General features: G+C 69.6%; 100 protein-coding genes and 1 pseudogene (2 of these 101 running past the window's edge). 59 read left to right on the top strand and 42 right to left on the bottom strand.

The window, feature by feature from the left end:
* The 4 genes from ACEN9J_RS36105 to ACEN9J_RS36090 all read left to right on the top strand — a co-directional run.
* On the top strand, positions 1-1,865 hold the 3' portion of the coding sequence (locus ACEN9J_RS36105; RefSeq protein WP_413764753.1) for a TonB-dependent siderophore receptor. It extends 511 nt beyond the left edge of the window; the window shows 1,865 of its 2,376 coding nt (coding positions 512-2,376); the start codon falls outside the window, past its left edge; the stop codon is at positions 1,863-1,865.
* A 75-nt stretch (positions 1,866-1,940) separates the two neighbouring features.
* The gene (locus ACEN9J_RS36100) at positions 1,941-2,486 is read left to right on the top strand and encodes a nucleotidyltransferase family protein (RefSeq protein ID WP_413764752.1); all 546 of its coding nucleotides are present in this window, start codon (positions 1,941-1,943) and stop codon (positions 2,484-2,486) included.
* Between the two features lie 148 nt (positions 2,487-2,634).
* Positions 2,635-4,284: an ankyrin repeat domain-containing protein gene (locus ACEN9J_RS36095; RefSeq protein WP_413764751.1), complete on the top strand. Its 1,650-nt coding sequence runs from the start codon at positions 2,635-2,637 to the stop codon at positions 4,282-4,284.
* 273 nt (positions 4,285-4,557) lie between these two features.
* On the top strand, positions 4,558-6,171 hold the full coding sequence (locus ACEN9J_RS36090; RefSeq protein WP_064262136.1) for a patatin-like phospholipase family protein: 1,614 nt from the start codon (positions 4,558-4,560) through the stop codon (positions 6,169-6,171).
* Between the two features lie 22 nt (positions 6,172-6,193).
* Here ACEN9J_RS36090 and ACEN9J_RS36085 read toward each other — a convergent pair whose 3' ends face one another.
* Both ACEN9J_RS36085 and ACEN9J_RS36080 read right to left on the bottom strand, forming a co-directional pair.
* Entirely contained in the window at positions 6,194-9,346 is a 3,153-nt protein-coding gene (locus ACEN9J_RS36085; RefSeq protein ID WP_413764750.1) for a PAS domain-containing protein, read from the bottom strand.
* A gap of 169 nt (positions 9,347-9,515) precedes the next feature.
* A complete protein-coding gene (locus ACEN9J_RS36080) occupies positions 9,516-10,403 on the bottom strand; it encodes a LysR substrate-binding domain-containing protein (RefSeq protein ID WP_057589983.1) in 888 nt (295 codons plus the stop codon).
* Between the two features lie 123 nt (positions 10,404-10,526).
* Here ACEN9J_RS36080 and ACEN9J_RS36075 point away from each other — a divergent pair, with 123 nt between their 5' ends.
* From ACEN9J_RS36075 to ACEN9J_RS36045, 7 genes are read left to right on the top strand one after another with little or no spacing between them, the layout of a single operon-like run.
* Positions 10,527-11,534, top strand: a complete 1,008-nt coding sequence (locus ACEN9J_RS36075) for a Bug family tripartite tricarboxylate transporter substrate binding protein (protein WP_413764749.1) — start codon at positions 10,527-10,529, stop codon at positions 11,532-11,534.
* 10 nt (positions 11,535-11,544) lie between these two features.
* Positions 11,545-12,372 carry an alpha/beta fold hydrolase gene (locus tag ACEN9J_RS36070; protein WP_413764748.1) on the top strand — a complete coding sequence of 276 codons (828 nt, stop codon included), beginning with the start codon at positions 11,545-11,547 and terminating at the stop codon, positions 12,370-12,372.
* Positions 12,373-12,395: 23 nt separating this feature from the next.
* Positions 12,396-13,838, top strand: a complete 1,443-nt coding sequence (locus ACEN9J_RS36065) for an FAD-dependent oxidoreductase (RefSeq protein WP_413764747.1) — start codon at positions 12,396-12,398, stop codon at positions 13,836-13,838.
* Complete coding sequence (locus ACEN9J_RS36060; RefSeq protein WP_413764746.1) at positions 13,835-14,653, top strand: sugar phosphate isomerase/epimerase family protein; 819 nt, start codon at positions 13,835-13,837, stop codon at positions 14,651-14,653. Before ACEN9J_RS36065 ends, ACEN9J_RS36060 begins: the two co-directional genes overlap by 4 nt.
* Positions 14,646-15,461, top strand: coding sequence for a shikimate dehydrogenase family protein (locus tag ACEN9J_RS36055; protein ID WP_413764745.1), 816 nt, complete (start codon positions 14,646-14,648; stop codon positions 15,459-15,461). The genes ACEN9J_RS36060 and ACEN9J_RS36055 overlap by 8 nt, the downstream gene beginning before the upstream one ends.
* Complete coding sequence (locus ACEN9J_RS36050) at positions 15,458-16,348, top strand: alpha/beta fold hydrolase (RefSeq protein WP_413764744.1); 891 nt, start codon at positions 15,458-15,460, stop codon at positions 16,346-16,348. The genes ACEN9J_RS36055 and ACEN9J_RS36050 overlap by 4 nt, the downstream gene beginning before the upstream one ends.
* A gap of 36 nt (positions 16,349-16,384) precedes the next feature.
* Positions 16,385-17,515 (top strand): SMP-30/gluconolactonase/LRE family protein, encoded by a 1,131-nt coding sequence (locus ACEN9J_RS36045; RefSeq protein ID WP_413764743.1) that lies wholly within the window; start codon positions 16,385-16,387, stop codon positions 17,513-17,515.
* A gap of 13 nt (positions 17,516-17,528) precedes the next feature.
* On the opposite strand, the gene ACEN9J_RS36040 is transcribed toward ACEN9J_RS36045, so the two are convergent.
* The gene (locus ACEN9J_RS36040) at positions 17,529-18,464 is read right to left on the bottom strand and encodes an amidohydrolase family protein (protein WP_057589976.1); all 936 of its coding nucleotides are present in this window, start codon (positions 18,462-18,464) and stop codon (positions 17,529-17,531) included.
* A gap of 151 nt (positions 18,465-18,615) precedes the next feature.
* Here ACEN9J_RS36040 and ACEN9J_RS36035 point away from each other — a divergent pair, with 151 nt between their 5' ends.
* The 3 genes from ACEN9J_RS36035 (at position 18,616) to ACEN9J_RS36025 (ending at position 21,297) form a co-directional block, all read left to right on the top strand.
* On the top strand, positions 18,616-19,590 hold the full coding sequence (locus ACEN9J_RS36035) for a GlxA family transcriptional regulator (protein ID WP_057589975.1): 975 nt from the start codon (positions 18,616-18,618) through the stop codon (positions 19,588-19,590).
* Between the two features lie 236 nt (positions 19,591-19,826).
* Positions 19,827-20,582: an SDR family oxidoreductase gene (locus ACEN9J_RS36030; RefSeq protein WP_413764742.1), complete on the top strand. Its 756-nt coding sequence runs from the start codon at positions 19,827-19,829 to the stop codon at positions 20,580-20,582.
* 34 nt (positions 20,583-20,616) lie between these two features.
* Positions 20,617-21,297, top strand: coding sequence for a class I SAM-dependent methyltransferase (locus tag ACEN9J_RS36025; protein ID WP_057589973.1), 681 nt, complete (start codon positions 20,617-20,619; stop codon positions 21,295-21,297).
* Positions 21,298-21,308: 11 nt separating this feature from the next.
* Here ACEN9J_RS36025 and ACEN9J_RS36020 read toward each other — a convergent pair whose 3' ends face one another.
* Both ACEN9J_RS36020 and ACEN9J_RS36015 read right to left on the bottom strand, forming a co-directional pair.
* Positions 21,309-22,505, bottom strand: coding sequence for a porin (locus tag ACEN9J_RS36020; protein WP_413764741.1), 1,197 nt, complete (start codon positions 22,503-22,505; stop codon positions 21,309-21,311).
* 45 nt (positions 22,506-22,550) lie between these two features.
* A complete protein-coding gene (locus ACEN9J_RS36015) occupies positions 22,551-23,339 on the bottom strand; it encodes an SDR family NAD(P)-dependent oxidoreductase (protein ID WP_413764740.1) in 789 nt (262 codons plus the stop codon).
* Positions 23,340-23,478: 139 nt separating this feature from the next.
* Between ACEN9J_RS36015 and ACEN9J_RS36010 the strand changes: the two genes are divergently transcribed.
* From ACEN9J_RS36010 to ACEN9J_RS35985, 6 genes are all read left to right on the top strand, one after another.
* Positions 23,479-24,363, top strand: a complete 885-nt coding sequence (locus ACEN9J_RS36010; RefSeq protein WP_413764739.1) for an SDR family NAD(P)-dependent oxidoreductase — start codon at positions 23,479-23,481, stop codon at positions 24,361-24,363.
* A 136-nt stretch (positions 24,364-24,499) separates the two neighbouring features.
* The gene (locus ACEN9J_RS36005; RefSeq protein WP_261206194.1) at positions 24,500-25,375 is read left to right on the top strand and encodes a fumarylacetoacetate hydrolase family protein; all 876 of its coding nucleotides are present in this window, start codon (positions 24,500-24,502) and stop codon (positions 25,373-25,375) included.
* A gap of 17 nt (positions 25,376-25,392) precedes the next feature.
* The gene (locus ACEN9J_RS36000; protein WP_413764738.1) at positions 25,393-26,421 is read left to right on the top strand and encodes a zinc-dependent alcohol dehydrogenase; all 1,029 of its coding nucleotides are present in this window, start codon (positions 25,393-25,395) and stop codon (positions 26,419-26,421) included.
* 27 nt (positions 26,422-26,448) lie between these two features.
* The gene (locus tag ACEN9J_RS35995; RefSeq protein ID WP_208508640.1) at positions 26,449-26,931 is read left to right on the top strand and encodes a VOC family protein; all 483 of its coding nucleotides are present in this window, start codon (positions 26,449-26,451) and stop codon (positions 26,929-26,931) included.
* 41 nt (positions 26,932-26,972) lie between these two features.
* Positions 26,973-28,376, top strand: coding sequence for an MFS transporter (locus ACEN9J_RS35990; RefSeq protein ID WP_413764737.1), 1,404 nt, complete (start codon positions 26,973-26,975; stop codon positions 28,374-28,376).
* A gap of 57 nt (positions 28,377-28,433) precedes the next feature.
* Positions 28,434-28,877 (top strand): lipocalin-like domain-containing protein, encoded by a 444-nt coding sequence (locus ACEN9J_RS35985; RefSeq protein WP_261206184.1) that lies wholly within the window; start codon positions 28,434-28,436, stop codon positions 28,875-28,877.
* A gap of 13 nt (positions 28,878-28,890) precedes the next feature.
* Here the strand turns inward: ACEN9J_RS35985 and ACEN9J_RS35980 are convergent, their stop codons facing one another.
* The 5 genes from ACEN9J_RS35980 to ACEN9J_RS35960 form a co-directional block, all read right to left on the bottom strand.
* On the bottom strand, positions 28,891-29,400 hold the full coding sequence (locus tag ACEN9J_RS35980) for a TetR/AcrR family transcriptional regulator (protein WP_413764736.1): 510 nt from the start codon (positions 29,398-29,400) through the stop codon (positions 28,891-28,893).
* Between the two features lie 217 nt (positions 29,401-29,617).
* A complete protein-coding gene (locus tag ACEN9J_RS35975; RefSeq protein ID WP_296740904.1) occupies positions 29,618-30,517 on the bottom strand; it encodes a dihydrodipicolinate synthase family protein in 900 nt (299 codons plus the stop codon).
* A 44-nt stretch (positions 30,518-30,561) separates the two neighbouring features.
* Complete coding sequence (locus tag ACEN9J_RS35970) at positions 30,562-31,482, bottom strand: LysR family transcriptional regulator (protein WP_208508635.1); 921 nt, start codon at positions 31,480-31,482, stop codon at positions 30,562-30,564.
* A 76-nt stretch (positions 31,483-31,558) separates the two neighbouring features.
* Positions 31,559-33,235: an MFS transporter gene (locus ACEN9J_RS35965; RefSeq protein WP_261206176.1), complete on the bottom strand. Its 1,677-nt coding sequence runs from the start codon at positions 33,233-33,235 to the stop codon at positions 31,559-31,561.
* A gap of 92 nt (positions 33,236-33,327) precedes the next feature.
* Complete coding sequence (locus ACEN9J_RS35960; RefSeq protein ID WP_093346426.1) at positions 33,328-33,945, bottom strand: amino acid synthesis family protein; 618 nt, start codon at positions 33,943-33,945, stop codon at positions 33,328-33,330.
* A 273-nt stretch (positions 33,946-34,218) separates the two neighbouring features.
* Here ACEN9J_RS35960 and ACEN9J_RS35955 point away from each other — a divergent pair, with 273 nt between their 5' ends.
* Positions 34,219-34,890, top strand: a complete 672-nt coding sequence (locus ACEN9J_RS35955) for an HD domain-containing protein (protein WP_413764735.1) — start codon at positions 34,219-34,221, stop codon at positions 34,888-34,890.
* A gap of 9 nt (positions 34,891-34,899) precedes the next feature.
* Here the strand turns inward: ACEN9J_RS35955 and ACEN9J_RS35950 are convergent, their stop codons facing one another.
* Entirely contained in the window at positions 34,900-36,378 is a 1,479-nt protein-coding gene (locus ACEN9J_RS35950) for an amidase (protein WP_413764734.1), read from the bottom strand.
* Between the two features lie 99 nt (positions 36,379-36,477).
* Positions 36,478-37,698 carry an amidohydrolase gene (locus tag ACEN9J_RS35945; protein WP_413764733.1) on the bottom strand — a complete coding sequence of 407 codons (1,221 nt, stop codon included), beginning with the start codon at positions 37,696-37,698 and terminating at the stop codon, positions 36,478-36,480.
* 255 nt (positions 37,699-37,953) lie between these two features.
* Here ACEN9J_RS35945 and ACEN9J_RS35940 point away from each other — a divergent pair, with 255 nt between their 5' ends.
* The 5 genes from ACEN9J_RS35940 to ACEN9J_RS35920 all read left to right on the top strand — a co-directional run bounded on the left by ACEN9J_RS35940 (position 37,954) and on the right by ACEN9J_RS35920 (position 43,795).
* Positions 37,954-38,709 carry an SDR family oxidoreductase gene (locus ACEN9J_RS35940; protein WP_413764732.1) on the top strand — a complete coding sequence of 252 codons (756 nt, stop codon included), beginning with the start codon at positions 37,954-37,956 and terminating at the stop codon, positions 38,707-38,709.
* A gap of 40 nt (positions 38,710-38,749) precedes the next feature.
* Positions 38,750-40,414 (top strand): MFS transporter, encoded by a 1,665-nt coding sequence (locus ACEN9J_RS35935; protein WP_261206155.1) that lies wholly within the window; start codon positions 38,750-38,752, stop codon positions 40,412-40,414.
* A gap of 32 nt (positions 40,415-40,446) precedes the next feature.
* Positions 40,447-41,415: a LysR family transcriptional regulator gene (locus ACEN9J_RS35930; protein WP_413764731.1), complete on the top strand. Its 969-nt coding sequence runs from the start codon at positions 40,447-40,449 to the stop codon at positions 41,413-41,415.
* 140 nt (positions 41,416-41,555) lie between these two features.
* Complete coding sequence (locus ACEN9J_RS35925; protein ID WP_296786701.1) at positions 41,556-42,467, top strand: alpha/beta fold hydrolase; 912 nt, start codon at positions 41,556-41,558, stop codon at positions 42,465-42,467.
* Positions 42,467-43,795: an aminotransferase class III-fold pyridoxal phosphate-dependent enzyme gene (locus tag ACEN9J_RS35920; RefSeq protein ID WP_413764730.1), complete on the top strand. Its 1,329-nt coding sequence runs from the start codon at positions 42,467-42,469 to the stop codon at positions 43,793-43,795. The genes ACEN9J_RS35925 and ACEN9J_RS35920 overlap by 1 nt, the downstream gene beginning before the upstream one ends.
* A gap of 10 nt (positions 43,796-43,805) precedes the next feature.
* Here ACEN9J_RS35920 and ACEN9J_RS35915 read toward each other — a convergent pair whose 3' ends face one another.
* Positions 43,806-45,095: a phospholipase D-like domain-containing protein gene (locus ACEN9J_RS35915; RefSeq protein ID WP_413764729.1), complete on the bottom strand. Its 1,290-nt coding sequence runs from the start codon at positions 45,093-45,095 to the stop codon at positions 43,806-43,808.
* 116 nt (positions 45,096-45,211) lie between these two features.
* Between ACEN9J_RS35915 and ACEN9J_RS35910 the strand changes: the two genes are divergently transcribed.
* The 3 genes from ACEN9J_RS35910 (at position 45,212) to ACEN9J_RS35900 (ending at position 49,143) form a co-directional block, all read left to right on the top strand.
* The gene (locus ACEN9J_RS35910; RefSeq protein ID WP_413764728.1) at positions 45,212-47,740 is read left to right on the top strand and encodes an excinuclease ABC subunit A; all 2,529 of its coding nucleotides are present in this window, start codon (positions 45,212-45,214) and stop codon (positions 47,738-47,740) included.
* A gap of 75 nt (positions 47,741-47,815) precedes the next feature.
* The gene (locus ACEN9J_RS35905; protein WP_413764727.1) at positions 47,816-48,883 is read left to right on the top strand and encodes an RNA methyltransferase; all 1,068 of its coding nucleotides are present in this window, start codon (positions 47,816-47,818) and stop codon (positions 48,881-48,883) included.
* Positions 48,862-49,143: a ribbon-helix-helix protein, CopG family gene (locus tag ACEN9J_RS35900; RefSeq protein WP_082321495.1), complete on the top strand. Its 282-nt coding sequence runs from the start codon at positions 48,862-48,864 to the stop codon at positions 49,141-49,143. Before ACEN9J_RS35905 ends, ACEN9J_RS35900 begins: the two co-directional genes overlap by 22 nt.
* 115 nt (positions 49,144-49,258) lie before the next feature.
* Here the strand turns inward: ACEN9J_RS35900 and ACEN9J_RS35895 are convergent, their stop codons facing one another.
* Together ACEN9J_RS35895 and ACEN9J_RS35890 are read right to left on the bottom strand one after the other, a co-directional pair.
* Positions 49,259-49,975: an esterase gene (locus ACEN9J_RS35895; RefSeq protein WP_216087276.1), complete on the bottom strand. Its 717-nt coding sequence runs from the start codon at positions 49,973-49,975 to the stop codon at positions 49,259-49,261.
* Positions 49,972-51,633 carry an ATP-binding protein gene (locus ACEN9J_RS35890; RefSeq protein WP_057589960.1) on the bottom strand — a complete coding sequence of 554 codons (1,662 nt, stop codon included), beginning with the start codon at positions 51,631-51,633 and terminating at the stop codon, positions 49,972-49,974. The genes ACEN9J_RS35895 and ACEN9J_RS35890 overlap by 4 nt, the downstream gene beginning before the upstream one ends.
* Before the next feature lie 134 nt (positions 51,634-51,767).
* Between ACEN9J_RS35890 and ACEN9J_RS35885 the strand changes: the two genes are divergently transcribed.
* Complete coding sequence (locus tag ACEN9J_RS35885; protein ID WP_413764726.1) at positions 51,768-52,400, top strand: ankyrin repeat domain-containing protein; 633 nt, start codon at positions 51,768-51,770, stop codon at positions 52,398-52,400.
* Positions 52,401-52,415: 15 nt separating this feature from the next.
* Here the strand turns inward: ACEN9J_RS35885 and ACEN9J_RS35880 are convergent, their stop codons facing one another.
* The 3 genes from ACEN9J_RS35880 to ACEN9J_RS35870 all read right to left on the bottom strand — a co-directional run bounded on the left by ACEN9J_RS35880 (position 52,416) and on the right by ACEN9J_RS35870 (position 55,904).
* Positions 52,416-53,543, bottom strand: coding sequence for a hypothetical protein (locus tag ACEN9J_RS35880; RefSeq protein ID WP_413764725.1), 1,128 nt, complete (start codon positions 53,541-53,543; stop codon positions 52,416-52,418).
* Between the two features lie 22 nt (positions 53,544-53,565).
* Positions 53,566-54,315: an extensin family protein gene (locus ACEN9J_RS35875; protein WP_413764724.1), complete on the bottom strand. Its 750-nt coding sequence runs from the start codon at positions 54,313-54,315 to the stop codon at positions 53,566-53,568.
* A 113-nt stretch (positions 54,316-54,428) separates the two neighbouring features.
* The gene (locus ACEN9J_RS35870) at positions 54,429-55,904 is read right to left on the bottom strand and encodes a PLP-dependent aminotransferase family protein (protein ID WP_413764723.1); all 1,476 of its coding nucleotides are present in this window, start codon (positions 55,902-55,904) and stop codon (positions 54,429-54,431) included.
* Between the two features lie 117 nt (positions 55,905-56,021).
* Here ACEN9J_RS35870 and ACEN9J_RS35865 point away from each other — a divergent pair, with 117 nt between their 5' ends.
* Positions 56,022-57,290 carry a 4-aminobutyrate--2-oxoglutarate transaminase gene (locus ACEN9J_RS35865; protein WP_413764722.1) on the top strand — a complete coding sequence of 423 codons (1,269 nt, stop codon included), beginning with the start codon at positions 56,022-56,024 and terminating at the stop codon, positions 57,288-57,290.
* Entirely contained in the window at positions 57,287-58,753 is a 1,467-nt protein-coding gene (locus ACEN9J_RS35860) for an NAD-dependent succinate-semialdehyde dehydrogenase (protein ID WP_413764721.1), read from the top strand. Before ACEN9J_RS35865 ends, ACEN9J_RS35860 begins: the two co-directional genes overlap by 4 nt.
* 21 nt (positions 58,754-58,774) lie before the next feature.
* Here ACEN9J_RS35860 and ACEN9J_RS35855 read toward each other — a convergent pair whose 3' ends face one another.
* From ACEN9J_RS35855 to ACEN9J_RS35830, 6 genes and pseudogenes are all read right to left on the bottom strand, one after another.
* The gene (locus ACEN9J_RS35855) at positions 58,775-60,340 is read right to left on the bottom strand and encodes an ABC transporter substrate-binding protein (RefSeq protein ID WP_413764720.1); all 1,566 of its coding nucleotides are present in this window, start codon (positions 60,338-60,340) and stop codon (positions 58,775-58,777) included.
* A 29-nt stretch (positions 60,341-60,369) separates the two neighbouring features.
* A pseudogene (locus ACEN9J_RS35850) lies at positions 60,370-62,034 on the bottom strand (ABC transporter ATP-binding protein).
* Positions 62,031-62,858, bottom strand: coding sequence for an ABC transporter permease (locus ACEN9J_RS35845; protein WP_093347252.1), 828 nt, complete (start codon positions 62,856-62,858; stop codon positions 62,031-62,033). The pseudogene ACEN9J_RS35850 and the gene ACEN9J_RS35845 overlap by 4 nt, the downstream one beginning before the upstream one ends.
* A gap of 8 nt (positions 62,859-62,866) precedes the next feature.
* Positions 62,867-63,811: an ABC transporter permease gene (locus tag ACEN9J_RS35840; RefSeq protein WP_093346492.1), complete on the bottom strand. Its 945-nt coding sequence runs from the start codon at positions 63,809-63,811 to the stop codon at positions 62,867-62,869.
* Between the two features lie 27 nt (positions 63,812-63,838).
* Entirely contained in the window at positions 63,839-64,717 is an 879-nt protein-coding gene (locus ACEN9J_RS35835) for a hydrolase (protein ID WP_413764719.1), read from the bottom strand.
* A 27-nt stretch (positions 64,718-64,744) separates the two neighbouring features.
* Positions 64,745-65,878 carry a C45 family autoproteolytic acyltransferase/hydolase gene (locus ACEN9J_RS35830; RefSeq protein WP_413764718.1) on the bottom strand — a complete coding sequence of 378 codons (1,134 nt, stop codon included), beginning with the start codon at positions 65,876-65,878 and terminating at the stop codon, positions 64,745-64,747.
* 148 nt (positions 65,879-66,026) lie between these two features.
* Here ACEN9J_RS35830 and ACEN9J_RS35825 point away from each other — a divergent pair, with 148 nt between their 5' ends.
* A complete protein-coding gene (locus ACEN9J_RS35825) occupies positions 66,027-66,932 on the top strand; it encodes a LysR substrate-binding domain-containing protein (RefSeq protein ID WP_413764717.1) in 906 nt (301 codons plus the stop codon).
* 71 nt (positions 66,933-67,003) lie between these two features.
* Here ACEN9J_RS35825 and ACEN9J_RS35820 read toward each other — a convergent pair whose 3' ends face one another.
* Both ACEN9J_RS35820 and ACEN9J_RS35815 read right to left on the bottom strand, forming a co-directional pair.
* Positions 67,004-67,840: a hypothetical protein gene (locus ACEN9J_RS35820; protein WP_413764716.1), complete on the bottom strand. Its 837-nt coding sequence runs from the start codon at positions 67,838-67,840 to the stop codon at positions 67,004-67,006.
* Positions 67,841-67,883: 43 nt separating this feature from the next.
* Positions 67,884-68,627 carry a hypothetical protein gene (locus ACEN9J_RS35815; protein WP_413764715.1) on the bottom strand — a complete coding sequence of 248 codons (744 nt, stop codon included), beginning with the start codon at positions 68,625-68,627 and terminating at the stop codon, positions 67,884-67,886.
* Between the two features lie 657 nt (positions 68,628-69,284).
* On the opposite strand from ACEN9J_RS35815, the gene ACEN9J_RS35810 reads away from it, so the two are divergent.
* Both ACEN9J_RS35810 and map read left to right on the top strand, forming a co-directional pair.
* Complete coding sequence (locus tag ACEN9J_RS35810; protein WP_413764714.1) at positions 69,285-69,563, top strand: ParD-like family protein; 279 nt, start codon at positions 69,285-69,287, stop codon at positions 69,561-69,563.
* A complete protein-coding gene (gene map, locus ACEN9J_RS35805) occupies positions 69,560-70,354 on the top strand; it encodes a type I methionyl aminopeptidase (RefSeq protein ID WP_261206136.1) in 795 nt (264 codons plus the stop codon). The genes ACEN9J_RS35810 and map overlap by 4 nt, the downstream gene beginning before the upstream one ends.
* Here the strand turns inward: map and ACEN9J_RS35800 are convergent.
* A complete protein-coding gene (locus ACEN9J_RS35800; protein ID WP_413764713.1) occupies positions 70,351-71,742 on the bottom strand; it encodes a tryptophanase in 1,392 nt (463 codons plus the stop codon). The two genes, map and ACEN9J_RS35800, sit on opposite strands and share 4 nt — an antisense overlap.
* Before the next feature lie 248 nt (positions 71,743-71,990).
* On the opposite strand from ACEN9J_RS35800, the gene ACEN9J_RS35795 reads away from it, so the two are divergent.
* Positions 71,991-72,473 carry an Lrp/AsnC family transcriptional regulator gene (locus ACEN9J_RS35795; protein WP_413764712.1) on the top strand — a complete coding sequence of 161 codons (483 nt, stop codon included), beginning with the start codon at positions 71,991-71,993 and terminating at the stop codon, positions 72,471-72,473.
* A gap of 9 nt (positions 72,474-72,482) precedes the next feature.
* Here ACEN9J_RS35795 and ACEN9J_RS35790 read toward each other — a convergent pair whose 3' ends face one another.
* Complete coding sequence (locus ACEN9J_RS35790; RefSeq protein WP_261206132.1) at positions 72,483-73,385, bottom strand: LysR family transcriptional regulator; 903 nt, start codon at positions 73,383-73,385, stop codon at positions 72,483-72,485.
* Between the two features lie 108 nt (positions 73,386-73,493).
* Between ACEN9J_RS35790 and ACEN9J_RS35785 the strand changes: the two genes are divergently transcribed.
* Complete coding sequence (locus ACEN9J_RS35785) at positions 73,494-74,372, top strand: aldo/keto reductase family oxidoreductase (RefSeq protein WP_413764711.1); 879 nt, start codon at positions 73,494-73,496, stop codon at positions 74,370-74,372.
* A gap of 48 nt (positions 74,373-74,420) precedes the next feature.
* Here the strand turns inward: ACEN9J_RS35785 and ACEN9J_RS35780 are convergent, their stop codons facing one another.
* The gene (locus ACEN9J_RS35780) at positions 74,421-74,681 is read right to left on the bottom strand and encodes an energy transducer TonB (protein WP_409976479.1); all 261 of its coding nucleotides are present in this window, start codon (positions 74,679-74,681) and stop codon (positions 74,421-74,423) included.
* A 229-nt stretch (positions 74,682-74,910) separates the two neighbouring features.
* Between ACEN9J_RS35780 and ACEN9J_RS35775 the strand changes: the two genes are divergently transcribed.
* On the top strand, positions 74,911-75,366 hold the full coding sequence (locus tag ACEN9J_RS35775) for a DUF5990 family protein (protein ID WP_413764710.1): 456 nt from the start codon (positions 74,911-74,913) through the stop codon (positions 75,364-75,366).
* Positions 75,367-75,556: 190 nt separating this feature from the next.
* Here ACEN9J_RS35775 and ACEN9J_RS35770 read toward each other — a convergent pair whose 3' ends face one another.
* From ACEN9J_RS35770 to ACEN9J_RS35760, 3 genes are all read right to left on the bottom strand, one after another.
* Positions 75,557-76,513: an EcsC family protein gene (locus ACEN9J_RS35770; RefSeq protein WP_413764709.1), complete on the bottom strand. Its 957-nt coding sequence runs from the start codon at positions 76,511-76,513 to the stop codon at positions 75,557-75,559.
* A 581-nt stretch (positions 76,514-77,094) separates the two neighbouring features.
* Complete coding sequence (locus ACEN9J_RS35765) at positions 77,095-77,925, bottom strand: helix-turn-helix transcriptional regulator (RefSeq protein WP_057589945.1); 831 nt, start codon at positions 77,923-77,925, stop codon at positions 77,095-77,097.
* A gap of 75 nt (positions 77,926-78,000) precedes the next feature.
* The gene (locus tag ACEN9J_RS35760) at positions 78,001-80,148 is read right to left on the bottom strand and encodes a PQQ-dependent dehydrogenase, methanol/ethanol family (protein WP_413764708.1); all 2,148 of its coding nucleotides are present in this window, start codon (positions 80,146-80,148) and stop codon (positions 78,001-78,003) included.
* Between the two features lie 228 nt (positions 80,149-80,376).
* On the opposite strand from ACEN9J_RS35760, the gene ACEN9J_RS35755 reads away from it, so the two are divergent.
* The 6 genes from ACEN9J_RS35755 to ACEN9J_RS35730 all read left to right on the top strand — a co-directional run bounded on the left by ACEN9J_RS35755 (position 80,377) and on the right by ACEN9J_RS35730 (position 84,748).
* Positions 80,377-81,822 (top strand): aldehyde dehydrogenase family protein, encoded by a 1,446-nt coding sequence (locus ACEN9J_RS35755; protein WP_057589943.1) that lies wholly within the window; start codon positions 80,377-80,379, stop codon positions 81,820-81,822.
* Positions 81,823-82,030: 208 nt separating this feature from the next.
* Positions 82,031-82,321 (top strand): hypothetical protein, encoded by a 291-nt coding sequence (locus tag ACEN9J_RS35750; protein WP_057589942.1) that lies wholly within the window; start codon positions 82,031-82,033, stop codon positions 82,319-82,321.
* A 16-nt stretch (positions 82,322-82,337) separates the two neighbouring features.
* On the top strand, positions 82,338-83,003 hold the full coding sequence (locus ACEN9J_RS35745) for a L,D-transpeptidase (protein WP_413764707.1): 666 nt from the start codon (positions 82,338-82,340) through the stop codon (positions 83,001-83,003).
* A gap of 85 nt (positions 83,004-83,088) precedes the next feature.
* Complete coding sequence (locus tag ACEN9J_RS35740; protein ID WP_413764706.1) at positions 83,089-83,835, top strand: SDR family oxidoreductase; 747 nt, start codon at positions 83,089-83,091, stop codon at positions 83,833-83,835.
* The gene (locus tag ACEN9J_RS35735) at positions 83,832-84,344 is read left to right on the top strand and encodes a helix-turn-helix transcriptional regulator (RefSeq protein ID WP_261206113.1); all 513 of its coding nucleotides are present in this window, start codon (positions 83,832-83,834) and stop codon (positions 84,342-84,344) included. Before ACEN9J_RS35740 ends, ACEN9J_RS35735 begins: the two co-directional genes overlap by 4 nt.
* The gene (locus ACEN9J_RS35730) at positions 84,341-84,748 is read left to right on the top strand and encodes a VOC family protein (protein WP_057589938.1); all 408 of its coding nucleotides are present in this window, start codon (positions 84,341-84,343) and stop codon (positions 84,746-84,748) included. Before ACEN9J_RS35735 ends, ACEN9J_RS35730 begins: the two co-directional genes overlap by 4 nt.
* Positions 84,749-84,757: 9 nt before the next feature.
* On the opposite strand, the gene ACEN9J_RS35725 is transcribed toward ACEN9J_RS35730, so the two are convergent.
* The 3 genes from ACEN9J_RS35725 to ACEN9J_RS35715 all read right to left on the bottom strand — a co-directional run bounded on the left by ACEN9J_RS35725 (position 84,758) and on the right by ACEN9J_RS35715 (position 87,060).
* Complete coding sequence (locus ACEN9J_RS35725) at positions 84,758-85,114, bottom strand: hypothetical protein (RefSeq protein ID WP_413764705.1); 357 nt, start codon at positions 85,112-85,114, stop codon at positions 84,758-84,760.
* A gap of 128 nt (positions 85,115-85,242) precedes the next feature.
* Positions 85,243-86,334, bottom strand: coding sequence for an ABC transporter substrate-binding protein (locus ACEN9J_RS35720; protein ID WP_413764704.1), 1,092 nt, complete (start codon positions 86,332-86,334; stop codon positions 85,243-85,245).
* A gap of 99 nt (positions 86,335-86,433) precedes the next feature.
* Positions 86,434-87,060, bottom strand: a complete 627-nt coding sequence (locus ACEN9J_RS35715) for a flavin reductase family protein (protein WP_261206111.1) — start codon at positions 87,058-87,060, stop codon at positions 86,434-86,436.
* A 129-nt stretch (positions 87,061-87,189) separates the two neighbouring features.
* On the opposite strand from ACEN9J_RS35715, the gene ACEN9J_RS35710 reads away from it, so the two are divergent.
* The 5 genes from ACEN9J_RS35710 (at position 87,190) to ACEN9J_RS35690 (ending at position 90,730) form a co-directional block, all read left to right on the top strand.
* A complete protein-coding gene (locus ACEN9J_RS35710) occupies positions 87,190-88,593 on the top strand; it encodes a PLP-dependent aminotransferase family protein (RefSeq protein WP_296740131.1) in 1,404 nt (467 codons plus the stop codon).
* A gap of 120 nt (positions 88,594-88,713) precedes the next feature.
* The gene (locus tag ACEN9J_RS35705; RefSeq protein WP_413764703.1) at positions 88,714-89,457 is read left to right on the top strand and encodes an NAD-dependent epimerase/dehydratase family protein; all 744 of its coding nucleotides are present in this window, start codon (positions 88,714-88,716) and stop codon (positions 89,455-89,457) included.
* Positions 89,454-89,990 (top strand): cupin domain-containing protein, encoded by a 537-nt coding sequence (locus ACEN9J_RS35700; protein ID WP_413764702.1) that lies wholly within the window; start codon positions 89,454-89,456, stop codon positions 89,988-89,990. Before ACEN9J_RS35705 ends, ACEN9J_RS35700 begins: the two co-directional genes overlap by 4 nt.
* Positions 89,991-90,077: 87 nt before the next feature.
* A complete protein-coding gene (locus ACEN9J_RS35695; protein WP_409976475.1) occupies positions 90,078-90,407 on the top strand; it encodes a type II toxin-antitoxin system RelE/ParE family toxin in 330 nt (109 codons plus the stop codon).
* A complete protein-coding gene (locus tag ACEN9J_RS35690) occupies positions 90,404-90,730 on the top strand; it encodes a helix-turn-helix domain-containing protein (RefSeq protein ID WP_057589932.1) in 327 nt (108 codons plus the stop codon). Before ACEN9J_RS35695 ends, ACEN9J_RS35690 begins: the two co-directional genes overlap by 4 nt.
* Positions 90,731-90,786: 56 nt before the next feature.
* Here ACEN9J_RS35690 and ACEN9J_RS35685 read toward each other — a convergent pair whose 3' ends face one another.
* Positions 90,787-91,344 (bottom strand): DUF308 domain-containing protein, encoded by a 558-nt coding sequence (locus ACEN9J_RS35685; RefSeq protein WP_082321485.1) that lies wholly within the window; start codon positions 91,342-91,344, stop codon positions 90,787-90,789.
* A 124-nt stretch (positions 91,345-91,468) separates the two neighbouring features.
* Here ACEN9J_RS35685 and ACEN9J_RS35680 point away from each other — a divergent pair, with 124 nt between their 5' ends.
* From ACEN9J_RS35680 to ACEN9J_RS35670, 3 genes are all read left to right on the top strand, one after another.
* The gene (locus tag ACEN9J_RS35680; RefSeq protein ID WP_413764701.1) at positions 91,469-92,944 is read left to right on the top strand and encodes an HD domain-containing phosphohydrolase; all 1,476 of its coding nucleotides are present in this window, start codon (positions 91,469-91,471) and stop codon (positions 92,942-92,944) included.
* 182 nt (positions 92,945-93,126) lie between these two features.
* Complete coding sequence (locus ACEN9J_RS35675) at positions 93,127-95,175, top strand: carboxypeptidase regulatory-like domain-containing protein (RefSeq protein WP_413764700.1); 2,049 nt, start codon at positions 93,127-93,129, stop codon at positions 95,173-95,175.
* Positions 95,176-95,378: 203 nt separating this feature from the next.
* Positions 95,379-96,473, top strand: a complete 1,095-nt coding sequence (locus tag ACEN9J_RS35670) for a helix-turn-helix transcriptional regulator (RefSeq protein ID WP_413764699.1) — start codon at positions 95,379-95,381, stop codon at positions 96,471-96,473.
* Between the two features lie 103 nt (positions 96,474-96,576).
* Here ACEN9J_RS35670 and ACEN9J_RS35665 read toward each other — a convergent pair whose 3' ends face one another.
* Positions 96,577-97,791: an ATP-binding protein gene (locus ACEN9J_RS35665; RefSeq protein WP_413764698.1), complete on the bottom strand. Its 1,215-nt coding sequence runs from the start codon at positions 97,789-97,791 to the stop codon at positions 96,577-96,579.
* A gap of 242 nt (positions 97,792-98,033) precedes the next feature.
* Here ACEN9J_RS35665 and ACEN9J_RS35660 point away from each other — a divergent pair, with 242 nt between their 5' ends.
* The 3 genes from ACEN9J_RS35660 (at position 98,034) to ACEN9J_RS35650 (ending at position 101,464) form a co-directional block, all read left to right on the top strand.
* On the top strand, positions 98,034-98,942 hold the full coding sequence (locus ACEN9J_RS35660) for a LysR family transcriptional regulator (protein WP_057589922.1): 909 nt from the start codon (positions 98,034-98,036) through the stop codon (positions 98,940-98,942).
* Positions 98,943-99,020: 78 nt separating this feature from the next.
* Complete coding sequence (locus ACEN9J_RS35655; RefSeq protein ID WP_413764697.1) at positions 99,021-100,379, top strand: MFS transporter; 1,359 nt, start codon at positions 99,021-99,023, stop codon at positions 100,377-100,379.
* A complete protein-coding gene (locus tag ACEN9J_RS35650) occupies positions 100,376-101,464 on the top strand; it encodes a M14 family metallopeptidase (protein WP_413764696.1) in 1,089 nt (362 codons plus the stop codon). Before ACEN9J_RS35655 ends, ACEN9J_RS35650 begins: the two co-directional genes overlap by 4 nt.
* A 24-nt stretch (positions 101,465-101,488) precedes the next feature.
* Here the strand turns inward: ACEN9J_RS35650 and ACEN9J_RS35645 are convergent, their stop codons facing one another.
* The gene (locus tag ACEN9J_RS35645; RefSeq protein ID WP_261206096.1) at positions 101,489-102,196 is read right to left on the bottom strand and encodes a Crp/Fnr family transcriptional regulator; all 708 of its coding nucleotides are present in this window, start codon (positions 102,194-102,196) and stop codon (positions 101,489-101,491) included.
* A gap of 69 nt (positions 102,197-102,265) precedes the next feature.
* Between ACEN9J_RS35645 and ACEN9J_RS35640 the strand changes: the two genes are divergently transcribed.
* Positions 102,266-103,081, top strand: coding sequence for a crotonase/enoyl-CoA hydratase family protein (locus tag ACEN9J_RS35640; protein WP_209540007.1), 816 nt, complete (start codon positions 102,266-102,268; stop codon positions 103,079-103,081).
* Here the strand turns inward: ACEN9J_RS35640 and ACEN9J_RS35635 are convergent, their stop codons facing one another.
* Complete coding sequence (locus ACEN9J_RS35635; RefSeq protein WP_413764695.1) at positions 103,082-105,463, bottom strand: DNA polymerase II; 2,382 nt, start codon at positions 105,461-105,463, stop codon at positions 103,082-103,084.
* A gap of 41 nt (positions 105,464-105,504) precedes the next feature.
* The gene (locus ACEN9J_RS35630) at positions 105,505-106,926 is read right to left on the bottom strand and encodes a PLP-dependent aminotransferase family protein (RefSeq protein WP_413764694.1); all 1,422 of its coding nucleotides are present in this window, start codon (positions 106,924-106,926) and stop codon (positions 105,505-105,507) included.
* Positions 106,927-107,056: 130 nt separating this feature from the next.
* Here ACEN9J_RS35630 and ACEN9J_RS35625 point away from each other — a divergent pair, with 130 nt between their 5' ends.
* Positions 107,057-107,932 (top strand): DMT family transporter, encoded by an 876-nt coding sequence (locus ACEN9J_RS35625; protein ID WP_413764693.1) that lies wholly within the window; start codon positions 107,057-107,059, stop codon positions 107,930-107,932.
* A gap of 7 nt (positions 107,933-107,939) precedes the next feature.
* Positions 107,940-109,019 (top strand): ABC transporter substrate-binding protein, encoded by a 1,080-nt coding sequence (locus tag ACEN9J_RS35620; protein ID WP_413764692.1) that lies wholly within the window; start codon positions 107,940-107,942, stop codon positions 109,017-109,019.
* Between the two features lie 31 nt (positions 109,020-109,050).
* On the opposite strand, the gene ACEN9J_RS35615 is transcribed toward ACEN9J_RS35620, so the two are convergent.
* Positions 109,051-109,419, bottom strand: coding sequence for a nuclear transport factor 2 family protein (locus tag ACEN9J_RS35615; protein WP_413764691.1), 369 nt, complete (start codon positions 109,417-109,419; stop codon positions 109,051-109,053).
* 106 nt (positions 109,420-109,525) lie between these two features.
* Entirely contained in the window at positions 109,526-109,966 is a 441-nt protein-coding gene (locus tag ACEN9J_RS35610) for an N-acetyltransferase family protein (RefSeq protein ID WP_413764690.1), read from the bottom strand.
* 191 nt (positions 109,967-110,157) lie between these two features.
* Here ACEN9J_RS35610 and ACEN9J_RS35605 point away from each other — a divergent pair, with 191 nt between their 5' ends.
* Positions 110,158-110,674, top strand: partial view of a response regulator transcription factor gene (locus ACEN9J_RS35605; protein WP_413764689.1) — the 5' portion only. The gene runs 173 nt beyond the window's last position; the window shows 517 of its 690 coding nt (coding positions 1-517); its start codon is at positions 110,158-110,160; its stop codon lies off the right edge, out of view.

Here is a 110,674-nt window from a genome sequence, read left to right as displayed (position 1 = left end):
AGCAGATGGACGACCAGAACATGACCACGGTCGAGGACGCGCTGCGCCAGACCGTCGGCGTCACCGCCATTCCCTACGGCGACGGCACCGCCTATTTCCAGTCGCGCGGCTATGCCTCCGAGGTGCAGTACGACGGCCTGCCGTTCAACAACGGCATCCAGTACCTGCGCCAGTTCGACCTCTCGATGTACGACCGCGTCGAGGTGTTCCGCGGCCCCGCCGGCGTGCTGCAGGGATCGGGCACGCCGGCCGGCACCGTGAACCTGGTGCGCAAGCGGCCGCTGGCCGAGCCCGCGATCTCGGGCCTGCTGTCGGCCGGCTCGTGGAACCAGCACCGCGGCGAGATCGACATCAGCCGTCCGCTCAACGAGGCCGGCACGGTGCGCGGCCGCGCGCTGCTGTCCTCCGAGGGCGGCGACAGCTTCCGCACCCAGGGCACGAGCCGCCATACGCTGGGCTATGCGATCGTCGAGGCAGACCTCGGTCCGCGCTCGACGCTGAGCCTGTCGGGCAGCGTGCAGCCACAGCACGACCGCGGCATCGACTACGGCCCCGGCACCTACACCAACGGCAGCTTCCTCAACGCGCCGCGCAAGACCTTCTTCGGCACCGACTGGAGCGGCAGCTCGGGCACCGCCAAGGAGGTCTATGCCGAGTTCGTGCACCGCTTCGACGACGACTGGGTCGCGAAGGCTGCCTACATCCGGCGCAGCATCGACGGCGACTCGCGCTACGGCTACATCAACGGCCTGGTGCGCCTCGACAACCGCGCGGCCTACACGCTGCAGGCGCAGAGCGGCGAGACCACCTGGCAGGGGCTGGACCTGAACCTCGCGGGCAGCTTCAAGTTGTGGGGCCGCAAGCACGACCTGCTGATCGGCGCCAACCACTCGAAGCGCGACGAGACCTCGCTCTCGGGCTCGGTCGGCATCCCGCAGGTCGACATCTACAACCTCTACGTCCCCGACCGCCCGATCCCGTTCCGCTTCGGCAGCAACACGCGCAGCGAGCAGAGCGGCCTCTACGGCCAGACGCGGCTGCGGCTCGCCGACCCGCTCACGCTGGTGCTCGGCGGCCGCGTGAGCCATTACCAGAGCGAGAGCCAGACGCTGCTGCCCACGCCCGGCACGTGGAAACGCGATGCCGGTGGCGTGAATCACAAGTTCTCGCCCTATGGCGGCCTGGTCTACGAACTGCGGCCCGACATCTCGCTCTACGGCAGCTACAGCGACATCTTCATTCCGCAGACCCAGCTCGCGGTCGGCAATGCCGCCTTGCTGCCGCGCGTGGGCCGGCAGTTCGAGATCGGCACCAAGGGCAGCTTCATGGACGGCCGCCTCAATGCCTCGCTGGCCGCCTTCCGCATCGAGGACCGCAACCGCGCCGTCACCGATCCCGACAACCCCGGCTTCTTCGTCGCCGAGGGCAAGGTCCGCAGCAAGGGCTGGGAGGCCGAGGTCTCGGGCAGCCTCGCGCGCGGCTGGGACCTCTACGCGGGCTACACCCGGCTCGACACGCGCTATGCCGACGACCCGAGCAACGCCGGCAAGCCCTTCTCGAGCGAGGAGCCCAAGCACACCGTCAAGCTCTGGACGCGCTACGAGTTCCAGCAGCCTTCGGTCGCGGGCCTGCATGTGGGCCTGGGCGTGCGCGCCGTCAGCAAGACCGACCGCGGCGCGGCCGTGCAGGGCGGCTATGCCGTGGCCGATGCGCAGGTCGGCTACCGCTTCAACAGGAACCTGTCGCTGACGCTCGACGTGCACAACCTGTTCGATCGCGTCTACTACGCGCGGCTGCCTTCGCGCTTCTACAGCGTGTATGGCGATCCGCGCAATGTGCGGCTGACCTTGCGCGCGAGCTATTGAGGTCGCGCGCGGATCCGGTGCACGGGACGGCGCAGAATGCCGGGCTTCCGATCGCAGCCGATTCCCCGCTTTTCCATGCACGACCGCTTCCTCGACGACATCCGCCGCAACCCGAACAACCGCGCCATCCTCGAGCGCTGGGATGCGCTGGCCCTGCCCGACGGCTGGCTGGTCGCGGGTTGCCTGTTCCAGACCGTCTGGAACCTGCGCTCGGGCGACGCGCCGGAAGCGCGGATCAAGGACTACGACCTGTTCTACTTCGATGCCGAGGACCTGAGCCAGGCCGGCGAGGCGCGCGTGCAGGCGCGTGCCGATGCGCTGCTCGGCGACCTGGGCATCGAGGTCGAGGTGGCGAACCAGGCGCGCGTGCATCTCTGGTACGAGTCGCACTTCGGCGAGCGCTACGACGCATTGCACAGCGCGCGCGACGGCATCGACCGCTTCCTCGTGCCCGCCACCTGCGTCGGCGTGCGGCCCGGCGAGCTCTATGCGCCGAACGGGCTGCAACTGTTGTACGAGGGCGTGCTCACGATGAATCCGCTGGTGCCGCACCGCGAACTGTTCGAGCGCAAGGCGGCCTCGTATCGCGCACGCTGGCCTTGGCTTCGCATCGAGCCCTGAGCGATGCGCTAACATGCGGCCCGCGGTTGCAAGCCGCGCCCGGGCCCGCGGGAAGGGTTGAACCCACTTGCCTTCGCACGCTGAGCAACCAGCAGTCCTTTGTGCAGCCGAATTTGCGGGTCTTCGGCGTCGATGCACGGAGGTTCCTGTGAAGCGCATCCCCCCTCGGCCCGACCTGGGCCATCTCAAGAAGCAAGCCAAGACGCTGCTGTCGTCCTACCGCCAGGGCGACGCGGCGGCCATCGCGCAGTTCCGCGCGCACCTGCCGGCCGCGGCCGCAAGGAGCGACGCGGCCATCGCCGCGATGGACCTGCGATTGCACGACGCGCAGTCGTGCATCGCGCGCGAGTACGGCTTCGTCTCCTGGACCGACCTGCAGGGCTTCGTGCTCGCGCGCCAGGCCGCCGTGGCTGATCCCGCGAGGGCGCTGCGGCACTGGCTGGCCCTGGTCTATGCGGGCGACGTGGCCGGCGGCAACAACGCAGCGCGGCCCGCGGTGGCCGAGCGATTGCTCGCCGAGACGCCGCAGTTGCTCGGCGACGATCCCTGGCTGGCCTGCGCCGTCGGCGACGAGGCCGCGTTGCGCGCCGCGATCGCGCGCGATCCCTCATGGGTGCATCGCGCGGGCGGGCCGCTGAAGCTGCCGCCGCTGGTGGCCGTCACGCACTCGGCCTTCCTGCAATTGCCGGCGTACCGCGACCGCATGCGCGCCTGCGTGCGCCTGCTGCTCGAGGCCGGCGCGGATGCCGACCAGTCCATCGGCAACCGCTGGCCGCCCGCCTCGCTGGCCACGCCGAACGAGGACGAGCGGCTCACGGCGCTGTACGGCGCGGCCGGCCAGCAACGCGATCCGCAAACCACGCGGCTGCTGCTCGATGCCGGCGCCGATCCCGACGACAACGAGTCGCTCTACCACTCGCTCGAGAACCGCGCCTGCACCGCGCTGCTGCTCGCGGCGGGCGCGCGCGTGACCGGCACCAACGCGCTCTACCGCGTGCTCGACCTCGACGATGTCGAGGCGCTGAAGCTGTTGCTCGCGCATGGCGGCGATCCCAATGAGAGCGCCGGCAGCGCGCCTACCAATGAGTGGGGCACGCCGTTGCTGTGGGCGATTCGCCGTCGCCGTTCGCCGGCCCACATCGAGGCCCTGCTGGCCGCGGGTGCCGATACCTCGGCGCGCACGCGCGAGGGCATCGATGCGCGCACGCTGGCGTTGCGCTTCGGGCTGGTGGAGGTGGCGCGCCTGCTCGAAGGCACCGGTGGCGAGGCACAGGACGCGCCGCAGGAAGCCTTCATCGCGGCCTGCGCGCGCGCCGACGAACCGGCCGCCCGCGCGCTGCAGGCCGCGCATCCCGGCCTCGTCGACACGCTGTCGGAATCGCAGCTTCGCCTCCTGTCCGAACTCGCGGCGCAGGAAGGCTGCGGCGATGCGGTGCGGACCATGGTGCGCTGCGGCTGGCCGATCGCCGCGCGCGGCGGCGACTGGGATGCCTCGGCGCTGAACCAGGCCGTGTTCCGTGGCGATGCCGCGCTCGCGCGTTTCCTGCTCGAGCACGGCGCGAGCTGGACCGAGAAGCACGGCTATGGCGACAACGCCATCGGCTCGCTGTCATGGGCCTCGTACAACCAGCCCGTCGAGGGCGGCGATTGGCTGGGTTGCGCCGAGGCCCTGGTCGCGCATGGCATGCCGACCGCGCAACCCGATCCGGCCAGTGCCGATACGGTGCTGATCGACGGGACGCGCAAGGCATTCTCGGAAGAGGTCACGGAATTCCTGCTCGCCGCGACGCCCGGATGAGTGACGGAGATCGGGAACGAGATGGCCCTTTCCGAAAGAGCGGCTATTGGAAATTTCTTACACCCGATAGCTCGCTGAAATAGATTTCGCGTGCGAATGCCAGAGGCAATTGCACGCAATTTCACCGGAATTCGTAGCTATACGTTTGTCCTCATCGAAGGCGCGAGCCAGCGGTATTCGAAGGGCCGTTGCAAGAAAAAGTAAGGTGCAAATCCAATATCGGAAATCGACACTGCGATTCCCCAATTGGGGTCAACTCAAAGGAGATTCGTGATGTCGACTAAACCTGGCTTCTACACAATCATCTCGTTTGTCGGTGGCGGTATCCGTGGTCTGCTCTCGGCCACCATCCTGCAGCGCCTGTACAACGCCGACACGGCGCTGCTGGACCAGACCAAGATGTTCGCGGGCTGCTCGACCGGCGCGATCATCAGCAGCGAATTGCTGGCGGGCAAGAAGCCCGAGCATCTGATCAAGCTGTTCACCGGCAAGGAATTGAGTTTCTACAACGCCATGAATCCCGATCCGAGAAAGCCCGCCTACTCGATCGACGAGGTGCTGGCCAGCCAGGAGGAGCTCCATGGCACGACACCGATCGCCAATGCGCGGCACGACGTGTTGCTCGTCTCGTTCAATGTCGGCGGCGTCGAGCCGGACCAGCATGACGGCAAGATGATGCCCACCCCGTGGAAGCCGATGATGTTCACCAACATGCTCGGCACGGAGCGGGACAGGCTCGACGGCCTCGAGGGCAATGCCGAGACCCTGATCGCGCATGCGGCGACCTCGAGCGGCGCCATGCCGGGGCAGCTCGGCTCGATGAACGGCAATGTCGATGGCGCCTTCTTCAACCACGACCCCACGGTCGCCGCGATCGCCCTCGCGGTGCGCAACGGCTATACGCTCGACCAGATCGCCGCGATCACGATCGGAACCGGCTACATGCCCTACTGGCTGCAGAGCGATACCCACGACTGGGGCGCCTCGCAGTGGATGAATGGCGACGGCAACCCCTTCGACAACATCACGCCCTTCCTCATGAACCAGAAGGGCGCGTCGCCGGTGCTGGACATGAGCCTCAACGGGACTTCCACGGAGCTCATGCCGAACATCGCCAAGATGCTGCTGGGCGACCGCTACGTGAACCTCAATCCGAGGCTGCCGTGCTTCATTCCCGAGAACTCGACCAACGACCAGGCGCTCTCGCTGCTGCAGCGCCATGGCAACAGCGTGGACATCACGGGCGCGCTGGCGCTGATCGATGCCTACTGGAAGCGGGACGTGGTGGCGTCAGGCCCGGCCGTGGGCCGCTCTTCGTCGGCGCCCGCGAAGACGGCGGCGCAGAAGGCCAGCCACATCGATCCGCTGAAGACGGAGTTCTTCATCCGCCACAAGGGCAACATCGTTCGCGTGCTCGACATCAAGGACGCATCGAGTGCGTCCGGGGCGCAGGTCATCGCCTACAGCCGCAAACCCATGACGGACCCGAGCGTGAAGAACCAGCTCTGGAAGTTCGTGCCCTCCACCGAAAAGGACTGGTGGTACCTGGAGACGGCGATGGGAACGGGCTTCGTCATGACGTTGTCGGGCGGCGATACCGGCGTCGCGCCGAAGCTGATCGTCCAGGCGCGCCAGGACGCCGCACGGGACCGCCAGCTCTGGAGCCTGGTGTCGACCGAGGAGCTCGGCTACTTCTTCATCCAGAACAAGGCCGCGCCCGCCGACGTGCCGAGCGTGAATCCGGACTCGTACGTGCCCATCTGCATCGGCGTCGAGATCGACCACACCGAGGACTGCTACGGGGTGCCGCTGGACTACGAGCACGACACGCCGATGGCGTTCTGCTTCCTGCCGCCGGGCGACCAGCAGCTGTCGGCCGCTCGCTAGCGCGAGCGGGGTGCTGGCGGGTTCAGCCCTCCAGCACCTGCCGCACCTTCACCGCCAGCGCCTCCAGCGTGAACGGCTTCCCGATCAGCTCCACCCCCGCGTCGAGCACCCCGTTGTGCACCACCGCGTTGCGCGTGTAGCCAGTGGTGAACAGGATCTTCACCGCGGGCCAGCGGCGGCGCACTTCCTCGGCGAGCCTGGCGCCGTTGACCTCGGGCATGACGACGTCGGTGAACAGCAGCGCGATCTCGGGATGGGCCTCGAGCTGGCGCAGGGCGGCGGCGGCGCCGTCGGCCTCGAGCACGCGGTAGCCGAGCTCGGTCAGCGCGTCGACGCTGAACTGCCGCACGGCCGGCTCGTCCTCCACCACCAGCACCACCTCCTGCATCTCGCCGAGCGGCACCTCGTCGGCGCGCTCGGCATCGGGATCGTCCCCCCCGGCGCCGGCGAAGCGCGGCAGGTAGACCTTGACGGTGGTGCCATGGCCGACCTCCGAATAGATCTTGACGTGGCCGCCGGTCTGCTTGACGAAGCCGTAGACCTGGCTCAGGCCGAGGCCGGTGCCCTTGCCGACGCCCTTGGTGGTGAAGAAGGGGTCGAAGGCCTTGGCGATGACCTCCTCGCTCATGCCCATGCCGGTGTCGGTCACGGCGATCATCACGTACTGCCCCGAGGGCACGCCCAGGTGGGTGGTCGCATAGTGGCCGTCGAGGTGGGCGTTCTGGGTCTCGATGGTGAGGCGGCCGCCCTCGGGCATGGCGTCGCGCGCGTTCACCGCGAGGTTGAGGATGACGTTCTCGAGCTGGTTCGGGTCGGCGTGCGCGCGCCACAGGCCGCCGGCCAGCACGGTCTCGAGCTGAACCTCGGCGCCGAGCGCGCGGCGCAGCAGGTCGGACATGCCGGCCACCAGCTTGTTGGCGTCGATGGCCTCGGGCCGCAGCGGCTGCTGGCGCGAGAAGGCGAGCAGCCGCTGGGTCAGCACGGCGGCGCGGCGCGCGCCGTCCATGGCCGACTCGGTGTAGCGCTGGGCGCGCGGGTCGCTGTCGCCCATGCGGCGCTTGAGCAGCTCGAGCGAGCCCATGACCACGGCCAGCATGTTGTTGAAGTCGTGCGCGATGCCGCCGGTGAGCTGGCCCACGGCCTCCATCTTCTGCGACTGGTGCAGCCGCTCGTGCGCGAGTTCGAGCTCGGCGGTGCGCGCCTTCACGCGCTCCTCGAGCTGGGTGTTGGCATGCTGCACGGCATCGAACAGCCGCGCGTTGTCGATCGCGATCGCGGCCTGCGCGGCCAGGCCGACCATCACGCGTTCCGAGCGTTCGCTGAACATGCCGGTCTGCACATGGCCGAAGAACAGCCCGCCGATGACCTCGCCCGAGCGCGAGACCACCGGCACCGCGAGGTAGCTGCGCACTGGCAGGTGGCCGCGGGGCATGCCCTTGTTGGGCGGGTTCTGCGCATAGCGCGGGTCCGCGAGGATGTCGTCGGAGCGGATCACGCCCTCGCCGCGGAAGGTGGGCGCGAAGACGGGCGTGGCGCGCGGCATGCCGAAGTTCTCGAAGGCGGCGCGGTCGGCGCCCGAGAGCGAATAGAGCATGTAGCGCTCGCCGGCCTCGTCGAGCACGTTGTAGAAGAAGGCGCCGAAGCTCGCGCCCGTGAGCTCCACGCCCGCATCGACCACGTGCTGCACCAGCTTCTGCAGGTCGAGCTCGGCCGCGATCTGCGCGCCGGTGGCGTTGATGATCTCCAGCGTCTGGGTCTCCATCGCGAGCCGGTCGCGGCTGTCGCGCAGCCGCGCCTCGACGCGCGCGCGCTCGGCCGCGTCCCAGGTGCGCTCGGCGGTCAACTCGGCCAGTTCGATCTCGTTGGGCATCCACGGCCTGGGCGCGGCTTCGTGCAGGTAGAAGACAGCCCGCAGCGCGCCCGCGCGCAGCAGCGGCACCACGACCAGCGCGCGCGTGCCGATGCTTTCCCAGGTGTCGGCATACGCGCCGCCCGCGCGCGCATCGGCGCGGAAGTCCGCGATGACGAGGGTGCGCCCGGCCTTGAGCTCGGCCACCACCTCGGGGCCGAAGCCGTCGAGCACGCGCGATTCGCCCGCGAGGCTGGGCAGGGCGCCGGCGCTCCAGTCGCGTGCCACGGTCACGTTCTTCTGCGTGGCATCGACCACGCCATAACCCGCGCGCCCCACCGCGAGATGGCGGCCCAGCAGCTCGGCGGCGGCGCTCGTCACCGCCACCGGGTCGGCGAGGTCGCGCACCGTGTCGCTGAGCTTGAGCAGGAAGCGCTCGCGCTCCTCCACCGATTTGCGCTCCGAGATGTCGCGGTAGAAGATCGCGAGCCCGTCGCCCGAGGGGTAGGCGCGCATCTCGATCCAGGCGCTGCGGCCGCTGGGCCAGGTGTAGAAGTGCTCGATCTCGACGCGCCGGCGCTCGCCCATCGCCTGGCGATAGAGCTGGCCGAAGGCGCTCTCGAAGGTGCCGGGCCAGGCCTCCCACAGGGTGCGACCGATGATCTCCTCGCGCGAGCGCGTCTCCAGCCGCATGCCCTCGGCGTTGATGGCCAGCACGCGGTAGCCGGCATCGACCAGCACGAAGCCCTCGGCCATGCCCTCGAGCACGCCGCTGGCGCGCGCTTCGCTCTCGCGCAGCGCGGCTTCGGCGCGGATGCGCTCGGTGGTCTCGATGACGATCGCCAGCACGCCGGCGGGGCGGCCGCTCTCGTCGAGCACCGGGGAGTAGTCGAGGTTCATCCACACCGGCTCGGGTTTGCCGTGTCGATGCAGCACCAGCTCCTGGTCCTTGAAGGCGAGGGTGCCGCCGGCCAGGCCGACCTTCATCACGTGGTCGTTGAAGTCCGCCACCTCGGGCCAGCCCTGGCGCACCTCGGAGCCCAGCAGCTGCGGATGGCGGCCGCCCGCGAACACCGAGTAGGCGTCGTTGTAGATCATGAAGCCGGGCTCGCCCCACAGCATCACGATCGGCACCGGCGAGCGCAGCAGCAGGCTGGTCGCGGTCCGCAGGCTCTGCGGCCAGGTGGCGATCGGCCCGAGCGAGGTGCGCTCCCAGGGGAAGTCGCGCACCAGGCGGCCCAGCTCGCCGCCGCCCTCGAGGAAGGCCAGGTGCGCGCGTTCCCCTTCGTCGTCCGTTCGCTGCGTGTTGCCGGAACCGTCCACCATTGCCTGCGCCTTTCGTGGGCGAGCCGCAGCCTCGCCGTCGCCGCCGCCTCGTCGGGCGGAATAGCCGGCAAATATAGAGGGGCGCGGTGCCGGCGGGAAGTCAGCGGGTTTCAGGCCCGGCCGAGGGCGGACGCTGACAGGACGGGAGCCTGTCCGCCACGCGCGCCGTTCAGCGCTGCGACTTGCGCAATCGGTGGATCAGGAACGCCTCGAGCAATTCGGCCGCCTTGCGCCCCGGCAGCGGCGCGGTGGCCAGCCAGGCCTCTGACTCGGGCAGCGCGGGCAGGCCTTCCTTGGCGCCGAGGATGCGCAGCCGCTTGGAGATCGTGGCCTCGCGGAACACGCCCACCGCGATGCCGGCGCGCACCGCGGCCTCGAGGCCGGTGACCGTGGTGCTGGTGTAGGCGATGCGCCAGGGGATGCCGGCGCGGTCGAGCGCATGGGTGGCCCAGTCGCGCAGCATCGCGCCCTCGGGATTGAGCGCCAGCGGCAGCGGCCGCTGCAGGTGCGTCGACGAGCCCGGCGCGGCGGCCCAGACGATGCGCGACTTCGACAGCGGCAGCCCCTCGCCCGAACCGACCGGGCCGATGCCGATGACCATGTCGTAGCGCGCGCCCAGCTCGGCGTGCATCAGCGACGACACGCCATGCTGCAGCTCGACGTGGATGCGCGGATGCAGCCGGCAGAACTCGGCGATCAGCGCCGGCAGCACGCGCGTGGCGTAGTGCTCGATCGATCCCAGGCGCACGCTGCCCGAGACCTCCTGCGCATCGACGTCGCGAAACAGCTGGTCGTTGAGCCGCAGCATCTGGCGCGCCAGCGGCAGCAGCTGCAGGCCCTCGGCCGTGGGCACCAGCTTGCGGCTGCCGCGCTCCACCAGCTGCACGCCGAGCTGCTCCTCGAGCCGGCGCATCTGCATGCTGACCGCCGACTGCGTGCGCGACAGCGCCTTGGCCGCGGTGGTGAAGCTGCCGATGCGCACCAGCGTGTCGAACACGCGCAGCAGGTCGATGTCGGCCGTGTGGCTGCGCGGGGCGGGGGTGTTCGGGGTCGGCATGGGGCCTCGATTCAATCACGGAACGTGATGGAAGCGATCATCAAACATCACGTTCCGAGCTGAATCGCGGGTCAAGAATGAGGCCTCACGGGACCTCATGAGCCCGAACAGGAGACCGCATCCATGCCTCACCCCTCGTCCTTCTCGCCGCCGCGGCGGCGCCTGCTGCAGGGCGCGCTCGCGGCCTCGGTCGTGCCCGCCTGGGTGCGGCCGGCGCGGGCCGCGGCGCCCTGGCCGCAGAAGCCCGTGCGGCTGGTCGTCGGCTTTCCGCCGGGTTCCTCGCCCGACGCCCTGGCGCGCACCGTCGCCGATCCGCTGGCGCAGGCGCTGGGCCAGGCGGTGATCGTCGAGAACAAGGTCGGCGCCGCCGGCACCATCGGCGTGACCGCGGTGGCCCGGGCCACCGATGGCCACACCATCGGCCTGACCGGCAACGGCCCGCTGACCACCGCGAAGCTGCTCAACCCCGCCGTGCCCTACGACGTGGCGCGCGACCTGCGCCCGATCTCGCTGGTGGGCAGCAGCCCCTTCGTGCTGGCCGGCAGCACCGACATGCCCGCCACCGATCTGCGCGGCCTGCTGGCCCATGCCAGGTCGCGCGGCGACCGGCTCAGCTACGGCTCGGTCGGGCCGGGCTCGGGCTCGCACCTGGCGATGGAGCTGCTCAAGACGCTGAGCGGCATCCAGGCGGTGCACGTGCCGTTTCCGGGCTTTCCGCAGGTGGCGACCGCGCTGATGGGCCAGCAGATCGACCTGTCGTTCATGATCCCGTCGATCGCCGTGCCGCAGGCGCGCAACGGGCGGCTGCGGCTCTATGGCGTCAGCACCGCGGCGCCGTTCCCGGCCTTCGCGGACCTGCCGCCGCTGCAGTCGGCGCTGGCGGCCGGCCAGTCCTTCGATGTGGCCTCGTGGAACGCGATCTTCGGCCCCGCGAGCCTGCCGGCGCCGGTGGCGCAGCGGCTGTCGGAAGAGATCGCGCGCATCCTCAAGGCGCCCGAGGTGCGGCAGCGGCTGTTCGACCAGGGCTGGCAGGCGCTGGGCACCGCGCCCGAGGCGCTGACGCGCACCATCGCCCAGGACACGGCGATGTGGGGCGGCGTGATCCAGCGCACCGGCGTGCGCGGCGAATGAGGGGCCGCGCATGAAACGCCGACACCTCCTCTCGGGCGCGGCCGGCATCGCCGGTGCCGGGCTCGCATCGGCCGCCCTCGCGCAGCCGGCGCGCGCGGCCCAGCCCTCGACCTTCGTGCTCGTGCATGGCGCCTGGCACGGCGGCTGGTGCTGGTCGCGCGTGGCGGCGCGGCTGCGCGAACGCGGCCACGCGGTGTACACGCCCACGCTCACCGGCCTCGGCGAGCGGCGCCACCTGATCTCGCCGCAGATCAATCTCGACACGCACGTGGAAGACGTCGTCAACCTGCTGCAGTTCGAGGAGCTCGAGCGCGTGGTGCTGGTGGGCCACAGCTATGCGGGCATCGTGATCTCGGGCGTGGCCGACCGCGTGCCGCAGCGGCTGCGCCAGCTCGTCTACCTCGATGCCTTGCTGCTCGAGCCCGGCAAGAGCCTGTTCTCGGACTTCCCGCCGGCCGTGGTCGAGCAGCGCTTGAAGGCCATCCGCGAGACGGGCGGCGGCGTGGGCGCCGCCGCCGCGCTGCCACCCGCGGCCTTCGGCGTGAAGGACCCGGCCGACGCGGCCTGGGTCGCGCGCCACCTCACGCCGCAGCCCGTGGGCACCTACCTGCAGCCGCTGCTGCTGAAGGCGCCGCTGGGCAACGGCCTGCCCAAGACCTACATCGAGTGCACGGGCGACCCGATCGCCACGCTCGAACCCACCAAGGCGCGCGTGCGCGCCGATGCCGGCTGGCAACTGCGCACGCTGGCCACCGGGCACGACGCCATGGTCACCGCGCCCGCCGCGCTGACCGAACTGCTGACCGATCTCGCGGCCTCGGCCGCTTCGTCCTCCTGATTGACCTGAATGAAAGCCTCGCGATGGGAACCCTGACCCCCGAAGAACGCCATTTTTTCCGCTCCGACGTGCATGCGCGCCAGGGCGAGCGCCGCACGCGCCAGCCGCACGGCCACATCACCGAGCCGGCGCGCCAGGTGCCGGTGCACGAGCGCTGCGACGTGCTGGTGCTTGGCGGCGGCCCGTCGGGCGTGGCGGCCGCCGTGGCGGCGGCACGCAGCGGCGCGCGCACCGTGCTGCTCGAGCGCTACAACCACCTGGGCGGCCTGTCGACCGGCGGCCTCGTGATCTGGATCGACCGCATGACCGACTGGTCGGGCCGGCACGTGATCCAGGGCCTGGCGGCCGAGTTCATGGACCGCCTGGGCCGCGAGGCCGTGGCGGGCCCGCCGCGCGAGGACTGGGGTTCGCGCGACGCGGCCAAGGCCGAGCACTGGTCGCTGCGCACCGCGGCCTTCCATGGCGTGGTGACCCATTCGCCGACCATCGACCCCGAGATGCTCAAGGGCGTGTATCACCAGATGGTGCGCGAGGCCGGCGTCGACCTGATCCTGCATGGCTGGATGGTCGCGCCGATCGCCGAGGCCGGGCGCGTGACCGGCGCCGTGTTCGAGAGCAAGCAGGGCCGGCGCGCCATCCTCGCGCGCGTGGTGGTCGACACCACGGGCGAGGGCGACCTCTACGCCGCCGCAGGCGCGGCCTTCTCGTCCGACATCGACGCGCACGACATCCACCACTGCATCAACACCTCGTGGCTGTTCGCGGGCGTCGACATGCGGCGCTGGCTCGACTTCCGCGCGCACCAGCCGCAGGCCTACTCGGCGCTGCTGGCGCGGGGGCGCGAGACGCTGGGCAGCTTCGAGAAGCCCATCGTCTCCTGGCGCGACGACGTCGCCACCTTCCTCGGTCCGCGCAAGTCGGGCTTCAGCGCGCTCGACGTCGACGAGATGACGCAGGTCGAATGGGAGTCGCGCCGCAGCATGGCCGAGCACCTGGCTTTCTACCGCGCGCATGCGCCGGGCTTCGAGCAGGCCTGGACTATGCTGATGGCGCCGCAGATCGGCACCCGGCATGGCCGGCGACTCGCGGGCGTCAAGAGCGTGCGGCGCGCGGACTGGGACGCGGGCGCGGTCGAGGCCGACGAGATCGGCATCAGCCCCAGTCCTTCGCCGAAATTCCCGAACATCTCGGTGCCCTACGGCGCGCTGGTGCCCGAGCGGCTCGACGGCGTGCTCGCCGCGGGCAAGCACATCTCGTGCGACACCAACTCGCACGGCTTCATGCGCGAGATCCCGCAATGCTGGCTCACGGGTCAGGCGGCCGGCACCGCGGCCGCGCTGGCGGCCGACGCGGGCGTGCTGCCGCGCGAGGTCGACGTGAACCGGCTGCAGGCGCTGCTGATCGCGCAGGGCGTGCCGCTGCGCCAGACCACGCCGGTGGCAACGGAAGCGCAGGCGACCGCATGAGCTTCCGGCTCGCACTGGCCCATCTCGGCATGCTCGATGCGACGCCGCCGCGGCTGCTCGAGGCCGCGCATGCGGCGGGCTTCGCGGGTGTCGGCATCCGCCTGCTGCCCGCGCGTCTCGGCGAGGCGCCATTCCCGATGGCCGTGGGCGGCGCGATGCTGCGCGAAACGCTGGCGCGGCTGAGCGGCCTGGGCATGGCGGTGCACGACATCGAGATCGCGCGCATCAAGCCGGACTTCGATGCCGCGGCCCTGGCCAGCGTGCTCGAATCGGCGCAGGCGCTGGGCGCGCGCTGCCTCATGGTCAATGTCGACGATGCCGACCTCGCGCGCGCCGCCGACGGCATCGCCGCGCTGGCCGAACGGGCGCGGCCGCACGGGCTGTCGCTCGGCGTGGAGTTCATGGTCTACACCGCCGCGCGCAGCCTGGCCGATGCGCAGCGGCTGGTGGCCGCGGTGCCGGCGTCCGATGCACGCATCGTGGTCGATGCCTTGCACTTCTGCCGTGCCGGCTGCCAGCCTGCGCAGATGCATGCCGAGCGCATCGACCACGGCTTCATGCAGATCAACGACGCGCCCGCGCAGCGCCACCCGGGCCTCTCGCCCGCCGAGGAGGGCCGGGCCCACCGGCTGTTTCCGGGCGAGGGCGCGCTGCCGCTGGCCGCGCTGCTCGCCTCCCTGGCCGGCGATGCGCTGCTGTCGGTCGAGGCGCCCAGCGCCATCCGCATGGCCACGATGGATCCGCAGGCGCGCGCCGCGGCCGCCTATCGCGCCACCACGTCATTCCTGCAACGAAACGGCTTCGCCCATGCCTGACAACACCCTCGACTGGAACGGCCTCAAGCTCGACGGCAGCACCGCCGTGCTCGGCATCATCGGCGACCCGATCGCGCAGGTGAAGGCGCCGCTGCCGCTGACGCAGCGCCTGCAGCGGCGCGGCCTCAACGCCGTGCTGGTGCCGCTGCATGTGCGCGCCGACGACGTGGCATCGCTGCTGCAGAGCTTGCACGCGGTGCGCAACCTCGCGGGCATCGTCGTCACCGTGCCGCACAAGCAGCAGGTGGCGGCATTGCCGATCGAGCTGCTGCGTGCGGCGCGCGAAGCCCGCGCCGTGAACGTGCTGCGCCGCCATGGCCAGGGCTGGCAGGGCGAGCTGCTCGATGGCGCCGGCTTTCTCGCGGGCCTGGTGCGCAACGGCTTCGAGGTGCGGGGCCGCAGCGTCGGCCTCGCGGGCGCCGGTGGCGCGGGCAATGCGATCGCCTTCGCGCTCGCCGCCGCGGGTGCCGCCTCCATCGACATCCGCGATGCCGACGATGCGAAGCGCGCCGATCTCGTCGCGCGACTGCGCGCGCTCGGCTGCAACGCCGGCGCATGGGATGGCGAGAGCCCGCGCGACCTGCTCGTCAACGCCACGCCCGCCGGCATGCGCGCGGACGATCCGCTGCCGATCGCGCCCTCGGCGATCCGCGCGGGCCAGGCGGTGGCCGACGTGATCATGGAGCCGCCCACCACCGCGCTGCTCGCGCTCGCCGAATCCACGGGCGCGCGCATCGTCCATGGCCGCCACATGATGAACGAGCAGCTCGAGGCCATGGCCGATTTCTTCGCCGAGGTGCTGCGATGAGCGCGCCTTTCTTCCCCGGTTTCGAGGCGCGCAGCATCGAACTCGGCGATGCGCGGATCCACGTCGAAGTCGGCGGCAGCGGACCGCCTTTGCTGCTCTTGCATGGCTACCCGCAGACGCATGTGGCCTGGCACCGCGTCGTGCCCGTGCTCGCGCGGCATTTCACCGTGGTCGCGCCCGACCTGCGCGGCTATGGCGACAGCACCGGGCCCGCCGGCGATCCGCTGCATCTGAACCACTGCAAGCGCACGCTGGCCGCCGACAAGCTCGCGCTGATGCGCGCGCTGGGCTTCGAGCGCTTCGCCGTCATGGCCCACGACCGTGGCGCGCGCGTGGGCTACCGGCTCGCGCTCGACACGCCCGAGGCCGTGCGCTGCTTCGTCTCGCTCACCGTGATCCCCACCGAGGAGATGTGGAAGCGCGCCGGCATGGCCTTCGGGCTCAAGGCCTTCCACTGGTACCTGTTCGCGCAGCCCTTCGACCTGCCCGAGCGCATGCTGCGCGCCGATCCCGCCTACTACCTCGACTGGACCCTGCGCAACATGGTGCAGAAGGTCGACGCCGTCACGCCCGAGGCGCTGGCCGAGTACCACCGCGCCTTCGCGAAGGAATCGGTGCGCCACGCGATGCTCGAGGACTACCGCGCCGCCGCCTCGATCGACCTGCGGCACGACCGCGAGGACCTCGCGGCCGGCCGCCGCCTGGCCTGCCCGGTGCAGGTGCTGTGGAGCGCGTCGAACACCGCGCGGCCCGATCCGGCCGAAGTCTGGAAGACCTGGGCCGACACGGTGGAGGGCGGCACCGTCGACTGCGGCCACCTGATGGCCGAGGAGGCGCCCGACGAGGTGTTGGCACACGTGCTGCCGTTCCTGCGGCGCCATGCCTGAATGGCCGTACCCGGATTCACGAAGGAGAAGAAGACCATGAGAGACAGAACCCTGCGTTCGCGCCTGCTGGCGCCGCTGTGCATCGCGCTGGCGCTGCTGCAGTCCACCCTTGCGCACGCGCAACCCCAGCCACCCGTGCGCCTGAGCGGCCTGCAGGACGCGACGCTCACTCGCCAGCAGGAGTTCTTTCCATCGACCGCGTTCGAGACCGTGCATGCGGGCGGCTGCGGCGTGATGGAGGGCATCGCCACCGCATCGGATGGCAGCGTCTATTTCACCGAGATCACGCGTTCGGTCGGCTGCAGCGACGCCAGGGGCGTGCAGGGTGGCCGCATCTGGGTGATTCCGCCGGGTGGCCGGCCACGCGTGTTCCGCGAGCCCAGCAACATGGCCGCGGGCCTGGCCATCGACGCGCAGGACCGCCTGGTGGCGGCCGAGGGCGCCGACTTCGGCGGCCGCCGTGTGTCGGTCACCGACCTGCGCAGCGGCGACTACCGCGTGGTCGCCTACTTCCACGACAACCGGCAGCTCAATGCGCCCAACGACGTGGCCATCGACCGCGCGGGCCGCATCTATTTCTCCGACCTGCGGCTGTTCGGCCCCGAGACCATCGAGCAGCGCATCCATGCCGTCTACCGGCTCGACCCGCCGGCCGCTGGCAGCGGCGCCAAGGGCCTGTGGCCCATCGTCCGCATCCTCGGCGACAACGCCAAGGTCAACGGCGTCGAGCTCTCGCCCGACGGGCGCACGCTCTACGCGGGCCTGTGCGACCCCGGTACCAACGCGCTCGGCGAGCAGGGCCCGGCCCCGCTCGACCGCACCGGTTCGGGTGGCCTGCTGGCCTATGCGCTCGATGCCGCGGGCAATCCCGGCGCGCCGCGCGTGCTGCTCGACCTCGAGAAGGCCGGCTGCGTCGACGGCATGGCCACCGACACCGAGGGCAACGTCTACCTCGCGCTGCCGTCCTCGCCCGGCGGGCCGGGCCTCTACGTGCTCACGCCCGCGGGCCAGCTGGTGGCGCGGCTCGTGCTGCCGAACCGCGAGAGCCCGGTGAACGTGGGCTTCGGCCGCGGCGCCGAGGCGAACATGCTGTACGTGGCGACAGTGGGCGTGGGCAAGGTCTACCGGTTGCGCGTGGGCAAGAACGGGTCGGTGCCCGGACCTTGAGGCTCCGGGGCGATCAAGGCTGCATTCCCACCAGCCGCAGCAGATTGCCGCGCGCCACCAGCGCGCGTGCATCGGGACTGAGCTGCACCAGGAAGTTCTGCACGCTCGCGAACTTCATCGTCTCGGTGTCGGCCGAGCGGTGGCTCGCGTCGGTGCCGATCAGGAAGCGGTGCGGCTGCGCCTCGATCAGCGCGAGCCATTCGGGCCAGACGTTCTGGCCGTCGCGCAGCACGGTGTAGTCGGGCGAGCGCGGATGGCGCGGCCAGGTGCGCGCACTGAGTTCGTAGTGCAGATTCGGATGTCGATCGAGCAGTCGCCGCGCGAGGAACAGCGGCGTGTAGCCGCCGTGGGCCCAGATCACGGGCACGTCGGGGAAGCGCTCGAGCATCTGCTGCAACTCGGCCATGCGCGTGATTTCCACATGCACCATCACCGGCAGCCGGTACTTGCGTGCGAGCACCATGATGCCGGTCATGGTCGCGCCGGTCGGGCTGTAGTCGGTCTCAGCGAAGCCCGAAGCCGGGAAGTGCGACGCCGAGATCTCGCCGATGCCCCTGTAGAGCCCGGTGGCCAGCAGCGCGTCGAGCTGCGCGAGCAGGGCCGGATCGTCGGCGCTCCAGCCGGGGCGGTAGATGCTGCGCTCGGGCGAGATCGAGGCGAAGGGGATCAGCCGGTCGGGATGGCGCTTCGCGGCCTCGGCCACCGATTCGTTGCTGCTGCGCCCGCCCCAGAACACCACGGCATGCGTCGCTCCCCAGCGGTCCATCAGCGCGAGCTGCATCGCGAGGTCGTTGAGATGCACGTGCGCGTCGGCGAAGGGGATCGTGGGCACGGCGGGCGATGGCGAGCTCTGCGGCCAGGCGGGCAGGGCCGCGGCCCACAGCAGGCTTGCGTGCAGGCAGAGCGCGCGTGCCAGGCGGGGCAGTCGTTGGCGATCGATCCGATCCATGGTGTTTCCTCGTGCAGCAGGGAGGAGTTTCCCGGGGGAAGACGTTCCTCGACTCGAAGTCCTCAAGACGAACGAGGTCCGGCGTTTTTCAAGCCTCGAAGCCCGCGGTGCGCCAGAATCCCGAACCGATCCCGATCGACTCCCCGCCGCCATGCACCGCACCGTTGCCCTGCTCGTTTTCTCCGGCGTCCAGTCGCTCGACGTCAGCGGCCCGATGGACGTGTTCTCGGAAGCCAACCGTTTCCTGCCGAGCGAGGACCACTACCGGCTCGAGACCATCGGCGTGGAGCACGGCACCATGCCGTGCTCGAACGGCCTCTCGCTGCAGGCGCACCGCCACTATGCCGAGGTCGACGATGCCTTCGACCTGCTGCTGGTGGCCGGCGGCCCGGCGCTGGTGCGGCAGCATTTCGATCCGGCGCTGTACCGCTGGCTCGAGGCCGCGAGCGCGCGGGCCGCGAGCTTCGGCTCGATCTGCAGCGGCGCCTTCATCCTCGCGCGTGCCGGCCTGCTGAATGGCCGCACCGTCACCACGCACTGGAACGACGCGGCGGCGCTGGCCAGCCTGTGCCCGAGCGCGCGCGTCGAATCGAACCGGCTCTTCAACCAGGACGGCAAGCTCTACACCTCGGCCGGCGTCACGGCCGGCATCGACCTGTCGCTGCATCTGCTCGCGCAGCACCACGGCAGCGAGGTGGCGCTGCACGTGGCCCGGCGGCTCGTGGTGTTCACGCAGCGCGCGGGCGGACAGTCGCAGTTCAGTCCCTTCCTCACGCCGCGGCTGGAGCCGGCCTCGCCGGTCGCGCAGGTGCAGCAGTACGTGATGGCGCACCTCGGCGACGAACTCACGGTGGCGGTGCTGGCGCGGGTCGCGCACATGAGCGAGCGCAGCTTCGCGCGCACCTTCGCGCGCGACGCGAAGCTCACGCCGGCCGAGTTCGTCGAGAGCGCGCGGCTCGACGCGGCGCGCGTGATGCTCGAGAACGGCCAGGCGCCGATGAAGACCGTGGCCTTCGCCTGCGGCTTCCACGACGCCCACCGCATGCGCGCGGTGTTCCTGCGCCGCCTGGGCGTCACGCCGCAGCAGTACCGCGCGAACTTCGGCGCCGCGCGGCCCGGGGCTTGACGGCGACGCGCGGGCACGCGGACAATCCGGCCCGCAGTCGCCTTCGCGGCGCGCTGCCGTAGGCGTTACCGTCATCCAACGCGTCCTTTGTCGAGGGGTTCCCAGCAGGGAGATCTCGATGTAAAGACGCCACGGTATGCCCTCTCTCTTCCTCTCGTTCATCCTGCTCGCCGAAGCGTGCTGCGAGGGTTGCCATGGCTTTCTCCATGACCCCAACCCATCGAAAGACAGCACCCATGAAAACCAGCGGCAACACCATCCTCGTGACGGGCGGCACCAGCGGCATCGGCCGCGCGCTCGCCGAGGCCCTGCACCGGCGCGGCAACCGCGTCATCGTCACCGGCAGGCGCGAGGCCCTGCTCGACGAGGTCACGGCCGGCCGAGCCGGCCTGTTCGGCCTGCGGCTCGACCTCGACGATCCCGCGTCGCTGCCACGCGTCGCGCGGGAGGTGCGCGAGCGCTTTCCCGAGCTCAACGTGCTGATCGCCAATGCCGGCATCTCGCGCGCGGAAGACATGCGCGCCGACGCCTGGACCGCCGCCGATGCCGAAGCGATGGTGCGGACCAACATCCTCGGCGTGCTGCGCACGGCGGCGGCGTTCCTGCCGCTGTTGAAGGGCCGGCCCGATGCGAGCTTCATCGCGACTGGCTCGGCGCTGGCCTTCGTGCCGCGCGCGGACTTCCCGGTCTACTGCGCGACCAAGGCCTTCCTGCACTCGTGGCTGCAGTCGCTGCGCCACCAGCTTCGCGCGGTGCCGGTCGAGGTGCTCGAACTCGCACCGCCCTACGTGCAGACCGAACTCACCGGCAGCGCGCAGGCCTCTGATCCGCGCGCCATGCCCGTGGGCGCCTACGTGGCGGAGGTGATGCGACAGCTGGAGCGCGGCGATCATCCGCACGGCGAACTGATGCTCGAACGCGATCACGCGCGTCGCTGGGCCGAGCGGGATGGCCGCTACGAGGCCGTCTTCGCGTCGCTGAACCCCTGCTGAAGCGCGCGCCAGGGCGCCATGCCATCATCGTTGGATGAACTCTCACAGTGCATTCAACAGTGCCGACGCGGTCGCCAAGTACGCGGAGGGCCCGAAGCGCAACGTGCCCGGCCACAGCGGCCTGCTGCCGATGACGCGCATCCTGCTGGCCGAGCGCGTGCCGGCGGAAGGCCGCGTGCTGGTGGTGGGCGCCGGTGGCGGCCTCGAGCTCGAGGACCTCGCGCTCGCCAACCCCGGTTGGCGCATCGACGGCGTCGACCCGAGCGCGCCGATGCTCGATCTCGCGGCCCAGCGACTGGGCCCGTTGACGTCGCGCGTGGCCCTGCACGAAGGCTATGTGCAGGACGCGCCCGAAGGCCCCTTCGACGGCGCGACCTGCCTGCTGACCTTCCATTTCGTGCCGCCCGACCAGCGCCTGCCGACGGCGCGCGAGATCCATCGCCGCCTGAAGCCGGGCGCGCCTTTCGTGGTCGCGCATCTCAGCGTGGAGGACGGCGAGGGCCAGCGCGAGATCTGGATGAAACGCTACGCGGCCTTCCTCGTGTCATCGGGGTCCGATCCGAAGCAGGCGGCCGCCACGAGCGAGAAGGTGCAGAAGGAGCTGGCGATCCTGTCGCCGGCGCAGGACGAGGCGATCCTGCGCGAGGCGGGGTTCAGCGGAGTGCAGCTCTTCTACGTGGGGTTCACGTTCAGGGGGTGGGTGGCTTACGCGTAGTGGTCGGCGCCCTAGAACCAGTGCCGCAGACCCAGCTCGTACCCCGTCGACGCGCCGGGCTGGCGCGGGAATGCGGAGCTGGGTGCGCTGCCGTAGGACGGCCCTCCCAGGTTCAACCGGGGGCCTTCGCGGTTCGTCAGGCGCGAGACCGTCGCGTAGAGCGCCGTTCGCAGTGACAGGTTGTGCACATAGCCGATGGCCCACTTGTCGATCCGGGGCCTGGCGGTGCCCGCCAGCGTGCCGGGAACGAGGAGTTCGTCGTAGCGCACGCGTGCGTACGAGGCGCGCAGCATGCCGGCGCCCAGGGGCATGGTGAGTCCCACCAGGTAGCCGCGGAAGCCGGTGTCGGGGAGCGGGGCCGGGCCCGATGCCGTGGCGCGTTGGCCCGAAGCCCTGGTCCTCGAATACTCCGCCATCAACTTGAGCGTGGCGAAGTCGTAGCTGCCGGCGATGTTGAAGAAGCGGACCCGCTCGCTGCGGTCGACGCGAGAACTGTCGCCGACCTTGCTGCGGCCGTACGCGCCCGAGAAGTTCCAGGGGCCGGCGGCATAGCCGAGGCGAATGCCCGAGTAGCGGTCCGTGCGCGGGCGCACGCTCCAGGGGGTGGCGGCGGGCGGCGGGTTGTCGTCCTCGCCGAGGGTGTGCATGACCTGGCCGTAGAGCCCCCACAGATCGGGCGGCAGGAAGTAGCTGATCGCGTTGCTCCCCCGCACGTAGTTGACGTTGCCGCCCAGGCCGCCGGCCTTGCCCAGGGGGTCGAAGACATTGGCCGCCGACAAGAGGCTGAGGCCGGCGCCGGTTTCGTTGAAGGGATCGACCACGGCCTCGCTGTTGAAGCTCGGCGTGTAGTCGCGTCCCAGGCGGAACTCGCCGAAGGTGCCCGACAGGCTCACGGTGGAGCGATCCCTGAAGTCGCCGATACCCCGGGAGCCATCGTCGGGAACGATGCCCGATTGAAGCCAGAAGCTGGCCGACAGTCCGCCGCCCAGGTCCTCGGTGCCGCGGAATCCCAGGCGGCTCTTGTTGAGGCCGCCTTGCGTCAGGGCGACGAGCCGGCGTGTCGTCGTGCGTTGACTGAAGCGGTCGTGCTCGCTGTTGGAAAAGCTGCTGATCGACATGTCCACGACACCGAATATCGTGACGGTCGATTGGGCCGTGGCCAGCTCGGCGGCGCCCAGGGCGCAGAGCGCAAAAAGAAATCGATGCATCGTGTCTCCTCTGGTGTTGTTTCTCGTGCGGTTCTCCGGGCGCGTCTACCAGGGCATGGTGGCTCCCCCGTTGGCGCGCAGGATCTGCCCGGTCACGAACGATGCGGCGTCGGAGGCCAGGTAGAGAAACTGATGCGCGATGTCGCCCGCATCGCCGACCCGCCGCAGCGGCGCGCGTTGGGCCCAGGCCGCGAGATAGGCCTGTCGCGTCGCATCGTCGTCATCGTTGCGCAGCATGGAAAGTCGCGTCGGCACGAAGCCCGGCGCCACGACGTTGGCACGGATGCCGAGCGGCCCGGCTTCGGTGGCCAGGGTCTTGGTGAACATCACGACCGCTGACTTGGCGACCGAATAGCTCGCGCTTCCCGGGAAGGCGAGATCGATGGCCGACGAGGCCATGTTGACGATGGCGCCGCGCTTCGCGCCCGTCATGCATTCCAGCGCCGCCTGGCTGCCGAACAGCACGCCCTTGAAATTCACCGCGAAGACGCGATCGAAGGAGGCCTCGTCGAGATCGGCCACCTGCTGGCCGTCGCCGGGGACGCCCGCGATGTTGCACATCGCGTCCAGTCTGCCGGTGCGGGCACGGGCGGCGCGCACCGCCGCCCGCACGGCCTCGCTGTCGGTGACATCGAGTCCCTGGGAGTGGGCCGTGGCGCCCGTGGCCCTGATCTCGGCGGCCGTGGCCTCGGCGGCATCGGCATCGATATCGGTGCAGACCACGCATGCACCCGCGGCGGCCATCAGCCTTGCCACGGAACGACCGAGTCCGGCGCCCGCGCCGGTCACGAAGGCGGTGCGGTCCGCCAGGGAAAGTGCGTTGGAGAAGTTCATTGATCTGGGACGGGTTGATGAAGATCCTTTGCTTTGCGAATTACAAGACAACATGAATCGAAAGTAGATGGATGAATACCATGATAGGGTTTTCGATCATCCCGTTCTGGCAAAACAAACAATACAGTTTGACTCGTAAATGATCGTCGATGAGACGCGCTGGAGCCGGTGGCCGACCCACACCTGCTTCTCGTTGTTCCCCGGGTTCCCTGCAAAGGACATCGTGTTGGAAACCGTTGGCATTTCCTTCTCTTCGTTGCCGCCGTCGTGGCGCCTGGACGGCCGCGTGGCTTTCGTCACCGGCGCTGGAGGCGCCATCGGCGGCGCCGTCTGCAGGGCCCTGTCAGAGGCCGGGGCCCGCGTGGTGTGTGCCGATCTCTCGCCGGAAGCGGCCCAGGCCACCGCCCGCGCGGTGGACGGCGAACCCGCCGTGCTGGACGTCTGCGACAGGAAGGCCTTCGATGCCGCGGTGCACGACGCGGCCGGGCGCCTCGGCAGGCTCGACGTGATGTGCAACATCGCGGGCATCCCGGGCCGCTCGCAGCGCGTCGCGGAACTGGAGGAGGAAGCCTTCGACCAGATGTTCGCGGTGCACTTCAAGGGCGTGCTCTACGGCTGCCAGGCGGCGCTGCGCTGCATGCTGCCGGCGGGGCGCGGCGCCATCGTCAACATGTCCTCGGAAGCCATCGATATCGCGCCGGCCACCATTGCCAGCTACTCGGTGTCCAAGGCCGCGGTGTCCATGTTGAGCAAGGTGCTCGCGGCCGAAGTGGGACCGCGCGGCGTGCGCGTCAACACCGTGGCGCCGAGCTTCATTCCGAGCGCGCTGTCGCTGCGCCGCTACCTGGACGACGAGCAGGGGCGCCAGCGCTACCTCGACGGGTGGGCCGCGAAGTCGCCGCTCGGCACGCTGTGCTCCGCGGACGACGTGGCCATGCAGGTGCTCTATCTCGCCAGCGATGCCGCCGGCTTCGTTTCCGGACAGACGATGCGCGCCAATGGCGGCATCTCGATGCCATGGTAGCCAGCCGACAGCTGCGATCGCCGGTGCGCCTTGCGGGCTTCGCGGCGGGCACGGGCCTCGGCAAGCTCGTGCCGTGCAGGGGCGGCAACGGGCTGGTTCTTTCCTTTTTCTTCATGACACCGATGGGAGATTTCCGATGCGCATCGCCAACCTAGACGGACGCGCGACGCTGCTGCGCGCCGGTGGCCGCGGGGTCGACGTGGAGACGGCCTCGTCGGGCCGCTTCTCCCACGATCCGCAGCAGGCGTTCGAGTATTGGCCTGCCTTGCAGGCCTGGGCCGCCACGCTCGATGCCGCGTGCTTCTTGCCGCTGGCAACCGACAAGCTGCGGAACCCGGTACCGCGGCCGCGCCAGGTGTTCGCGCTGGGTGCCAACTACCGGGCGCATGCCGCCGAGGCCGGCGTCGCACCGCCCGAGGTGCCGGTGATCTTCACCAAGTTTCCGAGCTGCCTCACGGGACCCTGCGATGCCGTGGCATTGCCGACGGCGCGGGTCGACTGGGAGGTGGAACTCGTCGTGGTCATGGGCCGGGAAGCCCGCGACGTGCCGCGCGCCGACGCCTGGTCCTTCGTCGCGGGGCTCACGGCGGGGCAGGACCTGTCGGAGCGCACGATGCAGAGACAGGGACCGCTGCCGCAACTCTCGATGGCCAAGTCGCTCGCGGGCTTCGGGCCGCTGGGCCCGGCGGTCGTGAGCGTGGACGAGTTTGCCGACCCCGACGACCTCGAGCTCGGCTGCGCGGTCAACGGCGAGCGCATGCAGTGCTCGCGCACCTCCGATCTGATCTTTCCGGTGCCGGCGTTGATCGAATACATCTCGCGCCACTGCACGCTCTATCCAGGCGACCTGATCTTCACGGGCACGCCCCAGGGCGTGGGCGCGACCCGCCGCCCGCCTCGCTTCCTCGCGCCGGGCGATGTGCTGACCACCTGGGTCGAAGGCGTGGGCGAGCTGCGCAACCCGATGACCGGACCGGGCAGTCGCGAACAAGCATCTCTTTCCAGCCCATGAACCACGGAGCCATTCGCATGAAAGCCGTCATGATTTCCGAAGACCGCAAGATGGTGGTCACCGACATTCCCGAAGCCGCCTTGCGCCCCGACAGCGTGCGTGTGCGGGTCCAGCGCTGCGGCATCTGCGGCACCGACCTGCATGCGCGCGCCAATGCCGCCAATCCGCGCTGGAAGGCCGGCTGCATCCTCGGCCACGAGATCGTGGGCGAGGTCGTCGAGGCGGGCGAGCAGGTCCGGGCCTGGCACCCCGGCGACCGCGTCGCGCTCCATCACGGCACGCCGTGCGGGGTCTGCGCGATGTGCACCAGCGGCCGCTCGCACCTGTGCATCGATCATCTGGACGCCGCGCTGGGCCATGGCGTGGCCCAGGGCGGCTATGCCGAGAACCTGGTGGTCCCGGCCGACCTGCTGCATCGCATACCCGATGCGCTGAGCTACGACCAGGCGGCCATTGCGGAACCGCTGGCGATCGCCGTCCATGGCGTCAGGAAATCGGCGCTGCGCCCCGATGATCCGGTCTGCGTGCTCGGTGCCGGACCGATCGGGGCGATGACGGCCTGCGCGCTGCGCGCGAACGGCAGCACGAACGTGGTGCTGGTCGACCCCAATCCGGGCCGGCGCGCGCGCCTGTCGGCGCTGGGCTTCAGCGCCGTGGGCCTGGAGAACGTGCTGGAAGCGGTCATGGAGGCGCTGGGCGGAAGGCGGCCGGTGGCGGTGTTCGAATGCGCGGGCCATGTGGACGCGGCGGGACTGGCCGTGAACCTCGTGGACTACAGCGGCCGCATCGTGTTGCAGGGCGTGCCGATGAAGCCGGTGTCGATCTCGCAGTACGCGGTGGTGCAGAAGGAGGTCGAGATCGTCGGCGCCGCGAGCTGCACGCGGGCGGACATGGACGAGGCGCTGGAGCACCTCGCGTCGGGGCGCGTGCCCGCGCACCTGCTCGTCACCTCGGTCGTCTCCCTGGCACAGACCGACGGCGCCTTCGACGCCCTGGTCGACCCGAAGGGCTCCGAGCTCAAGGTGCTGATCGCGCCCTCCCTCTGACTGTCGAACCCACAGGAGAAGAATGCCATGCGAATTGCCGAACTGGGCCATGCCGGCCTGCATGTCCACGACCTGGGCCGGATGCGCGATTTCTACGAGCGGGTGCTCGGGCTGCGCGTCACCGACGAGGATCCCGAACTCGGACTGGTCTTCCTGTCGTCGCGGCCGGAGGTGGAACACCACGAGTTCGTGCTGGCCCGCGGACGGACCGCGCCCGCCGACGTCCGGCTGCTCAACCAGATCTCGTGGCGCGTCAAGGACGCCGCGGCCCTGCAGCACTACCAGCGGGTCTTCGAGGCGGAAGGCGTGCGCGTTCAGTACGTGGTGACGCACGGCAACGCCATCGGCATCTATTTCCTCGACCCCGAGGGCAATCAGCTCGAGGTCTACTGGACCACGGGGCTCGAGGTCGCGCAGCCCTTTCGCAAGTCGATCAGCCTGGAGGGGCGGCCGGAGGAAATCGCCGCGCGCAACGCCACCCTCGTCGCCGCCGGCGGTCCGCGCTACTAGTTCAGCACCCGCATCGGTTCACCCCATTCCCGGAGCAGACCATGGCCCACATTCCAGCGGCTTCACCGGACGCGGTCCGGTCGACCGACACGCCTTCCACGCGACTGCCGGCCGGCGCGCTGGCCTGGGCGCTCTACGAGGGCGTGCGAACGCCCTACGTGACCCTGATCAAGGTCTACATCTTCATCCCCTACTTCGCGACCGTGGTGATCGGCGATGCGGTGAGCGGCCAGGCGCTGGTGGCCAAGCTGGCCACGATCTTCAGCCTGTTCGCGGCCCTGACCAGCCCGCTGCTCGGGGCCCACGTGGACCGCTTCGGCGCGCGCAAGCCCTGGCTCGCGGCGGTCACGGCCGCGATGGTGCTGCTGATCGCCTGCCTGTGGTGGGTCAAGCCCGACGGCTCGGGGCTGTCGGTGCCCGTCACCTGCGTGCTCCTCGCGTTCATCAGCGTGCTGTTCCACTACAGCGAGGTGCTGCACAACTCGCTGCTTTCCCATGCGGCACCCGCGGCGCAGGCCTCGGCCACCTCGGGCCTGGGGCTGGCCCTGGGCAACGGCCTCGCCGTCGTGCTGCTCGCGTTCTCGCTGTGGGCCTTCGCGCTCCCTGGCAAGATCTCCATGGCCTTCCTGCCCGATGCACCGCTGTTCGGCCTGTCGAGGGCGTTGCACGAGCAGGAGCGCATCACCGCGCCCATCGTCGCGCTGATCTTCGCGCTCGGCGCGATTCCGCTGTTCCTGCTGACCAGGGATGCGCCCAAGGGCCGGGCGGGCGGGGGCATCTCCGCCAGCTGGGACCAACTGCTCGGCACGCTGAGGAACCTCAGGCAGGACCGCCGCATGGCGCTGTTCCTGGGCTCGCGCATGGTCTATACCGACGGCGTCACGACGATCCTCGTCTTCAGCGGCGTCTACGCGGCCGGCGTGATGGGATGGAAGGTGCTGGAAATGCTGACCTTCGCGATCGTCGTCAGCGCGTTCCTCGCCCTGGGCGGCCTGCTGGCGACGCGCCTGGACAATGCCTTCGGCGCCAAGCGCGCCATCCAGATCGAACTGGTCATCGTGATCGCATGCCAGCTCGTGCTGCTGGGCTTCGGGCCCGGGAAGATCCTGTATCAGGCCTACGCGGCCGAAGTCCTGTGGAGCGGGCCGGTCTTCAGGACGCTGCCCGAGATCCTCTTCGTGCTCGTGAGCTGCATCAATGCCATGGGCCTGTGCGGCACCTATGCGTCCAGCCGCGTGTTGTTGACCCAGCTGGGAACGCCCGAGCGCATGGCGGGCTGGTTCGGGCTCTACGCCCTGTCGGGCACGGTGACCATGTGGCTGGGAGCGGCCCTGGTCGGGTTGGCGACCAGCTATTTCGGGACGCAGCAGGCCGGCTTCGTCGCGCTGATCGGGCTGGTGGTGCTCGGCCTCGCGGGCCTGTCGCGGATCAGGGTCGGGCCGTGAGAGACGGGGCGCGGGGCCGTGGCTCGAGATGATGCTCACCGGGAAAGGGGAGACGCGATGGCATGCGACGATGCACGAAAGCTCGTGGGCACCTGGGATCTGCTGAGCTACCGCGTGACCCTGGCCGACGGCCAGGTGATCGAACCGCTGGGGCCGCGGCCGCGCGGGACCGGCATCTATACCGCGCAGGGAACGGTCGCCGCGCAGCTGATGCGCACGGGCAGGCCGCGCCTGGGCACCGCGCGAGGCATCGCCGGCCTGGACCTGGAGCCGCGGCTGCTGGCGCAGGCCTTCACCGGATACATCGCCTACAGCGGCCGGTACGTGGTGGACGCGGTCAGTGCCATCGTCGACCACCATGTCGAATGCAGCCTGATGCCCGACTGGGAAGGCACGACCCTCAGGCGCGGCTATGCGTTCGAGAACGAGCTGCTGGTGCTGCGCCCCTCGCCCAGCGAAGGCCGCCACGCCGAACTGCGCTGGCGCCGGCGCATCGGTTGACGCAGTGCGGCCTCTAGGTTGCGACGAGGCGCGTGATCAACGCCTTCACGGCGCGGCGCGACAAGGGCTTGCCGGTCACGGCGGCGTTCGATGCCAGTCCGCTCAGGATCACGAGCACGAGGTCCAGGTCCAGGCCATCGCCCCAGCGAAGCGGCTCGGCCATGGTTTCCAGCGCCTTGCCGACCGCTTCCCGGCGCACGCGCACGGCTTGCTGGGTGCGTTCGAAGGCATCGGGATGGGCCTTGATCTCGGCGATCAGGAAACCCACCGCCGGCGTCACGAGCGGCTGCGCATAAGCATGTTCGAGCGCGAGCGCGAACTTGAGCAGGTAGTCGACCGGCGTCTTGGCCGAGAAATCCATCGGAAAGTGGAAGGCCTGGTTGACCGCCTCGGCCACGGCATCCGCGGGGCTGGCCCAGCGGCGATAGAAGCTCGCGCGCGAAACGCCCGAGCGGGCACAGATCTCGTTGACCGTGAGCCCCGAGAATCCCTTTTCCGCCAGCAGCTCGAGGGCGGTCCGCATGATGCCTTCGCTGACTTCGGGCGAGCGGGGACGCCCCATGACCGATTCGGGCGGTGCGGCCTCTTCCGCCGGAGGAGGAGACCCTGGTTTTTCTTTGCGCATTGACCGATCCACTGTAAGAAAGCAAGGAGGCCCGCCAGCCCGCCGAAGGCTGGCGATGCCTCGTATTCTGCTGAACTTTATAGGACCGGCCAGGCCGGGCTCCGCTTGGCCCGGGCTAGGCGATCGTTCGCGAATCCAGCTCCCTCAGCAGCCGCTGCAACTGCCCGGTCGATGCTTCGTCGAGCCCTTGCAGCGGCAGCCGCGGCACCCCCGCCTCGAACCCCCGCAGCCGCAGCCCCGCCTTCACGGTCGTCGGCAGCCCGCCCTTGAGGATGAACTGCAGCACCTCGAGCTGCCCGTAGAAGATCGTGCGCGCCGCCTCCATGTCGCCCGACAGGCAGGCGTCGTAAAGCGCGACGGGCCAGCTCGGAATGATGTTGGGGGCCGCCGTGCACCAGCCCACGGCACCGGCGGCGAAAGCCTCGAGCGCCAGCGGATTGCTGCCGTTGAAGAACGGGATCTCGCCGTTCGACAGTTGCCGAATCCGGTGCATGCGCTGGATGTCTCCCGTGCTCTCCTTGACCATGGTCACGTTCGCGATGTCCCGCACGATCCGCACGATCAGCTCGGGCTGCATGTCGACGCCGCTGGTCGCGGGGTTGTTGTAGAGCATGACCGGCAGGCCGATCGCGTCGGCGATGCTCTGGTAGTGGCGAAAGATCTCGGCCTCGCCGAGCTTCCAGTAGGACACGGGCAGCACCATGACCGCGTCGGCGCCGGCCGCTTCGGCGAACCTGGCCTTGCGCACCGCGTTGCGGGTCGTGAGGTCCGAGATGCCGACGATCACAGGCAGGCGCTTCGCGACCTGCGCGATCGACGCCTCGGCCACGGCATCCCATTCCTCGTCGGACAGGTAGGCGCTCTCGCCGGTGCTGCCGAGCGGTGCGATGGCATGGGAGCCCGACAGCACCAGCCGCTCGACCACGCGGCGGCTGGTCTCGATGTCGACGGCGCCGCTGCGCTCGTCGAAGGCGGTGATGGGATAGGAAACGATGCCGAGGATTTTCTTGTTCATGGAAATGAATGAGCAAAGGGTGGATGGAAAGAAAGCGATGTGTGTCAGGCCGTCGCCGGCTGCTGGGCCGCGAGCTTCTCGGCCATGAGCTGCGCGAGCAGGTCGAAGACGGCCCGGATGTGGGGCAGGTACTGCAGGTCGTACTGCACGCTGATGAACAGCGGCACGCGCGCGGAGCGATCGGGCAGCAGCCGGATCAGTCCGAAGGACTCGGCCTCGGCATAGGAAGGCAGCAGCACCACGCCCAGGCCCTCCTGCGCCGCGAACAGCTGCGAGAACATGCTGGTCGCGCGGAAGCCGATGCGCGGCGCATCGACGAACTCCTCGAGCCAGCGTGCCGAGGGCAGGTAGATCGGGTCGTCGATGTAGCCGATGAAGAAGTCCTGCGCCAGGTCCTCGGGCCGCGCGATCTCGCGGCCCGCGAGATAGGAGGCGCTGGCATAGAGATGGAAATGCACGTCGGCCACCTTCTGCGTGTGCAGCGACTTCGGCGGCGGCTCGAAGAAGCTCACGAAGATGTCCGACTCGCGGCGCGCGATGTCCACGTAGTTCGAGGTGGTGGCGAGCTGGATCTCGATCGCCGCGAAGCGCTCGTGCAGCTTCCTGACCGCGCGCGAGATCAGCATCGCGCCCACGCCTTCCATCGTCGCGATGGAGACGGTGCCGGCGTTCTGCCCGAAGCGGTCGGCGGTCAGTCCCTGGATTTCGTGCAAGGCCGTTTCCATCTTCTCCACCCTCGTGAACACTTCCCGCCCGAACGGGGTCAGGACGATGCCTTTGCGGTCGCGCCGGAACAGCGTGCCGCCCGAGCTGTACTCCACCTGCGCGAGGCGGCGGCTGATGGTCGACTGGTCGACGCCCAGCTTGCGCGCGGCGGGCGCGAGCGCACCGCCGCGCGCGACTTCGAGCAATGCGCGCAGGTGGTCCCATCCGAGTTGATCCAGGGGCAGGTGCTTGGTGGCCATGGCGTTGAAGGCTGAACGAGGGAGCGAAGACATTAGTCCAGCGTGGGCCCGGGCGCCATCGGTGCAAGCTTGCGGTTCAGGCCGCGGCCCGGGTCTCCCTGGTGTCGCGCAGCCAGATCGCGCCGATCACGAAGGTCATGAGCGCGCCCGCGACCGGATAGGCGAGGCCGGCATAGATGTTCCCGTGCTCGGCCACGAGCGCGAAGGAGATGGTCGGCAGCAGCCCGCCGAACCAGCCGGCACCGATGTGATAGGGCAGCGACATCGAGGTGTAGCGGATGCGCGCGGGGAACATCTCCACCAGCAGCGCCGCGAGCGGCCCGTAGGTGATGGCCACGAAGCCCATGAAGACCAGCAGGATCAGCACCACCATCGGCGAGTCGATGCCCGCGCGGTCGGCCGTCGTGGGATAGCCCGCGCCCTGGAGCGCGGCGCCGATCCGCGCGCGGAAGCCGTCGATCTCGGCCTTGCTGGCGGGCTCGAAGGCGTTGCCGTTCGCGACCAGCCGTCCCTGCACCGAGGCGATGGCCCGGTCGCCGACGGTCACGGTCGCCAGTTCGCCGGCCGCCGCGTCCTTGACCTCGTAGCTGGCGGCGCTCTGCGCCAGCACGCGCTTGGCGATGTCGCAGGAGGTCCGGAAGTCGACGTCGCGCGCGATCGGGTTGCCCTGGAACGAGCATTCGCGCGGGTCGGCCGTCAGCACGATCGAGGCGCTGCGCTGGGCCCGCTCCAGCGCCGGGTTCGCATAGTGCGTGAGCGCCTTGAACAGCGGGCCGTAGGACAGGGCCGCCACCAGGATGCCGATCATGATCAGCCACTTGCGGCCGATGCGGTCCGACAGCGCGCCGAAGAAGATGAACAGCGGCATGCTCAGCACCAGCGAGGTGGCGAACAGCGTGTTCGCGTAGATCGGATCCACCTTGAGGATCTGCGTGAGGAAGAACAGCGCGTAGAACTGCGAGGTGTACCAGACGATCGACTGCCCGGCGCACAGGCCGAACAGGCAGATCAGCACGATGCGCAGGTTCTTCCATTCGCCGAAGGCCTCGCGTACCGGCGCCTTGCTGATGCCGTTGCCGGCCTTGAGCTTGAGGAACACCGGCGACTCCTTCATCGAGACCCGGATGTAGACCGAGAGCACGAGCAGGCCCAGCGAGATGATGAAGGGGATGCGCCAGCCCCAGGCATCGAACTGCTCGGGCGACATGGTGCTGCGCACGCCGAGGATCACGACCAGCGACAGCAGGAAGCCCAGCGTCGCGGTGGTCTGGATCCATGCCGTGCTGGCGCCGCGCTTGTGCGGCGGCGAATGCTCGGCCACGTAGGTGGCGGCACCGCCGTACTCGCCGCCGAGCGCCAGGCCCTGGCACAGCCGCAGCACGATCAGGATGATCGGCGCGGCCACGCCGATGGTGTCGTAGTTGGGCAGGAAGCCGACCGAGAAGGTCGAGATGCCGATCAGCAGCAGCGTGATCATGAAGGTGTACTTGCGCCCGATCATGTCGCCCAGGCGCCCGAACAGCACGGCGCCGAGCGGCCGCACGATGAAGCCCGCGGCGAACGCGAGCAGCGCGAAGATGAAGGCGGCCGAGGGGTCGAGGGCCGAGAAGAACTGCTTCGCGATGATGGTCGCGAGCGAGCCGTAGAGGAAGAAGTCGTAGTACTCGATGACGGCGCCCACGGAAGAGGCCACGATGACCTTCCTGCCTTCCGCGCGATGTGTCGCACCCGTCAGGGTTGCGGGGATGTCCATGCTTGTCTCCTGTCTTTTGGTTCTGAAGGGAGGAGGCCGCCCGGTGGGGCTCCTCCCTGGCCGGCCACGTGGCGTGGCCGGTGGCGGGCGCTTCAGGCCTGGCGGCGCGCCCGGATGTCGGCCACCACCTTGGCGACCTGCTCGGCGCTGGCGCCCTTCACGCGCGCATTGATGCGCACGGTGCCGAAGCCGACGAACAGCACCAGTTCGTCGGGACCGGGCGCGCCCGGAATCGCGAGGGTGATGCCGTCCATGGCGTCGTAGTCCCAGGCATCGTCGGCGCCGCCGAACAGCAGGTCGACCGAGCCGCCGGCCGTCGACACCTTGGCATTGCCCGGAATCAGCGCGGGGCCCGCGCCCAGGCCGGTGCGCATGGCCAGGCCCAGGCGCGGATGGATCAGCGCGGCGCCGTGCTCCGACTCGCCGGCCGTGCCGACCAGCGCGGCCTTGCCGTAGGCGCGGGGCTTCTCCTCGCCCGCGAAGTGCGAGAGCGCGCGCTCGGTCAGCAGCGTGCCGATCTCGACCGAGCGCTGCGCCAGGTCGGCCAGCTCGGCGTCGGTCGCGGCGCCGCGTCCGGCGCAGGGGTTCTTGAAGATCGCGGCGGCGACCACGTGGCGCGAAGGCGCGGCAGCGGCGCGGCCGCCCTCGGCGAGCGTGTTCCTCTCGAACACGAAGATCTGTCGAATGGTCTCGAGCGTTGATGGGCTCATGGGGGTCTCCGTCCTGTGGATGTGGCTGAATCGCCTGGTCCCTGCGTCGCAGGGGCTGAAGTGGCGGACGGAGATTAGGGTTGCGAGGCCCTGTTGTCAGTTTGCAAGAACGCAAGCGGGCTTGCGTTTTTCGGCCTGGCGGTGGGCGCCGAAGCGCGTTGGCAGAAAGCGCACCCGATCTGGCAGTCCCTGCCCCCTCGGCCGCGCGCACGGGGCGTCAGCGCGCCGGACACTGGGTTCGCACTTTCGCCAACCCCTATTCCCGGAGAACCCATGAACGAATCCATTGCCGGCATCCGCATCCCCGACAGCCAGATGGCGCGCGAGGCCACCGAGCTGGTGCGCGACACCGAGACCGAGTTGCTGTTCAACCACTCGCGGCGCGTGTTCCTGTTCGGCGCGCTGACCGGCGAGCGCCGCGGCCTGGCCTGCGACGCCGAGCTGCTCTACATCGGCGCGATGTTTCACGACATGGGGCTGGTGGCACCCTACAGCAGCAGGACCGAGCGCTTCGAGGTCGACGGCGCCAATGCCGCGCGCGATTTCCTCGTGCGCCACGGCATCGCCGAGCCCGAGGTCGAGCAGGTGTGGGATGCGATCGCGCTGCACACCACGCCGGGCATTCCGCAGCACAAGAAGCCGGTGGTGGCGCTGGTCACCGCGGGTGTCGAGATGGACGTGCTGGGCCTGGCCTACGACGCCTTTCCGACCGAGCAGCGCGAGGCGGTGGTGCGCGCGCATCCGCGCGAGGCCGACTTCAAGGAGGGCATCATCGACGCCTTCGCCAAGGGCACGCGCTTCAAGCCCGAGACCACCTTCGGCAACGTCAAGGCCGACGTGCTGGCGCTCAAGGACCCCACGTACAAGCGGCTCAACTTCTGCGGGATGATCCTCGGCTCGTCGTGGAACGACGGCGCCTGCGGCGTGCCGGGCTGCCGGCACTGATCGCGTTATCTAGGCAGCCGTGGTCACGTGCACGCCGGGCCGGCGGCCATCGTTCCAGCGGCCGCCGATCGCGCGCTCGATCTGCGCGCCGAGCTGCAGCAGCAGGCCGTCGTTGGCCTGCTTCGCCTGCAGCTGCATGCCCAGCGGCAGGCCGTGCTCGTTGAAGGCCAGCGGCAGCGAGATGCCCGGGATGCCGCAGAGGTTGGCGAGCGGCGTGTAGGCAAAGTTCTGCCAGAGGTTGTCGAACCAGTCGAGCACCGAGGGGTTGTCGCTGAGCGTGAGGTATTCGGTGGTGCCCACGCGCGGCGTGGGCAGCGCGGTGATCGGGGTGAGGATGATGTCCCACTCCTCGAAGAAGGCGCCGAAGCCGCGCGCGGTGGTGTTGAACACCGTCTGCATCCTGAAGCGCTCGGCATAGGAGATGTCGCGTCCGGCCTCCCAGATCTTGATGTTGATCGGCTCGATCAGGTCGGCCGGCGGCTGCTCGAGGCCGAAGCGCGCGAGAAAGCCCTCGATGGTCTGCGCGAAGTTGCTGATGTAGCAGGTGGTCTGGGCCGCGAAGGCGGCACGGATGTCGACCGCGGGCAGCGCCCATTCGACGTGGTGGCCCAGGCCCTCGAGAAAGCGCCCCACGCGCTCGAGCTCGGCCACGATGTGCGGCGTGGCGCGGAAGTCGCCCCACTCGTGCGACATCGCGATGCGCAGCGGCTTCGGGTCGCGCTCGATCAGTTGCGTGCAGGGCTCGTCGGCCTTCCAGTAGGGCATGAACTCGCCGGGCGCGCCGCCGCGGCAGTGGTCGACGAAGGCCGCGGTGTCGCGCACCGTGCGGCTGTGGCAGCCCTGGATCGACACCAGGCCCGTGAGGTCCGACAGCGCCGGCGCGATCGAGAACACGCCGCGCGAGGGCTTGAGGCCGATGTTGCCGTTCACGCCCGCGGGAATGCGGATCGAGCCGCCGCCGTCGGTGGCGTGCGACAGCGGCAGCACGCCTGCCGCCACCGCCGCGCCCGTGCCGGCCGAGGAGCCGCAGGTGGTGTAGTCGAGGTTCCAGGGATTGCGCGTGACGTAGACGGCCGGGTTCTCGGCCGAGCTGCAGACGCCGAACTCGGGCGTGGTGGTGCGACCGATGATGTTGAGCCCGGCCTTGCGGATCTGCTGCGTCAGGTGCGTGTCGGCGGTGGCGCGCTGCCCCTTCATCAGCAGCGAGCCCATCTCCTGCAGCCGGCCCTTCATGGTCGGGCCCAGGTCCTTCATCAGGTAGGGCACGCCCGCGAACGCGCCCGCGGGGTTCATGCCGTCGGCCAGCGGATCGGCCACCACGTCGTCGAAGACCTCGACCACCGCGCTCAGCGCGGGGTTGGTGAGCGCGATGGCGGCGCTGGCCTGGGCCGCGAGCTCGGCCGGCGTGACCTGCCCGCTGCGCACCAGCGCGGCGAGCCCCACGCCGTCCTGTTCGCTCCATGCCTGCCAGCTCATTGCCAAAGTCATCCGTCGCTCCTGTCGAGAAAGTAGAAAGAGGGTCGGGTCGACTCTAGCCAAGACACGGTGTGCCTGCGCGGCGGTCGTGTATTGCCGTGGCACCCGCCGTCAGTCCGCGAGCGCGTCGCGCGCGATCGTCGCCAGCAGCGCCGCGCCGATCGGGAGCACCGCGTCGTTGAAGTCGTAGCGCGGATGGTGCAGGCCCGGCAGGTCCTCGCCGACGCCGAGCCAGAAATAGGCACCGGGGCGCTCGTTCAGCATGAAGGAGAAATCCTCCGAGGCCATGCTGGGCAGCATGGCCGTGAAAACGCGCCCTGCGCCCAGCAGGCCGGTCGCGGCTCGCCGCACGAGCTCGGCGCACGGCGGGGCATTCGCCGTCGGCGGCAGGAACGGCAGGTAGCGCACGTCCGCCCGGGTGCCGAACGCGCTGGCGCAATCCGCCGCGATCTCCGCGACGCGCTTGCGCAGCGTCTCGCCCGCGGGTGCGTCGAACCACTTCGCGATGCCGGCGATGTCCGCATGCGGCGGCACCGTCACGCTCTGCGTGGGAACGCCATGCACGATGGCGCTGCCGGCCTGCAGCGAATGCACGGTGAGCACCGCGCTCAGCGCGGGGTCGAGGTTGCGGCTCACCACGGTTTGCAGCGCCGCCACCACGGCGCAGGCGGCGACGACCGGGTCCGCCGCGCGATGCGGCATCGCGCCATGTCCGCCCACGCCCTCGATGCGGATCCAGAAATCGTCGCGCGCGGCCATCATCGCACCGGGGTTGACGGCCACCGTGCCCGCCGGCAGCGAGGGCCAGTTGTGGAGCGCGTAGACCGCATCGCAGGGGAAGCGCTCGAAGAGGCCGTCCTCGATCATCACGCGCGCACCCGCATGTCCTTCCTCGCCGGGCTGGAAGATGAAGTGCACGGTGCCGCCGAAGTCGCGCGTGTGCGCCAGATGGCGCGCGGCGCCCAGCAGCATCGTCACGTGCCCGTCGTGGCCGCAGCCATGCATCAGGCCCGCATGCACGGAGCGGTGCGCGCAATCGCCTTCCTCCTGCACCGGCAACGCATCCATGTCGGCGCGCAGGCCGACGGACTTCGAGGAGCCGGCCCATCGGCCGCGCAGCACCCCGACCACGCCGGTGCGGCCGACGCCCGTGTGCACCTCGTCGAGGCCGAAGCCTTGCAGCGCCTCGGCCACGCGCGCCGCGGTGCGCCGCTCCTCGAAGCCGAGCTCGGGGTGCGCATGCAGATCGCGGCGGAAAGCCGAGAGGAAGGGGTGGAAGTCCGAGATGGCGCGCAGGGTGCCGGCGCCGGGCGTGGGAAGAACGAGGCTCATCGGGTGGCGCTCCTGGATTGCGATGCGGCCATCCTAGGAACGGCGCGACACCCGTGTCCAAGACCGAAGGCATCCGCTTCCAGATGCGCAGCCTATGAAGGCGACGGTGCGGATGCGCGCATGTAGGCGCTGCATATAGTTTCTGACGCCAACGCTATTGGACGCATTTCGGCAAAAGCCTTCTCATTCCGCGGCAGTTCGCAGCAGGCACCACGCCCGCTGTTTTCACCCACGCAACACAGGAATGGAGAAGACATGCCTTCAACCCACAAGGTCGCCATCGTGACCGGCGGCGGCCGCGGCATCGGCGCGGCGATCGCGCGCCAACTGGCGAAGGACGGCCATGCGGTCGTCGTCAACTACGCGGGCGACGCCGCGAGCGCCCGCGCCGTGGTCGCCGACATCGAGTCGCGCGGCGGCCGCGCCATCGCGCTGCAGGCCGACGTCTCGAAGGAAGAGGACGTGCTGCGGCTGTTCCGCGAGACCGATGCGCAGCTCGGCACGCCGACGGTGCTCGTCAACAACGGCGGCATCACCGGCGGCTTCTCGCGCGTGGACGAGGCGGACGCGCGCATGCTCGCGCAGGTGTTCGGCGTCAACGTCGTGGGTGCGTTCCTGTGCTGCCGCGAGGCGGTGCGGCGCATGTCGATCCGCCACGGCGGGCGCGGCGGCGCGATCGTCAACGTGTCTTCGCGCGCCGCGGAGATCGGCGGCGGTGGCGAGTGGGTGCACTACGCGGCGACCAAGGGCGCGCTGAACACGCTGACCACCGGCCTCGCGCGCGAAGTCGCGCTCGAGGGCATCCGCGTCAACGCCGTGGCCGCGGGCCTGATCGAGACCGAACTCCATGCGGCCGCCGGCAAGCCCGACCGCGCCGCGCGCATGGCGCCGGGCATTCCGATGGGCCGCGCGGGCCTGCCCGAGGAGGTTGCGCAGAGCGTCGCCTGGCTGGTGTCGCCCTCGGCCGGCTACGTGACCGCGGCCATCGTGGCCGTCGCCGGCGGGCGCTGAGCCCGCGCTGAACCCCAAGAAAAGAGAACTGGAGACAAGCATGCAAGCATCCGCACGGAATGCATCCGCGACGCCCGCCCACGCGCCGAGCCCCGCCAAGGCCAGGCACGTGGTGATCGCCTCGACCCTGGGTACCGTCTTCGAGTGGTACGACTTCTATCTCTATGGCGCGCTGGCCGCGATCATCGGCAAGAATTTCTTCGCCAGCGCCACGCCGCTGGAGGCCTACATCTTCGGCCTGCTGGCCTTCGGCACCGGCTTCGTGGTGCGGCCTTTCGGCGCGCTGGTGTTCGGGCGGCTCGGCGACATGATCGGGCGCAAGTACACCTTCCTCGCGACCATCCTGATCATGGGCCTCGCGACCTTCGCGGTCGGCCTGCTGCCCACCTATTCGTCGATCGGCAGCTTCGCGCCGGCGATCCTGATCGGGCTGCGCATGCTGCAGGGGCTGGCGATCGGCGGCGAATACGGCGGCGCGGCGGTCTACATCGCCGAGCATGCGCCGCCGGGTCAGCGCGGCGGCTACACCTCGTGGCTGCAGACCGCCTTCATCGTCGGCCTGTGCCTGGCGCTCGGCGTCATCCTGGGCTGCCGGCTCGCGATGTCGCCCGAGGCCTTCGAGACCTGGGGCTGGCGCGTGCCTTTCCTGCTCTCGATGGTGCTGCTGGCGATCTCCGTGTGGATCCGCATGAAGCTGCACGAGTCGCCGGTGTTCGCCGAGATGAAGTCGGCCGGTGCGCTGTCGCGCGCGCCGATCCGCGAGAGCTTCGGCAACTGGCGCAACCTCAAGCTGGTGCTGATCGTGCTGTTCGGCTTGCAGGCGGGGCAGGCTGTGGTCACCAACGCGGGGCCGATCTACTCGTCGCTGTTCCTGGTGAATACGCTGCGTGTCGATCCCGTCACCGCGACCACGCTGTCGACCATTGGCCTGCTGCTGGGCGCGCCCTTCTACGTGATCTTCGGCTACCTCAGCGACCGCATCGGACGCAAGCCGATCGTGCTCGCGTCGCTGGTGCTCGGGGCCGTGTCGCTGTTCCCGGTCTACCACGGGCTCACGCACTTCGCCAATCCGGCGCTCGAGGCCGCGCAGGCGCGCTCGCCCGTGGTGGTGGCGGCCGATCCGGCGCGCTGCTCGTTCCAGTTCAACCCGGTCGGCACCTCGAAGTTCACCTCGAGCTGCGACGTGGCGAAGAGCGCGCTGGTGCGGCGTGGCATTCCCTACAGCAACGAGGCCGCGGCGCCGGGCACGACGGCGGTGGTGCGCATCGGCACGCTATCGCTGCCGGCCTACGACGGCGCGGCCGCCGACGCGAAGGAGCGCGCGGCCGCCTTCGACCAGGCGCTGGGCAAAGCGCTGGAGGACGCCGGCTATCGTGCCAGCGCCGATCCCGCGCAGATCAACCACCTCATGATCGTGCTCATCATCGTCTACCTGCAGCTGCTCACCGGCATGGCCTTCGGCCCCATGGCCGCGATGCTGGTCGAGATGTTCCCGGCGCGCATCCGCTACACCTCGATGTCCTTGCCCTATCACATCGGCAACGGCTGGATCGGCGGCCTGCTGCCCGCGACGGTCGTCGCCATCCAGGCCGCCACGGGCAGCATCTTCGACGGGCTTTGGTACCCTGTGCTGATCGCGGGCGCGGGGTTCGTGCTGTGCTGGCTGTTCGTCCCGGAGACCCGGGACCGGCCGCTCGACAGCTGAGCCGCCGACGGCGCACCGCGCAGGAGCACGCAATGCGCGACCACCCGCCCGCCCCATCGAACGACGACGATTCGCGACCCGCGCATTCGGGCGGGCCGTCCGCGCGCCTGGAGATCCGGCACCTGCGCTACTTCCGCGCGGTGGCCGAGGAACTGAGCTTCACGCGCGCGGCGGACCGGCTGCACATCGCGCAGCCGCCGCTGAGCCAGCAGATCCGCCAGCTCGAGGAGGAGCTGGGCGTGCAGCTCATCGACCGCGACAACCGGCCGGTGCGGCTCACCGAGGCGGGCACGCTGCTGCTCGAGCGCGCGGTCGCGATCATGTCGCAGTTCGATGCCGCGGTGGACGATGTGCGGCGCATCGGCCGCGGCCACAGCGGAAAACTGGCGATCGGCTTCGCGGGCTCGGCCATGTACAGCGTGCTGCCCGATGTGCTCAACGCGTTTCGCGACCGCTATCCCGAGGTCGAGCTGTCTTTCAGCGAGCTGCTCGCGGCCGAGATCGCCGAGGCGCTGTCGCGGCGTTCGATCGACGTCGGCTTCTCGCGCCCCGGGCTGCCGCCCGATCCGTCGATCGAGCAGCGGCTGCTGATCACCGAGCCCCTGATGGCCGCGGTGCCGACGCGGCATCCGCTGGCCGCGCGGGCCACCATTCCCGTGGAGGAGCTGCATGGCCAGGCCGCCGTGCTCTATCCGCGTCACCCGCGGCCCAGCCTGACCGACCTGATCCTTCATGCGCTCGGCGAGCGCGGCATCGTGCTCGAACTCAAGGAGGGCGCGCGCAACATGCAGACCGCGCTGGGCCTGGTCGCGGCCGGCGCCGGCATCAGCTTCGTGCCCGCCAGCGTCTGCGGGCACGGACGCAGCGGCGTGCGCTTCGTGGGCATCGAGCCGCAGGTGCTGACTTCGCCGATGACCGTGGTCTGGCGCAAGGACCATGCGTCCGTCGCGTTGAAGAACTTCCTGCAGATCGTCGAGACGGTGGGCCCGGCGCACGGCTGAGCCGGGGTGCGCGGGGCGCGCCAGACGCCGCGCCTCTGCCAGCGTATCGCGTCGGTATTGGACGCTGCGCGGGGCCATTCCTAAAGTTCATCGCACCGCTTCGAAGCGGTGCCTTTTCACCGATGAACCACAGGAACACCATGTCTGCACTAGATGACGCCATGCGCGACGCCGCCGCTTCCGGCATCCGATTCGATCACGTACCGGCCAACGGCCTGAACATGCACTATGCGCGCGTCGGCCAGGGCGCGCCGCTCGTGCTGCTGCATGGCTGGCCCGAGTTCTGGATGGTGTACCGGCCACTCATGGACCTGCTGAAGAACGATTTCGAACTCTTCGTTCCCGACCTGCGCGGCTGCGGCTTCACCGGCAAGCCCACGTCCGGGCCCGATGCCAACGCCAACGCCGCGACGCACGCAGAGGACATCGCCGAATTCACGCGGCGCCTCGGCCTCGACCGCTTCGGCATGGTGGGCGGCGACCTCGGCGCCTACGTGCTGCAGGCCTTCAGCCAGGCGCACGGCGATCGGCTTAAAGGCGCGTTCTATTTCTGTACCCCGTATCCCGGCCTCGGTTCGCGCTACGGGCAGCCCGACCACCTGATCGAGGTCTGGTACCAGTACTTCCAGCAGCTGCCATGGGCCGCGAAGCTGGTCGGCGCATCGCGCGAGAGCTGCAGGCTCTACATGTCGCACTTCCTCGATCACTGGTCGGGCGACAACCCCGAGGTGTTCGCCGACATGATCGAGATCTACGTCGACATGTTCATGCGCAACGACAACATCCAGGGCGGCTTCGACTGGTACCTGAGCTCGGCCGCCAACCGCCGCAAGTGGCTCGAAGGCACCTTGCCGCCGCCGCCGCGCATCACGGTGCCTTCGCGCTTCCTCTGGGGGCGGCGCGATCCCTTGATCCGCCCCGAGTGGTCGGACCGTCTGGGCGACTACTTCGCCGACTTCAGCATCGACTTCGCCGATGCCGGGCACTTCGTGCACCGCGAGGCGCCCGCGGTCTGCGCGCGCGAGATCAAGGCCTTCTTCGAGGGCCGGTGATGGCCGCCATGCCGGGCGAGGCGGCCGCGCGCTTCATGACGCCGTGGTCGCGCCAGGGGCAGCGGCCCGGTCCCGTCTTCGTCGGCGGGGCTGGCGTCCACCTGCACACGGCCGATGGCGCGCGCTGCCTGGACCTGTCGAGCGGCCTCATGTGCGCCAACCTGGGCCACGGCCATCCGATGGTGATCGAGGCGATAAGGCGCCAGGCCGAGTCGCTGTGCTTCGTGTCGCCCACGCTGCGCAGCGACATCCGCGAGGTCTTCTCCGAGCGCCTGTGCGCACGGGCGCCCTGGCGCGGCGGTGCGCGCGTGCACTTCACCACCGGCGGCGGCGAGGCCAACGACGACGCGGTGAAGATCGCGCGCCTCGTCACCGGCCGGCTGAAGGTGCTGAGCGCCTACCGCTCCTACCACGGCACCAGCGCCGGCGCGGCCGCGCTCACGGGCGGCAGCCGCCGCTGGGCCAGCGAGCAGGCGGCGCCGGGCGGCATCGCGCGCTTCTTCGCGCCGCACCCCTATCGCAGTCCCTTCCACACCGACGACAGGGCCGAGGAGGTGCGACGCGCGCTGGCGCATCTCGAGCGCGTGATCGAGCAGGAGAACCCCGCCAACATCGCGGCGATCCTGATCGAGCCGGTGCTCGGTTCGGACGGTCTGGTCGCGTACGAGGAGGGCTATCTGGCCGGCGTGCGCGAACTCGCACGGCGCTGCGGCGCGCTGCTGATCCACGACGAGGTCATGTGCGGCTTCGGCCGCGTCGGCGAGATGTTCGCCTCGCGCCGCGTCGGCGTCGCGCCCGACATGCTGAGCTTCGCCAAGGGCGTCACGGGCGCCTGCATGCCGCTGGGCGGCGTGCTGATGCGCGAGGAGATCGCCCAAGCCTTCGATCATCGGCCCTTTCCGTTCGGCCACACCTATTCGGGCCACCCGGTCTGCATGGCGGCGGGGCTCGGCGCGCTGCGCGCCTACGAGACGGAAGGCCTCTTCACGCGAGGACGCGAGATCGAAGGCTGGCTCCGGCAAGGCCTGGACCACATCCGCGAGCGCAGCGCGATCGTGGGCGACGTGCGCGGCATCGGTGCCTTCTTCGGCATCGAGCTGGTGCGCGACCGCGAGACGCGCGAGCCGCTGGTCGCATGGCAGGGTGTAGACCAGCGGCTGATGGATGACTTCCAGTCCGACCTGCTGGCGCGCGGCGTGTGGCTATACGTCAAGTACAACCTGTGCGTGGTGGCGCCGCCGCTGACCATCTCCCGGGCCGATCTGATGCAAGGGCTCGCCATCGTCTCGGAGGCGTTGCAGGCCCTCGAGGCCAGGGTGTCGGCATAGGGCCGGCCGCTCAGAGCTGCGGCGACAGCACCGCCGCCAGGTGCTCCCAGGCCTTTTCGAGCAACGGCCGTTCCTTCCAGCCCTCGTAGCTCAACCGCTTCGACTGCGCGAGGTCGGCCTCGAACTGCACGGTCTGCGCCGCGGCGAAGGCCTCGTCGTAGATGTTGAGGTTGGCCTCGTCGTTGAGCCGGAACGAGCGGTTGTCGAAGTTGGTCGAGCCCACCGACACCAGCAGGCCGTCGACCAGGAAGACCTTGCAGTGGTACATGGTCGGCTGGTACTCGCTGATCTGGGCGCCGGCCTCGAGCAGCGGGCCCCAGGCGGCGCGCGAGGCGCGGCGCACGGTCTGCGAATCGATGATCGGCCCCGGCGTGACGATGCGCACGCGCACGCCGCGATGCAGCGCCGCGACCAGCGCGCCCACGGTGAGGTCGTCGGGCACGAAGTAGGCGCTCGAGAGGTCGATGGTCTTCGTGGCCGCGGCGATCGAGAGCAGGTACATCAGGTGCATGCTCTCGCTGCCGCCCGAGGGCGAACTGCTGAACATCTGCGCGCGGCCGTTGCCCACCGGCGGCAGCGGCGGGAAATAGCGCTCGCCGTGGAGCACGTCGCCCGAGACCTTGATCCAGTTGTCCATGAAGACCGCCTGCATCTGCGCCACCACCGGGCCCTCGACCTGGTAGTGCGAGTCGCGCCAGTGCGCCGGGTCCTGCGCATTGCCGGTCCATTCGGGCGCGATGCCGACGCCGCCCGTGAAGCCGATGCGCCCGTCGACCACCAACAGCTTGCGGTGGGTGCGGTTGTTCATGCGCGCGATGTCGTACCAGCTCGGCTTGTGGAACTTGCGGATCTCCACGCCCGCTGTCTCCATCTCTCGGATGAAGTCCGCGTCGACCTTCGCGCTGCCGACCCAGTCGAGCAGCACGTGCACCTTGACGCCGGCGCGCGCGCGTTCCGACAGCGCATCGGCGAAGGCGCGGCCGATGTCGCCCGACCAGTAGATGTAGGTCTCGAAGGTGATGCTGTGCTTCGCGGCGCGGATCGCCGCGAGCATCGGCGGAAAGATCCGGTCGCCGTTCTGGAAGGCCTCGAAGCGGTTGCCGTCGGCGATCGGCGGGCCGAGCATGGCACCGAGCGCGCGCTGGTATTGGGGATCGTGCAGCGCATATTCGCGTCGCACCTGTTCGTCGAGCTTCTTCTCGCCGCTCGTGAGGTTGAGCACGAGCAGGGTGGCAGCCAGCGTCAGGACGAAGGTCCAGGCGATGGCTTTCCAGGGCTTGCGGGGGGCAGTGGCACGCATGCCTTATCGTGCCGGCCTTTGCCCGCGCCGAATCGAGTTCGCGCCCTTGTCCTGCAAGGCGCCGCTGCGATGTCTGCCATCAATATCGGCTTGCGGCGCCAGCCACTGCGAACACCATGCCCCGACAACCCAAAGCCTTGCCCGACCCGTCCTCCCACCGTTTCGTCTCCGTGCGTGGTGCGCGCGAGCACAACCTGCGCAACGTCGACGTCGACATTCCGCGCGATGCCCTCGTGGTCTTCAGCGGCATCTCGGGTTCCGGCAAGTCCTCGCTGGCCTTCGGCACGCTGTATGCCGAGGCGCAGCGGCGCTACCTCGAATCGGTGGCGCCCTATGCGCGGCGGCTGATCGACCAGGTCGGCGTGCCGGCGGTCGATGCCATCGACGGGCTGCCGCCGGCCGTGGCCTTGCAGCAGCAGCGCGGCACGCCGGGCACGCGCTCCTCGGTGGGCAGCGTGACCACGCTGTCGAACCTGCTGCGCATGCTCTATTCGCGCGCGGGCGACTACCCGGCGCGCCAGGCCATGCTGCACGCGGAGGACTTCTCGCCCAACACGCCGCAGGGTGCCTGTCCCGTCTGCCACGGTCTGGGCCGGGTGTTCGAGGTGACCGAGCGCGCGATGGTGCCCGACGACAGCCTCACGATCCGCGAGCGCGCGGTGGCCGCCTGGCCCTCGGCCTGGCAGGGGCAGAACCTGCGCGACATCCTCGTCACGCTGGGCATCGACGTCGACACGCCGTGGCGCACGCTGCCGAAGAAGACGCGCGACTGGATCCTGTTCACCGAGGAGCAGCCGACGGTGCCGGTCTACGCGGGCTTCACGCCGGCCGAGACGCGCGCCGCGCTGCGCCGCAAGCTCGAGCCCAGCTACCAGGGCACCTTCATGGGCGCGCGCAAGTACGTGCTCCACACCTTCGCCACCACGCAGAGCGCGCTGATGAAGAACCGCGTCTCGCGCTTCATGTCGGGCGCGTCGTGTCCCGCCTGCCAGGGAAAGCGACTGAAGGCCGAGGCGTTGTCGGTGCGTTTCGCGGGGCTCGACATCGGGCAGATCTCGCACCTCACGCTGGGCGCGCTGGGGCAGGTGCTGCGGCCGGCCGCGCGTGGCGAGGCGCATGGCAAGGTCGCGCCGTCGGCCGAGAAACGCATCGTGGCGCAGCGCATCGCGCAGGACGCGCTGGCGCGGCTCGCGACGCTGCTGGGCCTCGGGCTGGGCTATCTCTCGCTCGACCGCAGCACGCCCACGCTGTCGCCGGGCGAGCTGCAGCGGCTGCGGCTCGCGACGCAGATCCGTTCCAAGCTGTTCGGCGTGGTGTACGTGCTCGACGAGCCCTCGGCCGGCCTGCACCCGGCCGACGCCGAGGCGCTGGTCGACGCGCTCGATGCACTCAAGCGCGCGGGCAACTCGCTGTTCGTGGTCGAGCACGATCTGGACCTGATGCGCCGCGCCGACTGGCTGGTCGATGTCGGGCCCGGCGCGGGCGAGAAGGGCGGCGAGGTGCTCTACAGCGGGCCGCCCGCCGGATTGCGCGACGTGGCGGCTTCCCGCACGGCCGCCTACCTGTTCGCACCCGAGGCGGCCGGCGATGCGGGCCGGCCGCCGCGTTCGGCGCGGGGCTGGCTGCGGCTCGAAGGCGTCACGCGCAACAACCTCGAGGCGGTCGATGCGGCTTTTCCGATCGGCGCGATGACCGCGGTCACCGGCGTTTCGGGATCGGGCAAGTCGAGTCTCGTGAGCCAGGCGCTGGTGCAGCTGGTGGCGGCTCACCTGGGGCACGAGGCGCCGGCCGACGAAGAGCCGGGCGAGGGCGAGCCCTCGCTCGCCCAGGAGACGCAGGGCCGCATCGTCGAGGGCCTGGACCGGATCCGGCGGCTGGTGCGGGTCGACCAGAAGCCGATCGGCCGCACGCCGCGCTCCAACCTCGCGACCTACACCGGGCTGTTCGACCACGTGCGCAAGCTGTTCGCGCAGACCCGCGCCGCGAAGGCGCGCCGCTTCGATGCCGGCCAGTTCTCGTTCAACGTCGCCAAGGGCCGCTGCCCGACCTGCGAGGGCGAGGGCTTCGTCAGCGTCGAGCTGCTGTTCATGCCCAGCGTCTACGCCCCCTGCCCGCAGTGCGGCGGCTCGCGCTTCGACGCGGCGACGCTGAAGGTGCGGCTGCGCGACAAGAGCATCGCCGACGTGCTCGCGATGACGGTGGACGAGGCGCATGCCTTCTTCGTGGACGACGCCCCCATCGAGCGGCCGCTGCGCCTGCTCGCGGCGATCGGCCTGGGCTACCTGCGCCTGGGCCAGCCGGCCACCGAGCTGTCGGGTGGCGAGGCCCAGCGCATCAAGCTCGCGACCGAGCTGCAGCGCGCGCAGCGCGGCGACGCGCTCTATGTGCTCGACGAGCCGACCACCGGGCTGCATCCGTCGGACGTGGACCGGCTGATGGCGCAGCTCGACGAGCTCGTCGACGCGGGCAACATGGTGGTGCTGGTCGAGCACGAGATGCGCGTGGTGGCGCGCTGCGACTGGGTCATCGACATGGGCCCGGGCGCGGGCGGCGAGGGCGGGCCCGTGGTGGCGGCGGGCACGCCGCGCGAGGTCGCGAAGGCCGGCACGCCCACGGCGAAGTACCTCGCGCGGCAGTGGAGCTGAGCGGGCCGCGGCCCGGGTGCACAATCTGGACCCCCGATCCGCGCCGCCGCGCGCGCCGCCTCCCGTTCCAGCCCCATGCGAATCCACGACATCCGACGCCGACTGCGCGAAGCAGGCGCGGGCCCCAGCCATGAGCAGCGCGTGCTGCGGCTGTGGTCCCATGCGCTGCCGCGCGACAGCGGCCGGCGGCTGCCGCACAGCTTCTTTCCGGCCGGGTTGATGGCCGAGCTGCCGGCCATCGAGGCCGAGCTCGCGGGCCTTGCGCGCGTGCATGCGGTGCATCCGGGCGCCGACGGTTCGGAGCGGCTGCTGGTGGCCCTTGCCGACGGCCAGACCGTCGAGAGCGTGCTGCTGCCGCGCGACGGCCTGTGCGTGTCCTCGCAGGTCGGCTGCGCGGTCGGCTGCCAGTTCTGCATGACCGGGCGCGAGGGCCTGCTGCGCCAGGTCGGCAGCGCCGAGATCATTGCCCAGGTGGCACTCGCGCGCCTGCGCCGGCCGGTGCGCAAGGTGGTGTTCATGGGCATGGGCGAGCCGGCCCACAACCTCGACAACGTGATGGAGGCGATCGAGCTGCTCGGCACGGTCGGCAACATCGGCCACAAGAACCTGGTGTTCTCCACCGTCGGCGATCCGCGCGTGTTCGAGCGGCTGCTGCAGGAACGCGTGCGGCCCGCGCTCGCGCTGTCGCTGCACACCACGCGCGACGAACTGCGCCGCAAGCTGCTGCCGCGCGCGCCGCGGCTCACGCCCGAGGAACTGGTCGCGGCCGGCGAGCGCTACGCGCGCACCACCGGCTATCCGATCCAGTACCAGTGGACGCTGCTCGAGGGCATCAACGACAGCGAGGAAGAGATCGAGGGGCTGGTGCGGCTGCTGTCGGGCAAGTACGGCGTGCTCAACATGATCCCGTTCAACGCGGTCGACGGCGTGGACTTCCAGCGCCCGGCCTGGGCGCGCTGCCAGCAGATCGCACGCACCCTGCACGAGCGCGGCATCCTGACCAAGCTGCGGAATTCGGCGGGGCAGGACGTGGATGGGGGGTGTGGGCAGTTGCGGGCGCGGGCTGTCGGCACGCAGGTGATGGTTCGCAGTGATCGTAGACCGCGGAAGGAGGCCGACGCGTGCGCAGCACCAAACGAATGACCGTCACGGTGCCCGTCGAGATGGCTGCCATCATCAGGCAGGCGGTGGAGCGCGGAGAGTACGAATCGCCTGGCGAAGTGGTACGAGAAGCTTTGCGTGAATGGAAAGCGCGGCGCTGGTTGGTACTCAATGAGTTTTCCACTCTCAAGGCGGATATCGATCGTGGTCTGGCAGACGCGACCGCTGGTTGCGTCCAGGCCTTCGATGCCGATCGCATAGTTGAGCGCGGACGCTTGCTCTTGGCCGCCCGTTCCAGTTGACCGAAAGTCAGCGTCTGAGGGGCATGCGATCTCGGCTTGATCACGGATCGAGGGTGGATCGATGTCCCGCTGCGAGAAGTCGCGCGGCTTTTGTGCATCTGGAGTTCTTGGGCTCTCAAACCTGCTTCGCTGCCTCCCTGCCCAGAAAGAACTCCACCGCCCGCCCCACCACCCAGGGCACGATCACATGGTCCCCATCGAAGGGCTGCAGCGTGAGGTCGTGCCCGCTCTCGAGCAGCCGCCGGGCGTGCGGATGGGCGCTGGTCTCGATCGGCAGCTGGCTGTCCGAGCGCCCGTGCGCGAGAAAGAAGCGCGGCGTGCCGGTCTGCGCGAAGCTGTTCATGAAGCCGGCCGACAGGCCGATCACGTGGCTCGCCACGTCGCCGTTGGTGAGGCCCAGCGACAGCGCGTAGCTGCCGCCGTCGGAGAAGCCCGCGAACGCGAGCCGCGCGGGGTCGAGCCGGAAATGCCGCGACACGGTGGCCAGCGCGTTGTCGAGCCGCTCGAGGTCGGGGCCATGGCCGCCGACCACGATGTCCCAGGTGGCGTACATCGACTGCGGCGCCAGCAGCAGGAAGCCGCGCGAGCGCGCATGCGCGACGAAGTGCGGCAGCACGCGGTTGGCCTCGCCGCCCGCGCCATGGAACATCACGAGCAGGGGCAGCGGCGCATCGGTGGGCAGGCCCTCGGGCACGACCAGCACCGCGTCGCGGCCCTCGTCGAAACCCAGGTCGTGGCGCCCGGGCGGCAGCGGCTCGTACAGGGGCGCGGCACCGGGCCGGAAGGCCATGCGGCCCGTGAGCGCACCGCCGAACAGGGTGGGATCGATCACGCGTGGCCTCCTCCGGGCGCTGCGGCGGGCGCGATGCCGCGGAACACGGCGCACTGCGCGAAGGACTGCGTCGACAGCGGCAGTTCCTTGCGCCGGCAGTACTTGCTCGTGAGCTTGAGCAGTTCCTTGATGTCGCGGCCGCTGGCGCCTGCGTAGTCGACCACCAGCCGGTCGATCACGGCGGCGGGCAGTTCCACGCCGAGCTGGGCCGACAGCGTGGTCCACAGGCGTCGCGCATCCTCGGGCCCGGGCGGCTGGTAGTCGATCACCGCGATGCAGCGCGAGAGGATGGCCTCGTCGATGTCGCCGACGCGGTTGGTGGTCATGAACAGCAGGCCGCTGAAGTACTCGAGCGTGCGCAGGAACTCGGCCACGATGGCGTTGTGCTGCAGGTCGTTGTCGCGGCGCCGGATGTAGACGTCGGCCTCGTCGAGCAGCAGCACGCAACCCCAGCGCGCGGCGCGCTGCAGGATGCGCGTGAGGCTGGTCTCCACCGAACTCGCCGTCACGCCGAGCTGGCCCGAGTGCACGCGGTACAGCGGCTTGCCGACCACTTCCGCATAGACCTCGGCGGTCAGCGTCTTGCCCAGGCCGGGCGCGCCCTTGCACAGGATGGTGGTGCCGCCCGACTTGCCGGGCACCACGTCCTCGACCAGGAAGTTGCGGTCGGCCGTGAGGATGTCGATCAGGTCGCGGTGCGCCTGCGGCAGCACCAGCCGCTCGCGCAGGCTCGGTTGGTACCGGTAGTCCTGCACATGCTGGGCATGGACCCAGATGTTGCGGTGCCAGTCGAGGTGGAACAGGTGCAGGTAGCAGTGCTGGGGAATGCGGTCGAAGCCCTGGGCGATGCCGCTCTCGCGCCAGTGATGCGGATCGGCGGCCAGGTCGAAGCGGCGGCGCAGAAGTTCTTCGTCGTTCACGCAGCGCACCGCGGCGCCTTCGGGCAGCCGATGACACTCGAGGGTCGCGCGCGGGCCCTCGCCCGCGGTCCAGACGCTGCCGCCGACGGTGAACTGCGCGCCGTGCCGCGGCTGCAGCTTGCCGAAGCGCTCGAGCTGCATTTCGTACTCGCGCTTGAACTCCGCGCATTCCTTGTGAAAGCCGTGGTCGGCGAACAGGTCGGCCAGCGTGCGGTGCGGCAGCTGCTCCTCGTAGAAGCTCAGGCCCCAGGTCATGCCCGCGAAGCGCAGCCGGGGCTCGGAGGGCGGCTCGCGGCCGGCCGCCTGCAGCGTGTTGGCGAGCAGGCCCACGAGCACGTAGGCATTGCCCTCGGTGGGTTTCACCAGCCGCACCGTGTGAACCAGCCAGGGCAGCAGCACGCCGTCCTTGCCGCGCTGGTAGAGCCAGCCGTCGATGGCATCGCGTGCGAGCCATTCGGTGAGTGCCGGCACCATCGCCTCGAGGTTCGCGACCGGCTGCAGCTGCGATTCGCCGTTGAGGTTGTCGAGCGCGAGCAGCTGGAACACCAGGTCGCGCGCGCCGTTGCCGAGGCTCAGCTGGTAGAGCAGGTTGAGCGAGCGGCCGTCGAAGTGGCGGCTCGACACGACGCGTATGCCGCTGCAGGCTCCCTGGCCGCCCAGCTGGAGGCCCAGCGGCGACTGCGCGCCGACCTGGCTGCGCAGGACGGCGGCCAGCATCTCCGGTATCTCGAGTTCCACGGCGTCTCCTCGTGTCGCCTGTCCATGCTAGCCCGGCGCGGGCGCCCGGCGATTGACCTGGGTCAAGCCCGTGGGAAGATGGCGGGGGCCATCGCACCGCCATGGCCCGACGCAGACAAGGAAGGAAAGCGCCCATGCCCCCGCCCTCGAAGACATCGCTGTTCGCCGCCGCGAAGGCTTGGGACGCGGCCTCGGTCCGGGCCCAGCTGGCCCAGACGCCGGCGCTGGTCGGCGCCACCGATCCGCGCGGCCGCGCGGCGATCCACCTGGCCTGCACGGTGAAGGCCGAGGGCGCGCAGCTCGCGGAACCCCATGGGATCAAGACCGTGACCGCGCTGCTCGATGCGGGTGCCGACCTCGAGGCCGTGGTGCCCATGGACGAGGACGAGGGCGACTTCCGCGCCACGCCGATCTGGTACGCGGTGGCGCGCGGCGAGAACCTGCCGCTGGTCAAGTTCCTTGCCAAGCGCGGCGCGAACACGAGCTGGTCGCTGTGGGCCGCGGTGTGGCGCGACGACGAGGCGATGTGCCGCGTGCTGCTCGCGAACAAGCCCGAACTGAACCTGCGCGCGCACGGCGAAACGCCGCTCTTCTATGCGGCCCGGCTGCAGCGGCTGAAGACCCTGGCGCTGCTGATCGCGGCCGGTGCCGATGCGTCCGTAACCGACGAGCAGGGGCGCGATGCGGTCGATATCGCGCGGGCGCGGCGTCTGCCGAAGGAGTTCATCGAACGGCTCGAGCGGTCGAAGCGATCTCGGCCTGGATAGACCTCCAGGGGACGATCACGCGGGCTCGACGGCCGCGAAGCCGATGCGGGGTGCGGTGATGCGGCCGTTCGCGGCCGCGAGCACGAAGCGCAGGGTGTCGCCCTCGACGACGACCTGCACGCCGAGCTTCGCCGTCACGGCGTCGCCGGCGAGTTGCGCGCTGCCCCAGCTCGCCGCGATCTCGCGCGCGGACAGCGCGGCGATCTCCGTGCCCAGCCCGCGTCCCACCGATTCCGAGCGCAGCACGACCGTGTTGAGGCCCTGCTCGTGCCCGTCCATCGACACCTGCAGGCCCGGCAGTGCGAGCAGTCCGTCGCCCAGCCGCAGTTCGCCCGACAAGGCCGTGCGCCCGAGCAGCGTGCGCGCCTGCGCGGTCAACCCCTGGGCCTGCGTGCCCAGGCCCTGGCGAAGCATCGATTCGGCGAAGGGCCGCAGCCGGAGCTTGCCGCGCTCGGAGATCCACGGGCCGATCAGGCTCTTGCGGCGCTCGAACTCCACGCCCGCGAGCGGCGCCGAGGCGAACTGGTAGAGGTAGCTGCGGCCGTTCGGGGCATCGACGTAGAAGCCGAGCGGGCTCACGCCCATGCGCGAGTCGGGGCCCACGTGCTCGACGGTGGCGTCGTTGAAGTCGACCAGCCCATGGCGGATCGGCACGGTCACGTCGGCATCGAACAGCAGGTGCGCGTCGGTGATGCGGCCGCGCAGGGTGCCGTCGATCTCGCCGAGCGGGCCGAGTTGCCAGGCACCGGCCGGTGGCGGCAGCGCCGTGCGGTCGGCGGGATGGGTGGCTTCCCACAGTTGGTGGAACTGCCGTGACAGCACCAGCGGGCCGTGCAACTTCAGGCCGGCGAATTCCGCGTCGCGGGCCTCGATGGCGCCGACGCGCAGGGACCCGTTCCCGGCATGCACGCGCGCGACCAGCTCGTGCACGGCGATGCGCTCGATCTCCAGCACGAGCGCGCCCGTGGCGAGCCGCAGGGCCGTCGCTTCGAGTTGCGCGATCCGCAGTTCGCGCGTGCCGTCCTGGCCCGTGGCCCAGCGCACGCCCTCGAGCGCGAAGCGGTTCGGATCGGCATCGCCGCGCGCGCCGAGTTCCAGGCCCAGCAAGAGGTCGAGGAGGGAGGCGGCGAGGGAGGCGCTCATGGTGGCTTTCTAGCAGACGGGCTCAGCGGCACATCGGAAACCCGCCCGTCTCCAGATGGAAGTGATCGCGGTGCGCCGCGTTGTACTCAGGCCCGAGCACGCCGCGAAAGAACCGGCAGGCGCCCAGATGGGCGTCGTTCAGCAGCGCGGCCGAAGGGTTCGAAGCGTCGGTGTGCCAGTCCCTGCGCACGTTGACGCGGCGCCCGTCCGCGAGGACGAAGCCGGCCACGTCGAAGGCGTCGGCCGTGGCATGCCGGCTGCGCGGCGCGCCGGGCATCGCGCCTTCGCCGCGGTTCACGTTGCGGCAGGCATAGCTGCCGAGGTGGTCGATCGCGGCGACCGGCTGGCCGAAGTGCCGCAGGGCCGCGGGCTGCAGCGCATGGTGCTCCCACATGAAGAAGGACAGCGCCATCGGGCAGCTCAGCGTGGGTGCGCTGCCCAGGCGCACGCCGGCCGAGCGCAGGCGCACAGCGTTCTCGAAGCCGCAGCCCGGGCCGGTGACGCGATCGGGCACGCGCTCGTACTGCATGCCGGTGTCGGCCAGCGCGGCCTGGCAGCGCACCGGATCGCCGCGTGCGCGCGCGAGCTTGTAGGTGGTCAGCCAGTTGGGCGCCGCCGTCACGTCGAGCGGCGCCCAGGGATCGTGGCGCTCGGGCACCTCGATGGCGCCCGTGAAGACGGCCACCACGCCGGCGGCGATGGCGACGACCAGCGCGAGGGCCAGGCGGCGTCCGGGGCGGGCGGGTCGGTCTTGCGCGGGCGGCAGGGGCACGGGTGACGAAGGCAGTGGGTGACAGAAGTCCTATTGGGACCGGACCGCGCGCACCGTGCTGTCGGGATGATCGGCCAGCGCGTGTAGGCCGATGCGAACCGGCCGGGCGCCGTTCAAGACCGGATGCCCTCGAGCAGCACGCGGAACGCCGGCTCGATGTTCGCCTCCTCCACGCAGGCATAGCCCAGCAGCAGCCCACGCCGCCCGTCGCCGCGCCGGTAGTAGCGCGACAGCGGCCGCGAGAGCACGCCGCGCGCCTGCGCCGCTTCCATGATCGCCACGTCGTCGCGGTCCTCGGGCAGCCGCAGCACCAGGTGGAGCCCGGCATTGCTGGCCTGCGGATGCAGGTGGTCGGGGCCCAGGTGCTCGCCGATCAGCCCGGCCAGCAGCGCGCGCCGGCGCGCATAGAGCACGCGCATGCGGCGGATGTGGGCGGCGTAGTGGCCCTGGCCGATGAGCTCGGCCAGCGCCACCTGCGTGATGGCGTGGCCCTCGCGGTAGAGGTCGGCATGGGCGGTGCGGAAATGCGCTGCCAGCGCGCGCGGCAGCACCATGTAGCCCACGCGCAGGCCCGGGAACAGCGTCTTGCTGAAGGTGCCGATGTAGATCACCGGGCTGTCGTCCTCGAGCCCCTGCATCGAGGGAATGGGCCGGCCCGCGAAGCGGAACTCGCTGTCGTAGTCGTCCTCCACGATCCAGCTGCCCGACTGGCGCGCGAAGTCGAGCAGCTCGCGCCGGCGCGCCAGGCTCATCACCGAGCCCAGCGGGTACTGGTGCGAAGGCGTGACGAAGATCAGCCGCGGCGCGCTGCCGCCGCGCGGCCAGCCGGCCCCGGGTCCGTCGCCCTCGGCTTCCACGCGCAGCGGCCGCACGCGCCAGGCGCCCATCTGCAGCAGCTTGTGGAAGCCCCAGTAGCCGGGCTCCTCGACCCACACGGTGTCGCTCGGGTCGGCCAGCATACGCAGCGAGAGGTCGATGGCCTGGTGCACGCCCTCGGTGATCAGCACCTGGTCGGCGTCGCAGCGCACCGCGCGCGCCACGCGCAGGTGCTCGGCCACCGCCTCGCGCAGCGCGGGATGGCCGCCGCCGTGCGAATAGGTCAGCAGCTCGGGCGCGGGATCGCGCCACAGGCGCGCGACGATGCGGCCGAAGGCGCGGTGCGGGAACTGGGTCACGTCGGGCACGCCGGGCATGAAGGCGCCCCACTGGCGCGCCGCGGCCGAGGCATCGTCGACCAGCGCCTGGGCGCGCCGGGCCAGCCGTACCGGCGCGGCGCGGGCCGGCGCGGCGGCGGCGCCGCGGCCGGTGGCCAGCTGGCTCTCGGGCGTGGTCTCGGCCACGAAAGTACCGCTGCCCACGCGCGAATGCACGTAGCCCTCGGCGCGCAGCTGCTCGTAGGCATGCAGCACGGTGTTGCGCGACATGCCGGTCTCGCGCGCCAGGTCGCGCGAGGCCGGCAGCGCGCTCGAGGGCGGCAGGCTGCCGTCGAGGATGGCACCGCGCAGGCAGTCGTAGAGCTGGCGGTTGAGCGCGGCACCGGCGGCGGGAGCGATGCGCTGCAGCACCAGGTCGGCGCAGATGGATTTCATGGGTTTTTTGGATTGGCTCCATCCTGATTGCAGGAAGTGGATCTTTTTGATGGAGCCAATTGCGCATTCAATCAGAACTTCCGATCGACCTCCAGCCTTTCCCGGACGCCTTCAGCCATGACCACCAACTCCGAACTCCAGACCCGCCGCCTCGCGGCCACGCCGCGAGGCGTGGGCGTGATGTGCGGCTTCTATGCCCAGCGCGCCGAGAACGCGACGCTGTGGGACATCGAGGGCCGCGAATACATCGACTTCGCCGCCGGCATCGCGGTGCTCAACACCGGCCACCGCCATCCGCGCCTGGTGGCCGCGATCCAGGAGCAGCTCGGGCGCTTCACGCACACGGCCTACCAGATCGTTCCCTACGAGAGCGTGGTGACGCTGGCCGAGCGGCTCAATGCGCTGGTGCCGATCTCCGGCCCGGTGAAGACGGCCTTCTTCACCACCGGCGCCGAGGCGCTCGAGAACGCGGTGAAGATCGCGCGCGCCCACACCGGCCGCGCCGGAGTGATCGCCTTCGGCGGTGGCTTCCATGGCCGCACGCTGATGGCGCTGGCCATGACCGGCAAGGTCGCGCCCTACAAGACCGGCTTCGGCCCGTTCCCGGCCGACGTGTTCCACGTGCCGTTCCCGAGCGCGCTGCAGGGCGTGAGCGCCGACGACTCACTGGCCGCGATCGAGAAGCTGTTCAAGACCGACATCGACCCGAAGCGCGTGGCCGCGATCGTGATCGAACCGGTGCAGGGCGAGGGCGGCTTCAACGTCGCGCCCACCGCGCTGCTGCAGGGCCTGCGCCGCATCTGCGACGCGCACGGCATCGTGCTGATCGCCGACGAGGTGCAGACCGGCTTCGCGCGCACCGGCCGGCTGTTCTCGATGCAGCACCACGGCGTCGAGCCCGACCTGATCACCATGGCCAAGAGCCTCGCGGGCGGCATGCCGCTGTCGGCCGTGGCCGGCCGCGCCGCCGTCATGGATGCGCCGGCGCCCGGCGGCCTCGGCGGCACCTACGCGGGCAATCCGCTGGCGGTGGCCTCGGCGCACGCGGTGCTCGACGTGATCGCCGACGAGAAGCTCTGCGAACGCGCCGCCGCGCTGGGCGAGCGCCTGGTCGGCCGACTGTTGAAGATCAAGGAATCGAACCCGGCGCTGGCCGAAGTGCGCGCGCAGGGCTCGATGGTCGCGGTGGAACTGCGCGATGCGGCCACGGGCGCGCCCGACGCCGAGGCGGTGGCCCGCGTGCAGGCCAAGGCGCTGGCGCAGGGCCTGGTGCTGCTGAGCTGCGGCATGTACGGCAACGTGATCCGCTTCCTGTATCCGCTGACCATTCCCGACGCGCAGTTCGAACACGCGCTGGCCATCGTCGAGGAAGCGTTCTCGGCATGAACACCGCCTCCACCCTGGGCCTGCAGCGCCCCGACCTGCTGCGCGGTGCCGGCCTGATCGACGGCCAGTGGGTCGCGGCCGACGACGGCGCCACCTTCGCCGTCAACGACCCCGCCACCGGCCGGCACCTGGCCGACGTGCCGCGGATGGGCCGCGTCGAGACCGAGCGCGCCATCGCCGGCGCCGCCGCCGCGCTGCCCGCCTGGCGCGCGCGCACCGCGCCCGATCGCGCACGCGTGCTGCGCCGCTGGGCCGAGCTGATGCTCGCGCACCAGGACGACCTGGGCCGGCTGATGACGCTCGAGCAGGGCAAGCCGCTGGCCGAGGCGCGCGGCGAGATCGCCTACGCGGCCTCGTTCATCGAATGGTTCGCCGAGGAGGCCAAGCGCGTGGACGGCGAGGTGCTGCAGCCGCAGCGCGCCGGCCAACGCATCGTGGTGCTCAAGCAGCCGATCGGCGTCTGCGCCGCGATCACGCCGTGGAACTTCCCGGCCGCGATGATCACGCGCAAGGTCGGCCCCGCGCTGGCCGCGGGCTGCACCATCGTCGTCAAGCCGGCCGAGCTCACGCCGCTGAGCGCCTTCGCGCTCGGCGTGCTGGGGCTCGAGGCCGGCCTGCCGCCCGGCGTGCTGCAGATCGTGGCCGGCAACGCACCCGAGATCGGCGCCGCGCTGTGCGAGAGCCCGACCGTGCGCAAGCTCAGCTTCACCGGCTCCACCGGCGTGGGCCGCGTGCTCGCGCAGCAGTGCGCGCCGACCATCAAGAAGCTCTCGCTCGAGCTCGGCGGCAATGCGCCGCTGATCGTGTTCGACGACGCCGACATCGACCGCGCGGTCGAGGGCATCGTGGCCTCCAAGTTCCGCAACGCGGGCCAGACCTGCGTCTGCGCCAACCGCATCTACGTGCAGGCCGGCGTCTACGACGCCGTGGCCGCGCGGCTGGTGGCTGCGGTCGAGGCGATGCGCGTGGGCAACGGCCTCGAGGCCGGCACCACGCAGGGCCCGCTGATCGACGGCCGCGCCGTCGCCAAGGTGCGCCAGCACATCGACGACGCGCTCACGCAGGGCGCCGAGCTGCGCACCGGCGGCAAGCCGCATGCGCTGGGCGGCAGCTTTTTCGAGCCCACCGTGCTGACCGGCGTGACGCAGGCCATGCGCGTGGCGCGCGAGGAGACCTTCGGGCCGCTGGCGCCGCTGTTCCGCTTCGAGACCGAGGAGGAGGTCGTCGCGATGGCCAACGATTCGGAGTTCGGCCTTGCCGCCTACCTGTTCACCGAGGACCGCCGCCGCCTCTGGCGCGTGGGCGAGCAGCTCGAGACCGGCATGGTCGGCATCAACACCGGCCTGATCTCGAACGAGGTCGCGCCCTTCGGCGGCGTGAAGCAGTCGGGCCTGGGCCGCGAGGGCTCGCGGCACGGGATCGAGGACTACCTCGAGCTCAAGTACCTCTGTCTGCAGGACTGAGCATGGCGGCGCGGCGGCCTCTCACGAGGCCTTCGCGGCCGCCGACACGCCCCACAGCCGGGGCTTGCCTTCCCACACCGAGAAGCCGCTCAGGCGCTTGCGCACGCCCCAGGCATCGATGCCGTTGAACAGCATGATCATCGGCACCTGCTGAATCATCAGCGCGTGGATCTGGTCGAACAGCGCCTGGCGCTTCTTCGGGTCCGATTCGGCGAAGCTCTCGTCGAGCAGCTTGAGCGCCTGCGGGTCTTCCCAGACCTTGCGCGACTGCTTGTCCTTCGGGCCCGAGAACTGCTCGTAGCTCAGCGCCGGGTCGAGCCGCGACGAATAGGTGAACGAGCTCATCTGGTAGTTGCCGCTGTTGTAGCGGTCGAGCTGCGTCGCCCATTCGAGCACCTCGATCTGCGCGTTGATGCCCACCGACTGCATCATGGCCTGCGCCAGCACCGCCACCGTGTAGCTCGGCACGTGCGCGCGCTTGTTGGTCTGGATGACGATCTTCTCGTTCCTGTAGCCGGCCTCGCGCAGCAGCCTGGCGGCCAGCGCCGGGTCGTAGTGGTAGCCCTTCTTCTGCACCGGGCCGTAGAAGGCCGAGGTCTTGTGGATGGCGGCGTTGTTCACCGTGCCCAGGCCCTCGGAGGCGGCCGCCACGATCTGCTCCATGTCGAGCGAGGCCGCGATGGCCTGGCGCAGCTTCTGGTTCTTGAGCAGCGGATCGCGGGTCTGGATCAGCAGCGCGTTCTTGGTGGCCTCGGTCGGCGCCTGCACGACGAGGTTGCGGTCGGTCTTGAGCTCCTGCGCGTCGCTCGAGGTGATCTGGGCCGCGTCGATGGCGCCCGACTTCAGGCCGGCCGCGGCCGTGGCCGCGTCGGGCACGACCAGGAAGCGCACCGTGTCGACCAGCGGCGCCTTCAGGCCCACGTAGCCGTCGACCTTGGTCGCGCCCGGCGGCGAGGTGTAGCCCTTGAAGGCCGTGACCGTGACGTACTCGCCGCGCTTCCATTCGCCGAACTTGAAGGGGCCGGTGCCCACCGGCTTGTCCCAGCTGCCGTCGGCCTTGACCGAGCTCCTGTGCAGGATCGCCGTCATGCCGCAGTCGGAGCGCGCCAGCGAATCGAGGAACACGGCCGAGGGCCGGTTGATCTTCATCGTGAAGGTGGCGTCGTCGGGCGTCGCGGTCTCGACCACCTTGAGGCCGTTGCGGCCGTCGTATTCGCTGAGGCAGCGCCAGTCGGTCTTCGGGTCCATGTAGCGCTTCCAGCTCCAGGCCACGTCGGCCGAGGTCAGCGGCGCGTCGTTGTGGAACTTCACACCCTTGCGCAACTTGAAGGTGTAGGTCAGGCCGTCGGGCGACACCTCGACCGACTGCGCGAGCAGCGGGCCGACGCTGCCGTCCTGCCGGTAGCCGACCAGGCCCTCGACCATGTTGAGCACGATGCCGTCGGTGGTGTTGTCGCGGTTCACGCCCGGGTTGGTGGAACGGATGTCGGCCGGCTGGGCGACCGTCACCGTGGTCTGGGCCAGCGCCGCGCCGCAGGCGAGGCCGGCGCCGGCGAGGGCCGCGAGTCGGAAGAAGGGACGGGGCATGGAGGACTCCTGCAGAAAAAGAAAGGACTTCAGGCGAGGGCGGTCTCGGCGCCGAAGCGCCAGCGCAGCCGCACGCCGCCGGCCTCGGTGGGCTCGAGCGCCGGAATGGCGGACAGCAGCCGGCGCGTGTAGTCCTGCCGCGGCGCGTCGAACACGGTGTCGCGCGTGCCCTGCTCGACGATGCGGCCGTCCTGCATCACGACCACGCGGTCGGCCACCTGCTCGACCACGCCGAGGTCGTGGCTGATGAACAGGCACGAGAAGCCGTGGCGCTTCTGCAGTTCGGCGAACAGCTCGAGCACCTGGGCGCGCACGGTGACGTCGAGCGCCGACACCGGCTCGTCGGCGATCACGAAGGCGGGCCGGCGCACCAGTGCGCGCGCGATCGCCACGCGCTGGCGCTGCCCGCCCTATAGCTGGTGCGCATAGCGCGGCGCGTAGGCGGTGCCGAGCCCGACCTCGTCGAGCACCTCGGCCACGCGCTTCGCCTTGTCGGCCGTCGACATGCCGGGCACCAGCCGCAGCCCCTCGCCGACCAGCTGGCCGATGGTCATGCGCGGATCGAGCGAGGCGTAGGGGTCCTGGAACACCATCTGGCACTGCAGCCGGTAGTCGGCCCAGCCGGGATCGGAGCGCGCGATCGAGCGGCCGCGAAACAGGATCTCGCCGCCGCCGGGCTTGAGCAGTCCGGCGATGGCGCGGCCCAGCGTGGTCTTGCCCGAGCCCGAGCCGCCGACCACCGCGACCACCTCGCGCGGACGCACCACGAGGTCGATGCCGTGCAGCGCGCGCTTGGGGGCAGTCTTGGCGAACAGGCGACGGCGTCCTGGATAGTCGATGACGAGGTTGCGCACCTCGACCACCGGCGGCTCGTCGGCCACCGCGCGCGCGGGCAGCCGGCGCGGCATGGCCTGCAGCAGCTCGCGCGTGTAGGGGTGCTTCGGCTGCTCGAGCAGGTCCTCGGTGCGGCCGGTCTCCTTCACCTCGCCATGCCGCATCACGACCATGCGCTGCGTGAAGCGCGCCACCATCGGCAGGTCATGGCTGATCATCAGCACGGCGGTGCGGTGCTCGCGCGTGAGGCCCACCATCAGCTCGAGCACGTCGCGCTGCACCACGGCGTCGAGCGCGGTGGTCGGCTCGTCGGCGATCAAGAGGGCGGGCTCCAGCAGCATCACCGAGGCCAGCATCATGCGCTGGCGCATGCCGCCCGAGAACTCGTGCGGCCAGGCCGCGAGCGCGCCCTGCGGATCGCGGATGCCGACGCGCGCGAGCATGTCGAGGACGCGCGTGCGCCGCGCGGTGGGCGACAGTTCGCGGCGGTGCAGCGCGAGCGCTTCCTCGAGCTGGCGGCCGATGGTCATCGACGGATTGAGCGAGGTCATCGGCTCCTGGAACACCATGCCCACGCGCGCGCCGCGCAGCTCGCGCAGCCGCGCCGGCCTGGCGAGCGCGAGGTCCTCGCCCTCGAACAGGATGCGGCCCGCGGTGCGCACCAGCGGCGGCGGCGTGAGGCCCATCAGGGCGCGCGCGGCCTGCGTCTTGCCGCTGCCCGATTCGCCGACGATGCCGACCATCTCGCCGGGCGCGATGTCGAAGCTCACGTCGCGCACGATCTCGCGGCCGCCGGGGCCGACGGCGAGCGTGAGGCCTTCGACGCTGACCAGCGCGGCGGTGGTAGGAGTGGAAGTCATTGCACGCCCTTCATGCGCGGATCGAGCCAGTCGCGCACCGCGTCGCCCAGCAGGTTGATGCCCAGCAGCGTCAGCGCGATGCACAGGCCCGGAAGAATCGAGAGGTGGCTGGCCTGCGCCATGAATGGCCGCGCCGAGGCCAGCATGTTGCCCCAGGTGGGCGCCGGCGGCGGCACGCCCAGGCCCAGGAACGAGAGCGCGCTCTCGGCCAGGATCACCCAGCCGAACATCGAGGTCGCCAGCACCGTGAGCGGCGCGGTGCAGTTGGGCAGCACGTGGCGCACCATGGTGTAGAGCTCGGAGTTGCCGAGCACGCGCGAGGATTCGATGAACTCCTTCTCGCGCAGCGACAGCACCGTGCCGCGCACGATGCGCGTCACCGAGGGCGTGTACGCCAGCCCGAGCGCGAGCACGATGCCGTACTGGTTGGCGCCCACCACCGCGAGCAGGCCCAGCGCCAGCAGCAGGCCCGGGAAGGCCAGCAGCGCGTTGTTGAAGGCCATCACGATGCGGTCGGTCCAGCCGCGCAGGAAGCCCGTGAGCACGCCCACGATGCTGCCCACCACGATCGAGAAGCCCACCGTGAGCACGGCGATCCAGACGCTGGTGGCGGCGCCGGCCATGAGGCGCGAGAGCTCGTCGCGGCCGAACTCGTCGGTGCCCAGCAGGTAGCGTGCGCCGGGCAGCTTGAGCCGCGAGCCGAAGTTGATGCGCAGCGGATCGTGCGGCGTCCACACCAGGCTGACGAGCGCCGCGGCCACGATGAGGCCGACGATGACGATGCCGACCAGGGCGTTGAGGGGAATGCGTTTGTTGCGGGTCATCTTCGTGCTCATTCGACGGCGACGCGAGGGTCGAACAAGGGATAGCAGAGGTCGATCACGAGGTTGACCACCACGTAGATCACCGCCACGAACAGCAGGCAGCCCTGGATCACCGGATAGTCGCGCGCGAAGATCGCGTCGACCAGCAGCCGGCCCAGGCCCGGGATGGTGAATACCGTCTCGACCACCGCGATGCCGCCGAGCAGGTTGCCCAGCACCAGGCCGATCAGGGTCCAGGTCGGGCCGAAGGCGTTCTTGAAGGCATGGCGCATCAGCACCGCGCGTTCCGACAGGCCCTTGGCGCGCGCATGCGTGATGTAGTCCAGGCGCAGCACCTCGAGCGTGCTGGCGCGCGCCATGCGCATGAGCACGCCGATCTCGTGCAGGAACAGCGTGAGGATCGGCAGCACCAGATACAGCAGACCGTTCTTCCAGTCCTCGGCGATGCCTACGTAGCCCACCACCGGCAGCCAGCCCAGCTTGAGGCCGAACAGCAGCAGCAACAGCAGGCCGAGCCAGAAGGTCGGGATCGACACCAGCAAGGTGGCCGAGCCGACCAGCAGCAGGTCGGGCGCGCGGTTCTGCTTCCACGCGGCGACCATGCCGGCTGGCACTGCAACGAGTGCGGCCAGCGCCACCGCCACCAGCACGATGCGGCCGCTGATGAGGAAGCGCTCGGCCACCAGCGAGAGCACGTCCTGCCCGCTGTTGATCGAGGTGCCGAGGTCGCCCTGCAGCACGTGGCCGAACCAGATGCCGAACTGCGCCGGCAGCGAGCGGTCGAGGCCGAGCCGCGCGCGCAGGTCGGCCAGGCTCGCGGGCGTGGCGAGGTCGCCGAGCAGCAGCTGCGCGGGGTCGCCGGGAATCAGCCGGATCAGGACGAACACCGACACCGCCACGATCAGCAGGGTGGGGACGGCCATCGCGATGCGGGCCGCTGCGAAACGGAACATGGGCCTTCTTCCTCGTGGTGGGTGGGGTCAGGCCGGCGACGGCGCGGCGCGCAGTTCTTGCAGGGCCTTGGCGAAGAAGTCCTGCACATGCCCCACGCAGGCCAGCCCGTTGTGCGGCACGTTGTCGAGCAGCTCGAAGGCCACCTTCACGCCGGCCGCCTCGAAGGAGCGACGCAGCGTCTCGAGCCGCTCGGGCCGCGTGCGGCCGGCATCGTTGGCGCCCGGCATGAAGAACCTGCCGCCGGGCTTGTGCGTGATCTCCCAGGTCTCGATGTCGGCCTTGCCCGCGATCATGTGCACCGGCAGGCGGCGCAGCGCCTCGAGGTCCATGGGTTTGCCGAAGCGGGTCTCGAAGTCTTTGGTGCCGACCCACCAGCCCTGCTCGGGATCGATCAGCGTGACCGAGCCCGGCGCGCCGATCGACACCGCCCACAGGCGTTCGGGGTGCAGCATCGCGAAGCGGTTGACGAACTGGCCGCCGCCCGAATAGCCGAACAGCGCGAAGCGGCCGAAGTCGCAGCCGAACTTCTCGCCCACCTCGGCCACCATGTCGAGCAGCACCTGGTCGTAGCGGATGTCGGCCTCGATCAGGTGCTTGAAGCCGTCGCGGTTGCCGTCGCCGCGCACGCCGGCCGGGAACAGCGGGCACAGCACGATGCAGTCGTTCCACTTCGCGAAGCCGCTGAAGGCCTCGCGGTAGTTGACGAAGGCGCGGCCGGTGCCGTGCACCACCACCACCAGCTGCATCGGCCGCGTGCCGGGCTGGCCCACGTGCTCGGGCACGTAGGTGCAGTAGGAGAAGCGCGGGTCGCTGCGCGCGGCGTAGATGGTGCTCGGGCCCAGGTCGTAGAGGGTGCGGGCGCGCCGCTCGGCGAGGGCGGCGGGGGCTTCGGTGGTGTCGGTCATGAGGGAAGGCAGGAGGAAGGGAAGGGACTACAGCGTGTATTCGCGGAAGTGGCGCGCCTCGTAGGGCTTGCGCGCCACCCACATCACGCGGTTGGCCGCGTCCATCAGGGTGGTGGCCACGGTGGCCGAGATGCTGCTGAAGTCCGCGGGCTTGGGCGTGCGCAGCACGCCGTCGGGCTTGCCGAACTCGTCGGCCAGCGCGGCCTTGACGTCGCTCCAGTCGATGCGGCCCTCGACACGGCGCAGCGCGTTATCCACGCGGTGCTGGCGGTAGATGCTGTCGGGCCGCTGCGGCAGGCCGGGGTCGCGCAGCTTCAGCGTGGCCGCGGGCGACATCCAGTGGTTGGCATGCACCAGCAGGTCGTTCTCGGGCAGGGTCCAGAAGATCTCGCCGGGCGAGGTCTCGAGGCTGATGCCCGAGCCGTCGTTGCCGCTGGCCTGCGCGAGGATCATGTTGTTGGCGCAGTAGCGCTTCGAGGCCCAGATCGTCTTCATCGCCTGCGCGAGATTTGCTGCTTCGAGCACGCGGCGGCGCAGCAGCACCAGCGGCACGCCCGGGCCCTTGCGGAAGTCCTCGTCGCAGGTCAGCGAATTGCCGGTCAGCGACACGCCATGGCTGTTGAAGCCGTGGCGCGCGAGCGCGCCGGCCTCGGTGAAGCTCAGGATGTCGGGGCCGTTCTCGGCGCGGATGCGCAGCACGATGCCGGTGTCGACGCATTCCTGGCGCCAGTCCCAGTTGTGGGCATGCATCAGGCGGCCGCTGGCCGAGCGCGCGGGCAGCACCACGAGGCCGGTGCAGTCGCCGTCCTCGCTCGATGCGGCATCGATGGCCGGTGCGGTGGCCTGCTTCATGTCGGCATAGCCGAACAGCATCTCGGTGCGGCAATTGATCATCACCACGTCCTCGAGCGCGACGCCCGCGCCTTCGGCGATGCCGCGCATCTCCTCGAGGTAGCTCGCGTCGTAGGCCGCGATCACCGGCAGCATCGATTGCGCGAGCTGGCGGATGGTGGCGTCGTCCAGGCCGCGGCGGCCCAGCTGGGCGCGGTAGAGCGCGATGCCGCCGGCCACGCGCTCGGGCACCGCGCGGCCGTGCTGCACGCCGCGCGCATGCGGCGTGCCGGAAACATCGACGAGGGGAAAGTATTCAGGGGTGGTCATGGCGTTGGTTTGTCATCGGCCTGCCGCGCGAAGGCGGTAGTGAACGGCGCGGCGGTGGCGATGGCCCGCATTGTTTGGCAGGCACAGGAAAAAATAAATTTAAAAATCGTTTAGAGTTAATAAAGGATTTATTTATCGTCCAGGTCCCATGAGCACCATCCGTTTCCTGCGCACCTTCGTCGCCGCGGCCCGCGGCGGCTCGTTCGCGGCCGCGGCCGACCAGGTCGCGCTGACGCAGGCGGCCGTCGGCCAGCAGATGCGCGCGCTCGAGGCCGAGATGAAGAAGTCGCTGTTCGACAAGACCGGCCGCACCATGGCGCTGAGCCCGGCCGGTCACCTGCTGCTGCCGCGCGCCGAGGAGCTGCTCGCGCAGTACGAGTCGATGCGGCGCGACCTGCAGGACCAGCGCCAGATCGCCGGCACCATCAAGCTCGGCTCGCTGATCTCCGCGATGGGGCTGCTGTCGAGCACGCTGGCGGTGTTGAAGTCGCTGCATCCGAACCTCGAGGTGGAGCTGCGCGTGCGCGAGCAGACGCAGCTGATGCAGGACGTGATCAGCGGCGAGCTCGACGCGGCCGTGGTGGTCGAGCGCCAGTGGCCCGAGGTGCCGGGCCTCCTGTGGACGCCCTGCTACGACGAGGCGCTGACCGTCATCGCCAACTCGGGCATCGCCTCGGCCGAGACGCCGATCGCGAGCCTGTTCGCGAACCATCCCTTCATCCGCTTCGATCGCCGCACGCCGACCGGCGCGCGCATCGACAAGATCCTGCGGCGGCTGCAGTACGTGCCGAAGGAGTTCCTCGAACTCAACTCGCTGCTGGCCATCGCGGAACTGGTGCGCAAGAACGTGGGCTTCACCATGGCGCCGCTGCTGAAGAACTTCGACTGGGAGAGTGATCCCGCGCTGTGCGTGCTGCACCTGCCGGGGCGGCCCGTGGCGCGGCGGCTCGGCATGCTCGAGAACGGCAAGCGCAGCCACGTGACGGGGGTGGTGCGCGAGGAGATGCTGGCGCACCTGCGGCGCATGAAGCCGGCGGCGGGGGCGGGGCTTTGAGGGAGACGAAAGGGTAGAGGCTTGCGACGTTCCCGCCGCCGGGCATCAACCCGGCGGCGTGGAGACGCAGGTCACCACAGGCGCGCCCTGGTTTGACCCAGCGTCTCCACGCACTGCGCCAGCGCCTTGGCGCGTTCCTCGCGCAAGCGCTGCCAGTCGTTGCTCTGCCAGGCTTTCCAAGCGACCGGCTCGGATTGGTAGCGGCAGCCGGCCGGCATCGGAGGAAGGCCGAAACGTGGGCTTGCCAGATCCAGCGTGGCGCTGAACTGCAGGCGGTACAGATCGTCCTTGCCCGACAGGTTCTCGTAGATCAGATGCCACGCGCCGGGACTGACCGGCGCGTCGGCCTGCGCGGGCAGCTGCGCGGCGGCGACCATGTCTTCGTGCGTCCATCCGCTTTCGCTACGGCCGCGCTCCAGTTCTTTCCACGCCCGGGCCGCGTAGACACGGGTCGCCATCTCGCCCAGGGCTTCGGGCAGTTCCTTCATGCCGGGATTGGCCGCCCAAGGTTGCGAAGCCAGTTCGGGGATGGTGTCGCCCGCGAGCTCCTCCTTGGAGAAGCCCTGCACGGCCAGCGCCCGACCGCCGGTCACGGCCGCGAGCCCGACCTGGAGCGCCACCTGCGTCGCGACGGCCCGGCCGGCGTGATCGCGGCGCACCACGCGCAACTGTTCGAAGCCGTCGGGATACTTGCTGCCCCGCAAATGCAGCCTTGTCGTGCCCACGGGCACGATGCCGTCCGCCGCGACGTAGCTGTCCAGCGCGGGGGCGGAGGCCGCGGCCTCCTCGGGCTGCGTCGCCGTCAGCGGCGGCTGGGTGGTGCAGGCGCACAGCAGAAGCGCCAGGCAGAGCGCGCCCGGTCGCAGGACGGTGGTGCCCGTGCGCTTTTCTTCTCTTGGTGTCTTCATTCGAGCCTCCTTGTCGTTCTTGCGGCGCGATCGCTCGTCCTCGCTATGGCTGCTTGCGCAACCCGGCGGCCAAGGTGGCGCCGTTGCTCGTGCGAGCCAGGAAGAAGAGGCTGCGGAAGTAGCCGTTGCTGTCGTAGGCGCCGGCAGGCGTGAGGACGATGGCGGCGGGCCCCATGTAGGGACGATCCGTCTTGAGCTTGCAGGCGTTCTTGCCATCGGCGGCGGTATCGACCGCGCTCATCTGGAATCCGTACATGTTCTTGTAGGTGTCGGGCTGCGCGTGGGACACCGTTCCCGAAATGCTGCAATTCCCGACCTGCACGCCGGAGGTCTTGCCGGTGAACTTGCCGAAGGCGTCGACTTCGATCGAAATGCTGATTCCGAAGCTGCCATCCGGATTGGCCCACTTCCCGGCCACGCTGTCCTGCGACACGGCCAATGCGTTCTCGACGGCATAGCTCATCGGTCCGAATGTCGCGGAGGGGCGGTCGCCATAGGCATACGTTCCCTTCATCGACTTCTTGGGTGTGAAGCTGCCCGAGCCCGTCACGGGCGACGCATCGATGAAGTAGTACTGCGTGTCCGGATGGAAGGACCAATCCAGTCCCGTGATGTCGAGCGATCCCCACAGGGTTCCGATGTTGTCCTTGCTCGCGATCGAGCCATCGGCTCCGATGAGCGTGATATCGAGCAGCGAGGCATAGATGCCTTCGCTGTCGTTGCCCACCGCGGCTGTCGATCCGGCCTGGGGCGAATTCAGCGACGGCAGCGGTTCGCTGCCTGGCATGGGCTCGCGGTTCGGCCCGGGTGCGGGTGGCGGTGGTGGCGGCGCGGGAGGCTGTGAGGCGCCGGGTACCGGTGGCAACAGCGGTATTCCCACCCCGCCGCTGCCTCCCCCACCTCCTCCGCACCCATGGAGCGTACCCAGCACGAGCAAGGCTGCCACGGTTGCAATCCTGTTCTTTTTCGTTCTCGTCATTCCCATTCCCTCTGTGGTTGAAAAATCGCATCGGCGCTCGTCCTGCGTATCGAGAGCGCCACGATGCGATGGGCCGCTCACGATTCAGGTTTTCCGATTCCTGTATTTGCGCCGGAATTGTTTCCAAACGCGGCGACGTCGGATTGTCTGGATTCGATGAGAGGCGTTATTCGATAACTGATGGATTTCGTGTGAAGAGTCACGAATCGCCGGGTGAATGGGTGAAATTTCTTTGAAGCGATTGCAAAAAGACAACTTATTTCTTGGCGGGCAATGTGAATTGGTTTTCGATTGATCAATTAATTAAAAATGATTGCACAGATAATTAGATGTGTTTGGAAAATATTTATTTGCATTTCTGCCGAGAAATCGACGCAGGGATCGAAGGGTTCGGACGCGCCGTGGTTTGCGTCGATGGGCAGTGTTGTTATATGATTCGTATACATTTCATATAGATCCAACACCATGGGCATCGTCAAGATCTCCGACCTCATGCACGAGAACCTGCGCGTCGCGGGCACCGCGCTGAGCCGTTCCATCAACGCGCAGGCCGAGCACTGGATGCGCATCGGCATGCTCGCCGAGTTGCACCCCGACCTCGATCACCGCGAGCTGTGCCAGCTGCTGGTGCGCGCCGAGATGGCCGGCGGGCTCGACCTCGCGATGGCCTGCGCGCCGAGCGAGCCGCACGCGCCGCGGCCACCTGGCCGCGCGGCGGGGCGGGCGGCGAAGGTCGTGCAATGAACATGGCCGTGCCCCTGAAGACGCCCGAGCAGATCGCGCTGTCGCGCAAGGCCGGGCATCTCGCGGCCGAGGTGCTGCGGATGATCGGCGCGTACGTGAAGCCCGGCGTCACCACCGGGGAGCTCGACAGCCTCTGCCATGACTACATCGTCAACGTGCAGCACGCGATCCCGGCCAACGTGGGCTACAAGGGCTTCCCGAAGACGGTATGCACCTCCGTCAACCACGTGGTCTGCCACGGCATTCCCTCGGCGCAGAAGACGCTGAAGAAGGGCGACATCGTCAACATCGACGTGGCCGTGATCAAGGACGGCTGGTTCGGCGACTGCAGCCGCATGTACTTCGTCGACGAGCCGAGCCCGCTCGCGCGCCGGCTGGTCGAGACCACCTACGAGGCCATGCGCGCCGGCATCCTGGCCGTGCGCCCGGGCGCGACGCTGGGCGACGTGGGCCATGCGATCCAGAGCGTGGCGCACCGCGAGCGTTTCAGCGTGGTGCGCGAGTACTGCGGCCATGGCATCGGGCAGATCTATCACGACGATCCGCAGGTGCTGCACTACGGCCGGCCCGGCGAAGGCCTGCGGCTCGCGCCCGGCATGGTCTTCACCATCGAGCCGATGATCAACGCGGGCCGCCGCGAGACGCGCGAGCTGCCCGACGGCTGGACCGTGGTCACGCGCGACCATTCGCTGTCGGCGCAGTGGGAGCACATGGTCGCGGTGACCGAGGACGGCTTCGAGGTGCTGACGCCCTGGCCCGAGGGCACGGGCAGCTACCCGCCCATCGGTTAGTTGTCGGCCCAGCGAAAACGCGCCGTGAAGTTGCGCAGCAGCGCCGGCTCGTAGGTGAAGGCCATGCCGCGGATGCGCGGGGCGCGCCGGGCCACTTTGGCCAGCGCGTCGGCCACGTAGTCCATGTGGTGGTTGGTGTAGACGCGCCGCGGGATCGTGAGCCGCATCGATTCGAGCGGCGCCTCCTCCTGCAACCCGGTGGCGGGATCGCGCCCGAGCAGCAGCGAGCCGATCTCCACCGCGCGCACGCCCGCTTCGAGGTACAGCTCGCAGGCGAGCGCATGGGCCGGAAAGCTGTCGGCCGGCAGGTGCGGCAGCAGCGCGGCCGCGTCGACGAACACCGCATGCCCGCCGGTCGGATGCTGGATCGGGATGCCCTGCGCGCGCAGCCGCTCGCCGAGGTAGGCAACCTGGCCGACGCGGTAGCGCAGGTAGTCGGCATCCATGGCCTCCTCGAGGCCGACCGCGAGCGCCTCCATGTCGCGGCCCGCGAGGCCGCCGTAGGTGATGAAGCCCTCGCTGACCACGCAGCGTTCCTGCACGGCGCGAAACAGGTCCTGGTCGTCGCGGAAGCTGCAGAAGCCGCCGATGTTGACCAGCCCGTCCTTCTTCGACGACATCACCGCGATGTCGGCGCAGGCCATCATGTCGCGCACGATGCCGGGCACGTCGCGCTGCGCCTGGCCGGCCTCGCGCTCGTGGATGAACCAGGCGTTCTCCGCGAAGCGCGTGGCGTCGATCACCACCGGGATGCCGGCCTCGCGCGCGAGTTGCGAGGCCGCGCGCAGGTTGGCCAGCGAGACCGGTTGGCCGCCGCTGGTGTTGCAGGTCACGGTGGCTACCAGCGCCACCACGTTGGCCGCGCCGTGCGTCTCGATGAGTCGCGCGAGTTCGTCGAGGTCGAAGTTGCCTTTCCAGTCGTGGTAGGTGGCGGTGTCCAGCGCCTCCTTCGTCAGCGCATTGAGCGCGCGCGCGCCGGCCAGCTCGATGTGGAGCTTGGTGGTGTCGAAGTGGAAGTTCGACAGGAACACCGGCTGCTTCGCGCCGCGGCGCTTCACGAGCTCGGGGTAGAGCAGCTGCTCCGCCCCGCGGCCCTGGTGCGCGGGCACGGTGTGGCGATGGCCGAAGACCTTCTCGATGGTGTCGGCGAGCCGGTAGTAGCTGCGGCTGCCGGCATAGGCCTCGTCGGCCGCCATCATCGCGGCCCACTGGCGGTCGCTCATCGCGCCGCTGCCGCTGTCGGTCAGCAGGTCGATGAAGACGTCGTCGCTGCGCAGCAGGAAGGGGTTGAGCCCCGCGTCGAGCAGGGCCTGCTCGCGGTGCGCGCGGCTGGTCAGGGCGATGCGCTCGATGGTCTTGATGCGGAACGGTTCGGGGATGCGCTTCATGGGTTCTCCTGGTCGAAGCTCGGTGCGGATGGATCGGATGGCCGACCCCGGGGCGTTCGCGAATGGCGATGCAATGCAGTTGCGCATTCGTTGCCTGTCGAGAGAAGATGTCTCGCCTGCTCTCGCCCCTGGGTCGAGCTCGCAACGATTCTTTCGTCCGGCTCGTGCAATGGGTTTTCATCTCGCCTGGGGATCGCCCCTCGAAGAAGAAAAGTCCTTTCGTCATTCCAACCAAACAGGAGAACATCTTGCAACCCGTATCGCTGGACTCGATGGACACCCGCATGCTCGAGGTGCTGCAGGGCCAAGGCCGCATCTCCAACCTCGAGCTCGCGGCCGCGGTCGGGCTCTCGCCCGCGCAATGCAGCCGCCGGCATCACCGGCTCGAGGAGGAGGGCGTGATCGCGCGCTACGAGGCGCGGCTGCGGCCCGCGGCCGTGGGCCTGCGCGTGATGGCCTTCGTCCACATCGCGATGGAGCGCGGCCACGTGCGCGATTTCAAGCGCTTCCGACAGGCCGTGACGCAACTGCCCGACGTGCTCGAATGCCACTCGGTGACGGGCGACGTCGACTACGTGCTCAAGGTGATCGCGCGCGACCTCGAGGCGCTCAGCACCTTCCTGACCGAGAAGCTCTCGGCGCTGCCCGGCGTGAGCATGGTGCGTTCGAGCGTGTGCCTCGAGGAACTGAAGGGTGGCGCGGCGCTGCCGCTGGCGCAGGCCGGCGGCTGAAGCGCGACCTCAGCCGCGTCGCGACTGCACGAAGTCGACGAAGGCACGCAGAGGCGCCGGCAGCCGCTCGCGCCCCTGGTAGTAGAGAAAGGGCCCGGTGAAGGGCTGCCACCAGTCCTCGAGCACGGGCACCAGCGCGCCGCTCGCCAGTTGCGGCTGCAGCCACTCCTCGAACAGGTGGATCACGCCGATGCCGGCCACCGCCGTGTCGACCGCGAGCTCGACACCGCCGCCCAGGCGCACGATCAACGGCCCATCGACATCCACCGTCACCACCTCGCCCTCGCGCTCGAATTCCCAGCCCGCCATCGCGCCGCTCGCGAAGCGCCCGCGCAGGCAGGCGTGCTGCAGCAGGTCGCGCGGATGCATGGGGCGGCCGTGCGCCGCGAGGTAGGCCGGCGAGGCCGCGGTCGCCATGCGCTGGCGGCGCGGGCCGATCGGGATCGCGATCACGTCCTGCTCGAGCCGTTCCTCGTAGCGGATGCCCGCATCGCAGCCCGCGGCCAGCACGTCGACGAAGCTCTCTTCGACCACCACCTCGAGCAGGATCTCGGGATAGGCCGCGAGAAAGGGCGGCACGATCGCGGGCAGCACCAGCCGCGAGGCGCTCGCGGGCACGTTGAGCCGCAGGGTGCCCGCGGGCTTGTCGCGAAAGCCGTTGACCACGTCGAGCGCGGCCTCGACCTCGCCGAGCGCCGGCCCGAGCCGGTCGAGCAGCCGCGCGCCGGCCTCGGTGGGCACCACGCTGCGGGTGCTGCGATGCAGGAGGCGCACGCCCAGTCGCGTTTCGAGCCGGCGCACCGCCGCGCTGAGGCTGGAGGCGCTCACGCTCTGCAGCCGCGCCGCCTCGCGAAAGCCGCCCGCGCGCGCCACCGCCACGAAGACCGCCAGATCGCCGAGCTGTTCCGTCATCGCCTGTCTTTCGATTGTTCGTTTTTCCGCACGACCCGTGCGCATTGAGCCGGCTTATCGTACGCCGCCGCGGTGCCTACATTCAGCTTCAACCTGAAAGGAAAGCCCATGAACCCGCTCGACACCATCTCCACCTTCCGCCTCGGCAGCCGCGACGTGAAGCGTCTCGGCTACGGCGCCATGCAGCTCGCCGGCCCCGGCGTCTACGGCCCGCCGAAGGACCGCGCCGCCGCCGTCGCGGTGCTGCGCGCCGCGCTCGAGGCCGGCGTGGACCACATCGACACCAGCGATTTCTACGGCCCGCACGTCACCAACCAGATCATCCGCGAGGCGCTGCACCCGTACCGCGACGACCTGACCATCGTCACCAAGGTGGGTGCCACGCGCGGGGCCGACGCCTCGTGGAACCTCGCGGCCTCGCCGGCCGAGCTGCGCCAGGCGGTGCACGACAACCTGCGCAACCTCGGCCTCGATGTGCTCGATGTCGTCAACATGCGCAGCATGCTGGGCGTGCACGGACCGGCCGAAGGCTCGCTCGAGGCGCCTTTGACCGCGCTCGCCGAGCTGCGCCAGCAGGGCCTGATCCGCCACATCGGCCTGAGCAACGTGACCGCGAAGCAGGTCGACGACGGCCAGCGCATCGTGCCGATCGTCGGCGTGCAGAACATGTACAACCTCGCGAACCGCGGCGACGACGCGCTGGTCGAGAAGCTGGCGCGCGAGGGCATTGCCTATGTGCCCTTCTTCCCGCTCGGGGGCTTCACGCCGCTGCAGTCGGGGGTGCTGTCGGATGTGGCGGGTGAACTCGGGGCCACGCCGATGCAGGTGGCGTTGGCCTGGCTGCTGCAGCGCTCGCCGAACCTGCTGCTGATTCCGGGGACTTCGTCGCTGGGGCATCTGCGGGAGAACCTGGCGGCGGCCGGGCTGAAGTTGCCGGCCGAGGCTGTGGCGCGGCTGGACACCATCGGCGCTGGGGCAAGGCACTGAAGGACGGGCGTCGATGCCTGCTCTGTGTTCCAGAAAAGTCAAAGACCTCTATTGGTTGTGGAACACGAACGGCCGACGACATCCTCGCCCATCCTTTCGCAATGGAAAGTAGACAGACGGTGCCCAGGTGGTCACCGATTCCTCGAACATGCCCTGGGGGCTCGATGCGATCACCCGTATGTTGGTCATTCGTCCATCGGCCACGTCATGTTCCAGGATGACCCAGCCATCCTGCCGGGCTTCGCGGGCCGCTCGCGGAAAGACAAGTGTGGGAAATATGGGCGTTCCCAAGTCTCGACACACGGACATGAAGGGGCTTGGGATCGCGGGCATGGCCTCCGGCGGAGGTTTTGCACCGGACGCACAACCGCCCAGCACGGCGAGCAAAGCCAGGGCGTGAATCAGTCTTGTCATGGGAGGCGGACGAGCATTCCGGGTGCTCGAGTCTTTTGGGGAGATCGGGGATTCTGTCTCGACGATGTTCGATGTGCCAATCTCGCGCGCGCCAGCGCCGAGGTCGCCTCTAAACTGCAGCCCCATGCGGACCGACCACCGAGCAAACCTCCAACTCATTCTCACGCTGCAGTCGCCGCTGCCGGGCGTCGACTTTGCCGTGCAGCGCGGGCGCAATGAGTTGGTGAGGCCATTCCTCGCGACTGCGGACTCGGTGTCTCTCGCCATCACGCTGACACTTGGCCCCTCACTCGCCGATGGTTCTCCCAACTTCCGGGGCCCTTTCGCGCAAGGCACGCCCGCAGATCGATTCGTGTACGTGAACTCTGGGTTGTCCGCGGGGCAGACGGGAACGCCGTGGCAGCGAAGGGCGAAGATCAAGCTGGCCGATATTCCGATCGCGCTGGTGGAGCGCGCAGCGGGCGACCCGAATGCCGCGATCGAGGCATGCATCGAAGGAACGATGAAGGATGGGGGGCCGGTGTGCGCGAGTGTTCGGGCGCCGCAGATTTCTTGGCAAATGGTGATGCGGTCGGATTGAGCCGATGAAAGGGCTTCGGGCTTCTGCCAGCAGTCACATGAGGCGATCCGAGCGGCAGGTCATTTGAAATGCCGAGGTAAGGCCTCGGCCGAGGATTCACGCCTAACGCAAGAGATCTCCGAACTTCAGATGCACGCGCCAGACACCAGAATCAGGTCGAGCCACGAAGCGGCGTCGGGCCAATGAACTGTTAGCTATCAGTTTCATCCGAGCTCCAGACATCGCTCCTGGCTGGCTCGACAGTGATCTCGATCGCTTCCGCACTGTGTTTCATCGCCAAGAATCGCTCCCGATAAAGGTAGAACGCTGCTTTGCAAACTTTGTCGGTGTAGTAGGCATTAAATCCGCCACTGATGGCTGCACCAGCAATGGGGATCACGTTCGCCAGCTTTGCCTTTGTGAGGTTAATGCCAAGGGCTTTTGCTATGGAGGCAACGGCTTGAACAAAAACGCTTTTTTCCAATTGGTCCCATGTCTTCCTCTTTGCTACATCTTGTGCGATCTTCACAAGATGCGATAGCGCAACCTGTTTGCCGCTATCAGTAGTGCTGGAAGCGAGCGCCAGAATATTCAATGAGAAGAGGCGCTCTTCTTGGGAGGACATGTCAAAGCCGCAATAGGTTCCGTACTCTCCGATCGCGCGAAGATTCATTCCCAGAAGGGCCACGAGGTCGGCAGGGATTGCTGCCAGTGCCACCAGCGGGTTGATTGTAGAAACTCCTCCAGCAGCGGCTCCCTCAACCAAAGCGATACCTTCATACTTCGTATCCAACCAGCCGATCGTCTTGTCAATTATTTGAAGATCAAGCGAAGAAATCTGTTCTATTTGCGTTATTTCCTTTCTGGATACGTCAGATAGATCTTTGAGAATCGCGCCCGGTCTGACGGACCACTGAGATGCATCGTTGACCAATCCAACAACGCCATTCGCAGCCTTGGAACAAGTGTCTGTGAAGCCCGGAATTTTATCCACGGCTTGGCCTGCAAGTGCAAGAGGCTTGTTTACATACACCATCGCGGTGTCAAACCACGTTTGTTGCGGATTCTTCCATGCGTGGATCTGTGTGAGCGCGCGCTTTTCGTATTCTGACAACAAGAGCTTATCTCCCAACGTTGGTTGATTTTCTGTGTCGGGCAGATTCTGCACGATAAATTTGACACCGAGAACATCGATTCTGTCAGATAATTCCTTTGGTCAACTGTCGACGTAGGGTTGTTATATCTCTGCACAGATAGCGCAGCCACGAAACCCGGCAATCTGAATTAGCACCACGGTCAGGTTTGAGTTGATGTCCGATATTGGCCGCATTCTGTCGTGCTCCATCGTGTCCTGTCTGGTACCATGACCCTGGCACAGCGCAACATGAGGGGTCCTGATTCATAGGAAGCCCCGCCATTTTGAGCTTGATGTCGATGGTCATGTGTTGAGCGCTGACGGGGTGAACTGACCCAGCGGCGCTGGCCGGCTTCTGCCTCAAGGCAGATCACAGCTTTTAGCTGCGCGCCCAGTGACATTGCCTTTTCTGGTTGGCAATCTACAGAGTAACCAGGACGCAATGCTGCATCGATCGCGGCGGATATGGCGTGTGCCCCCCGATCTCGAGCATTCGATCGGCCAGTCTTGCGCATCGTCGTTGTCAAAGGAACTGTCGCCTGCAGAAGATTCGATCTACAAGTCAGGAAGCCCGATATCGGCTGGCAGTGACAGCTACCTTGCCTCGATCTCGCTCAATGCGCCCGCGTCCCCGACATCAAATTCACCAACCGCGCCGTAGAACTCACCCCCAGCTTGCTCCGCGCACTGCGCAACTGGTGATCCACGGTGGAGAACGACCGATTGAGCCGCCGCGCAATCTCCTTGTAGCTCAACCCATCAACCGCCAGCCGAGCCACCGTGCGCTCAGCCGGCGTCAGGCTCTCGAGCAGATCGATCGCATCCCCGCCATGTACCGGTCGGCCCACATCCCGCTGCGCACCGCTGGCCACGCGCTGCGCCGCACTCATCACCGGCCCCAGCACCACCGCCGCAATCTCCTCGAAGCGCGCCCAGCGCTCGTCGCGCGCCGGCTCGCAGGCATCCATCCAGTCGACGCACATCAGCCCCAGCGGGCGCGTGCGGTCCATGATCGGCGCGGCCATCTTCACGCGCGTGCCCATGCGCAGCAACTCGGCGCGCGTGCCGTGGCCAAGCCGGCGCTCCTGCTCGACGTCGCGCAGCACCACCACGCCGTGCGCGTGCCAGACGGTTTGCACGCCGCAGTCGGCGGCGTCGATGGCGAGGCCGATGACCGAGGGCACGTCGCGGTCGCGGCGCAAGGCCTCGGCCTGGGGGCGGTAGCAGGCTTCGTCGGGGCGGCCGAAGCCGCAGTCGACGCGGTCGGCGTCGAAGGCCTCGCGCAGCCAGCCGGCGGCGAAGCGCCAGCAGTCGTCGGGTTCGTCGAGATGCAGCAGGAGGTGCGCGGCCAGGTCGCGCGCGGGCCGCCAGCGCAGGGCACCGTGGCCATCCAGCAGGCTTCGGCGCAACTGGCGTTGCGCGGCCATCAGCTCTTCGTCGTTCATGCGCCCATCTCCGACTGCACATCCAGGTCGGCCGGATGATAGCCAGTCCGGGCAGGGCGTCGGCATGGGGTTTGCCTACTTGGCGGCCGGCCGCGTGGCCGCGATCTCCGCGCTGAGGTCGTGGGTGCGCTTGATGACGTACTGGTGCAGCAGCTGCATGTCCTCGGGCTTGAGCACGCCCGCGAAGCCCGGCATGCCGCGGTTGATGCGCGCGCCGCTGACGGTGGCGGCGAACAGCTCGTGCTGCTCGGGCTTCATGTAGCGCAGGTCGGGCACGACGCCGCCGCTGACGGCATTGAGGCCGTGGCAGGAGCCGCACAGGCCGTTGAACATGAGGCGCGCCTGCTTGATCTGCTCGGCCGAGGCGGTGAGCGGCGGCACGTCGGCGGCGCGTGGCAGCGCGGGTGCCAGCTTGGCGGGCGGCAGCTTCTGGCTGGCGCCGAGCTTGAAGGTGACGACACGTGCCTCGGGTCGCACACGGGCACTCAGCGAGATCGGGCCGGTGATGTGCGGGAAGGCGCCGCCCCAGCCGACCATGAAGCTCACGTACTGCTCGCCGTCGACCTCGTAGCTGATCGGGCCGGCCATGGCGCCGCTGTTGACGGGGCTCTGCCAGAGCTGCTTGCCGTTGTCGGCCGCGTAGGCCACGGCGCGGCCATCGGCCGTGCCCTGGAACACGAGGTTGCCCGCGGTGCTCAGGGTGCCGCCGTTCCAGGCGCTGGCGTAGTCGTGCGACCACGCGGCCTTCTGGCGCACCGGGTCCCAGGCCAGCAGGCGGCCCTTCCAGGCGCCGCGGATCTGGGCCTCGATCTTCGGGTCCTCGGGCAGCTCGGGCACCTCCAGGCCGAGGTTGACCACCGACTTGGTCGGCAGGAACAGCGGCTCCTTCTGCGCCTCGAGCTCGGCCATGGTCTCCTGCGCGGGCAGGTAGACGAGGCCGGTCTTCGGGTTGAAGGACATCGGGTGCCAGTTGTGGCCGCCGAGGAAGGCCGGGATCACGAGCTTCTTCTGCTCGCCGGGCCCGTAGTTGCCGGCGCCGGTCTCCACCGGCCGGCCGGTCTTCAGGTCGATGTGCGAGGCCCAGTTGACCGGCACGTAGTTCTTCGCCGAGATCAGCTTGCCGTCGGTGCGGTCGAGCACGTAGAAGAAGCCGTTCTTTGGCGCCTGCATCAGCACCTTGCGCAGCTTGCCGTCGATGCGCAGGTCGGCCAGCACGATGTGCTGGGTGGCGGTGTAGTCCCAGCGGTCGGCCGGCGTGGTCTGGTAGTGCCAGACGTAGTCGCCGGTGTCGGGGTCGAGCGCGACGATCGACGACAGGAACAGGTTGTCGCCCTTGCCCTCGCTGCGGAACTGGTAGTTCCAGGGCGAGCCGTTGCCGGTGCCGATGTACAGCAGGTTGAGCTCGGGGTCGTAGGCCATGGAGTCCCAGGCCGTGCCGCCGCCGCCCCACTTGACCCAGCCGTTGCCCGACCAGGTCTTCATCGCCATGGCCATGGCCTTGTTCTCGGGCGGCTGGGCCGGGTCGCCGGGCACGGTGAAGAAGCGCCAGGCCTGCTGGCCGGTCTCGGCGTCGTAGGCGGTCACGTAGCCGCGCACGCCGAACTCGGCGCCGCCGTTGCCGATCAGCACCTTGCCCTTCACGATGCGCGGCGCGCCTGTGATGGTGTAGCTCTTGGTCTTGTCGAGCACGGTGTCGACCGACCAGACCTGCTCGCCGGTGCGCGCGTCGAGCGCGATCAGCCGGCCGTCGAAGGCGCCGACGTAGACCCGGCCCTTCCACACGGCCACGCCGCGGTTCACCACGTCGCAGCAGCCCTGGCTCAGCGACTCGGCGTTGACCTTGGGGTCGTGGCGCCACAAGAGCTTGCCGGTGCGCGCGTCGAGCGCGTAGACGATGCTCTCGGCGCCGGTGGTGTACATCACGCCGTCGACCACGATCGGCGTGGCCTCCACGCCGCGGTCGACGTCGAGCTTGTAGGTCCAGGCCATGCCGAGCTTGCCGACGTTGCGGTCGTTGATCTTCGCGAGCGGGCTGAAGCGCTGCTCGTCGTAGGTGCGGCCGTGGCTCATCCAGTTGCCCGGCTCGCGATCGGCCGCGGCGATGCGCGCGCCGTCCACGGCCTGGGCCGCGGCCGCGCCGGCGAGGGCGCAGCCGGCCAGCAGCAGTGCGAGGCGCGCAGGCGGGCGGAGGCCGGTGAGAGCGGGCGGAAGGCGGTGAGGCATCGTGTCTCCTGGTTTTTTGTCGGTTGTTGTGAGGGGGCCGGGGCCGGCGAGGGCAGGGCAGCGGCCCCCGGGATTCTGGAAAGCGCTCGCCCGCCTGGCTATCGCGAGCTTTCGCGATAGGGTTTGCCGCAGGAGGGCGGCGCGCCGGGCTTTGAGGAAGACCCCGGGATTACCCCGTCGCGAATGTTCGCGATGCCATGAAGGCGGCGGGCTCGCAGACTGCGCCCCATGAGCCTTCAAACCTACCCCAATACCGTCGACAACCGTCCGGTCACGTCGGAGCGCAGCTTCGAATCGAAGAACCCCGCCACCGGCGAAGCCATCGGCCTCGTGCCGCATTCCACGGCCGAGCAGGTCGAGCAGGCCGTGCGCGCGGCGCGCAAGGCGCAGCCGGCCTGGGCCGCGCGCCCCGACGCCGAGCGCCGCGCGCTGCTGATGAAGGTGGCCGAGGTGCTGCACGGCAATGCCGAGTACCTGGCCGGCTGGGTCACGCGCGAGCAGGGCAAGCCGCTGGGCGGCGTCGGCCCCACCGAGGTGCCGGGCGCGCGCTTCGAGCTGTTCGGCTGCGAGGCCTGGACCCAGGTGCCGGCCAGCCTCGAGATGCCGGTGGACGTGGTGTTCGAGGACGCCACGCGCCGCGATGAGATGCACCGCAAGCCCTTCGGCGTGATCGCGGCGATCGCGCCGTGGAACTGGCCGCTGCTGATCGCCATCTGGCAGATCGTGCCCTCGCTGCGCGCGGGCAACACGGTGGTCATCAAGCCCTCGGAATACACCAGCATCGGCACGCTCGAGATGGTGCGGCTGATCGCCGAGGTGCTGCCGCCCGGCGTGCTCAACACCGTGAGCGGCACCGGCGAGGTCGGCGGCTGGCTGGTCGAGAACCCCGACGTCGACAAGATCATGTTCACCGGCTCGAGCGCCACCGGCGCGAAGATCGCCGCCGCCGCGGCGCGCAACCTCACGCCCACCACGATCGAGCTCGGCGGCAACGACGCGGCCATCGTGCTGCCCGACGCCGATCCGAAGGCCATCGCCATGGACCTGTTCTGGGGCGCCTTCCTCAACATGGGCCAGACCTGCGCCTGCGCCAAGCGGCTGTACGTGCCCGATGCGCTGCACGACGCGGTGGTGGCCGAGCTCAAGGCGATCGCCGAGGCGATGCCGATGGGCGACGGCGCGCAGCCCGGCATCGCGATGGGACCGATCCAGAACCGCATGCAGTTCGACAAGGTGCGCCGCTTGGTCGACGAGGCGCGCGCTGGCGGCGCGACCATCGTCTGCGGCGGCGAGCCGCGCGCGGGCGCCGGCAACTTCTATCCGCTCACGCTGGTCACCGACATCGCGGACGGCGCGAGCCTGGTCGACGAGGAGCAGTTCGGCCCGGTGCTGCCCGTGATCCGCTACCGCGACATCGACGACGCGATCGCGCAGGCCAACCGCGTCGACGTGGGCCTGGGCGCCTCGGTCTGGGGCACCGACATCGAGCAGGCGCGCGCCGTTGCGTCGCGCATCGAGGCCGGCACCGTGTGGATCAACCAGCACGGCGCGATCCATCCGATGGTGCCCTTCGGCGGCGTCAAGGGTTCGGGCTGGGGCCTGGAGTTCGGCATCGACGGGCTCAAGGCGGTCACGCAGCCGCAGGTCATCAGCCTGAAGAAGAAGCCGCAGTAGCCAGCGCCACCGAATGGCATTTGCCGGCACGGGCCGGGCGTCGCGCACGCCCGGCCCGTGTCGTTTTCGGGTGTCGCGCTCCTACAGGAGGCCGGGCCGCGAACTGACCTGGCGATTTTTCGTGGGCCCTAAGTTGAAACCAGTCGGGCAAACGGTCCGGCGGATCCCCAACCTTCCGGCCTCGCCGGATCCCTCAAGGAGCATCGTCATGAATCGCACGTCCCATCTGATCGCAGCCCTCGCCTTCACCGCCGCCGGCGCCGCCTTCGCGCAGGGCAACCCGCCCACCACCGCACCGCCGAATCCCGCCACCGCCGCCGGCCAGCAGAATCCCGCGGGCGGCCCGATGGGCACGACCGGCACCACGCCGCAGAACAACACCATGGCCGCCACCCCGGCTCCGGCTCCGGCACGCGGCACCGCGATGTCGCAGGACTCGGGCAGCAGCAACATGGCCGCCGCCCAGCCGATGCGTCCGGCGCGCGCCGACCGCAACTGAGGCCGCGGCTTCAGTGATGAAGACAGGCATTTCCTGCTCGCGGGCGGCAGCGGCAGCGCTACTGCTCGCGAGCGCGGCGGCGCTTGCCGCCCCGCCCGCGGCCCCGCTGACGGCCGATGCCCAGCGCATCGCCCAGGCCGCGGTCGCGGCGCGCGACAACGCGGGCGGCGCCTTCGCGGTGGTCGACAAGAAGGCCGCGAGCGTCTTCGTCTTCGACGCGAAGGGCACGCTGCTCGGCGCGTCGCCGGTGCTGCTGGGCCTCGCGCGCGGCGACGATTCGGTGCCGGGCATCGGCGAGCGCCCCATGGCCAAGATCCGCCCGCACGAACGCACCACGCCGGCCGGGCGCTTCGCTTCCGAGCCGGGGCGCAACACGGGCGGCGAGGACATCGTCTGGGTCGACTACGACGCCGCGATCTCCATGCACCGCGTGCGCACCACCAACAAGGCGGACCGCCGGCTCGAGCGGCTCGCCTCGCCCACCATCGCCGACAACCGCATCTCCTACGGCTGCATCAACGTGCCCGCGGCCTTCTACGACGCCTACGTGAAGCCCGCGCTGGGGCAGCGCCGGGGCGTGGTCTACGTGGTGCCCGAGTCCTCCCCGATCGCCGCGCATTTCGACTTCATGAATCCGGCACGCGATGCGCGCGCGCCGTCGGCCGCGCGGCCGGCACTGTAGCTCCGCGCGACGAGCTTCGCCGGTCTCCTGCGACACAATGCCGGCGTGCCCGGCATGGCGGCACGCCCATCGAAGGAGACGACCCATGGCGAGTGCGGGAACCGTGTTGATCACGGGTGGCGGCCGAGGCATTGGCGCCGAGGCGGCGAAGCTGCTCGCCGCGGTCGGCCACGACGTGTGCTTCACCTACGAGCGCCGGCACGACGCGGCGGCCGCGCTGGTGCGCGAGATCGAACAGGCCGGCCACCGCGCCTTCGCGATCCAGGCCGACGCGGCCGATCCCGCCAGCGCGGCGCGCGTGCTGCAGGCCCTGCCGCCCGCGTTCGCGCCGCTGGCCGCGCTGGTCAACAACGCCGGCATCACCGGGCCGCTCGGCAGCTTCGCCGACGTCTCGCACGCCACTCTGCGCCAGGTGATGGACGTCAACGTGCTCGGGCCCATGTACCTCACGCAGGCCGTCGTCGCGCAATGGCGTGCCGAGGGACGCACCGGCGCGGTGGTCAACGTCTCGTCGATCGCGGCCACGCTGGGCGCGCCCGGCGAGTACGTGCACTACGCGGCTTCCAAGGCGGCGCTCGAGGCCTTCACGGTCGGCCTCGCGAAGGAACTGGCCGAACAGGGCATCCGCGTCAACGCGGTCTCGCCCGGCACCGCGCTCACCGAGATCCATGCCGCGGCCGGCGAACCCGGGCGGCCGCAGCGCGTGGCGGCGCGCATCCCGATGCGCCGCGCGGCCGAGGCGCGCGAGATCGCCGAGGCGATCGTCTGGCTGCTGTCGGACAAGTCGTCCTACGTCACCGGCAGCGTGCTCAAGGTGGCGGGCGGCCTGTGACGAGGCGCCGGGAGCCGGTCGACGCGGCCTCGCTCGCGCAGGACCCCGCGCTGCTGCGCCGCCTGCTGCGCGCCAGGGACCGCATGGACGCCGCCTCGCACGAGGAATGGCCGGTCGAGCGACTGGCGCAGGTCAGCGGCGTTTCCGAGGCCCACTTCGCGCGCTCGTTCAAGCAGGCCTTCGGCACGCCGCCGCACCGCTACCTGCTCACGCGCCGCATCGAACGCGCGAGCGCGCTGTTGCGCGAGACCGAACTCTCGATCACCGACATCGCCTTCGCCACCGGCTGGTCCAGCCTCGGCACCTTCGGGCGCACCTTCCGCGACATCACGGGCGGCAGCCCGGGCGAGGTGCGCGCGCGCGGCAAGGGCGGGGCACGGGCCTTCGGGCCGGTGCCCGCCTGCATCGTCAGCGCCTCGCAGCGGCCCCATCTCGAAACAGCAGTTTCGGAGAAGCGCCGCCAGGCCGCGGCCGGTACAAACGAGGCCGAACCACAGGAGATTCCATGAGCCAAGGTATTGAAACGGTCGGTCTGTATGTGCGCGATCAGGAGGAGGCCCTCGCCTTCTATGCGGGCAAGCTCGGCTTTCGCGTCCACACCGATGTCGGCAACGGCGACTACCGCTGGTTGACCGTGCAGCATCCCGAGCAGCCGGCGTTCCAGCTCGGCCTGTTCAAGCCCGGCCCGCCGGTGCACGATGCGGCCACGGCGCAGGCGCTGCAGGCGATCGTGGCCAAGGGCGCGATGCCGCCGCTGGTGCTGAGCGTCGACGACTGCCGCGCGAGCTACGAACGGCTGCGCGCCCAGGGCGTGGAGTTCACGCAGGAGCCGGTCGAGCGCTACGGCACCGTGGATGCCGGCTTCAGGGACCCGTCGGGCAACGGGTGGAAGATGATTCAGCGCGCGGGCTGAGAACGTGACTCAACGCTTGACGAAATAGTCCTTGGCACCCGTCGCATCGAGCACGGCGTTGAGGGCGAAGGCCACCGCGAGTGCGCGGCCATCCACGGCCTGGGCGGGTGGCGGCAGGCCATCCGTGGTCAGGAAGCTGCGCGTGCGCGTCTCCCAGCGGGCCGAGGGATAGATCCCCTGGTTCGGGTCCGACGCCATCAGAGGCTTGGCCCCGACCCAGCTTCTCTTGATGTAGGACGACGCAGCGGCCGGCGGCGCGGCGGCTTCGAGGAACGGGTCGCTCGCGGACTGCGCGAGCGATTCCGAGAAGGCGTGGCCGTGCGACAGCAAGGCGGCAAGAACGCCGGTGGACAGCAGCAATTTCATATTTTTTCTCTCCCATTTCGATCGTGTCGGCGCGAGGCCGACGGGCATGCGGCCCGGCGTCGCCGTGCCGCGCGCGCATCTTAGCGTCATGATCGGCGGCCCTCGCGTGCCTGCGTGGCGCGCGGTCTTCAGCCCACGAAGTTGCCGCTGCTGTTCAGCAGGATCTGGCTGACCTGGTTGCTGGCGCGCGAACCGCCGGCGTAGTCGAAGCGCCAGCCATCGAGCTCCACCGCGGCGCGGCGCTTGAATTGGGCCAGCAGCTTCGCACGCCCGGGCTCGGTGCCCGCGCCAGCGATGACGGCGCCCGCATAGCGGCCGCCGAGGTAGCCGGCAAAGCTGGTCGGCGAAGGCTCCTCGTCGAAGTAGCGCTGCAACGCGTTGCGGTAGCTGCGCACGATCGCGACCTTGCTCGCGCCCGGGTCCGGCACCACGCGCGTGAAGATGATGGGTACGCCCTTGCCGGGGCTCAGCTGCAGGAAGGTGTTGGTGTCGACATCGGACAGGCATACCACGGTGCGCTGCACGCCCCGTCGGGCGAGGCCGCGCGTGAACAGTGCCAGCTCGATGGCATCGCCCGTGAACAGCAGGAAGTACGGCGTGCTGGCGGGCAACTGGCCGCCGAAGAATTCGAGGTCGCGCCCCTGGGGCGCCGTCAGCACCTGTGCCTCGAGCTTGAGGCGTTCGGCGATCTGCGCCATGCCCGGCTGCAGCGCCCTGGCGTGCCCGGCGCTCGAGTACACGATGCCGATCTTCGCTACGCCCATGGTCGCGAGGTTCTTGAGCACGTGGCGGATCTGGTCTTCCCGCGACGCGAACAGCGCGAACAGGTTGGGGTTCGCATCGAAGCGCGAGTCGGCGAGCCAGGGCGCGACATGCGCGATCTCGAGGCGGCTGCTCTCGGCATGCGCCAGGCTCGCGAGCGCAAGGCGTTCGCCGACGGTGCCCACCAGGGCCGCCTGCGCGCTGTCCTCGCCGACGGCCTTCAGCGCGGCCTGCACTTCAGCATCCGATTCGCCCACCTCCAACGCCTTGAGCTGCACGTTGAGCCCCGTCGTGGCCTTGAGCTCCGCGAAGGCGAGGCGAAAGCCCGTCGCATAGTCGCGCGACAGCGCCTGCTGGCTCGGCGAGACGTCCATGAGCTGCGTGACCTTGACCGCCGGCTGTTCGGCGGGACGCGCGCCCTGGGCGAAGCTGGATCCGAGGGACGAAGCAAAGGCCATGGCCGTCGCACCACGAAGGACTTGGCGGCGGCTGGGGCGATGCAGGCTCATGCGGCCATGCTAGGGAGGATTTATGACATTGGTACTCGTCGCCGTGAGTCAGAGCTGGTCGATGCCGTTGCCCGCCGACGCCGCCGCGCCGAGCGCGAAGCGCTGCTGCGTGCCCACGTAGAAGCTCGCGCCGAAGCGTCCCACGGGCCGGTAGTCCTGCAGCTGCACGCGCCAGCGTTCGGCGTCCACGAGCCCGTCGCGCACCGCGAGCCACTGCACGCGGCCGAAGAACACGTAGCGGCTCTCGGTTTCCATCTTCTCGTGCAGCACGCATTCGAAGGCCACGGGCGCCTCGGCGATGCGCGGCGGCGCCACCGTGTTCGACGGGACCGCATGCAATCCGGCGTGCGCGAGCTCGCTGCTGCCGCGCGGCAGCGCATCGCCGCAGGCATGCATCTGCTCGGCCATCGCCTCGTCGGTCAGGTGCACGACGAACTCGCCGGTGCGCAGGATGTTGGCGGCGGTGTCCTTGACGCGCCCGTCATGCATGCGGTTGATGCTCACGAAGACCAGCGGCGGGTCTTCGCCCACCATGTTGAACATGCTGAAGGGCGCGGCATTGACCGTGCCCTCGGGCTCGAGGGTCGTGACCAGCGCGATCGGCCGCGGCACGATCAGGCTCGCCATCAGCTTGTAGCGGGCGTAGGGGTCGAGGGTCTGGAAGTCGATTTCCATGGATGGGTGGGAAGAGATTCAAGGGATTGCATGCACTGTATGCAAAAAACCTGCCGCTTCCGCGGCTGCCTGGCCTCGAGCGGGCGGTGCCCGGGTCGATTCCACGGGCCACCTGCTTAACATCCGCCCATGTCGAAGCTCCAGCTACGAATCGACCGCGCGGCACGCGAGCCGGTCAGCGAACAGATCGCCGCGGGCCTGCGCGCGGCCATCCGCGAGGGCCGGCTTGCGCCGAGGGCGCGCCTGCCGTCGTGGCGCGACCTGGCCTCGCAGCTCGGCGTGGCGCGCGGCACGGTGAGCGCGGCCTACGAGCGGTTGCTCGATGCGCAGCTGATCGTCTCGCTGGGCGCGGCCGGCACCTTCGTCGCCGAGCACCTGCCGCCGTCGTCGCGCCCGCGCGAGGCAGTGGCGGTCCCATCCGCGCCCGTCGGCACCATCCCGAGCTTCCCCGGCCGCTCGGGCATCTTCCAGATGGCGAACCCGGCGCAGGACCTGTTCCCCGCCAAGGTCTGGGCGCGGATCATGACCGGTGCGGTGCGCGCCACCTCGCATGCGCGGCAGATCAATCCCGACCCGCGCGGCGAACTCGCGCTGCGCAGCGAGATCGCGGCCTACCTCTCGCTCGCGCGCGGGCTGCCGTGCACGGCAGCACAGGTCTTCGTCACCACCGGCTACGCGGGCTCACTCTCGCTCGCGGTGCAGGCGCTGGGGCTGCGCGGCACCGCGGCCTGGACCGAGGACCCCGGCTATCCCACCACGCGCCGCTGCCTGCATGCGCTCGGCGTGGAACCGGTGCCGGTGCCGGTCGATGCCGAAGGCCTGGTGGTCGACGAGGGCATGGCACGCGCGCCCGATGCGGCGCTGGCCGTCGTCACCGCGGGGCAGCAGGCACCGCTCGGTGTCGCGCTGTCGGCGCGGCGGCGGCAGGCGATCCTCGCGTGGGCCGAGCGCGCGCGGGCCTGGGTGGTCGAGGACGACTACCTCGGTGAGCTGCAGCTCGGCGCCCGCGCCGCGCCCTCGCTCGTGGCCGCCGGCGAGGGCGCGCGCGTGCTGCACGTGGGCACCTTCAGCAAGACCATCAGCCCGATGCTGCGGCTCGGTTTCCTGGTCGTGCCGGCGGACCAGGTCGAGCGCTTCGCGCGCCATGCGGCGGTGCTGCCGCCGGCGCCCGCGCCGCTGGTGCAACTGGCGGTGGCGGCCTTCCTGCGCGACGGCCATTTCCTGCGCCACCTGCGCCGCACCCGGCAGGTCTATGCGCAGCGGCGCGCGGCACTGGTCGCCTGCCTCGATGCCGCATCGGCGACGTACATCGCCGCGGGCCTGACCGTGCTGCTGCGCCTCGCGCCGGGCGTGTCGGACCTGGCGCTGGCGCAATCGCTCGCGGCGCACGGCCTCACGCCGGTGCCGCTGTCGCCGTGGTACGCGCAGCCCGGGCCCGAGAACACCGGGCTGCTGCTCGGCGTGGCGGATCTGCGCGTGGAGATCGCGGCGGAAACCTGCGCGCGGTTGCTGGCGCTGGTGCGGCAGGGCTGAGCACGCCATCGCGATGGGCCGCGATGGTCCATCCGATCCACCGATTCTTGGCACTGTGCGCCGGGCCATCGGCTGCCTAAGCTGGAGGCTCCAAAGCATCCGTCTCCGAGAAAGAACGCCATGAGCGAAAGAATTTTCCTGGCCGGCGCCACCGGCGCCATCGGCTCGGCCCTGATCCCGCTGCTGCGCGAGGCCGGCTACGAAGTGCACGGCAGCACCCGCCAGCCCGAGCGCGCCGCGGCGCTCGAGGCCCGGGGCGTGAAGCCGGTGCTGGTCGACGTGTTCGATGCGCAAGCGCTGAAGGCCGCGCTGGTGCGCATCGCGCCGCACGGCGTGATCCACCAGCTCACCGACTTGCCGCGCGGCCTCGATCCCGCGCGCATGGCCGAGGCCACGGCGCGCAACGCCCGCGTGCGCACCGAGGGCACGCGCAACCTGGTCGAGGCCGCGCGCGCCGCGGGAGCGGTGCGCATGGTGGCCCAGAGCATCGCCTGGGCCTATGCGCCGGGCCCCAAGCCTTACGCGGAAGCGCAGCCGCTCGACACCGAGGCCGAAGGCGCGCGCCGCATCAGCGTGGGCGGCGTCGTGGCGCTCGAGCAGGCCGTGCTCCAGGCGCCGGGCATCGCCGGCACCGTGCTGCGCTACGGCCAGCTCTACGGCCCGGGCACCGGCGCCGACGAGCCCAAGGGCGCGAGCCCCGTGCATGTCGAAGCGGCCGCCTGGGCCGCGCTGCTGGCCTGGCGCCATTCGGCCGGTGGCGTCTTCAACATCGCCGAGGACAACCCCGAGGTCGACAGCGGCAAGGCGCGACGCTTGCTCGGCTGGACCCCGTCGATGCGCCTGGGCGCGGAGGCACGATCGTGAGCATCGCGGCCCGCCTATCGCCGCGCGCGCCGCGGCATGCGGTCGCGCTGTCGCTCGCGGGGCTCGCCCTCGGCGCGGCCGCATGGGCGCTGGTGCCGCATGCGGACAGGCAGTCCACCGTCGCATGGCTCGACGACCTCTGCAGCAGCGTGACGCGCCCGATGTTCGCTTCGGCGCCCGCGCCCGAGGGCAGCGCGGCGCGGCCGCAGACGACCGTGCGGCCGCTGTCGTGCGAGCCGCTGCCGAACGTGCCGGGCAAGTCCATCACCACCGCCATGGTCGAGTTTCCGCCGCTGGCCTACACGCCCGCGCACCGGCACCCGGGCTCGGTGCAGGCCGTGGTGGTCAGCGGCACGGTGCGCTCGCAGATGGCGGGCGGCCCCGCGGTCGACTACCAGGCCGGCCAGGCCTGGTTCGAGCCGCCGCGCGCGCTGCACCTGTTCGCGGAGAACCCCGATCCGGTGAAGCCGGCGTCGCTGATCGCGACCTTCATTGCGGATTCGGATTGCGGGCCGTTGGTGTTGCCGCCTTGAGCGACCAGCTTCAGGAGAGAAGATTTTTCGCGGGAGTGTGCAGGACTGCGCTGTAGGTTTCAATACAAGATTTTGTATAAAATGGGTATGAAGCCCATCGAATTCCGAGGCACTTCCTTGAACGATCTACGCAGCTTTCCCGAGCTTGCTCGGAGCGAGGCCGGCTACCAGTTGCACCTCGTGCAGAACGGCCTGGCGCCGGTCGACGCCAAGGCGGTGCCCAGCATTGGCGCCGGCGTGGTGGAGTTGAGGATCCGGGAAGAGGCGGGAATCTTCCGCGTGATGTACGTAGCCCGGCTGGTCGACGCCGTCTATGTGCTTCACTGCTTCCAGAAGAAGACTCAGCAAACTGCGAAGCGCGACATCGAACTGACCAGGAAGCGTTTGAAAGACCTAGTGAAGGACCTCGCATCATGACCGGAGCCCGCCGCTTCGACAGCGTCTTCGACGCCATTGCAGGCACGCCCCAGGAGGCGGCCAGCATGCGCGCGCGTGCCGACCTGATGATGAGCCTGGCCGAAGTCATTCGGCAACAGGGCATGACGCAAACCGAGGCGGCGCAGTTGTTCGGCGTGACGCAGCCGCGCATCTCCGACCTGGTTCGGGGAAGGATCAACCTGTTCTCCCTGGACACCCTGATGGACATGGCCGCCACCGCCGGCATGGCGCCGGTGGTGAAGCTGTCCAGACCGAAGGGCCTGGCGCAAGCTCGCCGTCGCAAGGCGGCCGAGGCTGCATAGCGTGGGGAGTCGTCGGACCCGTTGCCGGGTGCGCAAAGTGGCGGCGCACCGACGTTTCAGCGCTTGCGCTCCCGCACCAGAATCACCACCCCCGAGATCAGGAAATACACCGCCCCCACCGCCGCATACCCCGCCAGCGTCTGCGGAATCGGCGCATCGGTGCCCTGCCGCGAGATGAAGAGTCCGCCGGCCAGCGCGGACTGCGCGCCGCTGAGCATCATCACCCACTGGCCGCGTTCGGCCTTGCGGCGGCGGATGGCCGTGGCCAGTTGCAGCAGGCCCGAGACGATGGCCCAGATGCCGAAGATCAGCAGCACGACCTGCCAGCCGGCCACGAGCGAGGCCGCGACCGCGAGCGCGACCAGGGTGCTCATCCAGAGGTTGAGCATCTGCGTGGGATTGGCCTGCGCGCCGCCGCTCATGCGGGCGTCCCACAGGTTGGCGAAGGCGTCCCAGGCGGGGTAGACGATCAGCAGCACCGTGGCCAGCGCGGGCGACTGCTTCGCGGCGGTGAAGGCCAGCGCGACCCAGGCGAAGGAAAAGGCGGCGCGGGTGAAATAGAGCTTGCGCAGCCAGGCGGCGCGCGGGGATGGGTTTTGCAGGATGTCGGTCATGAGAAAGAGGCGGTGGAAGCCGCGAGTGAAAGGGAGCCGCCCGTCGAGCGGTGGATGCCACGATTCTTCCGAGCCACCCCGGCGGCCGGTATCGGTCGAATGACCGACACGCGCAAAATGGGCCATGTCCCATGGCACGACCATTCCTGTTTTCGACGCCGTCCGCGCGCTGGCCTTCATCGGCGACCTGAGCATGGGCCAGCCGATCGACCATTCGTTGCGCACGGCCTGGCTCGCGGGCAAGATCGCGGCGCGGGCCGGCTGCACCGCGCCGCAGATCGAGGCGGCGCGCCATGCCGCGCTGTTGCGCTGGTCGGGCTGCACGGCCAATGCGCAGGAGTTCGCCGATTTCCTCGACGACGACGTCGAAGGTCGCCGGGCCCTGCTCGCATCGTCGGCACCGCGCATGCGCCAGCCCCACGACAGTGCGCCGGTGCCCGGTGCGGTGCTCGCCATGGCCGAGATCCACTGCGAGATCGCGGGCGACATCGCCCACACGCTGGGGCTGAGCCACGACACCGAAGCCACGCTGCGCGCCGTGTTCGAGGCCTACGACGGCAGCGGCGTGCCGGGCCTGCTGCGCGGCGAGGCGGTTCCGTTCTCGACCTATGTGGTGGCGCTGGCCAGCGACCTCGAGATCTTCGGCCGCCTGTACGGCGTCGAGCAGGCGCTCGCGCTGGTGCGCGGCCGCGCGGACAGTCTCTACCCGGCCGCGCTGCTCGACGCCAGCGCGGCCGATCTCGCGGCCTGGATGCAGGCGCTCGATGCACCCGCCGCGCCATGGGCAGAGGCAGCGGAACAGCCGGACTCGATGCGCCGGCCCATGGGACTGGAACTGGTCGGCGACGTGATCGACCTCAAGCTGCCGTGGATGACCGGCTACTCGCGCCGCGTGGCCAGCCTGGCGCGCGACTGCGGCGCGCGCATGGGGCTGGACGAGGCCGGCTGCGGCCGTGCCTACAAGGCGGGGCTGATCCATGGCATCGGACGCGCCTCGGTGCCCAATGCGATCTGGAACGCGCCCGGGCCGCTGCAGGCCTCGGCGCTGGAGCGCGTGCGGCTCGTGCCGTACTGGACCTCGCGCGCCGCCGGGCAGATCGATGGCCTCGCGGCCGAAGCGGAGATCGCGTCCTTCGCCTTCGAGCGGCGCGATGGCTCGGGCCATTTCCGTGGCCGTTCGGGTGCGGCCATGCCGCTGGAAGGACAGGTCGTCGCAGCGGCCGAACAGTGGTGGTCGCACTGCACGCGCCGTCCGTGGCGCGAAGCGCTGACGCGGGAACAGGCGGCCGAGCGCATGCAGGAGGACGCCGCGGCCGGCCGCTTCGACGCGGCCGTGGTCGAGGCGCTGTGCGCCAGCACGCTGCCGGGCGCGGTGCCGCCGAAGCCCGCGGCGCCGGCGCAGGACGATGCATCGCTGTCCCAGCGCGAGCTCGAGGTGCTGCGCTGCATCAGCCGGGGCGACAACACCAAGGAGGTGGCGCGCGCGCTGGGCATCAGTCCCAGCACGGTGCGCACGCACGTGGAGCGCGTGTTCCAGAAGCTCGGGTGCACGACGCGCGCGGCTGCGACCTTGAAGGCGGCGACGCGGGGGCTGATCTAGCGTCGGTCGCGATCATCGGAAATTCCGGGCCAGCCTTACTCAGAGTTGGTGATGCCGTCGCGCATGGTCTGCGCAACACTGCCTTCGCGGGTGCCAGGGTCATCCTGGGCCGAGCCAACCTTGCGGAGGAAACGTACATGAAAAGATCGATGAGGAATGCAGGTCCGCGGTCGTCTCTCGCGATGGCCGCGTTGCTGGCCGTCGCCGGTTGCGGCGGCGGTGGAGGAGGAGGGAGCGGAGGCTTCTTCTGGCCCGTGGGCGGATCGACGGTGGCGCCTCCGGCGCCAGCGCCGAACCCTTCCACCGGAACGACGCTGAGCGGCGTGGCGGCAACAGGCGCCCCTTTCGCGGGCGCGGAGATCACGGTCACCGATGCCGGGGGAACCACGGTCTGCACCACGCAGACCGACACCGGCGGCGCCTACACCTGCCCGCTGCCGGCGGCGACCCAGGCACCGCTGGTGATTCGCGCACTGCGCGACGACCAGGTGCTCTACGGCGCGGCGGTCCGGAGTTCGGGCATCGCGAATGTCACGCCACTCACGAACATCGTGGTCGCCCGCCTGTCTCCCGCGGGCAACCCGGCCCAACTCGCGGGCGTGCTGTCGAGCCGTCCCGAGATCCTCACGGCCGACAGCATCTCGCAGCAGGTGGCGGCACTGAAGACGGCCTTGCAGCCGGTGCTGGACAGCCTGGGCTTGGCGCTCGGCCACCCGTTGCTCGACGCACTGGTGGCCGACGGCACCGGACAGGACAGGCTGCTCGATGTTCTGAGCGTGAGTGTCCGGCCCGACGGCGAGGCGGCCAACATCGAGATCACGGTGAAGACGGCCGATGGGACGCCTGTCTCTGTCCGGTTCCGCAGCGGCGACAGCAGCATCCCGCCGATCGACGCAGGCGTGGAGGTCGCGGATGCGCCGCCGCCCGCGCTCGTGGCGGAGCTGCTGCGGCGATTCACCGATTGCTACGCTTTGCCGCTGACGCAGCGCGTCAGCACCGCAACCGATGACGACACGGACGCCGTCGGCGGGCCGTCGGCGGTCGCGGCGCCCGCATGCCGGCAACTCTTTCTCGACGACGATCCCTCCACCTTCTACAGCAATGGCGCGAACGTGGGTCGTTCGTCCGCGAACGCCGGGGCCTATGCCAGCCTGTTTCGCGCGAGCGCGAGGGGACTTCGCTGGGAACGGGGCAGCGTGGAATTCTTTCGCCCCAACGGAGACATGGTGCTCAGCTATCGCACGACGGACCCTCAAGGCAACACCGCCTTCGACCTGCTCGGTGCGCGCCGGGTCGGCAACACGCTCAAGCTGGTCGGCAACGGCAATGCGTACCGGGCCACGGTACAGCCCTACGCCCAGCTTCGCGAGTTCCTGAACACCCCGGCGTTCAGCAACTACGGCACCGGGTACGACGTCACGATCCCGAACCTGACCGACGGCGCCGGCAACCCCGTCTTCGCCAAGGCCGTGATCACGACGCCGTGGGGCACGCCGCTGACCTTCCTGCCGGGCGCGGGCTATTCGACGCTGCGGTTCGCGCGGGCGAACGGCGCCATCACCGGAAGTTCCGTCTACAGGCTGCGCGGCGAGTATCGGAGCACGGAGACGCCCGGCAATCCCTCGACCAAGGAGACATCGCTCACCTATGCGCAGCCGCAGCTCGATGACGCACAAATCCGCGCGATCGCCGACCAGGGCATCTGGACCGTGGAGTTCCATCATGCCGACACGACGAAGCCGAACGTCGTGCAGACCGCGCGAACGCTTTCGCGCGCACTCACGATGGCCGAGTTGCGGCAACAGCCGCTGGCGCAGCTGTCGGGCGGACTGCGGGACTTCCTGGCAACGGGGTCGGCGGCCAGCGGCTACCTGCTCGTCGCCAACCCGATCTGGGTCAATTTCAGTTCGCCGCCCGGGGACAAGGACGGCTGGTCGGTACCCGCCGGCGCGCCCGCGCCGACCCAGCTGAGCGTTTTCGGCAATGCGCCTTTCGGCAGCACCACCCCGGGTGCGAACGGCGCGGGTTTCAACGACTCCGCCACGTTTCCGAGCAGCGCCCGCAGGGCCGTCGTGTACTGCTCGCGGCAGACCTCCGCCGACAGGCACTGCGACACCACCGACCCCACGATGTACGCGAAGAACTCGACCATCAACTCCTTCCTGCTGCAGGCGACGAACCAGAAGCAGGTGGCGTTCAGTTCGGCGATCGCGCTGTACAAGCTCCAGTAGCCACGTGGCGGCAGGGCATTGCCGGGCGGAGCGCACGCATACTCAATTCGAGTGATGCGGCTGCCCGGGGAATGCCCAACACTTCGCGCAAGAAAGAGTCCCTCCCGCCTCGCGGTCCAGGCCATGAGACTCGGCAGTTTCCGGCGCACGGATGGACGAGCCGCTCTCCCGGGCGCATCATCACCCGGCGGAGGAGAAGTCTGATGCGACAAGATGTCGACCTGATGCGCGCACTGGAGGCCGTTCGATCCATCCCCGATGCCAGGGCATCCTGGCGCGACGTCCTGGCGACCGCGAACACGCTGGTGGAGAGCGATGCGGCGGTGATGATCGTCTTCGAGGGAGACCGCGTCGTCGACATGCAGAACTTCGGCGCGGACCTCGGCGCGATGCGCGACTATGCGGAGCACTTTCACACCGAAGACGTCATGACCAAGCCCGGCGTCGTTCGTGACCCCGGGACCTGGCTCGACACGCAGCAACTGATTCCCGAGCCGCTCCGGCAGCGCAACGCCTACTACGTCGACTTCATGTCGAGGCACCGGATGCGGCAGCTGTATTCCTACATGGTCGAGAACGGACCGGGACGGCGCGTGAGCCTGGGTTTCCAGCGGGCGGTCGCATCCGACGCGCTGGGCGAAAGACTTCGAGGAGCGAGGATATGCGGATATTCCAGGGCCTTGCAGGACGCGATGGCGTTGCGCAGGGCGCGCGCCTCCTCCTGGCTGAGCGTCAGCGACGTGGCCTTCGACGCGCTGGACGAGGCCAGCTGCCTCGTGCACCGCAATGGCCTGCTGGTGCATGCGTCGCCCAGGGCACGAGCGTTGCTCGACGAGCGCAGGGGCCTACTGCAGCGCAAAGGGCATCTTGCCGCCGCGGATGCGCGCCTGCAGGCACGGTTGGAGGGTGGCCTGGCCGCGGCATGCGCCGACGGTGTCGTCCGCACCATGGCTTTTCCCATCGCGCTGGGTGCGGGGCTGCTCTGCATCGATGTGACGAAGGCCAATCCGATCCTGCGCCTGGCCGCCGAGCCGCTGCTTTTCGTCCGGATGCGCCAAGAAGGGGTGCCGATGCTCGCGAGCCCCGAGGCGCTCGCCGGTGCGCTGGGAGTGACCGGTGCCGAGGCCGCCGTGCTTCACGCACTGGCCAGCGGCATGAAGGCCGCCGACTACGCGACGCACCGGGGTCTTTCGATCCACACGGTGCGCAAACAGATCGCCATGATGATGGGAAAGCTCGACTGCAAGCGGCAGGTGGAGCTCGTCCGCATCGCGATGAACGTCCGTGACGGCTGTTAGCGGGGTTCACGCGATGGGTGGCAACCCGTGCTGTTCTCGCGGAGCAATTGAACCTGCGACCGAGGGCATGTCCTTCCCCCGGCGCAGGCGATCGCGGCGATTCCTAGGCGACCGCCGCAACCCCCGGCCGCACCGGAATGCGCGCCACGAAGCTCGTGCCGTGCTCCGCCGTCGAGGTCACCTGCAGCGTGCCGCCGTGCGACTTCACGATCAGCGAGCAGATGTGCAGCCCCAGGCCCAGTCCGCCATGGCCGCGGCTCTCGGCGGGCCGCCAGTAGGGCTGGAAGATCTTCTGCAGGTTGCCGGGCGGAATGGGCTCGCCCTGGTTCTTCACGCTCAGCACGAACCAGCCGTCGCGCGTCCAGGCCGCCACGTCGATGGGGGCATCGGGCGCGCCGTGCGAGACCGCATTGCCCAGCAGGTTCGACAGCACCTGCTGCAGGCGGCCACGGCTGCCGTGCACGGTGTCCGTCACCTCGATGTCGGCGGCGATGACGCGAGCGGGATGCGCGGCGCGCATCTCGGCCACCACGTCGTCGAGCGCGAGGCCCAGGTCGGGAATCTGCTCGCGCGCGACATCGAGGCCGTTGCCCATGCGCCCGCGCGCGAAGTCCATCACGTCCTCGATCAGCGAGGCCATCCGCTTCGTGGTGGCGCGGATGCGCAGGCCCGCGCGCGTGGTGTCGGGGTCGGCCGCGCGCCGGGCCAGCAGCTCGCCGATGGCGCTGAGCGAGGCCAGCGGATTGCGCAGGTCGTGGCCGAGCACGGCGATGAACTGGTCGCGCAGCTCGGCCGTCGCCTCGGCATCGAACAGGGCGACCTCGGTCGCGCTCTGCCGGTCCTCGAGTTCGAGCGTGTGGCCGATCAGGTCCGCGAAGCCCTGGAACATCGCGATGGTGCGGGCGTTGTCGACGCCGTGCGGCGTCGGGTCGATCGCGCAGAGGTTGCCGAAGTAGCTGCCGTCGCCCTTGACGATCGGCACCGAGATGTAGCTCTCGATGCTGTAGAGCCGCGGCGTGTGGTGCGTGCGGAAGACCGGGTGCGTGCTGGCGTGGTCGAAGGCGATGGGCTGGCGCGCGGCGCGCGATTCCACGCACAGGGTCGTGTGCAGCTCGAGTTGGCCGCCGGGCTTGAGGCCGAAGTTGATCCGGTCGAGCACCGCGCAGGCGGTCCAGCTGTCGCCGTCGACGCGCGCGACGGCGGCGAAGCCCATGCCCGTCTGCTCGCAGATCAGCCGCAGCATCGAGGGCACCGCGCTGATCCGGCCGATGGCCTCGACGTCGCGCCGGATGTGCTCGGCCAGTTCCTGGGATTCCATGGGGGTGTCCTGACTCGGGGTGATCGGACGCATCCGGTCTGTCGTTCGGTGATCGACGGGGCCTGTATGTCAGGCAAAAGGCCCAGTCCGTTGCTATTGTCGAGCAAGAAACGGGATGCGCCTATGCCAAAAGACATGGCGGCTGCGCGTCCCGACCCGTCGACCGGCCACGAGCGCCGGGTCTGGGGACACCCGGGACCCTGCGTAAACTGAAAACCCCCGATCCACCGAGCCCGACCGCCATGAAACTGAGTCAACTCCGCTCGTTCCTCAGCGTCGCCGAGCATGGGAGCATCCGGGCCGCGGCGCGCGCGCTCGGCATGTCGCAGCCGGCCGTGACCCAGGCGATGCGCGAGCTCGAGCTGTCGGTCGACGCGCCGCTGCTGCAGCGCGGCACGGCCGGTGTCGAGCTCACGGTGTATGGGCGCTCGCTGGTGCGCCGGGCCAGCGTGATCCAGCGCGAGATGGAGCGCGCGGTGGCGGAGATCGAGGAGATCCGCGACGGCAGCTCGGGCCTGATCTCGATCGCGATCTCCACGGCCGTCGCCTTCGAGATACTGCCCCAGGCCTTCGCGGCGTTCCGCGCGCGCTTCCCGCATGTGGAGGTCCGCTTCAACGAGGCCTCGATCCCGCACACGCTGCCGCGCATCCTCGACGGAACGGTGGACTTCATGGTCGCTCACATGCTGCCGGGCTCGCTGGCCGACTGGGAGGTCAAGCGCCTGTACCGCACCGCCATGGTGGCGGTGGCGCGCGAGGGCCATCCGATCCTGGACGCGGCGAACACGGACGGCTTCGCCGACTGGGAATGGCTGCTGCCCTACGACGACGAGAGCGCGCCCGCGCTGGTACGCCAGCTGTTCGCCCCGAAGCGCATCGCGCCGCCGACGCGGGTGGTGCGCTGCACCTCGACGGCGATCGGCCTGAAGCTCGTGGGCGAGAGCGACCTGATCGGCGTGTTCGTGGACACGATGACGCGCGAGGAGTTTCCGCACTACGGCCTGGTGAAGCTGCCGCTGTGCGATCCCCTCGCGGCGCTCGACGTCAGCGTGATCTCGCGGCCCGGCTCCGTGCTGAGCCCGGCGGCGCAGAACTTCCTCGATGGCCTGCGCCATGAAGCGGCGATGAAAGGCAACGCCTATCACCGCTGAAGAGTGCTTGTCTTCCGGCCGCGGATCGCCGCTCCTAGCATCCGCCATCGCAACAAAAGGCATGGCCAGGAGACAGCAATGGGTACCCAGACAAGCGGCGTCGCGCCGCCGCTATCGAAGCGCAAGGCGGTGACGGCGATCACGGTCGGCAACGCGCTGGAGTTCTACGACTTCACCGTCTACGGCTTCATGACGAGCATCATCGGGCGGATCTTCTTCCCCTCCCTGAGTCCGTATGCGCAGCTGCTGCTGGCGGTGGCCAGCTTCGGCGTCGGCTTCCTCGCGCGGCCGCTGGGCGGCGTGGTGATCGGCGCCTATGCCGACCGCCATGGCCGCAAGAAGGCGATGGGGCTGACCATCGGCCTCATGGCGCTGGGCTGCGCCATGATCGCGGCGGCGCCCACGCCCGCGCAGATCGGGCTGGCGGCGCCCGCGATCATCGTGCTGGCACGGCTGATCCAGGGCTTCTCGGCGGGCGGCGAGGTCGGGGCATCGACGGCCATGCTGGTCGAGTACGCGGGCCGCAACGAGCGCGCCTTCATGGCCAGCTGGCAGGTCGCGAGCCAGGGCCTGGGCGTGATGTTCGGCGCGCTCGTCTCGAGCACCGTGATCTCGGTGCTGGCCCCGGCCGATCTCGAGAGCTGGGGCTGGCGGCTGCCCTTCGTGCTCGGCATCCTGATCGCGCCGGTGGGCATGTACATCCGCACGCGCCTGCACGAGACGCATGTCGATGCGCCGACGCCAGCGGCCTCGGGCGAAACGGGCGGCAAGATCGGCCTGCTGCTGCGCCACCACTGGAAGGAACTGATCCAGGCCAGCCTGCTGTTCCTCGCGTGCACGGTCGGCATCTACGTGGTCGCGTTCTACATGCCGACCTATGCGGCCCGGGAGCTCGGGCTGCCGGTGCAGGTCGGCATCTGGGCCGGCGTGGTGTTCGGCATCGTGAACCTGCTCGTCGCGCCGCTGTCGGGCCTGCTGGCCGACTGGCTGCGGCGCAAGCCCGTGATCTTCTGGTCGCGCGTGGTGTTGCTGCTGCTGGTGTTCCCGTGCTTCCACTGGCTGCTCGCCGCGCCTTCGCCGGGGCGCCTGTACGTGGTCGTCGGGCTGCTCAGCGTGTGCCTGACTTCGCAGTTCCCGGCGCTGCTGGTGATGCTCACCGAGATCTTCCCGAAGCATGTGCGTGCCAGCGGGCTCTCGACCGTCTACAGCGTGGTGGTCGCGGTCTTCAGCGGCTTCTCGCCCTTCGTGCTGACCTGGCTGGTGCATGAGACCGCCGACAAGCTGGCTCCCGCCTGGTACCTGGTGGTCGTGACCGTGGTCTCGACCCTCGTCATGCCCTGGCTCGTCGACCGCACCGGCGAGGACCTCGATGCGCAGAGCCCGAAGGAAGCATCGCCGCGCGTGCGCGCCGCGATGCCGGTGGGGAGCTTCAAGTGAAACCCACGAACCATTTCGCGGCCAGCTATGCCGCGGCGCGCGAGCGCTTTCTCGCCAACGCGGGCGCGGCGGGGCTCGGCGTGACGTCGCATGCGATCGACGGCGTGCGCGGCGCGCAGGGCGAGGAACTCGCGATGGACGTCGTGCGGGTCGGAGATCCGCATGCCGACAAGCTGCTGATCCTGACCTCCGCGATCCACGGCGTCGAGGGCTTCTGCGGTTCGGGTTGCCAGTCGGCGATGCTCGTGGACGAGCCGCTGCTGGCCACGGCCGAGCGCATGGGCGTCGGCCTGCTGTTCGTGCACGCGGTCAATCCCTTCGGCTTCTCGCACCTGCGCCGCGTCAATGAAGACAACGTGGACGTGAACCGGAACTTCGTGCGCTTCGACGAGGCGCGCTCGCCGAACCATGGCTACGCCGAGCTGGAGCCCCTGCTGCTTCCGCCCGCATGGCCTCCGGGCCCCGAGGCGGCCGCGCGGCTCGATGCCTGGATCGACGCGCGCGGCGTCGAGGCCTATGGGCAGTCCGTGTTCCAGGGGCAGTACGACTCGCCCACGGGAATGTTCTACGGCGGCAGCCGCGCGACCTGGAGCAACAGGACGATCCGGCAGGTTCTTCGGCAGGAGGGCGCCGCGACGAAGCAGGTGGGCTGGATCGACCTCCACACCGGGCTCGGCCCGCGGGGCCACTGCGAGAAGGTCTTCATCGGCAGGCCCGGCGAGATCGACCGGGCCCGGACCTGGTGGGGCGCGGATGTCATCTCGACCGAGCGCGACGATTCGGTGATGTACGAGATCCGCGGCCCGATGGTGACGATCCTCGCGCAGGAATGCCCCCACGCACTGGGCACCACGATCGCGCTCGAGTTCGGCACCGTGCCGTTGCTGCGGATGATCGATGCGCTGCGCGCGGACCACTTCTGCTGGCGGGCCGAGCCGCCCGTCGCGCCGCGGCTCAAGGCCGAGGCCGGGCAGGAACTGAAGGCCTGCTTCTACGTCGACGATGCCGATTGGCAGGGCATGGTCTTCGGCCAGGCGCGCACGGCGGTCGTGCAGGCCTTGTGCGGGCTCGGCGCTTCGGCGTGACCGGGTGCGCGGCGCGGCGGATGGTCAGGCGGCGCGCCCGCTTTTCCTTCGCCCGCCGGCCTTCGCGCCATGGCTCGCCAACCCGGCGAAGTCGACGATCCTGATCCGGGGACCCTCGAGCTGCACCAATCCGTCGGACCTCAGCGCGCGCAGCGCCATGTTGGTCCGCTGGCGCGACAGCCCGCACAGGTTGGCGAGCTGATGCTGCGGCAGGGCCAGCGCGTCGCCGTCGTCGCCCTGGGCCAGCAGCGAGAGGCAGCGCGCGACGCGCATGTCGGGCGCCAGCATGCGCGAGGCTTCGAGCAAGGCCGTGACCGTGCCCATGCGCTGGTTGAGGTTGTTGAGCAGGAAGTTGTTGAACGGCACGCTCTGCGCGAGCAGCAGCTCGAAGGTGGGTGCGGGCAGCAGGCAGACGCGGCTCGCGCGCACCGCGATCACGTCGTAGCGCCGCTGCTCGCGCTTGAGCATCGAGCCTTCGCCGCCCCACTCGCCCTCGCGCAGGAAGTGCAGCGTGGTCTCGCTGCCATCGGCGGCGGTCACGGACATCTGCAGGAAGCCGCTGTCCACGCCGATCCAGTGTGCCGCGGTCTCTCCCACCCTGGCCACGCATTCGCCGATCGCGGCATCTTTTTCGACCAGGGTGGCGCGCACCAGCGCCTGCTGCGCCGGCTCCAGCGTGGCGAACCAGGCGCTGCGGTCTAGCAGGGAGGTGGGCGGTGGGGCGGGCTTCATGGATGTCGTTGCAACGACAGCGCGATGCGCGTGTCTTCACGATAGTAAGCACTTCAACAGGAGACGCCAATGACCGTGAGAACCGAGAAGGATGGTGCGGTGTGGACCGTGATCCACAGCCGCTTCGACGAAGCGCGCAACGCGATGGACCCCGACAGCGCCGACGCGCTGGTCGAGCAGCTGCAGGCCTTCGACCGCGATCCGCAGGCGCGCGTCGCGGTGCTGTGGGGCGAGGGCGGCGCCTTCTGCGCCGGCTGGGACCTCAAGTACGCGAGCACGCTGGCGGACCGCGAGCGCTTCGACCAGGACATCGTGCGCGGCCTGGCGTTTCCGATGGGCGCCAACGCGGCGCCGCGGGGGCCGCTGGGGCCGACGCGGCTGGAGCTGTCGAAGCCCGTGATCGCGGCGGTGGAAGGCCCCGCGGTGGCGGGCGGCATGGAGCTCGCGCTGTGGTGCGACATCCGCGTGATGGCCGAGAGCGCCTACTTCGGCGTCTACTGCCGCCGCTGGGGCATCCCCTTGCTCGATGGCGGCGCGGTGCGTCTGCCGCGGCTGGTGGGACAGGGCCGCGCGATGGAGATCATCCTCACCGGCCGCAAGGTGCCGGCCGAGGAGGCGCTGCGCATCGGCATGTGCGAGCAACTGGTGCCGCATGGCGAGGCGCGGCAGGCGGCCGAGGCGATGGCCAGGGAGATCGCGCGCTTTCCGCAGGCCGCCGTGCGGGCCGATCGCCGCACGGTGCACGAAAGCCATGGCCTGCCGCTGCGCGATGCGATGCGCGTGGAGTGGGCCAACGGCGTGGAGGCGCACCACCAGGAAGGCGCCGATGGCGCGGGCCGCTTCGCATCGGGACTGGGGCGCGGCGGCGACTTCGGCCGCATCTGATCACTCCTCGAACAGGCGCGACTGCGAGGAGGTCAGCGCCGAGAAGCTCTCGCCCATCGGCTGCAGGATCGCATCCGCGATCGGCCGCAATTGCTTCGCGAGGTAGTGCTCGTAGTCGATGCGCGACTGCCGCGCTTCCAGCGGCTCGGGCCCGTTGCGCGTCATCACGTACTGGATCCAGCCGCCGTTCTGGTACTGGCGCGGCCGCTGCGCCCGGTCGTTGAATGCGTCGGCGATGCGCGCCGCGCGCACCTGCGGCGGCACGTTGACCTGGTAGTCGTCGAGCCGATGGCGCAGGCGCTTGCGGTAGATCAGCAGCTCGTCCTTGGCGCCCGCCAGCATCGAGCGCGTGTAGTCGGCGACGAAATCGCGGTAGGGCTCGTCGTGGAAGATGCGCGACAGCAGTCCTTCCTGGAACTGGCGCGCCAGCGGCGTCCAGTCGCTGCGCGCCATCTCGAGGCCGCGATAGACCATCTCCTCCCGGCCCTTGGCATCCACGCTCAGGCCCGCATAGCGCTTCTTGCTGCCGATCTCCGAGCCGCGGATGGTGGGCATGAAGAACTTCTTGTAGTGGGTGTCGAACTCGATCTCGAGGAAGTTGCGCAGTCCCTGCTCGTCGTGCAGGGTGCGGGTCCACCAGGCATTGATCTCGGTGGTGAGCGCCGCCGCGATGGCGTGCGCGTCCTCGCTGGAGTGCGCGCGCTTGAGCCAGATGAAGATGGAGTCGGTGTCGCCGTAGATGACCTCGTAGCCGCGTTCCTCCACGAAGTCGCGCGTGAGCCGCATCATCTCGTGGCCGCGCAGCGTGATGGCGGACACCAGGTCGGGATTGAAGAAGCGACAGTCCGACGCACCCAGCACGCCCGCGAAGGAGTTCATGAGCAGCTTCAGCGCCTGCGACAGCGGCTCGTTCTTCGCGCGCTTGGCCTCGTCGCGCGCATGCCAGAAGGTGCTGACGATCTCGGGCAGGCAGTGCCTGTCGCGCGAGAACAGGGTGCCGTTCGGGCCCTTCACACCCGCGGCCGGGTCCTGCGCCCGCATGCCTTCCACCAGGCCCACGGGGTCGACGAGGAAGGTGCGGATGATCGATGGATAGAGGCTCTTGTAGTCGAGCACCACGACCGAGTCGTAGAAGCCGGGCTTGGAGTCCATCACGTAGCCGCCCGGATAGGCCTTGCTGAGGATCTCGCCGACGTTGGGCGCCACGTAGCCCAGCCGGTGCATGCGCGGCAGGTAGTGGTGGCTGAACGCGGCGATGGAGCCGCCGAAGTGGTCGGCCTGCAGGCCCGTGGTCTGGGCGCGCTCCAGCACGAAGCTCAGCAGCTTCGTCTTCTCGAAGATGCGCAGCACCAGCTCGCAGTCGCGGATGTTGTAGGTGGCGAGCGCCGGCTTGTCCTGCTGGTAGCGGCGCTCGATCTCGGCCATCTTGTCGTACTCGTCGCCGATGGCCTTGCCTTCGCCGAGCAAGGCCTGCGACACCGACTCGAGGCTGAACGACGGAAAGCTCCACATGCCCGAGCGCAGCGCCTCGATGCCGTCGATGATCACGCGGCCCGCGGTGGTCGCGAACAGGTAGCCCTGCTTGCCCGGATGCGTGCGCCATTCGAAGGGCCGGCGCTCGCGGCCCGGCAGCAGCGGCGCGCCGGCGGTGTCGGCCGTCTTCTGCAGCACGCGCAGGTCGAACTGGATCACGCTCCAGCCGACGATGACGTCGGGGTCGTTGTGTTCGAACCAGTCGTTGAGGCGCTCGATCATCGCCTTGCGGCTGGCGCAGTAGACGAGCGAGAAGTCCCGCGGCTCGCTTGCCGCCTGCGCGGGCGCCTCGCCCAGCATGTAGACCACGCGCTCGCCGGTGCCGTCGAGCGCGATCGAGTAGAGCTCCTCGTGCTGGCTGGTCTCGATGTCGAGCGACACCACCTTGAGCCGCGGCCGGTAGGCGGGCGCGGGCTTGAGCCTCGCATCGACGAGGGCGGCGCCGTCGGGCCTGCCGCCTTCCACGAGCGCGCCCGCGGTGATGAAGCGCTCCATCAGGTAGCGGTCGTGCGGCCGGATGTCGGCTTCGAGCAGTGGAATGCTCTTCGCCTCGAGCAGGCGCACCAGCCGCTTGAGCTGGCGGAAATGCGTGACGTAGACGCCGACGACCGGCTCCTGCCCGAAGGTCTTGAGCGCGAGTTCGCGCAACTGCAGGCCCGGCAGCTCCGGGGCGTGCGCTTCCACCGCCTGCCTGTGCTTCGCCGCCACGAAGGCGACCGAGGTCTGCGCATTGAGCAGCACCTTGCGCGGGCCCTCGTCGGTGGCGAGCCAGAACTCGATCTCGGTGCCGCCGGGCGCATCGCGCCAGCGCCGGGTGAGGATGAACCCCTGGAGTTCGGAGGTCGGCACGGGAGGCTGGAGATCGGGTGGAGCGGGAGCGTGATGGATTTTCACAGGGCCGCGCTTTGCTTGCGCCTGGCCGTCGCAGGGCGCGGCGGCATGCTGTCCTTCATGGCCTCCTTGAGAATCCCGAACACCCGCCGGTCGCCGAGCTGCGCGGCATTGAAGCGCACGAACGCGCCGGCCGTCTGCGAGACGCTGAAGACATTGCCGGGCGCGAGCACGACCTTCTGTTCCATGCAGCGCCGCGCCAGCACCGCGGAGTCGAGCCCATCGGGCAGCCGGCACCAGAGGTAGAAGCCGCCGCGCGGCGCGAGCCAGGGCTCGATCCCCAGCGCCCTCAGGCGCTCGGTGGCGTCCTTGCGCGCACGCGCGAGGCGCTGGCGCACCTCGTCCATGTGCTTGCGGTAGCTGCCGCCGGCCAGCACGCCGGCGATCAGCTCGGTGGCCACCGGGCTCGGGCCGCCGAACTGGGTCGCCACCTGCAGGTCGACCAGCCCGTCGATCCAGTCCCGGCGCGCGGCGATGTAGCCGCAGCGCACCGAGGCCGAGAGCGTCTTGGAGAAGCTGCCGATGCGGATCACGCGCTGCAGTCCGTCGAGCACCGCCAGCCGCGGCGAGGGCGAGGGCTCGAAGTCGGCGAAGACCTCGTCCTCGACGATCGTCATGCCCTGCGCTGCGGCCGCGCCGAGCACGCGGTGCGCGGTCTGCGGCGAGATCGTGGCGCCGGTGGGGTTGTGCAGCGCCGAGTTGGTGATGTAGAGCCGCGGGTTCTGCGCCAGCGCCTGCGTGAAGGCCGCGACGTCGGGACCGGTGGGCGTGAACGGCACGCCGACGATCTTCGCTTGATGCGCGCGCAGCAGCGCCTGGAAGTTGAAGTAGCAGGGATCGTCCACCAGCACGGTGTCGCCGGGCCGCAGCAGCAGGCGGCAGATCAGGTCGATGGCCTGCGTGCCCGAGGTGGTCAGCAGCAGCTGCTCGGGCGTCGCGGCGATGCCCTCGTCGGCCAGGCGCGCCAGCAGCAGGCGGCGCAGCGCGAGTGCGCCGCGCGTGCTGCCGTAGTCGGCCAGCAGCGCGTCGTCGGCGCGGCTCAGCGCGCGCAGGCCCTTGCGCAGGGCGGCGTGAGGCATCCAGTCGGCCGGAAGCCAGCCGCAGCCCGGCATGAGGAAGGAACCATCGGCATCCAGCGACTGGCGCGAGACCCAGAAGGGATCGACGTCGCGTTCGCGCGGCGCGCCCATCTCGGCCAGCGCCATCGGCGGCAGGTTGGCGCCGGTCACGTAGAAGCCCGAGCCGCGCCGCGCGCGGATCACGCCCTCGGCCTCGAGGCGGTCGTAGGCCTCGACCACGGTGGAGGGCGAGACGCCCATGGTCTCGGCGAAGCTGCGCACCGAAGGCAGGCGGTCGCCTTCCACCAGGGCGCGGTTCGCGATCTTGGCGCGCACCGCCTCCATCAGGGCATCGGTCCGCATCGTTGCCTTCACACCGATCATCCTCGTCGCCTTCCAGGGTGACTGTGTGGCCGGGATGAGCCATACAGTTTGCGGAAATTGTATGCCTCTGTGCCTTCCCGCCAGGGCCCCGCCCCGCTACGCTGGGCGGATGACAAGCGAAGGTTCTCGACGACATTCAGCCGGCTGGGGCAGCGGCCTGCTGGGCGTGCTCATCTTCAGCGGCTCGCTGCCCGCCACGCGCGTGGCCGTGGCCGATTTCTCGCCGTTGTTCCTGACGGGCGCGCGCGCGGTGATCGCCGCTTTGCTGGGCGCGGTGTTCCTGTTCGCGCTGCGCGAGGCGAGGCCCAAGCGGGCCGACCTCGTGCCGCTGACCCTGGTGGCGATCGGCGTGGTCGTCGGCTTCCCGCTGCTGACCGCGTTGGCGCTGCAGCACATCGATGCCGCGCATTCGGTGGTCTTCGTCGGGTTGCTGCCGCTGTCGACCGCGATCTTCGGCGTGCTGCGCGGCGGCGAGCGGCCCAGACCCGCCTTCTGGCTGTTCTCGATCGTCGGCGCCGCGGTGGTGGCCGGCTTCGCGCTGCACGGCAGCCGCGGCGGCAGCCTGCAGGGCGACCTGCTGATGATCGCGGCCATCGTGGTGTGCGGACTCGGCTATGCCGAAGGCGCCACGCTCTCGCGCCGCCTCGGCGGCTGGCAGGTGATCTGCTGGGCGCTGCTGCTGTCGCTGCCGCTCATGGGGGCCATCGCGCTGTTCACCCTGCCGCACGCCTGGGACCGCATCGGCGCCCCGGCCTGGGCCGGCCTCGCCTACGTGTCGGTCTTCAGCATGATGATCGGCTTCGTCTTCTGGTACCGCGGCCTGGCGCTCGGCGGCATCGCGGGCGTGGGCCAGCTGCAGTTGCTGCAGCCCTTCTTCGGCCTGCTGCTGGCCGGGATGCTGCTCGGCGAGCCGGTGGCCTGGACCATGATCGCATCGACCGTGGTCGTAGTGTTCTGCGTGGCGGGCGCCAAGCGCTTCGCCTGAGCGGTCGATGAGTTCTTCCGCGATCGAGATCGGCGCGCTCGCGCCGCTGAGCCGGCCGGGCTGGGTCGAGGCGGGCGAGCATCTGCTGGCGGGCATGGAACTGGCTGCCCTCGAGATCAATGAGGCAGGCGGGATCGCGGGCAGGCTGCTTCGATTGGTGGTGAGGGATACGGCGGCCGATCCGAACACGGCAATGACTGCCGTGGACGAACTGGCCCGCCTCGGCGTGGTGGCGCTGGCCGGGGAGTACCACAGCGTGGTCGCCCGCGCGGCGGCCGCGCGGGCGGGTGCACTCGGCCTGCCGTTCCTCTGCGCGTCGGCGGTGCTCGATGCGCTGTGCGAACAACCGAGCCGCTGGGTGGCGCGGCTGGCGCCGGCGCAGTCGCACGGCTGGCGGATCTACGCCGACTTCCTGCTGGGCGAGGGCCATCGCCGCATCGCGGTCGCGGCCGATGCCAGCGTCTATTGGGCGGCGGGCACGGTGATCCTGCGCGAGCACTTGGCCGCGCGCGGCGGCGTGTTGATCGAGCTCGATGCGCGTGCGTTGTCGCCCGCGGCACTGTGCGACCAGCTGTTCGAGCAACGCGCCACGGCCGTCCTGATGCTGGCCGGCCACCCCGAGCCGGCCGTGCCCATCGTCAAGGCCGTGCGCCATGACTCGCGGCTGGCCGGCATGCGGATCGGCGCGCCGGCGGGGCAGCCCGAGTTCGCCGAGTGGATGGCGGCGCTGGGCGCGGATGGCGCGGCGATTCCGTTTCTTCGCTATCTGCCCGAGCGTCTCGGTTCGTCAGCCATGCGCATCGAAGCGGCATTGCGCGAGCGACTGGGCGTGGCGCCTTCGTTCGTCGCCTTCGAGGGCTACGACGCGATCGCTGTGCTCGCCGAAGCGATGCGATCGCACGGTGCGCGGCGCGAAGGCATTGCCGATGCATGGTCGCACGTGAGCTTCGAGGGCAGCCGCGGTTCCTTCCGGTTCTCGCGCGTGCCGGGCATCGATGTCCTGCAATGGGCCTGGCCGCCGGTCCAGGTCGTCGAGCGCGATTCCTCGCAGCCCGATCGCTTCAGGGTGCTCCACACCGGCGCCTGACGAATGGCGGAAGTCAGGCGGCGCCCTCTGTTTAACGCGGGCCGGCCTGTTGCCCCGTCTCGACCACGAAGGCATGCAGTTCGGCGAGCTTCCCGTCGCGAAAGCGCCAGACATCGCAGTAGCTGTGATGGGTCGCCTTGCCAGCCTCGTCCTTCAGAGTGATCTCGCCGATGGCCGCCACGATGTCGCCCTCGGCGACCAGCCGGTGCACGTCGAACCGGGGCGGCTCCTTGTACGTCCGGGCCATCCACTGGCGAACGGCTTCCTTGCCGTCGAGCGTCTGTTCGCCCACGAAGGTCCACTGCGTGTCGTCGGTGCAGGCACTCAGAAAGCCTTCGTAGTCGCCTTCGACGATGGCCGCGTTGGCCTGCTCGAGGACGGCCTTGTTCGTCTGTGACATCCGGAACTCTCCTTCGTTGAACCAGGAACAGGTTCCGGTTGTAGAGCTCCGGCGCGTCGCGATCGTCGGCCCATGGGCAACGATGACGTACGCGATCGGCTGACAGCTAACGCAGGTCGAATCCGAAATGCAGGCCGCGTGCGAGCAGGTCGTTGCGGAAGTAGAAGCGCTGCGCCAGCGCGTTGTCCAAGCCGGTGTCGAGCGTGAGGCGCGTGCACCCTGCCTCGCGGGCCAGCGCCTTCAGCGCGCCGAGCAGCGCGCTGCCCACGCCGCCGCCGCGCTCGTCCTGCGTGGTCACGAGGTCGTCGACATAGAGGAAGCGCCCGTGGATCAGGTTGCGCTGCAAGCGGTAGCCCGCGAAGCCGCACGGCGCATCGTGCCGCCAGGCCGCGAGCATGCGGTAGCCCTCGCGGCGCTGCTCGGCCACGGCCTGCTGTAAGGCCTCGGGGCTCGCGAGGTGAGGACGCAACTGGCGCACCATGGGATGGCAGGCGAGAAGGTCCGCATCGGATTCGACGGGGCGGAAGTGGATCGGGGTGGCGGTCATGAGGGGCAAGGTCGATGAAAGGGGTCGAGGCAGTGTGCGTCCGCATCGCGCCTTCCGGTTGGACCACGTTCTTCGAATCTGGCTGGACCATCGCCCGCTGGATCGACGCCGGCCTTTCTTTCGTCTGTCTTTCACCGTTGCGTGGTGCAAGCCCCAGTTCGCGGGAAGGTCCCCGATGGCAACATCCGGGCATGCAACTGCTGCTCGTGGAAGACGACTTCGACCTGTCGGGAATACTGTCCCGCAGCCTGTCGTCGCGCGGCTTCGAGATCCTGTGCTGCAGCGATGGCGCCGAGGCCCTGGCGGCGGCGCGCAAGAAGAACTTCGACATCATCGTGCTCGACCTGTCGCTGCCCGGGCTCGACGGCCTGGAGCTGTTGCACCGTCTGCGCGGCGACGGGAACGCGACCCCGGTGCTGATCCTGACGGCCCGCGGCGCGGTCGGCGACCGGATCGCGGGGCTCAATGCCGGCGCCGACGACTACCTCGCCAAGCCCTTCGACCTCGAGGAGATGATCGCGCGCGTGGGCGCGCTGACCCGCCGGCTCGGCCGCAATGGCGAGCTGCGCTGCGGGCGGCTGCGCTACGAAGCCGCCGCCAATGTCTTCTACCGCGACGAGAGCCCGCTCGAGCTGTCGCAGCGCGAGGCCGACCTGCTGAAGAAACTGATGTCGCGCGTCGATCGCGTGGTGCCCAGGGAGGAGCTCA

This window comes from Variovorax sp. Varisp41, assembly GCF_047325085.1.
Classification (GTDB): Bacteria; Pseudomonadota; Gammaproteobacteria; order Burkholderiales; family Burkholderiaceae_C; genus Variovorax.
This window is presented reverse-complemented; position numbering and strand designations above follow the sequence as displayed.

What these genes read in the sequence shown, in the direction of transcription:
- ACEN9J_RS36055 (WP_413764745.1), top strand. Translation starts at nt 14,646, where the DNA reads ATGCCTGACAACACCCTCGACTGGAACGGCCTCAAGCTCGACGGCAGC.
- ACEN9J_RS35765 (WP_057589945.1), bottom strand. Translation starts at nt 77,925, where the DNA reads ATGAACGACGAAGAGCTGATGGCCGCGCAACGCCAGTTGCGCCGAAGC.
- map (WP_261206136.1), top strand. Translation starts at nt 69,560, where the DNA reads ATGAACATGGCCGTGCCCCTGAAGACGCCCGAGCAGATCGCGCTGTCG.
- ACEN9J_RS35840 (WP_093346492.1), bottom strand. Translation starts at nt 63,811, where the DNA reads ATGTTCCGTTTCGCAGCGGCCCGCATCGCGATGGCCGTCCCCACCCTG.
- ACEN9J_RS36050 (WP_413764744.1), top strand. Translation starts at nt 15,458, where the DNA reads ATGAGCGCGCCTTTCTTCCCCGGTTTCGAGGCGCGCAGCATCGAACTC.
- ACEN9J_RS35960 (WP_093346426.1), bottom strand. Translation starts at nt 33,945, where the DNA reads ATGAGCCCATCAACGCTCGAGACCATTCGACAGATCTTCGTGTTCGAG.
- ACEN9J_RS35955 (WP_413764735.1), top strand. Translation starts at nt 34,219, where the DNA reads ATGAACGAATCCATTGCCGGCATCCGCATCCCCGACAGCCAGATGGCG.
- ACEN9J_RS35800 (WP_413764713.1), bottom strand. Translation starts at nt 71,742, where the DNA reads ATGAAGCGCATCCCCGAACCGTTCCGCATCAAGACCATCGAGCGCATC.
- ACEN9J_RS35760 (WP_413764708.1), bottom strand. Translation starts at nt 80,148, where the DNA reads ATGCCTCACCGCCTTCCGCCCGCTCTCACCGGCCTCCGCCCGCCTGCG.
- ACEN9J_RS35820 (WP_413764716.1), bottom strand. Translation starts at nt 67,840, where the DNA reads ATGAAGACACCAAGAGAAGAAAAGCGCACGGGCACCACCGTCCTGCGA.
- ACEN9J_RS35785 (WP_413764711.1), top strand. Translation starts at nt 73,494, where the DNA reads ATGAACCCGCTCGACACCATCTCCACCTTCCGCCTCGGCAGCCGCGAC.
- ACEN9J_RS35810 (WP_413764714.1), top strand. Translation starts at nt 69,285, where the DNA reads ATGGGCATCGTCAAGATCTCCGACCTCATGCACGAGAACCTGCGCGTC.
- ACEN9J_RS35730 (WP_057589938.1), top strand. Translation starts at nt 84,341, where the DNA reads ATGAGCCAAGGTATTGAAACGGTCGGTCTGTATGTGCGCGATCAGGAG.
- ACEN9J_RS35860 (WP_413764721.1), top strand. Translation starts at nt 57,287, where the DNA reads ATGAACACCGCCTCCACCCTGGGCCTGCAGCGCCCCGACCTGCTGCGC.
- ACEN9J_RS35975 (WP_296740904.1), bottom strand. Translation starts at nt 30,517, where the DNA reads ATGAACAAGAAAATCCTCGGCATCGTTTCCTATCCCATCACCGCCTTC.
- ACEN9J_RS35830 (WP_413764718.1), bottom strand. Translation starts at nt 65,878, where the DNA reads ATGACCACCCCTGAATACTTTCCCCTCGTCGATGTTTCCGGCACGCCG.
- ACEN9J_RS35950 (WP_413764734.1), bottom strand. Translation starts at nt 36,378, where the DNA reads ATGACTTTGGCAATGAGCTGGCAGGCATGGAGCGAACAGGACGGCGTG.
- ACEN9J_RS35740 (WP_413764706.1), top strand. Translation starts at nt 83,089, where the DNA reads ATGGCGAGTGCGGGAACCGTGTTGATCACGGGTGGCGGCCGAGGCATT.
- ACEN9J_RS35705 (WP_413764703.1), top strand. Translation starts at nt 88,714, where the DNA reads ATGAGCGAAAGAATTTTCCTGGCCGGCGCCACCGGCGCCATCGGCTCG.
- ACEN9J_RS35930 (WP_413764731.1), top strand. Translation starts at nt 40,447, where the DNA reads ATGCGCGACCACCCGCCCGCCCCATCGAACGACGACGATTCGCGACCC.
- ACEN9J_RS36030 (WP_413764742.1), top strand. Translation starts at nt 19,827, where the DNA reads ATGAAAACCAGCGGCAACACCATCCTCGTGACGGGCGGCACCAGCGGC.
- ACEN9J_RS35935 (WP_261206155.1), top strand. Translation starts at nt 38,750, where the DNA reads ATGCAAGCATCCGCACGGAATGCATCCGCGACGCCCGCCCACGCGCCG.
- ACEN9J_RS35815 (WP_413764715.1), bottom strand. Translation starts at nt 68,627, where the DNA reads ATGCCAGGCAGCGAACCGCTGCCGTCGCTGAATTCGCCCCAGGCCGGA.
- ACEN9J_RS35660 (WP_057589922.1), top strand. Translation starts at nt 98,034, where the DNA reads ATGAAACTGAGTCAACTCCGCTCGTTCCTCAGCGTCGCCGAGCATGGG.
- ACEN9J_RS36035 (WP_057589975.1), top strand. Translation starts at nt 18,616, where the DNA reads ATGCACCGCACCGTTGCCCTGCTCGTTTTCTCCGGCGTCCAGTCGCTC.
- ACEN9J_RS35755 (WP_057589943.1), top strand. Translation starts at nt 80,377, where the DNA reads ATGAGCCTTCAAACCTACCCCAATACCGTCGACAACCGTCCGGTCACG.
- ACEN9J_RS35925 (WP_296786701.1), top strand. Translation starts at nt 41,556, where the DNA reads ATGTCTGCACTAGATGACGCCATGCGCGACGCCGCCGCTTCCGGCATC.
- ACEN9J_RS36015 (WP_413764740.1), bottom strand. Translation starts at nt 23,339, where the DNA reads ATGAACTTCTCCAACGCACTTTCCCTGGCGGACCGCACCGCCTTCGTG.
- ACEN9J_RS35625 (WP_413764693.1), top strand. Translation starts at nt 107,057, where the DNA reads ATGACAAGCGAAGGTTCTCGACGACATTCAGCCGGCTGGGGCAGCGGC.
- ACEN9J_RS35775 (WP_413764710.1), top strand. Translation starts at nt 74,911, where the DNA reads ATGCGGACCGACCACCGAGCAAACCTCCAACTCATTCTCACGCTGCAG.
- ACEN9J_RS36090 (WP_064262136.1), top strand. Translation starts at nt 4,558, where the DNA reads ATGTCGACTAAACCTGGCTTCTACACAATCATCTCGTTTGTCGGTGGC.
- ACEN9J_RS35745 (WP_413764707.1), top strand. Translation starts at nt 82,338, where the DNA reads ATGAAGACAGGCATTTCCTGCTCGCGGGCGGCAGCGGCAGCGCTACTG.
- ACEN9J_RS35835 (WP_413764719.1), bottom strand. Translation starts at nt 64,717, where the DNA reads ATGACCGACACCACCGAAGCCCCCGCCGCCCTCGCCGAGCGGCGCGCC.
- ACEN9J_RS36000 (WP_413764738.1), top strand. Translation starts at nt 25,393, where the DNA reads ATGAAAGCCGTCATGATTTCCGAAGACCGCAAGATGGTGGTCACCGAC.
- ACEN9J_RS35910 (WP_413764728.1), top strand. Translation starts at nt 45,212, where the DNA reads ATGCCCCGACAACCCAAAGCCTTGCCCGACCCGTCCTCCCACCGTTTC.
- ACEN9J_RS35945 (WP_413764733.1), bottom strand. Translation starts at nt 37,698, where the DNA reads ATGAGCCTCGTTCTTCCCACGCCCGGCGCCGGCACCCTGCGCGCCATC.
- ACEN9J_RS36085 (WP_413764750.1), bottom strand. Translation starts at nt 9,346, where the DNA reads ATGGTGGACGGTTCCGGCAACACGCAGCGAACGGACGACGAAGGGGAA.
- ACEN9J_RS35870 (WP_413764723.1), bottom strand. Translation starts at nt 55,904, where the DNA reads ATGAAATCCATCTGCGCCGACCTGGTGCTGCAGCGCATCGCTCCCGCC.
- ACEN9J_RS35980 (WP_413764736.1), bottom strand. Translation starts at nt 29,400, where the DNA reads ATGCGGACCGCCCTCGAGCTGCTGGCGGAAAAGGGATTCTCGGGGCTC.
- ACEN9J_RS35695 (WP_409976475.1), top strand. Translation starts at nt 90,078, where the DNA reads ATGAAGCCCATCGAATTCCGAGGCACTTCCTTGAACGATCTACGCAGC.
- ACEN9J_RS35915 (WP_413764729.1), bottom strand. Translation starts at nt 45,095, where the DNA reads ATGCGTGCCACTGCCCCCCGCAAGCCCTGGAAAGCCATCGCCTGGACC.
- ACEN9J_RS35790 (WP_261206132.1), bottom strand. Translation starts at nt 73,385, where the DNA reads ATGACGGAACAGCTCGGCGATCTGGCGGTCTTCGTGGCGGTGGCGCGC.
- ACEN9J_RS36060 (WP_413764746.1), top strand. Translation starts at nt 13,835, where the DNA reads ATGAGCTTCCGGCTCGCACTGGCCCATCTCGGCATGCTCGATGCGACG.
- ACEN9J_RS36065 (WP_413764747.1), top strand. Translation starts at nt 12,396, where the DNA reads ATGGGAACCCTGACCCCCGAAGAACGCCATTTTTTCCGCTCCGACGTG.
- ACEN9J_RS35685 (WP_082321485.1), bottom strand. Translation starts at nt 91,344, where the DNA reads ATGACCGACATCCTGCAAAACCCATCCCCGCGCGCCGCCTGGCTGCGC.
- ACEN9J_RS35865 (WP_413764722.1), top strand. Translation starts at nt 56,022, where the DNA reads ATGACCACCAACTCCGAACTCCAGACCCGCCGCCTCGCGGCCACGCCG.
- ACEN9J_RS35845 (WP_093347252.1), bottom strand. Translation starts at nt 62,858, where the DNA reads ATGACCCGCAACAAACGCATTCCCCTCAACGCCCTGGTCGGCATCGTC.
- ACEN9J_RS35970 (WP_208508635.1), bottom strand. Translation starts at nt 31,482, where the DNA reads ATGGCCACCAAGCACCTGCCCCTGGATCAACTCGGATGGGACCACCTG.
- ACEN9J_RS35710 (WP_296740131.1), top strand. Translation starts at nt 87,190, where the DNA reads ATGTCGAAGCTCCAGCTACGAATCGACCGCGCGGCACGCGAGCCGGTC.
- ACEN9J_RS35990 (WP_413764737.1), top strand. Translation starts at nt 26,973, where the DNA reads ATGGCCCACATTCCAGCGGCTTCACCGGACGCGGTCCGGTCGACCGAC.
- ACEN9J_RS35985 (WP_261206184.1), top strand. Translation starts at nt 28,434, where the DNA reads ATGGCATGCGACGATGCACGAAAGCTCGTGGGCACCTGGGATCTGCTG.
- ACEN9J_RS36045 (WP_413764743.1), top strand. Translation starts at nt 16,385, where the DNA reads ATGAGAGACAGAACCCTGCGTTCGCGCCTGCTGGCGCCGCTGTGCATC.
- ACEN9J_RS36025 (WP_057589973.1), top strand. Translation starts at nt 20,617, where the DNA reads ATGAACTCTCACAGTGCATTCAACAGTGCCGACGCGGTCGCCAAGTAC.
- ACEN9J_RS35670 (WP_413764699.1), top strand. Translation starts at nt 95,379, where the DNA reads ATGCGACAAGATGTCGACCTGATGCGCGCACTGGAGGCCGTTCGATCC.
- ACEN9J_RS36040 (WP_057589976.1), bottom strand. Translation starts at nt 18,464, where the DNA reads ATGGATCGGATCGATCGCCAACGACTGCCCCGCCTGGCACGCGCGCTC.
- ACEN9J_RS35665 (WP_413764698.1), bottom strand. Translation starts at nt 97,791, where the DNA reads ATGGAATCCCAGGAACTGGCCGAGCACATCCGGCGCGACGTCGAGGCC.
- ACEN9J_RS35680 (WP_413764701.1), top strand. Translation starts at nt 91,469, where the DNA reads ATGTCCCATGGCACGACCATTCCTGTTTTCGACGCCGTCCGCGCGCTG.
- ACEN9J_RS35965 (WP_261206176.1), bottom strand. Translation starts at nt 33,235, where the DNA reads ATGGACATCCCCGCAACCCTGACGGGTGCGACACATCGCGCGGAAGGC.
- ACEN9J_RS35885 (WP_413764726.1), top strand. Translation starts at nt 51,768, where the DNA reads ATGCCCCCGCCCTCGAAGACATCGCTGTTCGCCGCCGCGAAGGCTTGG.
- ACEN9J_RS35825 (WP_413764717.1), top strand. Translation starts at nt 66,027, where the DNA reads ATGAGCACCATCCGTTTCCTGCGCACCTTCGTCGCCGCGGCCCGCGGC.
- ACEN9J_RS36070 (WP_413764748.1), top strand. Translation starts at nt 11,545, where the DNA reads ATGAAACGCCGACACCTCCTCTCGGGCGCGGCCGGCATCGCCGGTGCC.
- ACEN9J_RS35675 (WP_413764700.1), top strand. Translation starts at nt 93,127, where the DNA reads ATGGCCGCGTTGCTGGCCGTCGCCGGTTGCGGCGGCGGTGGAGGAGGA.
- ACEN9J_RS35610 (WP_413764690.1), bottom strand. Translation starts at nt 109,966, where the DNA reads ATGACCGCCACCCCGATCCACTTCCGCCCCGTCGAATCCGATGCGGAC.
- ACEN9J_RS35920 (WP_413764730.1), top strand. Translation starts at nt 42,467, where the DNA reads ATGGCCGCCATGCCGGGCGAGGCGGCCGCGCGCTTCATGACGCCGTGG.
- ACEN9J_RS35750 (WP_057589942.1), top strand. Translation starts at nt 82,031, where the DNA reads ATGAATCGCACGTCCCATCTGATCGCAGCCCTCGCCTTCACCGCCGCC.
- ACEN9J_RS36100 (WP_413764752.1), top strand. Translation starts at nt 1,941, where the DNA reads ATGCACGACCGCTTCCTCGACGACATCCGCCGCAACCCGAACAACCGC.
- ACEN9J_RS35655 (WP_413764697.1), top strand. Translation starts at nt 99,021, where the DNA reads ATGGGTACCCAGACAAGCGGCGTCGCGCCGCCGCTATCGAAGCGCAAG.
- ACEN9J_RS36005 (WP_261206194.1), top strand. Translation starts at nt 24,500, where the DNA reads ATGCGCATCGCCAACCTAGACGGACGCGCGACGCTGCTGCGCGCCGGT.
- ACEN9J_RS35855 (WP_413764720.1), bottom strand. Translation starts at nt 60,340, where the DNA reads ATGCCCCGTCCCTTCTTCCGACTCGCGGCCCTCGCCGGCGCCGGCCTC.
- ACEN9J_RS35995 (WP_208508640.1), top strand. Translation starts at nt 26,449, where the DNA reads ATGCGAATTGCCGAACTGGGCCATGCCGGCCTGCATGTCCACGACCTG.
- ACEN9J_RS35880 (WP_413764725.1), bottom strand. Translation starts at nt 53,543, where the DNA reads ATGAGCGCCTCCCTCGCCGCCTCCCTCCTCGACCTCTTGCTGGGCCTG.
- ACEN9J_RS35940 (WP_413764732.1), top strand. Translation starts at nt 37,954, where the DNA reads ATGCCTTCAACCCACAAGGTCGCCATCGTGACCGGCGGCGGCCGCGGC.
- ACEN9J_RS35620 (WP_413764692.1), top strand. Translation starts at nt 107,940, where the DNA reads ATGAGTTCTTCCGCGATCGAGATCGGCGCGCTCGCGCCGCTGAGCCGG.
- ACEN9J_RS35615 (WP_413764691.1), bottom strand. Translation starts at nt 109,419, where the DNA reads ATGTCACAGACGAACAAGGCCGTCCTCGAGCAGGCCAACGCGGCCATC.
- ACEN9J_RS35725 (WP_413764705.1), bottom strand. Translation starts at nt 85,114, where the DNA reads ATGAAATTGCTGCTGTCCACCGGCGTTCTTGCCGCCTTGCTGTCGCAC.
- ACEN9J_RS35690 (WP_057589932.1), top strand. Translation starts at nt 90,404, where the DNA reads ATGACCGGAGCCCGCCGCTTCGACAGCGTCTTCGACGCCATTGCAGGC.
- ACEN9J_RS35720 (WP_413764704.1), bottom strand. Translation starts at nt 86,334, where the DNA reads ATGGCCTTTGCTTCGTCCCTCGGATCCAGCTTCGCCCAGGGCGCGCGT.
- ACEN9J_RS36080 (WP_057589983.1), bottom strand. Translation starts at nt 10,403, where the DNA reads ATGCCGACCCCGAACACCCCCGCCCCGCGCAGCCACACGGCCGACATC.
- ACEN9J_RS35645 (WP_261206096.1), bottom strand. Translation starts at nt 102,196, where the DNA reads ATGAAGCCCGCCCCACCGCCCACCTCCCTGCTAGACCGCAGCGCCTGG.
- ACEN9J_RS35630 (WP_413764694.1), bottom strand. Translation starts at nt 106,926, where the DNA reads ATGCGGACCGATGCCCTGATGGAGGCGGTGCGCGCCAAGATCGCGAAC.
- ACEN9J_RS35715 (WP_261206111.1), bottom strand. Translation starts at nt 87,060, where the DNA reads ATGGAAATCGACTTCCAGACCCTCGACCCCTACGCCCGCTACAAGCTG.
- ACEN9J_RS35905 (WP_413764727.1), top strand. Translation starts at nt 47,816, where the DNA reads ATGCGAATCCACGACATCCGACGCCGACTGCGCGAAGCAGGCGCGGGC.
- ACEN9J_RS36010 (WP_413764739.1), top strand. Translation starts at nt 23,479, where the DNA reads ATGATCGTCGATGAGACGCGCTGGAGCCGGTGGCCGACCCACACCTGC.
- ACEN9J_RS36020 (WP_413764741.1), bottom strand. Translation starts at nt 22,505, where the DNA reads ATGCATCGATTTCTTTTTGCGCTCTGCGCCCTGGGCGCCGCCGAGCTG.
- ACEN9J_RS36075 (WP_413764749.1), top strand. Translation starts at nt 10,527, where the DNA reads ATGCCTCACCCCTCGTCCTTCTCGCCGCCGCGGCGGCGCCTGCTGCAG.
- ACEN9J_RS35640 (WP_209540007.1), top strand. Translation starts at nt 102,266, where the DNA reads ATGACCGTGAGAACCGAGAAGGATGGTGCGGTGTGGACCGTGATCCAC.
- ACEN9J_RS35780 (WP_409976479.1), bottom strand. Translation starts at nt 74,681, where the DNA reads ATGTCCGTGTGTCGAGACTTGGGAACGCCCATATTTCCCACACTTGTC.